We start from the raw sequence: 113,152 nt of genomic DNA, 5'->3' as shown, positions 1-113,152 counted from the left end.
GCCTGTGCTTCTACGCCGATTCCCCCGGTGGATCCGCATCAGGCCTGGGTCGACTTCGCCACCCCGACACCCGGCGCCAAACTGGTGATGGCCCAGCGCCTGGATGGCAAGAATCTGAATGACGGGCGTTTTTTCCAAGTGCCACCCGGCAGCCACGAGCTGATGGTGCGCTTTGATTTCGAGGTGAACACAGGTACAGGCTTTGGCGGGCTGGACCAGACGCACGACCGCACCTGTTTCATGACCTTGCAGTACGACAATTTCCAGGCAGGCCAGCGCTATGTGCTGGAAGGGCGCTCGCTGGCCTTCACGCCCAACATTCGGCTGTATAACTCAGCGCGTCAGTTGCTGGCGCAGGAGCGCAGCGTGAACTGCATCTGATCAGTCGTTGTTCTTCTGATAAACGATGGCTTTGGTGCCGTTTTCACAGCTGCCGACGACCATGGCGCTGTCATGCTTGTCGGCTTCTTCCTTGCTGACGATTTCCAAGGTGTAGGACGGCACGGCGTTAGCCTGGATCTTGACCTCGATCTCTTTTCTAAGCTCTTCACAATCTTTTGGAGCGGCCACGGCCGAAGTGGCCAAAACACCGCAGATGATCGCCAAGGCAAAACGTTTCATGTGTGAAGCTCCCTGAATGCATGCGCACGAGTGTGCGCCTAGCTGCATAGGCTATAGGACCACATAGGGGAAACACGAGTTCTGATTTAAAGCAGAACTAAATGTGGGAGCGGACGTGTGTGGGAGCTGGCTCGCCTGCGATGGCAGCGCCTCGGTGCAACTGCAAAACCGAGGTGTGCCTATCGCGGGCAAGCCCGGCTCCTACACAAACCCACTCCCACACTGGATCTACGCGGTTACGCAGACCGCATTAGCTGACGAGCGTGGCATCCAGGCTGATCTTGGCGTTCAGCACTTTGGACACCGGGCAGCCTTCCTTAGCCTTTTTGCTCAGTTCGTCGAACTGCGCCTGGCTTGCGCCCGGGATCTTGGCTTTCAATACCAAATGCACAGCAGTAATTGCGAAGCCGCCGTCCACTTGGTCCAGCGTCACTTCAGCCTGGGTGTCGATGCTGTCAGCCTTGAGGCCGGCGTCGCCCAGAATCATCGAAAACGCCATGGAGAAGCAGCCGGCGTGCGCCGCACCAATCAGCTCCTCAGGGTTTGTGCCCTTGCCGCCTTCGAAACGGGCCTTGAAGCCGTAGGGCGCTTCGCGCAGTACGCCGGTTTCAGTGGAAATGGAACCCAGGCCTGTCTTCAGATCACCTTCCCAATGCGCGGATGCTTTTTTAACGATACTCATAGCGGTCTCCTCGAACGGTGGTTTTGCTTCAGTAAGGTTCTGAGGATAGAAGCTCTGGCAAAGTTCATCTTGTCGGAGAAACCTAGCGTTCCAGTAGGAAATTTCCCTAGCTGCTATTGAATCTCGGGTATATGCCCTCATTGCATAGAACATGCACATGAAGCGGCAGGTTTTGGTTCGTCTATAAGCCTGCGCACCTATTGGAGAAGCAGGCTTATGAAATCGCTGTCCGACGTGAAATTCTCGACCCTGGACCTGGTGCCCGTGCGCGCCAATGGCAGCCCGGCGCAGTCGTTGCGCAATTCCCTGGACTTGGCCCAGCACGTGGAAAAGTTTGGCTACAACCGTTTCTGGGTGGCCGAACACCACAACATGGATGGCATCGCCAGCTCTGCCACCTCGGTATTGCTCGGCTACCTGGCCGGTGGCACCTCGACCATCCGTGTTGGCTCCGGCGGCGTCATGCTGCCCAACCATGCACCGCTGGTGATCGCTGAGCAGTTCGGCACCCTGGAAAGCCTGTACCCGGGCCGGATCGACCTGGGCCTGGGCCGCGCGCCGGGTTCTGATCAGATGACCGCTCGCGCCCTGCGCCGCGAACGCTCGGGCAGCGCCGACGACTTCCCTGATGATGTGGCCGAGCTGATGGCTTACCTGGGCCCACGCACGCCGGATCAACGGGTTATTGCCGTGCCGGGCACCGGAACCAATGTGCCCGTGTGGTTGCTCGGCTCCAGTTTGTTCAGCGCGCAATTGGCCGGTGAGCGCGGTTTGCCCTACGCCTTCGCCTCGCATTTCGCACCGCGCCTGATGCATGAAGCTATTCGCGTGTACCGCAATCACTTCAAGCCTTCAGCCGTATTGGACAAGCCCTACGTGATGCTTGGCATCCCGCTGGTGGCCGCCGATACCGACGAACAGGCCGATTACCTGGCTACCTCGGTGTACCAGCGCATCCTCGCGCTGATGCGCGGGCAAAGCCTGGTGCAACGTCCGCCGGTCAAGACTATGGACGGCCTGTGGCTGCCCCATGAAAAAGACGCGGTCGGCAGCTTCCTCGGCCTGGCCATGGTCGGCAGCCCGGCGAAGATCCGCGCAAAACTGGACGTGCTGGTTGAGCAGACCGGTGCCGATGAGCTGATCTTTACCTGCGACCTGTACGAGCATGCCGACCGGATTCATTCCTACGAGCTGCTGGCGCAGTTGATGAAGGGCTAACAACATCCGCAGACAAAAAAAACGACGCACCTGTGCGTCGTTTTTTATGTCTGGAGCAAGGGGTTAACCGCGCTTGTAGACGATTTCCTTGGTGCCGGCTTCGCAGCTACCGACGACTGTGTGGTCGCTGGGTGCCGCGCCTTTGTCTACCACCTCCAGCGAGTAACCCGAGGCGCCCTTGGCGTCGATTTTCGCTGCGATTTCGCTTTTCAGCTCTTCACAAGGCTTGCCCGCCGCCAGGGCTGTGCCCGCAATGCTCAACAAACCTACCGCTAACAGGAACTTCTTCATCCGTTACTTTCCTTGCGCTGATCGAAAAGAGCGTGCCGATGCTTTCGCATCGGCACCCATTGGTTGTAGCGCAGGTTATGGCAATCGGCCAGTCGGCAAAGTTCAACCGACGTGATCAACTACTGGCGATTCGGAACCCCACCTTGAGCGTGACCTGGAAGTGCGCAGCCTTGCCGTCCTTGATGTGACCACGGGTTTCAGTCACTTCGAACCATTCCAGGTGCTTGATGCTTTTGTTCGCTTCGGCGATGGCATTGTTGATGGCGTCTTCGATGCTGGTGGCCGACGAACCCACCAATTCGACTTTCTTGTACGTGTGATGATCAGACATGGCGTTTCTCCTGAGGTCTTTAGTGAGCGTAGCAGTCAATGTTCGTACTGCTTCTGGCGACTATTCCCACTCAAAAGTTCAGATTTACTGCACTTTCTGAAAACGCTGGAGTCGGTATCTACACATGCCACTCAATCACTTCAGGAGAGTCCACATGGCCAACACTTCTTTACGCAAAGCGTCGCTGGAAAGCATGGAAGCCGAGATTTCGAGCCTTCTCAAGTCCCTTGAGAGCCTTAAGGACGATGCGTCCGACGAGTCGCGCAAAACGCTGAAGGCCCTGAAAAGCAATGCCGAGAATGCCCTCAAGCACTCCCGTCATCTGATCAGCGATGCCTACGAAGAAAGCAAAGTCAAAATCCGCGAAACCGGTGTTGCAACCCGGGACTACGCACAAGAGCACCCATGGACTACCGCCGGCGTCGCCGTTGGCGCGCTGGGTCTGCTGGCGGCTTACCTGCTGTGCAAACGTGGCGACTGAAATACCGGCTACACCGGCTGGCGCAACAGCTCTGCCTTGAGCCACTGCGCCAGTTGACCCGCGCGCCCGTCTGCGGCGCGCTTGGGTAGCCACAGCGCCAGGTGCGCCGGGGTTTCGCTGAAACCCCATGGCGCCACCAGGCGACCCGCGCGCAGGTCCTCTGCCACCAGCGGTTCTGGCGCAATTGCCACCCCAAGCCCTGCCACCGCTGCCTCCAGCAAATAATACAAATGCTCAAACCCCTGGCCGTGTTTCAACGCGCCGGGTGCAATGCCGTATTGCTGCGCCCAACTAGGCCAGGCTTGCGGGCGCGAGGTGGTGTGCAACAAGGCTTCGCCACACAAGGCTTGCGCCGGGGCCTGGCGCAAACGCTCGTAACCGGCAAAGCGCGGGCTCATCACCGGGCCAATGCGCTCGCTGGCCAACTCGTATACCTGCATGTCCGCCGGCCACGGCGGCTCAGCGAACACCAACAGGGCGTCGAGGCCGGGACGCCTGGGGTCAAGATCGCCGTCACCTGCTGACAGGTGCAGGCGCAAGTCCGGCAGGTCGGCGTTCAAGCGGCCCAGGCGCGGGATCAACCAGCGCGCCAACAAACTGCCCGAGCAGCCCAGCACGAACGGCGCATCGGCGCTGGCCTGGGTCAGCTCGGCACACACATCCCTCAAACGTTCGAACGCCTCTGCGCTGGCATCGCGTAGCCGAACGCCGGCATCTGTGAGTTTAAGGCCGCGTCCCTCTTTGGCGAACAGGCTGACACCCAAATGCTCTTCGAGCACCTTCAACTGGCGGCTGACGGCGCCGTGGGTCACATGGAGCTGCTCGGCAGCCTGGCTAACGCTGTTGAGCCGGGCGGTGGCTTCAAATGCACGCAAGGCATTGAGGGGTGGTAGGTCTCGGCTCATCTGTGAGTTTTCCTGACAGGTTGCGGCGATCTTATCGGTTTTCAGCGTAGCGTGTCAGGGGTAGAGTGGGCCTCATTGCCTCTCCTCACATTCTTTACCGGAGCGCCCCATGACTCAGTCCCAGACCGATCTACGCAACGGCCCAGACGCCAACGGCTTGTTTGGCGCGTTCGGCGGCCGCTACGTCGCTGAAACCCTGATGCCGTTGATCCTCGACCTGGCCCGCGAATACGAAGCCGCCAAGATCGATCCGGCATTCAACGAAGAATTAGCCTACTTCCAACGCGACTACGTCGGACGTCCAAGCCCGCTGTATTTCGCTGAGCGCCTGACTGAATTCTGCGGCGGCGCCAAGATTTACCTCAAGCGCGAAGAGCTCAACCACACTGGCGCGCACAAGATCAACAACTGCATCGGCCAGATCCTGCTGGCGCGGCGCATGGGCAAGAAACGCATCATCGCCGAGACCGGCGCCGGCATGCACGGCGTGGCCACCGCCACCGTGGCCGCGCGTTTTGGCCTCGACTGCGTGATCTACATGGGCACCACCGACATCGAGCGCCAGCAGGCCAACGTGTTCCGCATGAAGCTGCTGGGCGCCGAAGTGATCCCGGTGGTCGCCGGCACCGGCACCCTCAAAGATGCGATGAACGAAGCCCTGCGTGACTGGGTGACCAACGTCGACGATACCTTCTACCTGATCGGCACCGTCGCCGGCCCACACCCCTACCCGGCGATGGTGCGCGACTTCCAGGCCGTGATCGGCAAAGAAACCCGCGACCAACTGCAAGCCCAGGAAGGCCGCCTGCCGGACAGCCTGGTGGCGTGCATCGGCGGCGGTTCCAACGCCATGGGCCTGTTCCACCCGTTCCTGGATGACACCAGCGTCGAGATCATCGGCGTTGAAGCGGCCGGCCACGGCATCGAAACCGGCAAACATGCCGCCAGCCTCAACGGCGGCGTGCCCGGCGTACTGCACGGCAACCGCACCTTCCTGCTGCAGGATGACGACGGCCAGATCATTGACGCCCACTCGATTTCCGCCGGCCTCGACTACCCGGGCATCGGCCCTGAACACGCCTGGTTGCATGACATCGGCCGCGTCCAGTACACCTCGGTGACCGACGACGAAGCCCTCGATGCGTTCCACACATGCTGCCGCCTGGAAGGGATTATTCCTGCACTGGAAAGCGCCCACGCCTTGGCTGAAGTGTTCAAACGCGCACCGAACCTGCCGAAAGATCACCTGATGGTGGTCAACCTTTCCGGCCGTGGCGACAAAGACATGCAAACCGTGATGCACCATATGCAACAGTCGAAGCAGGAGAAACACTGATGAGCCGCCTGCAAACCCGTTTTGCGCAACTCAAAGAACAAAACCGCGCCGCCCTGGTGACCTTCGTCACCGCCGGCGACCCGGGTTATGACACCTCGCTGGCGATCCTCAAAGGCTTGCCGGCAGCTGGCGCCGACGTGATCGAGCTGGGCATGCCCTTCACCGACCCGATGGCCGACGGCCCGGCGATTCAACTGGCTAACATCCGCGCGCTGGAAGCCAAGCAGAACCTGGCGAAAACCCTGCAAATGGTTCGCGAGTTCCGCAAAGACAACAACGACACGCCGCTGGTGTTGATGGGCTACTTCAACCCGATCCACAAATATGGCGTGCCGCAGTTCATCAGCGACGCCAAGGAAGCCGGCGTAGACGGCCTGATCGTGGTCGACATGCCGCCTGAGCATAACGGCGAGCTGTGCGACCCGGCCCAGGCAGCAGGCATCGACTTTATCCGCCTGACCACGCCAACCACCGATGACGTACGCCTGCCGACCGTGCTCAATGGCAGCTCCGGCTTTGTGTACTACGTGTCGGTGGCCGGTGTGACCGGTGCCGGGGCGGCCACCCTGGAGCACGTTGAAGAAGCCGTGACTCGCCTGCGTCGGCATACCGACCTGCCGATCAGCATCGGCTTTGGTATCCGCACGCCGGAACAGGCAGCCGCTATCGCGCGCCTGGCAGACGGTGTGGTGGTCGGTTCGGCGCTGATTGATCACATCGCCACTGCCAAAAATGATCAGCAGGCGATTGATGGCGTGTTGACCTTGTGCGCGGCGCTGTCGGAAGGCGTTCGCAACGCCCGTAAGTAAACGCCGTGTAGCAGTAGGTAAAGTTCCTGATACAGAGGAATCATACTGTCGAATCAGTACCTAAACTGACAAGACCAAGGGATTTCGAACCCGGTTCGAAATCCCTTTTTTGTTCGTGCAGTACTGAGGAAACACCCCATGAAAATGCCTAAACGCTTGATCGCTGGTCTCGGCGTGCTGATGCTCGGCGCGAGTGCCTTGGTGCAGGCCGCGCCACCTGACCAACGGGGCGATGACAATGGTCCTGGCCCTGGCCGTGGCGGCCCGCAAGGCCAGCACGAGCAACGCGGCGATGACCATCGTGGCCCGCAGAACAACCGTCGTGGCCCGCCTCAGGACTTCGGCCCGGTGCGGCAGATCATCCACGACAACCACGGCCAGTTCGCCCGTGGCGCACCGCCGCCACCGAATGTACGCCTGGTCCGCGGCCAGCCACTGCCACGCGGCTACTACGGCGAACGCCTGGACAACCGCGCCCTGGCACGCCTGCCGGTTTACCCGGGTTATGAATGGCGCCGTTCCGGCCCGGACGTGGTCTTGATTGCAGTCGGCACAGGCATCGTCTACGAGATTCTGGACGGCGTACTTAACTAATCCCTCGCACTAACACTAACCTGTGGCGAGCGGGCTTGCCCCGCGTTGGGGTGCGAAGCGCCCCCAAAACCGGATAACGCGGGTTTCCCTGAAAGACCGCAGTAGCCTTGATGGGGCTGCTGCGCAGCCCAACGCGGGGCAAGCCCGCTCGCCACAGGGGTCGCTCGCCACAGGCTATTCCTTCAGTTCTATACGTTCGACTTTGCCTACAAGCAACACATAGGACAGCGCGCCCAACAGCGCCAGCACCGCAATGTAGGTAATCGCCGGCGCAAACGAATCCCCGCTGGCCAAAAAGCCAATCACAATTGGCGTCGTAATCGCCGACAAGTTACCGATAAAGTTAAACACCCCGCCGGTCAACCCCAGCAGCCGCGCAGGCGCCAAGGTCGACACCAGCGACCAGGTGATCGACGCCAGGCCATTCCCAAAGAACGCCACCGCCAGAAACGCAATCACCCACGTCGTCGAATCCACATAGTTGGCGCCAATGATCGCCGTGGAAATCAGCAGCCCGCCAATAATCGGCAACTTGCGCGCAAAGCCTACCGACGTGCCCCGGCGAATCAGCCAGTCAGAAAACAGCCCCGAACACAGCACACCCACAAACGCCGCCAGAAACGGCAGCGATGCCAGCAAGCCCGACTTGATGAAGTCCATGCCGCGATATTTCACCAGGTAGGTCGGGAACCACGTCAGAAAAAACCACAACGTGGAGTTCAGGCAAAACTGCCCCAGGTAGATGCCCCACAGCTTGCGCTTGCTCAGCACGATCCCGAGGTCGACCCAACTGAATGGCGCCTTGACCGCCTTGGCCTGCATATCCACCAGCCCGCCGCCTTCGCGGATCAGCTCGATTTCAGCCGCATTGGCGCCTTTGAAGTCCTTCGGCTCGCGGTACACGGCGTACCAGATCAACGCCCACACAATGCCCACGCCACCGGTGGCGACAAACACCATGTGCCAGCCGAACGCGTGTTGCAGCCAGGCCAGTACCGGCGTGAGAAACGCCAGCCCCACGAACTGCCCGGAGGTATAAACGCCAATCGCCGTGGCCCGCTCGCGCTCGGGAAACCAAGTGGTGACCACGCGACTGTTGATCGGATAGGCCGGCGCTTCCAGCGCGCCGACCGCCATGCGCAGCACAAACAGCGCGATAAAGCTGGCGGCAAAACCAAGCATCACGGTGGCAATCGACCACAGCAGCAAGGCCACGGTGTAGAGAATGCGTGGCGGCACCCGGTCCACCAGCCAGCCGCCGGGGATCTGCATGGCGGCGTAGGTCCAGCCGAACGCCGAGAAGATCAGCCCGACATGCACCGGGTCGATGCCCAGCTCGCTGGTCAGCGCCGGGGCGGCAATCGACAGGTTGCTGCGGTCGAGGTAGTTGATCACCACGGTGATAAACAGCAGCACCATGATGAAGAAACGCTTTCTGCTGGGCGTGACGAGAGAAGCCTGCCCGGTGAAGGATTCAGGGTGCATGGGGGTTGCCTCTTCTTATGTTTATTGAGGACAGGTCTTACTGGACCAAAGGTAGGAGGGGGCTTGCCCCCGATGAGGAGTGCCAGTCACCGAATGCATCAACTGATACACCGCTATCGGGGGCAAGCCCCCTCCCACATTTTGTGTCCGATTTCGTCAGGGGCTGATCACCACTCGGCAAAGCTGCCGTCGGCATGCCGCCAGATCGGGTTGCGCCAGCGGTGGCCGATAGCCGCGCGCTCGATCACGTATTCCTCGTTGATCTCGATGCCCAGGCCTGGCCCGTTGGGGATCTTCACAAAGCCTTTGTCATAGTCGAACACGCCCGGGTCGCGCACATAGTCGAGCAGGTCGTTGCTCTCGTTGTAGTGAATGCCCAGGCTTTGCTCCTGGATAAACGCGTTGTAGCAAACCGCGTCCAGTTGCAGACAGGCCGCCAATGCAATCGGGCCCAGCGGGCAGTGCAGGGCCAGGGCCACGTCGTAGGCTTCGGCCATGTTGGCGATCTTGCGGGTTTCGGTGATGCCGCCGGCGTGGGAGGCGTCCGGCTGGATGATGTCGACGTAACCTTCGCTGAGCACGCGCTTGAAGTCCCACCGTGAGAACAGCCGCTCGCCCAGCGCAATCGGCGTGCTGGTCAACGGCGCCAGTTCTTTGAGCGCTTCGTAGTTTTCGCTGAGCACCGGCTCTTCGATAAACATCAGTTTGTAAGGGTCGAGTTCTTTCATCAGCACCTTGGCCATGGGCTTGTGCACCCGGCCATGGAAGTCGACGCCAATGCCGACGTTCGGGCCCACCGCATCGCGCACGGCGGCAACGTTGGCCAGGGCCAGGTCGACTTTTTCGAAACTGTCGACAAACTGCAGCTCCTCGGTGCCGTTCATTTTCACGGCAGTGAAGCCACGGGCCACGGCCTCTTTGGCGGCACGCGCCGTATCGGCGGGGCGGTCGCCGCCGATCCATGAATACACGCGAATCTTGTCGCGCACCTGGCCGCCCAACAGGTCGCTGACCGACACACCGAGCGCCTTGCCCTTGATATCCCACAGCGCCTGGTCGATACCGGCGAGGGCGCTCATGTGCACGGCACCGCCTCGGTAGAAGCCGCCGCGATAGAGCACCGTCCAGATGTCTTCGATATTGCGTGGGTCTTTGCCGATCAGGTAGTCGGAAAGTTCTTCGACAGCCGCCGCCACCGTGTGCGCGCGGCCCTCGACCACAGGTTCACCCCAGCCGGTCACGCCCTGGTCGGTTTCGACCTTGAGGAAGCACCAGCGCGGCGGGACGATGAAGGTGGTCAGTTTGGTGATTTTCATCTTCTTATCTCTCTTGTCGATGCAGCGCCGAGGGCGCAAAACTTGCGTTCTTTTCAGGCCATCAATTCAGCGCATTCCAGGCGGCGACATACGCCTGGGCACTGCTCGCCACTTGATCCACAGACATGCCCGGCTTGAACAACCCGGACCCCAGGCCGAAGCCCTTGGCGCCTGCGTCGAAATACACCTGCATGTTGTCCGGGGTCACGCCGCCGACCGGCAGCAGCAATGTGCCCGCCGGCAATACCGCCAACCACGCCTTGATCACGGCCGGGCCCATTTGCTCGGCCGGGAACAGCTTCAGTACGTCGGCGCCTTCGGCCAACGCGGCGAAGGCTTCGGTGGGCGTGGCCACACCCGGCGACAGGTACAAGCCCGCCGCTTTCGCGGCGCGTAGCACCTTGGCATCGCTGTGGGGCATGACGATCACTTGGCCACCGGCGGCTTTGACGTGCTCGACCTGCTCGGGCGTCAACACGGTGCCGGCGCCGATCAGGCAATCGGCGGGCAGGCTGTCGCGCAGCGTGCGGATGCTGGTGTAAGGGTCCGGCGAATTGAGCGGAACTTCGATCACGCGAAAGCCGGCCTGATAGAGCACTTGGCCGATCGCTTCAGCTTCGTGCGGTCGTACACCGCGCAGGATTGCGATCAAACCGTTGTGTGCGAGTGCTTGCTTGAACATGTCAGGCCTCCAGGACCGGTTGAGTGAGCCCGGCCGCCACGGCCAATTGCCACAGGCCGCGTTCGGTGGCCGCTTGCGCCAGGCTGACGTGGGCGAAGCCGCAGAGGGCGAGGGCGCGCTGGTAACGGGCGCAGAGCGCTGCGGTGCCGACCAGGACGATAGGCTTATGTTTTGCAGGGGCCGGTAAACCGGCGAGTTCATGCCCGATCAGCAAGCCGGACAGGTAATCCGGTTGCTGGTCGGGAGCCAGTTCGGCGGTCAACCCGAGTGTGCGGGCGCTGAACAATGTCGAGAGCACGCCACGCTGGCCGTCGTTGGAGAGTGCCACTTGCACGCCGCGATCAAAGGCCTCGGTCTGGAAGTGGTCGGAGGTTTTTTGCGTACGGCCGAGAATGCTGTGCTGGCTCAGCACGGCGAACAGTTCGCCGGTCATGAAGGTGTCGAAGTGCGTGATGCAGCCCTCCACCACCTCAACCCATTTGGAATGGCTGCCCGGCAGGCCGATCAATACCTCGGCCGCGAGGCCTTGCAGCACGCCCAGCACCTGGGTTTCTTCGCCGCGCATCACATTGGGCAAGCCCACCTGTTCGATCACGCCGGGCACGATATGCACCGCCACGCCGCGCAAGCTGCGCACGCTGTGCAGCGCCTGGCCGAGGCTTGCGACATCGACCGGCGTATTGCGATACGCCGCCTCACTCCAGCCCTGGGCACTGCCCACCATGCCGCAGGCGATCACCGGCAAGTCGGGCTGGGCGTCGAGCCAGTCGCCGCAGGCCGCGTCGAACGCCAACTCGAAGCCATCGCTGCAACGCACGCCGGCAATGTCACGGGGTTCGCTGGGCAGGTGCATGATGCCGAACGCCAGTGCGCGCTGGTCGAGCACCTTGCCGGCCGGGCCGAGTTTATAAGCACGAAGGGAGCTGGTCCCCCAGTCGAGCGCGATCAATTGCGCCTGCATCGCTTCACCTGAAATGAGTGGGTGCTGAAAAAAGCAGATGGGCGAATATAAACCTATGACTGGCGATATCTCAATATATAAATAACAGTCCCATATATTGGGTTAAGCCATAAAAAATCCCATCGCCTTTGCACAAGGGGATGGGATTTTTATACGCACTGGTTAAAAAATAGACAGGTCCAGCTCGCGCATCGCGCCCATCCAGATCGCGTAATCGGTGTGATCCTTCAGGTCATCGCCGGTATCAGGGTGCAGGAACACCACCAGCCCCTCGCGATGCAAAGCCAGCCATGGCAACACCACACCGATGTATCCCGGCTCGAACGCCAGCTGGCAACTCCAGTCCGGGTGCGGGCCCACCGGGCGTTCATGCACGCGGCCCATGCGCAACGGAAACAGCTTGGCCGCGTCCTCGCAGAGCTGGCGCGCCTGGTCGATCGTGCTGGCGTCGAAGTAGATGTGAGCGTGGTAGCCCTTGATACGTTGCATGGCAAAATCCGGATCTAATATGCGCCGATCCTAGACCGCAATCGACGGCAGGGCCAGCCCGGTCAGCGACTGTGCGCTGCTGGCTTGCTCGGCCACCAGCCAGTCGACAAAGCGCTCGACCAACTGCCCCCGGCGTTTGCGCTGGGGCTGCACCACGTAATAACCGAAGCGTGAGATCACCGTGTCGCTGATCGGCCGGCACAGCCAGTTCTGCTCCAGCAGGTTATCCACCAAGTGGCGCCAGCCGATGGCCACGCCCTGGCCGGCAATCGCGGCCTGGATCAACAGGGTGTAGTTGTCGAAGCGCAGTTGGCCGGGTGTGGGCGCGGTGGTAATGCCCAGCTCGCGAAATACGCCGCTCCAGTCGAACCACTGGCTGTTGTTTTCCTGGCGCAGGTGCAGCAGCGGACAGTCCGGCAGCGTCTGCACGGTCAGCGGCGTGGCCTGATCCTTGAGCCATTGCGGGCTGCACACCGGGAACACTTCCTCGTTGAACAGCCAGAGGCTGTCACCCTGTTTGAAACGGCCATCGCCAAACAACACCGCCACGTCGATATCGCTGCGCAAGGTGGCATGGTTGCGTTCGCTGGTGACCAGGCTCACGTCTACCTGCGGGTTGGCCTGGTGAAAGCGGTGCAGGCGCGGCATCAGCCAGTAGGCGGCGAAGGCAAAGTCGGTGGCCACTTGCAGCACTTCATGCTGGTCTTGCTGGGTGATCGCGCTCAGGCCTTGGTTGATGGCCTGCAAACCGCCCTGCGCATGCTCAAACAACAGCGCGCCAGCGTCGGTCAGCTCAATGCCACGGTAGATGCGATCAAACAAACGCAGCCCAAGCTGTTCTTCGAGGCGTTTGATCTGCTGGCTGATGGCCGGCTGGGTGGTACCCAGTTCCACGGCGGCAGCGGTAAAGCTGCGGTGGCGTGCCGCCGCCTCGAATGCGCGCAGCAGGTCGAGGGAAAGGTCGCCAAGGGCTTCATACATAAGCTGTGCTTATCCTAGACATTGCTTTTCATGGGCTTTACCCCATTTTCCATGGGCCGCATGCTCATTCGCATAAACACCGCCTATGGAATGCTGAAGACTCATGAAGCGCAAGAACATTCTTTTCATCATGGCCGATCAAATGGCCGCGCCGCTGCTTCCGTTCTACGGACCTTCCCCGATCAAACTGCCAAACCTGAGCCGCCTCGCCGAACAGGGTGTGGTGTTCGACGCCGCCTATTGCAACAGCCCGCTGTGCGCGCCGTCGCGGTTCACGCTGGTCAGCGGCCAGTTGCCGAGCAAGATCGGCGCCTACGACAACGCAGCAGACTTCCCTGGCGATGTGCCGACCTATGCCCACTACCTGCGCCGCCTCGGCTACCGCACCGCGCTGTCGGGCAAGATGCACTTCTGCGGCCCTGACCAGTTGCACGGCTATGAAGAACGCCTGACCAGCGACATTTACCCCGCCGACTATGGCTGGGCGGTGAACTGGGATGAGCCGGACGTGCGCCCCACCTGGTATCACAACATGGCATCGGTGCTGCAAGCCGGCCCGTGCGTGCGCACCAACCAGCTGGATTTCGACGAAGAGGTGGTGTTCAAGGCCCAGCAATATTTGTTCGATCATATCCGCAATGAGGGTGACCAGCCGTTCTGCCTGACCGTGTCGATGACTCACCCACACGACCCGTACACCATTCCCAAACCGTTTTGGGACCTGTACGACGACAGCGACATCCCATTGCCTACGACGCCGGCCCAGGCCGACCTCGACCCGCATTCGCAGCGCCTGCTCAAGGTCTACGACCTGTGGGACAAGCCGCTGCCGCTGAACAAGATCCGTGATGCGCGCCGCGCCTATTTTGGCGCGTGCAGCTACATCGACAGCAACGTCGGCAAACTCCTGCAAACCCTGGAAGACACCGGCCTTGCCGATGACACGATCATCATCTTCTCCGGCGACCACGGCGACATGCTCGGCGAGCGCGGCCTCTGGTACAAAATGCACTGGTTTGAAATGGCCGCCCGCGTGCCGCTGCTGGTCAGTGCACCGGGGCAATTCGCGGCGGGCCGCGTGACCAAAGCGGTTTCCACGGCCGACCTGTTGCCGACGCTGGTGGAGCTGGCCGGCGGCGAGCTGGACCCACGCTTGCCGCTGGACGGTCGCTCGCTGGTCCCGCACTTGCAGGGGCAGGGCGGGCACGACGAAGTGTTTGGCGAATACATGGCCGAAGGCACCATCAGCCCGCTGATGATGATTCGCCGTGGCGCGTACAAGTTCATCTACAGCGAGGACGATCCTTGTCTACTGTTCGATGTGCACAACGACCCGCACGAGCGGGAAAACCTCAGCCAGTCACCGGAACACCGGCCACTGTTCGAGGCGTTTTTGAGTGAGGCGCGGGCCAAATGGGACATCCCGGCGATCCATCAGCAGGTGCTCGCCAGCCAACGCCGTCGCCGCCTGGTCTTTGAGGCGCTGACCCAAGGCAAGCTGAAGAGCTGGGATCACCAGCCACTGGTGGACGCCAGTCAGCAATACATGCGCAACCATATCGACCTCGACGACCTGGAGCGCAAGGCACGTTACCCACAACCCTGCCAAAACCAATAAATAGACAGAGGGAAGGCCATGCAAAAGTTGACTGTAGTGCTGGGCATGTTGGCGCTCAGTAGCGCCAATGCGTACGCGGACGCTAGCTGCGACACGGTGAAGATGGCCGATCCAGGCTGGAGCGATATCGCCGCCACCAATGCCATCACCGGTTTCCTGTTGAACGGCATGGGCTACAAGGCCAAGGTCGACACCCTGGCGGTGCCGATCACCTTTGGCGGGCTCAAGGACGGCCAGGTGGACGTGTTCCTGGGCAATTGGATGCCGGCGCAGCAGGGCTTCTATGACAAGTTCGTGGCCAATGGCGATGTGGTGCAACTGGCGAAAAACCTCGACGGCACCGAATTCACCCTTGCCGTGCCGGACTACGTGTGGGACGCCGGGGTGCATGACTTTGCCGACTTGAACAAATTTGCCGACAAGTTCGACAAGAAGATCTACGGCATCGGCTCCGGCGCGCCGGCCAATATTTCGCTGCAGGAGATCATCAAGAAGAACGACTTCGACCTCGGTCAGTGGAAGCTGATCGAGTCGAGTGAACAGGCGATGCTGGCCGAAGTGTCGCGGGCCGTTAAAAAACAGAAGTTCGTGACCTTCCTCGGCTGGACGCCGCACCCGATGAACGTGCAGTTGAACATGCATTACCTCAAGGGCGGCGAGAAGTACTTCGGTGACACCGGCAGTGTTTATACCTTGACCCGCAAGGGCTATGCGCAAGCCTGCCCGAATGTCGGAAAACTGCTGACCAACCTGAGTTTTACCCAGGAGATGGAGAACAGCATCATGGCTGAGGTGGTGAATAAAAAAGTCAGCAATGCTGATGCGGCGAAGGCCTGGATCAAGGCCAATCCGGCGGTGTTGGACAAGTGGCTGGATGGGGTAAAAACCGTGGATGGCCAGGATGCGTTGGCCGCCGTAAAAGCCAAGCTCTAACCCCCGAAATCGATCCTTTTTGGGAACTGGCTTTTGTGGGAGCTGGCTTGCCTGCGATGCAGACAACTCGGTCTGTCAGTTAGACAGAGGTGATGCTATCGCAGGCAAGCCAGCTCCCACGGGGGACTGTATGTGCTGATACCCTGATGCAAACCTTTCGAACCGAGCCTTTCATGCCCCGGCCCAACCGCCATACACTCTTTCCCTTCCTCGCCTGGCTCCCGCGCCAAACCCGCGCCAGCGTCGGCCGGGACGCGATGGTTGGCTTAAGCGGTGCCGTGCTCGCGCTGCCGCAGTCGATTGCCTACGCGCTGATCGCCGGTCTCCCACCCGAATACGGCTTGTACGCCGCCATCATCCCGGTATTGATCGCCTGCCTCTGGGGTTCCTCCTGGCACCTGATCTGCGGCCCTACCGCCGCCATCTCCATCGTGCTCTACGCCAGCATCAGCCCTTTGGCTGTGCCAGGGTCGCAGGACTACATCACGCTGATCCTGCTGCTGACCGTCCTCGCTGGCGTTTTCCAGTGGCTGCTGGGCATGCTGCGCTTCGGCGCGCTGGTCAATTTCGTCTCTCATTCGGTGGTGCTGGGGTTCACCCTCGGCGCTGCCGTGGTGATCGCCTTGGGGCAGTTGCCCAACCTGCTGGGGTTGGATCTGCCCAGCCAAGCCACAGCGATCAAAAGCCTGCTGGCGCTCATCAATCACAGTGGCGAATGGGACCACGCCTCCCTCGCCTTGGGTCTGGGCACTTTGCTGGTGGGCGCGCTGCTCAAGTACCTGGTGCCACGTTGGCCAACACTGTTGATCGCCCTGGCCTTGGGCAGCCTGGTGGCGTGGCTGTGGCCGTCGATGTTCGGGCATGTGGCGCGGGTCAGTTCGTTTGTGGGCACACTGCCGCCGTTCAGCCCATTGCCGATGGACCTGGACATGCTCCTGCGCCTGCTGCCGAGCGCGGTGGCGGTGGGCATGCTCGGGTTGGTGACCAGCTTGTCGATTGCGCGCTCGCTGTCGGCGCGTTCTCAGCAACTGCTCGACGCCAATCAAGAAGTCCGCGCGCAGGGCTTATCCAATATCGTCGGCGGATTTTTCTCCGGTTACTTGTCGGCCGGTTCCTTTACCCGCTCCGGCCTCAGCTACGAGGCGGGCGCTTGCTCACCGTTGGCAGGCGTGTTTTCCGCCGGCTGGGTGGCGTTGTTTGCCGTATTTGGGGCGGCGTTGATCGCGCACATACCAATCCCCAGCATGGCCGCGAGCATCCTGCTGATTTGCTGGGGCCTGGTGGATCATCGCGGCATCCGCGCGCTGTTTCGCGTGAGCCGCGCAGAATTTGTGGTGATGAGCCTGACGTGCGTGGCCACCTTGCTGCTGGAGCTGCAAACGGCGATTTACGCCGGGGTGCTGGCGTCGCTGTTTTTCTACCTCAAACGCACTTCGCAACCGCGTGTTCAGCAGTGGCGCGACGGTGATGAAGATGTATTGCGGGTGGGGGGTTCGATCTTTTTTGGCGCCAGCCATTACCTGCAAGTGCGCCTGCAGAGCTTGCAGGGTGAGCGGGTGGTGATCGAGGCGCAGCAGATCAACTTTATCGACTATTCCGGGGTGGAGATGCTGCACCAGGAGGCACGGCGGTTGCGGGGAACGGGGCGTAGTTTGACGTTGCGTAGGGCCCGGCCGCAGGTAGTGGAAGAGCTGAAAAAACTCGAAGGGGCCGACAACTGCCCCATCCATTTCGAAGACTGAATGCGGTTGAAACTGTGGGAGCTGGCTTGACTGCGATAGGATCACCTCGGTCTAACTGACCGACCGAGTCGTCTGCATCGCAGGCAAGCCAGCTCCCACAGTTTGACCGTGCCCACGTTGGCGTTGTGTTACGCCAACTGGCGGCGTAGCTCAGCCAACACCGGCGCCGAATCCGGGCGCACGCCGCGCCACAGGAAGAACGCTTCCGCCGCCTGCTCCACGAGCATGCCCAGACCATCCATCGCCACGGCTGCGCCATGCTCTGTCGCCCAACGGCAGAACGCGGTGGGTTCCTTGGCGTACATCATGTCGTAGCAAAAGGTCTTGCCCGGCTCGATCAGGCTGCTGGCAATCGGCGGTACATCGCCTGACAGACTCGCGGACGTGGCATTGATGATCAGGTCCACCGGCTCACGCAGCCAGTCGAAACCGCTGGCTGACACAGCGCCCAGATCGTCAAACAGCCCGGCAAGCAACTCGGCCTTTTCCACCGTGCGGTTGGCGATGATCAGCGCGGCAGGCTGCTCGGCCAGCAAGGGCTCCAACGCCCCACGCACCGCGCCGCCAGCACCGAGCAACAGGATGCGCTGGCCGTGCAGGTTCAGCCCGGCGTTCACTTTCAGGTCGCGCACCAGACCGGCGCCGTCGGTGTTGTCACCCAGCAGGGTGCCGTCGGCCAGCTTGCTCAGGGTGTTCACCGCCCCGGCGCGCTGGGCACGTTCAGTCAGGCTGTTGGCCAAGCGGTAGGCGTCTTCCTTGAAGGGCACCGTGACATTGGCGCCACGGCCTTGCTGAAAAAACTCACGGGCACAGCCGGTGAAATCCTCCAAAGGCGCGAGCAAGATGCTGTAGTCCAGTTGCTCGCCGGTTTGCTCGGCGAACATGCGATGAATCAACGGCGACTTGCTGTGGCCGATAGGGTTGCCGAACACCACATAACGGTCCATCAGACGGCCGCCTTGGGCGCGGCGAGGCCGAGCCAGTCGCGGTCTTGCAGGAAGTAATCGGTGAGACGCGCTTCTTCGCTACCGGCCTCGGCCTTCCAGTCATAGCTCCAGCGCACTTGCGGCGGCAGCGACATCAGGATCGACTCGGTGCGCCCGCCCGACTGCAGGCCGAACAGGGTGCCACGGTCGTAGACCAGGTTGAATTCGACGTAGCGCCCTCGGCGGAACTCCTGGAACTGGCGCTGCTGTTCGGTGTAAGCCAGGGCCTTGCGGCGCTGCACGATCGGCAGGTAGGCGTCGATGTACGCATCGCCGATGGCGCGGATGAAGGCGAAGCAGGTGTCGAAGTCCCACTCGTTCAAATCGTCGAAGAACAGGCCGCCGATGCCGCGCGGTTCGTTACGGTGTTTGATATGGAAGTACGTATCGCACCAGGCTTTGTAGCGCGAGTACACGTCCGGGCCGAACCGCGCACAGGCCTGCTCGGCAACGCGGTGCCAGTGGATGCAGTCTTCCTCGTTGCCGTAGTAGGGCGTGAGGTCGAAGCCGCCGCCGAACCACCACACCGGTTCTTCGCCTTCTTTTTCGGCGATGAAAAAGCGCACATTGGCGTGGGACGTCGGCACATGCGGGTTGTGCGGGTGGATCACCAACGACACGCCCAAGGCTTCAAACCCGCGACCGGCCAACTCAGGGCGATGCGCGCTGGCGGACGGTGGGAGACCGCTGCCGAACACGTGGGAAAAGTTAACGCCGCCTTTTTCGATGACCGTACCGTTTTCGATCACACGGGTGCGACCGCCGCCACCGGCAGGCCGGGTCCAGGCGTCTTCGATAAAGCGAGTGTCCGTCTCGAAGGTTTCCAGGGCGCTGCAAATACGGTCTTGCAGGTCGAGCAGGTAGGCTTTAACAGCCTCGGTGCGGGTAGTCATGGCATCACCTTGAATCGGGCAAAGCTACGCGAGGCCATGCGGCGTCGGCGGCAAATGGGCGCACAGGATACCACTGCACTTACGTGGCACTGCACTTAGGTGCGCCGCAGTTGACGAAGATCAAGCATAGGAGTGGGATAGAGGGCTACGCGAATTCGACCTCAGGAGAAGTGCAGATGGCCAAACGTATCCAGTTCAGCGCCCATGGCGGCCCCGAAGTGCTTGAGTATGTGGACTACACGCCGGCAGCGCCTGGCCCGCAGCAGGTTCGTGTGCGCAATAAAGCCATTGGCCTGAACTTTATCGATACCTACTTCCGTAGCGGCCTTTACGCGCCGCCGGCCCTGCCATCGGGCCTGGGCGCAGAGGGCGCCGGTGTGGTCGATGCCGTGGGCAGCGAGGTCACGCAATTCAAAGTCGGCGACCGTGTGGCCTACGGCAGCGGCCCGCTGGGCGCCTACAGCGAATTGCACGTGCTGCCCGCCGCCAACCTGGTGCACCTGCCGGACGACATCAGCTTCGAACAGGCTGCCGGTGCGATGCTCAAAGGCCTGACCGTGCAGTACCTGCTGCGTCAAACCTACGAATTGAAGGGCGGCGAAACCATTCTGTTCCACGCTGCTGCCGGTGGTGTGGGTTCACTGGCCTGCCAATGGGCCAAGGCCTTGGGCGTGAAGTTGATCGGCACCGTGAGTTCACCGGAAAAGGCCGCCTTGGCCAAATCCCTCGGCGCCTGGGAAACGATCGACTACAGCAAGGAAAACGTCGCACAACGCGTACTTGAATTGACCGACGGCAAAAAAGTCCCGGTGGTGTACGACGGCGTCGGCAAGGACACCTGGCTGACCTCGCTCGACAGCGTGGCGCCACGTGGGCTGGTGGTGAGTTTTGGTAATGCGTCGGGCGCGGTGGATGGGGTGAACCTGGGGATTCTGGCGGCGAAGGGCTCGCTGTATGTCACCCGGCCGACCTTGGCGACTTACGCCAGCAACCCGAAAGACTTGCAGGCGATGGCGGATGATTTGTTCTCGATGATCAAGAGCGGCAAGGTGCGCATTGATATCAACCAGCGGTTTTCGCTGGCGGACGCGGCGAAGGCGCAGACTGAGCTGTCGGGGCGGCGGACGACGGGGTCGACCATTTTGTTGCCGTAAGGCGGTAGATCTTTTGAGGTTGTAAGGGCCTCATCGCGGGCAAGCCCGGCTCCCACATTTTGATCGCATATCAACTGAAGGAACGCGGTCGAGTGTGGAGCCGGCTTGCCCGCGATGGCCGCACCGCGGTCTCAGGAAGGCCGCACCACCTCACCCGTTGCCAAATCGCGAATCAGGCTCGGGTTCTTGCGCCCACCCAGGGCGCCGCCCAATACCCGATCTACCTGGCCACGGAAGTATTGCTCCACGCGAAGCCGCGTACGCGCAGCCGGGCGCCCTTGCGGGTTGGCCGAGGTGGAAATCAGCGGCCCCACCAGCGAGCACAGATCCCGCACCAGCGGATGATCAGTCACCCGCAACGCCACCGTGTCATGCACACCCGTTACCCACTCAGGCAGCAAGTCCTGATGGGGCACCAGCCAGGTATTGGGCCCAGGCCAGGTGCTGGCCATGCGCTCGATCCAGATGTCCGGGAAGTCTTCAAAGAGAAAATCGAACTGGCGAATATTGTCCGCCACCAAGATCAGGCCCTTGTCCACCGACCGATTCTTGATCGCCAGCAGCCGGTCCACCGCTTCTTCGTTCCACGGATCGCAGCCGAGGCCCCAGACCGCTTCGGTCGGGTAGGCAATCACCGCGCCTGCGCGAATTTCCCGTGCGGTTTCCAGCACACGCCACCTGTTGACCATTACTCACTCTCCGGACTAAAGCTCTGCGCAGTTTACCGATCTTCTTTACAAAACCTAGCAGCGCGCAAGCCAGCGCCCGCTTTCGCAGATCACCTGGCCTTCGAGCTCAAGCTCGGTGAGGGTTGCCAGCACCTGGGACAACGGCCGCCCGCTGGCAATGGCCAAGCCTTCACTGGTGTGAGGCGCGGCGTGCAGCAACGCCACCAGCGGATGAGTGACCGGCATGGGTGCCGGACGGGACAGCGCCTGCCAGCCACGTAACCCTTCCAGAATGTGCTCAATGGATTCCACCAGCGTCGCGCCATCGCGGATCAATTGATGGCAGCCCTTGGCGCCAGGGTGATGGATGGAGCCCGGGATCGCGTACACCTCGCGCCCTTGCTCGGCCGCCAGCCGCGCGGTGATCAGCGAGCCACTGGCCATGCTGGCCTCCACCACCAGCACGCCCAGCGACAGGCCACTGATGATCCGGTTGCGCCGGGGGAAGTTGCCAGCTTGTGGCGAGGCGTCCAACGGAAACTCGGAAACCACCGCGCTGCCCTGGGCAATCATCGTGGCTGCGAGCTGTCGGTGGCGCTGTGGATAAAAGTTTTCAAGCCCGGTACCGAGCACGCCGATTGTCTGGCCGCCGACATCCAGCGCTGCCTGGTGCGCCGCGCCGTCTATACCCAAAGCAAGACCACTGGTGATGACAAAACCGGCGCTCGCCAAGCTGCGGGAAAAGGCCGCTGCGGTGTCCATGCCGGGTCGCGACGCACGGCGACTGCCCACCATGGCCAACTGCGGTTTTTCCAGGATTTTTGGGTCACCGGCGACGAACAATAGCGGCGGGGCATCGTCGATCTGGGCGAGGAGTGCCGGGTAATCAGGTTGGTCCCACATCAGCAAATGCTGGGCCGGCTGCGCCAACCACGCCAATGCCTCACTGGCACCGTCACGTATTTCAGGGCTGCGGCGGGCATCGGCGCTGACGGCAGGCAACCCGAGGGAACGCCATGCACTGGCAGGGGCGCTGATGGCTTTTGAGGCAGAGCCGAAGGCTTCGAGCAACACACGAAAACGCTTGGAACCCAGTTCCGGCAGCCTGTGCAAGCGTAGTCGAGCTTCCAGTTCTGACGGGGAAATTTCGCTGCTGTTTATCGGATACATTTGATCATCCTTGACCGGAACAAGCTGTGGATAACTCTGTTGGTAACTTATTTAGCAGGCTATTTATTGTGTTTGTTGGGCAGTCTCGAATCGGTCCATGACTGCCAGCGAGCGTGAGGCGCTGAGAACCAGGCCATAGCTCAGCTTTTCATAGGTGCGAAACACCAGCAGCGTGCCGGCGCGCTCATCGGGGAGTTGGGTTGCCGTGCCAGTGAGGGTGTCGCGGACCGTCGCACCGGCTTTGATCACGGTGAGCAATTGGCCCTCAACCAGCCCGTCGCGTCGGCCTTTGTTCAGGGTGACGGCGTCCAGTACGCCAATCTGGGTGACGCCTTTGGGAATATCGATGATGTGCCCCTTAACACAGGGCGCACGCTTCACGGGGGCCGACTCAACCGGAGGTTCGGCGCGCAGCAGCCGATCGCCGGGACGTACTTCCTGGGTGACTCGCTGCACCGCCAGCGTGGTGAGATCGCCGGCCATTACGAAGCGCGCGGTGCCGATGTCGTCGGCGTTGATGCCCAGCAATTCCTGAGTGTCGGGGTCGGTGTAGGCCTTGGCGCGGCGAAAAATCCCGTAATTGGGCTGTGTGGGGTCCAGGGCGCCCCTTGCATACACACGGTCACCATTGGCACCCAGCACCCGGCCGGCATCGGCCGCGACAATGTAAGGCGCGTTGTCCAGGTCGTGAGCCGTATCGAGTATGCGGTTGTGCAGTAAAAAGGACTGGATAGCCTGCTGCGTTGCTGGTTCCAGGCGCTGGCCGGGCGGTGGGATCAAGGCCATCGTGAGCGGCGTCCACAGCAGCAAGACGAGTAGCGATTTCCTCATGGGGTCAATCTCCTTTATTATGTGCGTTCGCGTGAAATGCCATAGCCTTCGCGGCTTTCGAACCTTTCACACCGGCTGCCTGGGTCCATCCCACCGCCGATTTGCCTCTACCTCACATGTGCAGCAATTACGCTTATGGCTATTTTGAACATCCTCGAATTTCCCGACTCGCGCCTGCGCACGATCGCCAAACCGGTGGCCGTAGTGGACGACAAGGTTCGTCAGTTGGTCGATGACATGTTTGAAACAATGTATGAAGCCCCGGGCATCGGCCTCGCCGCCACCCAGGTCAACGTGCATCAGCGCGTCGTGGTCATGGACCTGTCGGAAGATCGCAGCGAACCGCGGGTGTTTATCAACCCCGAGTTCGAACCGCTGACCGAAGAGATGGGCGAATACCAGGAAGGATGCCTCTCGGTGCCGGAGTTCTACGAGAACGTCGAACGCCCGCTGCGCGTGAAGATCAAGGCACTGGACCGTGACGGCAAGCCCTACGAGCTGATCGCCGATGGCCTGCTGGCCGTGTGCATCCAGCACGAGTGCGACCACCTCAACGGCAAGCTGTTTGTTGATTACCTGTCCACGCTTAAACGCGACCGGATCAAGAAGAAGCTGGAAAAAAAGCATCGCCAGCAAGCTTGATGCCCTTCTTCCAAAGGCTTGCTGCGGCAAGCCTTTTTCTTTTGTGACTGTTTTTAACCGAGACCTCCCATGACCGAGCCACTGCGCATTGTTTTTGCCGGCACTCCCGAATTCGCTGCCGAACACCTCAAGGCGCTGCTTGCCAGCCCTTATGACATTGTCGCGGTGTACACCCAGCCGGACCGCCCGGCCGGTCGCGGGCAAAAACTGATGCCAAGCCCGGTCAAGCAGCTGGCGCTGGAACACAACCTCCCTGTGCTGCAACCGCCAACCCTGCGCAACGCCGAGGCCCAGGCGGAACTGGCGGCGTTGAAGCCAGACCTGCTGGTGGTCGTGGCCTACGGCTTGATCCTGCCTCAGGCGGTGCTGGATATCCCGCGCCTGGGCTGCATCAACAGCCACGCTTCGCTGTTGCCACGCTGGCGCGGTGCGGCGCCGATCCAGCGCGCCGTGGAAGCCGGCGACCGTGAAAGCGGTGTGACCGTGATGCGCATGGAGGCGGGCCTCGACACCGGCCCTATGCTGCTGAAAGTCACCACCCCGATCACCGCCCAAGACACCGGCGGCAGCCTGCATGACCGCCTCGCCGAGCTGGGCCCGCCTGCTGTGGTCCAGGCCATCGCCGGCCTGGCTGCCGGCACCCTCGAAGGCGAGGTGCAGGACGACAGCCTGGCCACCTACGCCCACAAACTCAATAAAGACGAAGCGCGCATCGACTGGAGCCGCCCGGCCGTAGAGCTGGAACGCCTGGTGCGTGCCTTCAACCCATGGCCGATCGGCCACAGCACACTCAGTGGCGAAGCCTTGAAAGTGCTGGCCGCCACCTTGGCTGAAGGCAAGGGCGCCCCCGGTGAAATCATCGGCGCCAGCAAAGAAGGCCTGTTGGTCGCCTGCGGCGAACAGGCGCTGTGCCTGACCCGTCTGCAATTGCCCGGCGGTAAAGCGCTTAATTTCAGCGATTTGTTCAACAGCCGTCGTGAGAAATTTGCCCTGGGCACGGTTCTCGGGACGGTCGCTCAATGAACCCGCGTCTGGCCGCCGCCAAGGCCCTCGCCGCCGTCCTGAATGGCAAGGCTTCACTGAACAGTTCGCTGCCTACGCAGCTGGATAAGGTTGAAGACCGTGATCGCGGTTTCACTCAGGACCTGGCCTTTGGCACCGCGCGCTGGCAGCCACGCTTGTCGGCGCTGGCAGCCAAGCTGCTGCAAAAGCCGTTCAAAGCCGCGGATGCGGATGTGGAAGCGCTGCTGCTGGTCGGCCTCTATCAACTGCTCTACACCCGCGTGCCGGCCCACGCCGCCATCGGTGAAACCGTTGGGTGCGCCGACAAGCTGAAAAAACCTTGGGCCAAAGCGCTGCTCAACGCCGTGCTGCGCCGCGCTCAGCGTGAGAGCGAGGCGTTGCTGTCCGAGCTGGAACACGACCCGGTGGTGCGCACCGCACACCCGCGTTGGCTGCAAAAGTCCCTGAAAGCCTTCTGGCCTGAGCAATGGGAAGCCATCTGCGCGGCCAACAATGCGCACCCGCCAATGATTCTGCGGGTCAACCGTCGCCATCACAGCCGCGACACCTACCTGCAATTGCTCACCGACGCCGGCATCAACGCCACGCCGTGCGTATACAGCGTCGACGGCATCGTGCTGGAAGCGGCCACCGACGTGCGCAGCCTGCCAGGTTTTGCCGAAGGCTGGATCAGCGTGCAGGACGAAGCCGCGCAATTGGCGGCCGACCTGCTCGACCTGGCGCCCGGCCAACGCGTGCTCGACGCCTGTTGCGCGCCGGGCGGTAAGACCTGTCACATTCTGGAAGTCGAAAAAGACCTCGCCGCTGTCGTCGCCGTCGACCTGGAAGCCAAGCGCCTGGTGCGCGTGCGTGAAAACCTCGCCCGCCTGGGCCTGAGCGCCGAGCTGATCGCCGCTGACGGCCGCGACACCGCCACTTGGTGGGACGGCAAACCCTTCCAGCGCATCCTGCTGGACGCGCCATGCTCCGCCACTGGCGTGATTCGCCGTCACCCGGACATCAAGCTGACCCGCCAACCCGACGACATTGCCGCCCTGGCCGTGCTGCAAGGCGAACTGCTCGACGCCCTGTGGCCGACCCTGGAAGTCGGCGGCATCCTGCTCTACGCCACGTGCTCGACCTTGCCCACCGAGAACACTGAGGTGATTCAAGCCTTCCTCGCCCGCACCAGCGGCGCGCGCGAACTGGACCTCGCCACCGCGGCCGGCATCAAGCAGCCCCACGGCCGCCAGTTACTCGCGCAAGAAGGCGGACACGATGGCTTCTACTACGCCAAACTGATCAAGATTGCCGCCGCGCGCGGCTAATGGGTTTAAGGGAGTGACCGGATGAAAATCATCATCCTTGGGGCAGGGCAGGTCGGCGGCACGCTGGCCGAGCATTTGGCCAGCGAAGCCAACGACATCACGGTGGTCGACACCGATGCCGAGCGCCTGCGCAACCTCGGCGACCGCCTCGACATCCGCACCGTACAAGGCCGCGCGTCATTCCCGACGGTGCTGCGCCAAGCCGGTGCCGACGATGCTGACATGCTGGTCGCCGTCACCAACAGTGACGAGACCAACATGGTCGCCTGCCAGGTCGCCCATACCCTGTTTCACACCCCGACCAAAATCGCCCGTGTCCGTGAGGCGGCTTACCTGACCCGTGCAGGGCTTTTCGACAACGACGCGATTCCAGTGGACGTGCTGATCAGCCCTGAACAAGTGGTGACTCACTACATCAAGCGTCTGATCGAAATTCCGGGCGCCTTGCAGGTGATCGACTTTGCCGAGGGCAAAGCGCAATTGGTCGCCGTTAAAGCCTATTACGGCGGTCCGCTGGTGGGCCAGCAACTGCGCCAGCTGCGCGAGCACATGCCGAATGTGGAAACCCGCGTGGCGGCGATTTTCCGGCGCGACCGGCCGATCCTGCCCCAGGGCGATACCGTGATCGAGGCCGACGACGAAGTATTTTTCATCGCCGCCAAAGCGAATATTCGCGCGGTCATGAGCGAAATGCGCCGGCTGGACGAGACCTACAAACGCATCGTCATCGCCGGCGGTGGGCAGATCGGCGAGCGCTTGGCCGAGGCCATCGAAAGCCGCTACCAGGTGAAGATCATCGAGATGAACCCGGCGCGCTGCCGGCATTTGTCCGACACCCTCGACAGCACCGTCGTACTGCAAGGCAGCGCCTCGGACCGCGACCTGCTGATGGAAGAGAACATCGCCGACGCCGATATTTTCCTGGCACTGACCAACGATGACGAGGCCAACATCATGTCCTCGCTGTTGGCCAAGCGGCTGGGGGCGAAGAAGGTCATGACCATCATCAACAACCCAGCCTATGTCGACCTGATCCAGGGCGGCGATATCGACATCGCCATCAGCCCGCAGCTGGCCACCATCGGCACCTTGCTTGCTCACGTGCGCCGTGGCGATATCGTCAGCGTGCACTCCCTGCGCCGGGGCGCGGCGGAGGCCATCGAGGCGATTGCCCATGGCGATTCGAAGTCGAGCAAGGTGATCGGCAAGGCCATCCGCGATATCGGCTTGCCGCCGGGCACCACCATTGGCGCGATCATTCGTGACGAAGAGGTGCTCATCGCCCACGACGATACGGTGATCGTCACGGGCGACCATGTGATTCTGTTTCTGGTGGATAAAAAACATATCCGCGACGTGGAGAAGTTGTTCCACGTGGGGTTGAGCTTTTTCTGATCAAACCATTCAGGTGAGCCTGCCGTCGTCACCGCGGGCAAGCCCGCCCCACAGGTGATCGCGTTTTTAACGCGCAAGCGGGCTTGCCCGCGATGACGCGGTTGAAAACCTTACCTAGCTAAAAGGACACGCCACCATGCTCGAACCCCTGGAAAAAATGCTCGCCAAGGGTGTGGATAATTCGCTGCTGCGCTTCGGCTTGGGCAAGGGTTATCTGGATTTGAAGGACAACGCCAAGGCGGCGGAGCATTTGCACAAGTGCGTGGAATTCGATCCGAAGTATTCGGCGGCGTGGAAGTTGTTGGGCAAGGCGCAGGCGGGGTTGGGTGATAGTGCGGCGGCGCGGCTGGCGTGGGAGAAGGGCATTGAAGCGGCCCAGGCCCATGGCGACAAGCAGGCCGAAAAAGAGATGACGGTGTTCCTGAAAAAGCTCGACCGCCAGGCCTGATGCGATCCCTGTGGGAGCTGGCTTGCCTGCGATGCAGACAACTCGGTCTCTGTGTTACACCGAGGTGATGCCATCGCAGGCAAGCCAGCTCCCACATTAGGTCTTCATTGGGCTTAGACCTGGGTGAATCAATACCAACGCGCCTCACCCGGCGGGCGCTTCTTGAAGCGCTTCATGCTCCACATGTACTGGCTCGGGTAGGCGCCGACATAGCGCTCCACCACCTTGCTCATCGCCGCGCAGGACGTGGCGGTGTCGGTGCTGTACATGTCTTCCGGCGCCGCTTCCAGAATGACTTTGTAACCCGAACCGTCCGGCAGCCGCAGCGCATGCAGGAACACGCCCACCGCTTTATGGCCCGCAAGCATGTTGGGTACAAACTTGCTGGTCAGCGCCTGGGTGGCGAAGAACGGCACAAAGATCCCGGCCGACTCAGCCGGCTCCGGGTCGGCGGGAATGCCCACCTGGCCGCCTTTGCGCACTTCCTTGATCACGCTGAGAATGCCTTCCTTGGTGGACGCCGCCACGCGGTTGCCCAATTGCACGCGCTGTTTTTGCAGCAGTTCATCCACCGCCTTGAGCTTGGGCGGGCGGTAGAAAATGATCGGTTTGCACTGGTTGCAATAAAAGTGATTGAGCACTTCCCAGTTGCCCAGGTGGCTGGTGATGCCCACCACGCCTTTGCCCGAAGCCAGGGCTTGGTGCAGCACTTCCAGGCCTTCGACTTCACGCACCAGGTCGATGGAGCGCTGGGCCGGCCAGATCCAGGCGCAGGCGCTTTCCGTCAGGGACTTGCCGATGTCCATCAAGCTCTGGCCGACCAGGCGCTCGCGGGCGGCGGGGTCCATGTCCGGGAAGCATTTGGAGAGGTTGATCCGCACTGTTTCGCGGGAGCGGTTGGGGGTTTTCCACATGATCCAGCCAATTGCCGTGCCGACGGCCTGAACAGCGCGCCATGGCAACAAGGCAAACAACCGAAGAGCGCCTACCAGCAAGGCGCCTTTAAACTTTTCCACAGGTCACTCCTGATCGTGTGTGGTGCGCAAAGCGGGCATTCTAACCGGCGTTGGCCAAGTCCGCGTAACGGTCGCAGTCTTGAGTGTGGTCCATGACCATTCCGCTGGCCTGCATGAAGGCGTAGCAAATGGTTGGCCCGACGAAGGTGAAACCGGCTTTTTTCAGGGCGCGGCTCATGGCTTCAGCCTCGGGCGTAATCGCCGGGACCTCACTGCGATCCTTGAAGTGATTGACCTTGGGCACGCCGCCGACGAACGACCAGAGCAAACCCACCGGGTCTTCCAGCGCCAGCCAGGCCGCGGCATTGCGGCGGGTGGCGTTGAGCTTGAGGCGATTGCGCACGATGCCAGGGTCGAGCATCAGCGCCTCGATCTCGGCCTCGCTGAGGCGCGCCAGACGCTGTGCATCAAAGCCGAACAGGACCTTTCGATAATGCTCGCGTTTGCGTAAAACGGTGATCCAGGACAGGCCCGCCTGGAACCCTTCGAGCAAAAGCAACTCGAACAGACCCTGCGCATCGCGCAGCGGCGTTCCCCACTCCTGATCGTGATAAGCCATGTACAGCGGATCTTCAGAACACCAAAAGCAGCGTGGCATAAGGCTCCAGGGGATGGTGGCGCGGCCGAATCGGGTATACTCCCGCTCTTTAAATCGCAGCCCAAGTAACAGGTGAATTTCGTGAGCCAGCCTACGCCAGCCGTGCGTACCTTCCAAGACTTGATCCTCGCCCTCCAGCAATACTGGGCCGAGCAAGGTTGTGTGGTACTTCAGCCCTACGATATGGAAGTAGGCGCCGGCACTTTCCACACCGCTACATTCCTGCGGGCCATTGGCCCGGAAACCTGGAACGCCGCTTATGTGCAGCCCAGTCGTCGCCCGACTGACGGCCGCTACGGCGAAAACCCGAACCGCCTGCAGCACTACTACCAGTTCCAGGTGGTACTCAAGCCCAACCCGGACAACTTCCAGGAGCTGTACCTGGGCTCGCTGAAACATGTCGGCCTGGACCCACTGGTGCACGACATCCGTTTCGTCGAAGACAACTGGGAATCGCCGACCCTGGGCGCCTGGGGCCTGGGCTGGGAAGTCTGGCTCAACGGCATGGAAGTGACGCAGTTCACTTACTTCCAGCAAGCGGGCGGCATCGAGTGCTACCCGGTGACCGGCGAGATCACTTACGGCCTCGAGCGCCTGGCCATGTACCTGCAAGGCGTGGACTCGGTCTACGACCTGGTGTGGGCTGACGGCCCGTTCGGCAAAGTCACCTATGGCGATGTGTTCCATCAGAACGAAGTGGAGCAGTCCACTTACAACTTCGAACACGCCAACGTCGACAAGCTGTTCGAGCTGTTCGACTTCTATGAAAGCGAAGCCAAGCGCCTGATCGAACTCGACCAGCCGCTGCCGTTGCCAAGCTATGAAATGGTGTTGAAGGCCTCCCATACCTTCAACCTGCTGGATGCCCGCCGTGCCATCTCGGTCACTGCGCGCCAGCAATACATCCTGCGTGTACGCACCCTGGCGCGTTCCGTCGCCCAAGCCTACTTGCTGGCTCGCGCCAAGCTGGGCTTCCCGATGGCAACCCCGGATCTGCGTGATGAAGTGTTGGCTAAGCTGGAGGCTGCACAATGAGTGCTCAAGATTTTTTGGTTGAACTGGGCACCGAAGAGCTGCCGCCCAAGGCACTCAACACCCTGGCCGACGCGTTCCTGGCCGGTATTGAAAAAGGCCTGCACACAGCCGGCCTGAAGTTCGCTGCGAAAAAAGTCTACGCCGCGCCACGTCGCCTGGCTGTGTTGCTGACCGCGCTGGAAACCCAGCAGCCGGACCGCAGCATCAACCTCGACGGCCCGCCGCGCCAAGCCGCTTTCGATGCGGAAGGTAACCCGACTCAAGCAGCCCTGGGTTTTGCCAAGAAGTGCGGCGTCGAGCTGAGCGAGATCGACCAGAGCGGCCCGAAACTGCGTTTCAGCCAGGTCATCACCGGCAAGCCGACGGCGAGCCTGTTGCCGACCATCGTTGAAGATTCCCTCAACGACCTGCCGATCCCCAAGCGCATGCGCTGGGGTGCTCGCAAAGAAGAATTCGTACGCCCAACCCAATGGCTGGTGATGCTGCTCGGTGACCAGGTCATCGACTGCACCATCCTCGCTCAAAAGGCGGGCCGTGATTCCCGTGGTCACCGCTTCCACCACCCAGAAGCCGTGCGCATCACTTCGCCCGCCAACTATGCTGCCGACCTGCGCGCCGCTTACGTGCTGGCCGATGCCAATGAGCGTCGCGAGCTGATCAGCAAGCGCACCGAAGAGCTGGCCCGCCTGCAGGAAGGCACCGCCATCGTGCCGCCAAGCCTGCTCGACGAAGTGACCGCGCTGGTTGAATGGCCAGTGCCGCTGGTGTGCTCGTTCGAAGAGCGTTTCCTCGACGTGCCGCAAGAAGCGCTGATCACCACCATGCAGGACAACCAGAAGTACTTCTGCCTGCTGGACGTGGACGGCAAGTTGCTGCCGCGCTTCATCACTGTGGCCAACATCGAAAGCAAGGACCCGCAGCAGATCATCGCCGGTAACGAGAAAGTCGTCCGCCCGCGCCTGACCGACGCCGAGTTCTTCTTCAAGCAAGACAAGAAGCAGAAGCTCGAAGACTTCAACCTGCGCCTGCAAAACGTGGTGTTCCAGGAAAAACTCGGCAGCGTCTATGACAAGGCCGTGCGCGTTTCCAAGCTGGCGGCCTACATTGCGCCGCGCATTGGTGGCGATGCCGCCTGGGCTGCCCGCGCGGGCTTGCTGTCCAAGTGCGACCTGGCCACCGAAATGGTCGGCGAGTTCCCGGAGATGCAAGGCGTTGCCGGTTACTACTACGCCCTCAACGACGGCGAGCCGGACGATGTAGCCCTGGCGCTGAACGAGCAGTACATGCCGCGCGGTGCCGGTGCTGAGCTGCCAACCACCTTGACCGGTGCGGCCGTGGCCATCGCCGACAAGCTGGATACCCTGGTGGGTATCTTCGGTATCGGCATGTTGCCTACCGGCAGCAAAGACCCGTACGCCCTGCGCCGTGCTGCCTTGGGCGTGCTGCGTATCCTGATCGACAAAAAGCTCGACCTCGACCTGACCCAGGCCGTGGTGTTTGCGGTCGGCCAATTCGGTGGCAAGGTCAAGCAAGCCGGTTTGGCCGAGCAAGTGCTGGAGTTCGTATTCGACCGCCTGCGTGCGCGTTACGAAGACGAAGGCGTGGATGTTTCGGTGTACCTGTCGGTCCGTGCCCTGCAACCGGGCTCGGCGCTGGACTTCGATCAGCGTGTGCAGGCCGTACAGGCTTTCCGCAAGCTGCCGGAAGCCGATGCACTGGCTGCCGTGAACAAGCGCGTGTCGAACCTGCTGAGCAAGGCCGACAACCTCGGCAATACCGAAGTCGACCCGTCCCTGTTTGCCGATGCCAAGGAGTTCTCGCTGAACTCGGCCATCGCCAAGGCCGAAAACGCAGTGAAGCCGCTGCTCGCTGAACGTAACTACGCCGAAGCTCTGGCGCGCCTGGCCACCTTGCGTGAGCCGGTGGATGCGTTCTTCGAAGCCGTGATGATCAATGCCGACGATCCCGGCGTGCGGAAAAACCGCTACGCCATGCTGGCGCGTCTGCGGGGTTTGTTCATCAACATCGCTGACATTTCCGTACTGGGCTGATCATGTTGAAACTGCTGATTCTCGATCGAGACGGAGTGATCAATTACGACTCCGACGCTTACATCAAGTCGGTGGCGGAATGGATTCCACTGCCCGGCTCGATCGAGGCCATCGCGCAGTTGAGCAAAGCCGGCTGGACGGTGGCCATCGCCACCAACCAGTCCGGCATCGCCCGTGGTTATTACGACATCGTCACCCTGGACGCCATGCACGCGCGCTTGCGCACGTTGGTGGCTGAGCAGGGCGGTGAGGTGGGGCTGGTGGTGTACTGCCCCCACGGGCCGGATGAGGGCTGCGATTGCCGCAAACCCAAGCCTGGCATGTTGAAAACCATTGCAGAACATTACAAGGTGCCCTTGGCTGGGCTATGGTTCGTCGGGGACAGCCTCGGTGACCTGGAGGCGGCCAAAGCCGTCGACTCTCAGCCAGTTTTGGTTAAGACCGGGAAAGGCGAAAAGACCCAGGCGAAAGACCTGCCGGTAGGCACTTTGATTTTTGACGATCTGGCGGCGGTTGCCGCAGAACTTATCAACAACTAGCCGCCCTCGACTTCCTGACCAAGGACTGTTCGGGAGTGCGCTTTTAACAGGCGGGCCGTGTCCCGCAACGGTAAATGCCGCCATGTCGATCTTGCAGGCCATCAGAACCTTTTTCTTTTACCTGCTGCTGGGCACCAGTTCGTTTCTCTGGTGCACCCTGAGCTTTTTTATTGCGCCGTTCCTGCCGTTCAAGGCGCGCTATCGCTTTATCAACGTTTATTGGTGCCGCTGCGCGTTGTGGCTGACCAAGGTGTTCCTGAACATCCGTTTCGAAGTAAAGGGCGCTGAAAACGTCCCGGAGCAGCCCTGCGTGATTCTGTCGAACCACCAGAGCACCTGGGAAACGTTCTTCCTCTCCGCGTACTTTTCGCCGTTGAGCCAGGTGCTCAAGCGCGAGCTGCTGTATGTGCCGTTCTTCGGCTGGGCCATGGCCATGTTGCGCCCGATCGCCATTGATCGTGACAACCCCAAGGCGGCGCTCAAGCACGTCGCCAAAAAAGGCGATGAATTGCTCAAGGATGGCGTTTGGGTACTGATCTTTCCGGAAGGTACGCGTGTGCCTTACGGTACCGTAGGCAAATTCTCGCGGGGCGGCACCGCTTTGGCGGTGAATGCCAACCTGCCGGTATTGCCGATTGCGCATAACGCCGGCAAGTTCTGGCCGAAGACAGGTTGGGCCAAACGCGCAGGCACCATCACGGTAGTGATTGGCGAGCCTATGTACGCAGAAGGCGAAGGGCCACGTGCCATTGCAGCATTGAATGACCGCGCTGCAGCGTGGAATGAAGCGCAGCAACGGGCCATGGGTTCATTGCCTCCCGAGCCTGTGGTGGTAGAGACGCCGGCGATTTGAGCTTCTGTGGATAACCTGTGTACGGTTTGTTGGCGAATCGCCGTTTTTGGTTCGTAACAAGCTGATTTACTTACATATTTCTCAAGCTAATAAAATCGCGAAAAACGTGCATAAGTTTTTTGCGCATTAAAAAACCGGTCTTTTTGACCGGTTTTTTATGCACAGCAGAAAACCAGGGTTTTCACGTATCGAGCAGGGGCAGTTTCAGGCTGAAGGTCGAGCCCTTGCCTAACTCGCTCTCGCACAGAATACGGCCGCCATGGCGCTCAATCACGGCTTTGACCATGGTCAGCCCCAAACCCAAACCCTCACTGCCCTGGGCTGAATCGAAGCGTCGGTACTGGCTGAACAGCTCCGGCAAATCCCCAGGCGCGATGCCCGGCCCCTGATCGCTGATGCGACATTCCAACCAACCTTGCGCGCTGCCGTGGCTCAGCGTGACGGTGGTGCCTGACGGGGAGTACTTGATGGCGTTTTCCAGCACGTTGAACAGCGCCCGGGTCAGCAATGATTGATCGGCTGACACCATGCCCTCATCCGCCTCATCCAGGTCGTGTACCAAGTGAATGCCCTTGAGCTGCGCGATCACTGCCACCTGGTCAAAGGCATCCATGACCAGCATGGCAAATAGCGTCGGCTGGAAGTGGTAGCCGTCGGCTTCGGCTTTGGCCAACTGCACGAAGGATTCGGTGAGGCTCAATGCGCGTTTCACCTGTTGTTCGATCTGGGCAAATATCGGTGAATCGCCGTTGTGTACATCCAGCAATGCCAGGATCGCCGAGTGCGGCGCACGCAGGTCATGGGACAGGAAGCGCAACATCGTCTCGCGGTGTTGTTGGGCTTCACGCTCCTTGCTCAAGTCGGTAAGGCTCAGCAGCCAGCCAAGGGCGACATCACCTTCGGCCGGCAGCAAGGGTGCCAGCTCCATGCGCAGGCTGCGCTGGTGGATATCACGGAACTCGATAAGCTGCAGCGCCGACAGGGCAGGGCGAACGCCGTTGTGCAGCGGCGGGTAGCCGAGGTCGGCGAGTTGTTCCAAGAGATTTGTGGCCACCAGATCGTTGCCGAACACCTCACGGGCGACGCGGTTGGCCAGCAGGATGCTGCCGTGGGGATCGGTAATCAGAGTCGCCACCGGCAGGCACTCCAACCCGTCCGCCATAAAGCGCCGCGTGTCGCGCGTGCGGCTTACCGCCTGCTCAAGCGCAAAGATGCGCCCCTGCAACACGTCACCTTTGCTGGCGGGCGCACGGCGGCGCTCGGGCAGCACTTTGGGTTCGTTATCCAGGCGTGCCAGTTCCCAGCCGAAGTAAGCAAGGATCACGCTCAGGCGGCGCCAATTCCAGATCAGGTAGCTGAGCAGCAGCCCGATCAGACACGCTGCGGGTGACCACCAATGCCCCAGGCGAAGCAAGGCCCATGAGCCGAGCAGTGCGGTGACCATGCAAGCCAGGGTCATCCACAGTGCATAGCGCGGCCGATACAACAGCAGCCCCAGCAGCAACGCCACCAGCGATGCGGCCATCAATGCGGCAAGCCAGCCTGGAAGATCGACGATGCTGCGCCCCAGCAGCAATCCATTGAGGATGTTGGCCTGGATCTCCACTCCGGCCGTGGAGCCCACCGTGGAGGAGAGGGGCGTGACAAAGCGATCACCCATTCCATAGGCCGTGGCACCGACCAATATCAACCGGCCACGCAACACGTCGGGCGGTACCTCACCCTGTAATACGCTGACGTAGGACACGCTGGGAAAGTGGCCCTGCGCGGTGTAAGGAACACGAACCGCGTGTTCACGATGCCAATGCTGACCGTCAGGTTCCTTGGCGAGCCCCGGCATGGGTGAGGTTTGCCCACTCAACCCATAGGCAAGCCATGCCAGCTGCGCAAGCGTGTTGCCGGGCGGGCCCTCGCGCATATACAGGCTGCGTACCACACCATCGTTATCGGCTTCGACATTGATCTGGCCCATGCCTTTGGCGCATTTGAGCAGTGGCAACAGTTGCTCATCCGCCGCGTCGGAACTCGCCGTGGGCAACAACACATTGCCGGCATTGCACACGGCGTCGGCCAGTCGTTGGTCATCCGCCGCTTCGCCGGGCTCGCTGAAGATCACATCAAACAATATGCCTGCCGGTCGAGCAGCACTGAGCCGGTCAATCAAGTCAGCATGCACACTGCGCGGCCAGGGCCACTGGCCTAGCTTTTTCAGGCTCTGGTCATCAATAGTCACCAGCAGGATCCGTGGGTCGACCGGCAATGGGGTCAGGCGACGAAGACTGTCGTACAGCGGGTTATTGAGGGCAAGGCCTGGGCTCAGGGACAGGTAAACAGTGAAGGGCAGCAGAACCAAGCCAATCAATAGCCACTCGCGTATCAAACCGTGGAACAGCAGTTGTGCTCGAGTGGGTTGACGTTTTTCGGATTTGCGCCACAGCATCACCGGGCCACCGTCGCAGGCGTGTAGAGGTGTCGAGAGTGGATAGTTGAACGCGCCATATGCCCCGGCCCCTCCCTGTTCGATATGAGCGGTGTACTGAACCCAGTGAAGCTCATATCGGTCTCACTGTTAGACTTTCCTGAGCGATTCATGCTGAACCTTTTCCTTACGGGCAGGAGTGGGTATCTTTCCTCCAAGGTATCGAGGTCTTCCAACGGATTAAAGGCTCTTTGATATCAGCGTATCGATAGATTCATGGTCCGCTGAATCTGACCACAATTATTCAGATTCGATGGCCGGCATTTGCGCCGTTTTTTAGTAGAAGGGACCCACCCATGCGTGTCGCAATACTGGATGACGAGCCCGCTGAGTTGCGCCGGGTTGAGCAGACACTGCGACAGATTCCCAGCACCGCGGAACAGCCGTGGTCCGTGCATTGCTTCGAGCGTGGTGAAGACCTGCTACGCCAGCTGCGCCGGGAAACCTTTGACTTGCTGATACTCGACTGGCAACTGCCCGACATCACGGGTATCGCGCTGCTGCGCTGGACCCGCGAGCACATGGAGTCACCGCCAGCCGTGATCATGCTCACCAGTCGGGACGCCGAGAGCGACATCGTCACGGCGCTGAACAGTGGGGCGGATGATTACGTCAGCAAACCCTTCCGGCCCAATGAACTGAAAGCTCGGATCACGGCCGTGCTGCGTCGCCATGGTCTGCAAAAATCGACGGCCCATGAAGTGCAGAGCTTCAACGATCTGACCTTTGACGATGCTGAGCTGACCGTCACTCGTGCGGGCAAACCTATCAACCTGACTGAGCGTGAATACCGCTTGGCCAGTTGCTTGTTCGCCAATCTGGCGCGTCCGTTGTCTCGTGAATATCTGTATGAGCGGTTCTGGTCTCATGAGGAGATGGTCTCCTCGCGGCCGCTGGACACACATATCTATCGCCTGCGCAATAAGCTGGGGCTGACCGCCGACCGTGGCTGGCAACTGCTGACAATCTACGGATACGGTTATCGGTTGGAGAGTGTGGCGGCGGTAAACCCGGGCCAATAAGCTCGATGTTCCACGTGGAGCATTATAAAAACTGCTTTTTCAGACCCAATAAAAAAGGCCAACGCTGAGCGTTGGCCTTTTTGTTTTAGCAGGCTGACCTGATCAGAAGTCCAGGTTGGACACTGCCAAGGCATTGCTTTCGATGAAGTCACGGCGAGGTTCGACCGCATCACCCATCAGGGTGTTGAAGATCTGGTCTGCGCCAATGGCGTCTTCGATGGTCACGCGCAACATACGACGCTGAGCTGGGTCCATGGTGGTTTCCCACAGCTGATCCGGGTTCATTTCGCCCAGACCTTTGTATCGCTGAATGGTGTGACGCTTGGTGCTTTCTGCCATCAGCCAATCAAGGGCTTCTTTGAATTCCTTGACTTGCTTCTTGCGTTCGCCGCGCTGAATGTAAGCACCGTCGTCCAGCAGGGTGCTCAATTGCGCGCCGAGGGTAACGACGGTTTTGTAGTCGTTACTGCCGAAAAAGTCGCGGTTGAAGGTGACGTAGTTCGACAGTCCGTGGGAGATCAGTTCGACCTCCGGCAGCCACACGTTACGCTCACGGTCTTCACGCAGGCTGGCTTTGTACACCAGGCCAGACTTCTCGACGGTACGCAGGCGCACTTCGTACTGGGCCAGCCAATCCTGCATCGCAGCGTGATCGCCCAACTGCTCCAGGCTGACGGCCGGCAGGTAGATGAAGTGCTCGGTCAGCTCCTGAGGGTACAGGCGCGACAGACGCTTGAGAGTCTTCATGACCATGCGGAAATCGTTAACCAGACGCTCCAGCGACTCACCAGAGATACCCGGAGCTTCGTCGTTCAAGTGCAGGCTGGCATCTTCCAGGGCCGACTGCGTCATGTACTCTTCCATGGCGTCGTCGTCTTTGATGTATTGCTCTTGCTTGCCTTTTTTCACTTTGTACAACGGCGGCTGAGCGATGTAGATATAGCCACGCTCAATCAGCTCCGGCAACTGACGGAAGAAGAAGGTCAGCAGCAGGGTACGGATGTGCGAACCGTCGACGTCAGCATCGGTCATGATGATGATGTTGTGGTAGCGCAGCTTGTCGATGTTGTACTCGTCGCGGCCAATACCGCAGCCCAGGGCTGTGATCAACGTGCCGACTTCCTGAGAGGAAATCATCTTGTCGAAGCGGGCTTTCTCAACGTTGAGGATCTTACCCTTCAACGGCAGGATCGCCTGGGTGCGACGGTTACGACCCTGCTTGGCGGAACCGCCAGCAGAGTCACCTTCCACCAGGTACAGCTCGGAGAGGGCAGGGTCCTTCTCCTGGCAGTCTGCCAATTTGCCCGGCAGGCCGGCGATATCCAGCGCGCCTTTACGACGGGTCATCTCACGGGCTTTACGCGCCGCTTCACGCGCACGTGCAGCGTCGATCATCTTGCCGACAACCAGCTTGGCTTCGTTCGGGTTCTCCAGCAGGAAGTCGGAGAAGTATTTGCCCATCTCCTGTTCCACAGCGGTCTTCACTTCGGAAGACACCAGCTTGTCTTTAGTCTGGGAGCTGAACTTGGGATCTGGCACTTTCACCGAGATAATCGCAGTCAGGCCTTCACGTGCGTCGTCACCGGTGGTGGCGACTTTGTGCTTCTTGGCCAAGCCTTCGGCTTCGATGTAGGTGTTCAGGTTACGCGTCAACGCCGAACGGAAACCCACCAAGTGAGTGCCGCCATCACGCTGAGGAATGTTGTTGGTGAAGCACAACAGGTTCTCGTTGAAGCTGTCGTTCCACTGCAGCGCGATTTCTACGCCGATGCCATCTTCACGCTGGATGTTGAAGTGAAACACCTGGTTGACCGCAGTTTTGTTGGTGTTCAGGTATTCAACAAACGCACGCAGGCCGCCTTCGTACTTGAACAGCTCTTCCTTGCCGCTGCGCTCGTCCTTGAGAACGATGCCCACACCGGAGTTGAGGAAGGACAGTTCACGAATACGCTTGGCCAGGATGTCCCAGCTGAAGTGGATATTCTTGAAGGTTTCAGCCGATGGCTTGAAGTGGATCTGCGTACCAGTGGATTCGCTGTCACCGACGATTTTCATCGGCTCTTGTGGCACGCCGTGCACGTAAGTCTGCTCCCAGATCTTGCCGCTACGGCGAACGGTCAGAATCAGCTCTTCCGACAAAGCGTTCACTACCGACACACCTACACCGTGCAAACCGCCGGAGACTTTATAGGAGTTGTCGTCGAACTTACCGCCGGCGTGGAGCACGGTCATGATGACCTCTGCCGCCGAAACGCCTTCTTCTTTGTGCACATCTACCGGAATGCCGCGACCGTTGTCGCGCACGGTGATGGACTCATCCGGGTGGATGATGATGCTGATGTCGTCGCAGTGACCGGCCAACGCTTCGTCGATGGAGTTGTCGACCACCTCGAAGACCATGTGGTGCAGACCGCTACCATCATCGGTGTCGCCAATGTACATACCGGGACGTTTGCGTACGGCATCCAAACCTTTCAGCACTTTAATGCTGGTCGAGTCGTACGTGTTTTCTTCGCTCATGCCTTCACTCCCGATGGTCGTGGGTCTGGGTGATACGGCCTTGTTCCACGTGGAACAAAGCGACTGGCGTTTCCGTCTGCCAGCCTTCCCTCAATAATTCGTGGTCTACACAGGTAATGAATACCTGGCAGCGTAAGTCTTCCAACAAGCGGCATAACGCGCGGCGGTGTTGCTCGTCGAGTTCGGACGGCAAGTCATCCACCAGATAAATACACTGACCGCGTCGGGCTTGGCTAACCAAATGCCCCTGGGCGATACGCAGCGCGCACACCACCAACTTCTGCTGACCGCGGGACAAGATATCCGCGGCATTATGTGCGCCTAATCTAAGACGCAGATCAGCCCGTTGGGGGCCTGCCTGGGTATGGCCAATTTGCTGATCCCGTTGCAAGGACGTGGCGAGCACTGCGCTCAGCTCACGCTCTTTATCCCAACCACGGTAGTAGCTCAGCGTCAGCCCCTCGAGATCCAACAACTCACTCAAGGTCTGCTCAAAGACTGGTTTCAAGGCTTTGATATAGGCGCGGCGGTATTCATCTATTTCGTCGCTGGCCAGGCACAGTTCCCGGTCCCAGGCTGCTTGCGAAGCGGCGTCAAGTGTACCATGCCGCAGCCATGAGTTCCGCTGCCGCAGGGCCTTCTGCAGGCGCTGCCAAGTGGCCATGAAACGCGGTTCCACGTGGAACACTCCCCAATCGAGGAATTGCCTGCGGATCTTCGGTGCACCTTCCAACAGGCGGAAGCTGTCGGGGTTGATCAACTGCAGAGGCAGAATTTCCGCCAACTGGGCAGCGCTGCGAGCATTTTGCCCGTCAATGCGAATTTGAAATTCCCCGCCGCGATCACGAGATATTCCCAGGCTGCTGTGTCCGCCTTCAGCCAATTCAACTTGGCCGAATACAGTGCATGCCAACTGCTCGTATTGAATCACCGGCAAAAGACGTGCACTGCGAAAAGAACGGGCGAGCCCCAGCAAATGAATGGCTTCCAGCACGCTGGTTTTGCCACTGCCGTTGGCGCCGTGGAGGATATTGATGCGGGGGGAGGGGGAGAAGGTCACCGGGTGCAGATTGCGCACCGCGGTGACCGAGACGCGACTGAGGGACATCTAGCTTCTGCTGAGCATGATTACAGGCGCATCGGCATAACTACGTAAGCCGAGTCGTCGTTATCAGATTCTTGCACCAGGGCGCTGCTGTTGGAGTCCGACAGAATCAGGCGAACCTGTTCGGTGGTCATTACGCCCAGCACGTCCAACAAATAGCTGACGTTGAAGCCGATCTCCAGCGAGCCGCCGTTGTAGTCAACGCCTACTTCTTCTTCCGCTTCTTCCTGCTCAGGGTTATTCGCCTGAATTTTCAACTGACCATTGGCCAGTTGCAGACGGATACCGCGGTACTTCTCGTTCGACAGAATTGCGGTACGGCTGAACGCTTCGCGCAAGGCCTGACGATCGCCGATCACCAGCTTGTCGCCACCTTTAGGCAGCACGCGCTCGTAATCCGGGAACTTGCCGTCGACCAACTTGGACGTGAAGGTGAATTCACTGGTAGTGGCGCGAATGTGGTGCTGGCCCAGAACGATGCTGACGTTGCCGTCCGGCTCGGTGAGCAGGCGCGCCAACTCCAGGATACCTTTACGCGGGACAATCACTTGGTGGCGATCTGGCTGACCAATATCGGCACGCATGGAGCACATCGCCAACCGGTGACCGTCGGTGGCCACGGCGCGGATGATGCCTTCAGAAACTTCCAGCAACATACCGTTGAGGTAGTAGCGCACATCTTGCTGGGCCATGGCGAAGCTGGTGCGCTCGATCAAACGACGCAGTTTGCTTTGCTCCAGGCTGCAAGTCAGCGAGCCAGGGCCTTCTTCGACGGTCGGGAAGTCATTGGCTGGCAAGGTGGACAGCGTAAAACGGCTGCGGCCGGCCTTGACCACCAACTTCTGCTCATCGACTTTGATGTCGATCAGCGCTTCGTTTGGCAAGCTTTTGCAGATATCCATCAGCTTGCGCGCAGGTACGGTGATCTCGCCCGGCTCAGCAGGCTCTTCCAGCTGCACGCGGCCAACCAGCTCGACTTCAAGGTCGGTACCGGTCAAGGACAATTGCTGGCCTTCGACAACCAGCAATACGTTTGAGAGCACCGGCAAGGTCTGTCGGCGCTCGACGACGCCTGCGACCAGTTGCAGGGGTTTCAACAGGGCTTCGCGTTGAATGGTGAAATGCATGGTCTAGTCCCTTGCCTTAATAAGCTGCGCTGGTGTCATCACGTAGTCAGTGTACGCAGCAGGTTCTTGTAGTCCTCGCGAATATCCGCGTCGGATTCCTTAAGTTCGTTGATCTTGCGGCACGCGTGCAAGACCGTGGTGTGGTCGCGACCGCCAAACACATCACCGATTTCCGGCAGGCTGTGGTTGGTCAGCTCTTTGGAGAGCGCCATCGCCACCTGACGCGGACGTGCCACCGAGCGCGAACGGCGCTTGGACAACAGGTCGGAAATCTTGATTTTGTAGTACTCAGCCACCGTGCGCTGGATGTTATCCACACTCACCAGCTTGTCTTGCAGGGCCAGCAAGTCTTTCAGGGATTCACGGATCAACTCGATGGTGATATCGCGGCCCATGAAGTGCGAGTGAGCAATGACTCGCTTGAGCGCGCCTTCGAGCTCACGCACGTTGGAGCGAATGCGTTGAGCAATAAAGAAGGCCGCATCGTGTGGCAGATCGACTTTCGCCTGGTCGGCCTTTTTCATCAGGATCGCGACGCGGGTTTCCAACTCCGGCGGTTCTACCGCAACGGTCAGGCCCCAGCCGAAGCGTGACTTCAAACGTTCTTCCAGGCCTTCGATTTCCTTCGGGTAACGGTCGCTGGTCAAGATGACCTGCTGGCCACCCTCGAGCAGGGCGTTGAAGGTGTGAAAAAACTCTTCCTGAGAACGTTCCTTGCGGGCAAAAAATTGAATGTCATCGATCAGCAACGCATCAACCGAGCGGTAGAACCGCTTGAACTCGTTGATTGCATTGAGCTGCAAGGCCTTGACCATGTCAGCGACGAAGCGCTCCGAGTGCAGGTACACGACCTTGGCATTCGGGTTCTTCTTTAATAGATGGTTACCCACAGCGTGCATCAAGTGCGTCTTACCCAAGCCGACGCCACCATAAAGGAAGAGCGGGTTGTAACCATGCTTGGGGTTGTCGGCTACCTGCCAGGCGGCCGCGCGGGCCAGCTGGTTGGATTTACCTTCGACGAAGTTTTCAAAGGTGAACGTACGGTTCAGGTAGCTGGTGTGCTTGAGCGCACCTTCTACCTGCACGGTGCGCTGTTCGGCGCGCACCGGTGCTTGCTGCGAGCTGGCGCCGGCCATTGGGTCGAAGCTGTCACGGGACGGCTCTTCATTTATAGGCGCGTTTTTCTGCGCCGATGATTTCGAAGGCGTCTGGGCAACGGGTGCTGGCGAGTTATTAACAGGCACGGCTGCGGCCTGAGCCTGCGAGGCGCTCGCTGCCAACGGTGCATTCGGCGCGGCACGCGGCGCAGAGCTACGTTTGCTGCCTATTAATAGGGAGAGTACGGGCGCCAGGCCATTGCCGTGCTCATCGAGCAATTCGAGAACGCGGCTCAGGTACTTCTCATTAACCCAATCGAGAACAAAACGATTCGGCGCGTAGACACGCAACTCGTCGCCTTCGGCTTCGACCTGTAGCGGACGGATCCAGGTGTTGAATTGCTGGGCAGGCAGCTCTTCGCGCAAAAGCTCCACGCACTGCTGCCAAAGTTCCACTGACACGGATATCCCCTAAGTTGAAAGCCGGTGAGGCAAAAACAGCCGCCATTGTAGCGGCCAGACGCCCACTTATCCACATGTAGGTTGCTCACAGGGCACCCAAAATCAATGCGTTAAGCACAAAAAAGCCGACCAATGGTCTGTGCATAAGCTCTGTGGATAAGCGCCCCTAAGCTCGTTGTACAAGTGGGGTCGAAAGTCTGTGGGTAACTGGCCTGTGGATAACAACCCACTCCACGCACAGGTTATCCGACAGCGCAGCACAGGCAGAGCACCGTTTCTCCCCCTAGTTGTCATTCTCTGTACATCAGGTGGAATATGGGCTCAGAGCAGTTATCCACAGAGGATCGCCTCCCTAGCTTTTATAAGCTTTACAGAAAAGCTTTAAATAACTTCCTTCTTTATTTTTATATCTATGGCATTGCTCGTGAAAGCCGGGCGAGCCGAAAAGGCCCAATTGCCTGCAGAGATCTAATTAAAGGAAAAGCTGGTTGGAAATTGACCTAGAGGCTTGCTTTCTCTAGAATCGCCGGTCTCTTAAAACGGGGGCCATTCCGGCCCGTTGTGGACGAACCAGGTAACAACGCCATGAAACGTACTTTCCAACCAAGCACCATCAAACGCGCCCGTACTCACGGCTTCCGTGCTCGCATGGCCACCAAGAACGGCCGTGCTGTCCTGTCGCGTCGCCGCGCCAAAGGTCGTGCGCGTCTGGCAGTTTGATAATCCGGTACTGGTGGTGAGTCAGGACTTCAGTCGGGAAAAGCGTCTGCTAACCCCCCGGCATTTCAAGGCAGTCTTTGACTCCCCCACCGGCAAGGTTCCGGGGAAAAATCTCCTGCTCCTTGCGCGTAACAACGATCTGGATCACCCCCGCCTCGGGTTGGTGATCGGCAAGAAGAGCGTAAAGCTCTCCGTTGAGCGCAATCGCCTCAAGCGTCTGATGCGCGAATCGTTTCGCCTCCACCAGGAAACTCTGGTTGGTTGGGATATTGTTATCGTCGCGCGCAAAGGCTTGGGGGACGTAGAAAACCCCGAATTGATTCAGCATTTCGGCAAGCTCTGGAAACGTTTGGCGCGTACCCACAAGCCGGCACCAGCAGTCAGCACCGAAACTGTAGGGGTAGACAGCACCAATGCGTAAACTGGCCCTCGTTCCGATCCAGTTTTACCGTTATGCCATTAGTCCTCTGATGGCCGACCACTGTCGTTTCTACCCCAGTTGTTCCTGCTACGCGTTAGAGGCCATAGAAAATCATGGTCTTCTGCGCGGTGGCTGGCTGGCCTTTCGTCGTTTAGGCCGCTGTCATCCGTGGAATCCCGGTGGTTTTGACCCGGTTCCACCTATCCCTACCTCCCGTTCTTCTTCGATGGCCGAGTAATCATGGATATTAAACGCACGATCCTGATCGTCGCCCTGGCAATCGTGTCCTACGTCATGGTTCTTAAGTGGAACCAGGACTACGGCCAGGCTGCCCTGCCGACTCAGAATGTTGCTACCAATCAGGCTGCGCCGGCTATTCCGGACACCCCGTTGGGTAACAATGCGTCCGCGAGTGCCGATGTTCCCAGCGCGAATGGCGAGACAAGCGCCCCTCTAGAAACGCCAGTGGTCACCAACAAAGACCTCATCCACGTGAAAACGGATGTGCTCGACCTGGCTATCGACCCACAAGGTGGTGATATCGCGCAGTTGAAACTGCCGTTGTATCCACGTCGCCAAGACCATCCGGATGTGCCGTTCCAACTGTTCGATAACGGTGGTGAACGCACTTATCTGGCACAAAGCGGCCTGACCGGCACTGACGGTCCGGATGCTCGTGCTACCGGTCGTCCGGTTTATTCGACCGAACAGAAGACTTATCAACTGGCTGATGGCCAGAACCAGTTGAACGTTGACCTGAAATTCAGTCAGGACGGCGTCAACTACATCAAGCGTTTCAGCTTTACCCGCGGTTTGTACGATCTGAAAGTCACCTATCTGATCGACAACGAAAGCGCCAAGCCATGGAGCGGCAACCTGTTTGCCCAGCTCAAGCGTGACAACAGCGCCGATCCGTCTTCCAGCACTGCTACCGGCACCGCGACTTACCTGGGCGCTGCCCTGTGGACAAGTAGCGAGCCGTACAAAAAAGTGTCGATGAAAGATATCGACAAGGGCGCGCTGAAAGAAACCGTACAAGGCGGCTGGGTTGCCTGGTTGCAACACTACTTCGTGACCGCATGGATCCCGAACAAGGGTGAAGCCAACCTGGTTCAAACCCGCAAAGACAGCCAAGGCAACTACATCATTGGTTTTACTGGCCCGGCGTTGACCGTCGCACCAGGCGCCAAGGCTGAAACCAGCGCCACGCTGTACGCCGGCCCGAAAAGCCAGGCTGTGCTGAAAGAGTTGTCCCCAGGTCTGGAACTGACTGTGGATTACGGCATTCTGTGGTTCATTGCCCAGCCAATCTTCTGGCTGCTGCAACATATCCACAGCATTGTGGGTAACTGGGGCTTCTCGATCATCTTGCTGACCATGCTGATCAAGGGGATCTTCTTCCCTCTGTCGGCCGCCAGCTACAAGTCGATGGCACGTATGCGTGCCGTGGCCCCGAAACTGGCCGCGCTGAAAGAGCAACATGGCGATGACCGGCAGAAAATGTCGCAAGCCATGATGGAGCTGTACAAGAAAGAGAAGATCAACCCGCTGGGTGGATGCTTGCCGATTCTGGTGCAGATGCCGGTCTTCCTGTCGCTTTACTGGGTACTCCTGGAAAGCGTGGAAATGCGCCAGGCTCCGTTCATGCTGTGGATAACTGACCTGTCGATCAAAGACCCGTTCTTTATCCTGCCGATCATCATGGGCGCGACCATGTTCATCCAGCAGCGCTTGAACCCGACTCCGCCGGATCCGATGCAGGCCAAAGTGATGAAAATGATGCCAATCATCTTCACCTTCTTCTTCCTGTGGTTCCCTGCTGGTCTGGTGCTGTACTGGGTCGTCAACAACTGCCTGTCGATCTCTCAACAGTGGTACATCACACGTAAAATCGAAGCGGCTACCAAAAAAGCTGCGGCGTAATTTACTCTGTGGATAACCACTCAAGACGCCCCCTAGTGGGGCGTTTTGCTTTCCGTCACTTTTGTTCTGGAACCTGCTGATGAGCGCTCCTCGTGAAACCATCGCTGCTGTCGCTACCGCTCAAGGGCGCGGCGGCGTCGGTATCGTTCGAATTTCCGGGCCGCTCGCCGGTTATGCGGCCCAGGCCATCAGCGGCCGCGAGTTGAAACCGCGCTACGCCCACTACGGCCCCTTTCTGGACGCCGATGCGACCGTGCTGGATGAAGGCCTGGCGCTGTATTTTCCCGGGCCCAACTCGTTCACCGGCGAAGACGTGCTTGAATTGCAAGGGCACGGCGGTCCAGTCGTGCTGGATATGCTGCTGCAGCGCTGCCTGCAATTGGGTTGCCGCCTGGCGCGTCCGGGGGAGTTCAGCGAGCGGGCTTTTCTCAATGACAAACTCGATCTGGCCCAGGCCGAAGCCATTGCCGATTTGATCGAGGCAAGTTCTGCACAGGCCGCGCGCAATGCATTGCGTTCGTTGCAGGGTGCATTTTCGTTGCGTGTGCATAACCTGACCGAGCAATTGATCAGCTTGCGCATCTACGTCGAGGCAGCGATTGATTTTCCGGAGGAGGAAATCGACTTTCTCGCCGATGGGCACGTTCTGGCCATGCTCGACAAAGTCCGCGATGAGTTATCCACAGTGCTGCGCGAAGCCGGGCAGGGGGCTCTACTGCGCGATGGCATGACCGTGGTGATCGCGGGACGGCCAAATGCCGGCAAGTCGAGCCTGCTCAATGCCTTGGCAGGTCGCGAGGCGGCCATCGTGACCGAGATCGCCGGCACTACCCGCGATATCTTGCGCGAACATATCCACATCGACGGTATGCCGCTGCACGTGGTCGACACTGCAGGTCTGCGCGACACTGACGACCAGGTCGAAAAGATTGGCGTAGAGCGCGCACTCAAGGCCATCGGCGAAGCGGACCGGGTGTTGTTGGTGGTGGACGCCACGGCGCCAGAGGCTGTGGATCCTTTTGCCTTGTGGCCGGAATTTCTCGAGCAACGGCCGGACCCGGCCAAGGTCACCTTGATTCGCAACAAGGCCGACCTGACCGGCGAAGCTATTGCCATGGAAACCAGCGAGGATGGCCATGTCACTATCAGCCTGAGTGCGAAGTCGGCCGGCGATGGCCTGGAGCTGCTGCGCGACCACCTCAAAGCCTGCATGGGCTATGAGCAAACCTCGGAAAGCAGCTTCAGTGCACGTCGCAGGCACCTGGAGGCGCTGCGCCACGCCAGCGCGGCGCTGGAGCACGGTCGGGCGCAACTGACCTTGGCGGGGGCAGGGGAGCTGCTGGCTGAGGATTTACGTCAGGCACAGCAGCTGCTGGGCGAGATCACCGGTGCATTCAGTTCGGATGATTTGCTGGGACGGATTTTTTCAAGCTTCTGCATCGGCAAATAGCCCAGTTATCCACATATCCTGTGGGAGCCGGCTTGCCGGCAAAAACGCCCTGAAGAACGCCTGAGTTCTTCAGGGCTACTGTGCGCCTTTACCAGTTGTAGGAAACCGTCCCAAGCAGCGTCCGACTGTCGCCCCAGTAGCAGCGACCTGCATCGTTGCAACCGGATACATATTCCTTGTCGAACAGATTCTTCGCGTTCAGATCCACCGACCAGTGTTTGTCGAGCTGATAACCGATCGCCGCATCCACCAACGTCACGCTTCCGGCATCCAATTTCCCGTACAGCGTCGGCGCGGTGTAGGAGAAAGTGCTATCGAAGTAGCGCACTCCGCCACCCAGGGACAAGCCCTTGAGCTGGCCATCCAGAAAGCGGTACTTGCCCCACACCGACGCCTGGTTACGTGGCACCCCGGTCATCTGATGCCCTTCGACCAGTGAAGTGGCGGAATCCTTGGTAATCCTTGCATCGGTATAGGTGTAGGCCGCGGTGACATTCAAGTTCGGCGTAAGGTTGCTGTTGATTTCCACCTCCGCCCCTTTGGCGCGGCTTTCGCCCACTTGGCGATAGCTGTTGGTGGTGGCATCAAGGTAGGTGTCATCCTGCTTGCGCAGGTCATACACCGACAGCGTCATGGCGGTGTCCCAGCCAATCGGCTCGTACTTCACACCCACTTCGTACTGGCTGCTGGTGATCGGCTTTAACGGTGAACCCGCGTTGGAAATCTGCTGCACCGGGACGAAGGCGGTGGAGTAGCTGACATACGGCGTCACGCCGTTGTCGAACTGGTACATCACTCCGCCCTGGTACGTAAACTTCTTGTCGTCAGAGCCTGTGTTGCTGGCCTTGTTCACCTTGTCGCGAAAATCACTCTCGACCCAATCCTGGCGACCGCCGAGCAGGAACAGCCAGTGGTCGTATTTGCTTTGGACCTGTGCATAAACGCCTTTCATCTGCTGTTCGAGCAGGGTGTTCTGTACCGCGATCGGGGTGAGCGGGTCGCGCAGGTACACCGGGTTATACACATTGATGGTGCCGGCGAAGCCCGCATCCCAGTCCTGATTGAACGAGGTGCGGTCGTAGCTGGCGCCAACCAGCAGGGTGTTTTCCAGGTCACCGACCTGGAATTTGCCTTCGAGCTGGTTATCCAGGGAATACACCATCGACTTGTTGTAGCGGTCGTAGGCGGTCATGTTCAACTGGGTGCCGAAGCCGCGATTGTTCAGCGCGCCGGGCCAGGTTTCATGGCGGTTGATGCGCGACTGCATGTAGCGCGAGTTCTGGCGGAACTGCCAATCGTCATTGAAGCTGTGGCTGAACTCGTAACCGGCGCTCCAGGCTTCGCGCTCGAACGTGTTCCAGTCCGGGTCGCCGAGCATGGTGTGTTTGGACAGCTTGCCGTTCGGGTTTTTCAGTAAAGTGCCGGCCGCAGGCAGGCCCAGTTCCAGATTGGTGTGGTCCTTCTGGTAGTTGGTCAGCAGCGTCAGGGTGTTGTAGTCATCAATGTTCAGGGTCAGGGAGGGCGCGATGTACAGGCGATCATCGGGCACGTGGTCGGTCTGGGTGTCGGATTTTCGACCGAGCATGACCACGCGGCCCAGGACGTTGCCACTGTCATTGAGTGGCCCCGAGATATCCACACCCAGCTGGCGCCGATTGTTGGAGCCGTAACCCAATTGCACTTCGCCCTGAGGCGTGGCGGTTGGGTGTTTGCTGACCAGGTTGACCAACCCGCCCGGCGCGTTTTCCCCATAGAGCAGAGAAGAAGGGCCGCGGAAAATCTCTACGCGCTCCAGGCCATAGGGTTCACTGGTGGTGTCATACCGATTGCCCTGCACCCGAAGGCCATCGCGCAGCAGGCCGTAGCCATAATCCGTGGCATTGAAACCACGAATGAAAAACAGGTCGCCCGCGAGGCTATCACCGGCAGCAAACGGTGGCGCGAAGATCCCCGGTACATACCCCAGCACCTCCGTCAGCGTCTGCGACTTCTGGTCCTTGATGCGTTGGCCTGTGACCACCGATACCGAGCGTGGGGTTTCCGACAGCGCGGTGCTGGTTTTGGTACCGACGCGGCTGTTTTGCGCCTTGTAGCCAACATCACCGGCAATGTCCTGATTGAAACCGGCCTGTTGATAAGTGCTGACGGTGGTCGGGGCGAGCGTCAATGGCCCATCTTGCGAAGCCTGAAGTACATAGCTTCCGGGCGCCTGTGTTACGGCTTGCAACCCCGAGTTTTGCAGCAATAGCGCAAAGCCTTGATCCACCGAATAGTCACCTTCCAGCCCCGGCGTATTCAAGCGCGCGGTCTGCTGGGGTGAGAAGGACAGAATCACGTTGGCCTTGGCGGCAAATTGGCTCAACGCTGCGTCAAGGGGCCCGGCGGCAATGGTGTAATGCTGCGCAGCACTGGCTGCCAGGGCGCTTGTGGACAAAAAGACACCGGCGGTGGCGGCCGTGGACAGCAGTAAACCGTAGGTCATGCCGTGGTAAGAGAGTTGCTGGCGGAGTTTAGCGGGAAGGCGCATAGGTGGATAAGCCCTGAAGGTAGCGTCGTGATTACCCGTAGGGCCGGGCCAGGTAAAAAAAAGATAACCCCCTGTGGATTATTTTTTTCGCTCAACCCACGCGCGTCACCGAAACCCAATAGCGAGTGAAATATTTCACCTGGATAGGCAGAGTAGCTTGCAGGTTAGCCAGTACTGCATCGGTGGAATCGAGGCGGAACGTGCCGGAAACCCGCAGAGGCGCCGAGGCCGGATCGCACTGCAGAACACCTGAGCGATAGCGTGCCAGGTCGTCGATCAGATCCCCAAGCCGCGCATCCAGGACGATCACTTGGCCATCGACCCAAGCCGCCTGGGTCCGGCGATAGGCGTGGTTGGGGCCGACATTTTCCCGGTCGAAGTCAGCGCTTTCACCGGCAGCCAGCAGCCGAGTGCGATCGGGTTGGTCTGCAGGCGAGATGCTCACTCGGTCTTCCAGCACCCCCACTCGCGTCGAATCCGCCAGTTGGCGCACGGTAAACCTCGTTCCCAATGCCTGAACTCGGCCCTGGCGGGTTTCAACATAAAAGGGCGCTTGCCCACCCAGTTTTCCGGTGTGGATAAGCACTTCGCCTTCGCGCAGGCGGATCAAACGCTGGCGCCCATCAAACACCACATCAATGGCGGTGCTGGTGTTGAGGTCTATTCGAGTGCCATCGGCCAGTTCGATCCTTCGCCGTTCGCCGACGCGTGTGCGGTAATCCGCCCACACGTTGCCCAGGGAAGGCGCGTGTTGAACATTCCAGCCCAGGTAACCGGTGCCACCCAGCACCAGCATCCACTTGAGCACCTGCCGCCGTTGCTGCGTGGCCGATAAGGCGCGGCGGGTGAAATCCTGAGGCAGGGCACCCAGGCTGCGTTGCAATTGCTCCATCTGGTTCCACGCTGCCAGGTGTGCCGGGTCGTCATTGAGCCATTGTTGCCAGGCATAGTGCTCAGCCGGCGTTGGAGGTTGCGACTGAAAATGCACATACCAAGTGGCAGCAGCTTCGAAGACCTTTCGATCCGGGGCAACCATTACAGGCTGGCCATGATCAGTGAACACTCGGTAAGCGCGCGGATCATGTGTTTCTTCACGGTGGTCAGGGACACCTGCAACTGATCGGCGATCTGTTGATAAGTCAGGCCTTCGATCTGCGACAGCATGAAAATTCGCCGGGCCCGATCGCCCAGGTCAGCCAGGGCCTTATCCACAGCTACCAGCGTTTCAATGATGATGGCCTTGTCTTCTTCACTGATGGCGACAGCTTCAGGGCGCTCAGCCAATGACTGTTGATACGCGCGTTCAATCGCATGCCGGCGATAACGATCAATGACCAAGCCCCTGGCAATGGTTGCCAGGTAGTCCCTGGGTTCGAGGATCTGCGCCGCATCGCGCCCGCCCAAGATACGCAAGAAAGTATCGTGTGCCACATCGGCTGCATCGCAAGCGTTATGCAATTTACCTTTGAGCCATCCCTGCAGCCACGAATGGTGATGCTCATAGATGTGCTGGACTGCAGCCGTGTGTGAAGGAGGCATAGGGCGCGTTAAGGCAGGTTAATGATAATCGCTATTATTAACTGCGCCGTCGACTTCTCACAATAGCTCTCTTTTTGCAGCATTCCTTACTACGTTCAAAAAACGCGGTGGCTTCGTCGTGGGTGAAATACACGATATCTGTGGATTAAGCCCTGTGAATAACCGCCCCTGTGCCCAGTTGATAACAGGGCCTGAAACCTGAGTAAAAACCCCTCTGTGGATAACCACCTGTTTAATCCACAGGCTTAAAGCACTTATCCAAGGGCCTCATTGGCACATGACCACAGACTTTTGAATCGCTGTACACAAAGTAAATAAAGGCCTGTAGAGATCTATCCACAGAAAGTAGGCTCAGTAGAAATAAACATAAAAACAAAGATCTTATAAACTTCTCTCTTTTAATTTCTATTGTCTGTGATTCATCCACAGCTGGTTAAATTTTGTGCAAAGGGTTCTTTAGGAAGGGCTAAGTCCCTATACTTGCCGCCAAAGCTCTAAAACTCTTTCAACAATCAATTCCTGATTACCTACATAAGCAGGCACGAGGTGCGTGGTGGATTTCCCTTCCCGTTTTGAAGTGATCGTCATCGGCGGCGGTCATGCCGGTACCGAGGCAGCACTGGCCTCAGCACGCATGGGTGTAAAAACTCTGTTGCTGACACACAACGTGGAAACCCTCGGTGCCATGAGTTGCAACCCCGCCATTGGTGGGATCGGCAAAAGCCATCTGGTCAAGGAAATCGATGCCCTTGGCGGTGTGATGGCCATGGCTACCGACAAAGGTGGCATTCAATTTCGCGTGCTCAACAGCCGCAAAGGCCCAGCCGTTAGGGCTACCCGGGCACAAGCTGACCGCATCCTCTACAAGGCCGCGGTGCGTGAAACCCTGGAAAACCAGCCGAACCTGTGGATATTTCAGCAAGCAGCGGATGACCTGATCGTCGAACAAGACCAGGTACGCGGTGTTGTCACCCAAATGGGCCTGCGTTTCTTCGCAGAATCCGTGGTGCTGACCACCGGTACCTTCCTCGGCGGACTTATCCACATTGGCATGCAGAATTATTCGGGCGGCCGCGCCGGTGATCCGCCGTCGATTGCCCTGGCAAAACGCCTGCGTGAATTGCCGTTGCGTGTCGGCCGCCTGAAAACCGGGACCCCGCCGCGTATCGACGGGCGTTCTGTGGATTTCTCGGTGATGACCGAACAAGCCGGCGATACGCCAATCCCAGTGATGTCGTTCATGGGCTCCAAAGAACAGCACCCGAAACAGGTCAGCTGCTGGATTACCCACACCAATGCCCGCACCCACGAAATCATTGCCGCGAACCTCGACCGTTCGCCGATGTATTCCGGTGTGATCGAAGGCATTGGCCCGCGTTATTGCCCATCGATTGAAGACAAGATTCACCGCTTTGCCGACAAGGAGAGCCACCAGGTCTTCATCGAGCCCGAAGGCTTGACCACCCACGAGCTGTACCCGAACGGGATTTCCACATCGTTGCCGTTCGACGTGCAAATCCAGATCGTGCAATCGATTCGCGGCATGGAAAACGCGCACATCGTGCGTCCGGGCTACGCCATCGAGTACGACTACTTCGACCCGCGTGACCTGAAATACAGCCTCGAAACCAAAGTGATTGGCGGCCTGTTTTTCGCCGGGCAAATCAACGGCACCACCGGTTACGAAGAAGCCGGCGCCCAAGGTTTGCTGGCCGGAACCAACGCGGCACTGCGCGCACAAGGCAAAGACAGCTGGTGCCCGCGCCGCGATGAGGCGTACATCGGTGTATTGGTCGATGACCTGATTACTCTCGGAACTCAGGAACCGTACCGGATGTTTACGTCCCGGGCCGAATACCGCCTGATCCTGCGCGAAGACAACGCCGACCTGCGCCTGACCGAAAAAGGTCGCGAGCTGGGCTTGGTCGATGACGCACGCTGGGCCGCCTTCTGCAAAAAACGCGAAAGCATCACGTTGGAAGAGCAGCGCCTGAAAAGTACCTGGGTTCGCCCCGGCACCGAGCAAGGCGACGCGATTGCCGAAAAATTCGGCACGCCGCTGACCCACGAATACAACTTGCTGAACCTGCTGTCCCGTCCGGAAATCGACTACGCTGGCCTGGTTGAAGTAACCGGTCACGGTGCCGAAGACCCACAAGTCGCCGAGCAGGTTGAGATCAAGACCAAATACGCCGGTTACATTGACCGCCAGCAGGACGAGATCGCCCGCTTGCGCGCCAGTGAAGACACCAAACTGCCTGTGGACATCGACTACACCGGGATTTCCGGGTTGTCGAAAGAAATCCAAAGCAAGTTGGGGATAACTCGGCCGGAAACACTCGGCCAGGCTTCACGTATTCCTGGGGTCACCCCGGCAGCTATTTCGCTGTTGATGATTCATTTGAAAAAACGCGGCGCGGGCCGTCAGTTGGAGCAAAGCGCTTGAGTTCGTTGGTTACCTCGCAACACGCCGAAGAGTTATCCACAGGTGCACGCCAGTTGGGCGTGGACCTGACCGATGCACAGCACGACTTGCTGCTGGGCTATCTGGCCCTGTTGATCAAATGGAACAAGGCTTACAACCTGACAGCGGTGCGCGACCCGGACGAAATGGTCTCGCGTCACCTGCTCGACAGCCTGAGCGTGATGCCGTTTATCGAAAACGGCCGTTGGTTGGACGTTGGCAGCGGCGGCGGCATGCCTGGCATTCCGCTGGCCATCCTGTTTCCAGAGTCACAAGTGACGTGCCTGGACAGCAACGGCAAGAAAACCCGCTTCCTGACCCAGGTCAAACTCGAACTCAAGCTGGATAACCTGAATGTTATCCACAGTCGCGTCGAAGCCTTCGTGCCTGAACAGCCTTTCAACGGGATTGTTTCCCGGGCATTCAGCAGCATGGAGAACTTCAGCAACTGGACCCGCCACTTAGGCGACCGCGACACCCGTTGGCTGGCAATGAAGGGCGTTCATCCAAGCGACGAGCTGTTAGCATTGCCGGCAGACTTCCACCTCGATAGCGAACACGCCTTGGCCGTACCCGGTTGCCAAGGCCAACGCCATCTGCTGATACTGCGCCGCACGGCATGATTGGGAACACAAGCAAGAATGGCTAAGGTATTCGCGATAGCGAACCAGAAAGGTGGCGTGGGCAAAACCACCACCTGCATCAACCTCGCAGCATCCCTGGTCGCTACCAAGCGCCGGGTGCTGTTGATCGATCTCGATCCACAGGGCAACGCCACCATGGGTAGCGGTGTGGATAAACACGGCCTGGAAAACTCGGTCTACGACTTGCTGATTGGCGAGTGCGACCTGGCCCAGGCCATGCACTACTCCGAGCACGGCGGTTACCAGTTGCTGCCGGCCAACCGCGATTTGACCGCGGCCGAAGTGGTGCTGCTGGAAATGCAGATGAAAGAAAGCCGTCTGCGCAGCGCCCTGGCGCCGATCCGCGAGAATTACGACTACATTTTGATCGACTGCCCACCGTCGCTGTCGATGCTGACGTTGAACGCGCTGGTGGCTGCCGATGGGGTGATTATCCCCATGCAGTGCGAGTACTTCGCGCTCGAAGGCTTGAGTGACCTTGTGGATAACATCAAGCGTATCGCAGAGTTGCTTAACCCGAACCTGCAAATCGAAGGCCTGCTGCGGACCATGTACGATCCGCGCCTGAGCCTGATGAACGATGTGTCGGCGCAGCTCAAGGAACACTTCGGCGATCAGTTGTACGACACCGTGATTCCACGCAACATCCGCCTGGCCGAAGCGCCAAGCTATGGCATGCCCGCGCTGGCGTACGACAAGTCATCTCGCGGCGCCATTGCCTACTTGGCACTGGCCGGCGAGATGGTTCGCCGTCAACGCCGCAACTCACGCACCGCTGCAGCCCAGCCAACTTAAGGAATCCCCATGGCCGTCAAGAAACGAGGTCTCGGACGTGGACTGGATGCACTGCTGAGTGGTCCGACTGTCACTTCGCTTGAAGAACAAGCCGTGCAGGCCGACGAGCGCGAGCTGCAGCACCTGCCGCTGGACCTGATCCAGCGCGGCAAATACCAGCCGCGCCGGGACATGGATCCACAGGCGCTGGAGGAACTGGCCAATTCGATCAAAGCCCAAGGCGTGATGCAGCCGATCGTGGTGCGCCCGATTGGCGGCGGTTGCTTTGAAATCATCGCGGGTGAACGCCGCTGGCGCGCCAGCCAACAGGCGGGCAAGGAGACCATCCCGGCGATGGTGCGCGATGTGCCGGACGAAACCGCGATCGCCATGGCGTTGATCGAGAACATCCAGCGTGAAGACCTCAACCCCATCGAGGAAGCAATCGCCCTGCAGCGCTTGCAGCAGGAATTCAAACTGACGCAGCAGGAAGTCGCGGATGCGGTGGGCAAGTCCCGCGTGACCGTGTCCAACCTGTTGCGCCTGATCGCGCTGCCGGAAGTCATCAAGACCATGCTGTCCCACGGCGACCTGGAAATGGGTCATGCCCGTGCTTTGCTCGGTTTACCGGAAAATCAACAGGTTGAAGGGGCGCGACACGTTGTCGCACGCGGCCTCACCGTTCGTCAGACTGAGGCGTTGGTTCGCCAGTGGCTCAGCGGTAAACCTGCACCGGTCGAAACGGCCAAACCTGATCCGGATATTGCGCGCCTCGAGCAGCGCCTGGCCGAGCGGCTGGGCTCTGCGGTGCAAATCCGCCACGGCAAGAAAGGCAAAGGGCAATTGGTCATCGGGTATAACTCACTCGATGAGCTTCAGGGCGTCCTTGCCCACATCCGCTGAAACATTTGCTTATGTAGCGCGCGATCGGAAAACACTACCCGACAGTTGAATAGGGGCTGAACCGCCCCTATACTCTGCGCGCATTTTGTCGGCACAAATTATGCCAAGTTATTGATTCTCGGCAGCCGACCATTGAGGAGCAAGAGTGATGGAAACCCGCACGCCAAACACGTTGCCGTTCCATCGCTTGGCCGTTTTCCCGGTTTTATTGGCTCAATTTGTCATTTTGCTGATCGCCGCATTGGCGCTTTGGTATTGGCATGGAGTCGTAGCCGGATATTCAGGACTCTGCGGAGGCCTGATAGCCTTGCTGCCCAATATGTATTTTGCTCACAGGGCCTTTCGGTTTTCCGGCGCCCGAGCAGCCCAGGCTATCGTCCGGTCTTTTTATGCCGGCGAAGCAGGGAAACTGATTTTGACGGCAGTGCTGTTTGCACTGACCTTTGCAGGTGTGAAGCCATTGGCGCCGCTGGCTGTATTCGGCGTCTTCGTGTTGACCCAACTGGTCAGCTGGTTCGCTCCCCTGCTAATGAAAACAAGACTTTCGAAACCTTAGGGCGTTTGAGGCAACCATGGCAGAAACAACCGCTTCGGGCTATATCCAGCACCACTTGCAGAACCTGACCTTCGGTCAGCTTCCCAACGGCGGCTGGGGCTTCGCCCACACCGCAGCAGAAGCCAAAGAAATGGGCTTCTGGGCATTCCACCTGGATACTCTGGGTTGGTCTGTCGCATTGGGTCTGATCTTCGTCCTGATTTTCCGCATGGCGGCAAAGAAGGCGACTTCCGGTCAGCCGGGTGCTTTGCAGAACTTCGTTGAAGTATTGGTCGAATTCGTCGATGGCAGCGTGAAAGACAGCTTCCATGGCCGTAGCCCGGTGATTGCACCGCTGGCACTGACCATCTTCGTCTGGGTGTTCCTGATGAACGCCGTCGACCTGATTCCGGTCGACTGGATTCCTCAGCTGGCCATCCTGATCACCGGCGATCACCACATTCCATTCCGTGCGGTTTCCACCACGGACCCTAACGCCACCCTGGGCATGGCCCTGTCGGTGTTTGCGTTGATCATTTTCTACAGCATCAAAGTCAAGGGCATCGGCGGCTTCATCGGCGAACTGACCCTGCACCCGTTCGGCAGCAAGAACATCTTTGTTCAAGCCCTGCTGATCCCGGTGAACTTCCTGCTGGAGTTCGTAACGCTGGTCGCCAAGCCGATTTCCCTGGCCCTGCGACTGTTCGGCAACATGTATGCCGGCGAGCTGGTGTTCATTCTGATCGCTGTGATGTTCGGCAGTGGTCTGCTCTGGCTTAGCGGCCTGGGCGTAGTTCTGCAGTGGGCGTGGGCTGTGTTCCACATCCTGATCATTACCCTGCAGGCCTTCATCTTCATGATGCTGACCATCGTCTACCTGTCGATGGCGCACGAAGAGAACCATTAAGACCAGTCTCGACTAGTCTGATGTCCTTCCCGGTAACACGGGAAGGTGGGCCCTACCGGGCTATGAAACGATTTGTTTTACCGCTTTAAAATCTAAAAAACCTAAACCATACGACGTAAAAGTCGGGAGGAAAGATGGAAACTGTAGTTGGTCTAACCGCTATCGCTGTTGCACTGTTGATCGGCCTGGGCGCCCTGGGTACTGCCATTGGTTTCGGCCTGCTGGGCGGCAAATTCCTGGAAGGCGCAGCGCGTCAGCCAGAAATGGTTCCAATGCTGCAAGTTAAAATGTTCATCGTCGCCGGCCTGCTCGACGCCGTGACCATGATCGGCGTTGGTATCGCTCTGTTCTTCACCTTCGCGAACCCTTTCGTTGGTCAACTCGCTGGCTAATCACTCGAATTTTTCGAGTTGATTGGGGTGATGGACAACGAATGAGCGAGGTGTTGGCGTGAACATTAATGCAACCCTGATTGGCCAATCCGTTGCGTTCTTCATTTTTGTAGTGTTTTGCATGAAGTTCGTGTGGCCTCCGGTCATCGCGGCTTTGCACGAACGTCAGAAGAAGATCGCAGACGGCTTGGACGCTGCCACCCGTGCAGCTCGCGACCTGGAGTTGGCCCAAGAGAAAGCGGGTCATCAACTGCGCGAAGCTAAAGCACAGGCAGCTGAAATCATTGAGCAAGCCAAGAAGCGCGGTAACCAGATCGTCGAAGAGGCTGTTGATAAAGCCCGCGTCGAAGCTGACCGTGTGAAGGCTTCGGCTCATGCCGAGATCGAACAGGAACTGAACGGCGTCAAAGACGCGCTGCGTGCCCAACTGGGTGCTCTGGCGGTCGGCGGTGCTGAGAAGATCCTCGGTGCCACAATCGATCAAAACGCGCACGCGGAGCTGGTTAACAAACTGGCTGCTGAAATTTAAGCGAGGGCGATCATGGCAGAACTGACCACGTTGGCCCGACCTTACGCTAAGGCAGCCTTCGAGCACGCCCAGGCCCACCAGCAGCTGGCCTCTTGGTCAGCCATGCTCGGCCTGGCTGCAGCAGTGTCGCAAGACGACACCATGCAGCGCGTGCTCAAGGCCCCGCGCCTGACGAGCGCAGACAAGGCCGCCACTTTTATTGAAGTGTGCGGCGACAAGTTTGATGTGAAAGTGCAGAACTTCATCCACGTCGTTGCCGAAAACGACCGTCTCTCGCTATTGCCGGAGATCGCCGCTCTGTTCGACCTGTACAAGGCCGAAGAAGAGAAGTCGGTAGACGTTGAAGTGACCAGTGCTTTTGCATTGAACCAAGAACAGCAAGACAAACTCGCCAAGGTTCTCAGTGCACGACTCAATCGGGAAGTGCGCCTGCAAGCTTCGGAGGACGCATCCCTGATTGGGGGTGTTGTTATCCGTGCCGGCGACCTGGTTATCGATGGCTCGATTCGCGGCAAAATCGCGAAACTTGCCGAAGCATTGAAATCTTGAGTTTGAAGGGGCAGCAGAGCAATGCAGCAACTCAATCCTTCCGAAATAAGTGAAATTATCAAGGGCCGCATCGACAAGCTCGATGTGACCTCCCAAGCCCGTAACGAAGGCACTGTCGTCAGCGTATCTGACGGCATCGTGCGGATTCACGGTCTGGCCGACGTAATGTACGGCGAGATGATCGAGTTTCCGGGCGGCGTCTACGGTATGGCCCTCAACCTGGAGCAAGACTCCGTAGGTGCCGTTGTATTGGGCGCGTACACCAGTCTGGCTGAAGGCATGAGCGCCAAGTGCACAGGCCGCATCCTGGAAGTTCCGGTTGGTAAGGAACTGCTGGGTCGCGTAGTCGACGCACTGGGTAACCCTGTTGACGGTAAAGGTCCACTGGGCAACACCGAGACCGACGCGGTCGAGAAAGTTGCTCCAGGCGTGATCTGGCGTAAGTCGGTAGACCAGCCTGTACAGACTGGCTACAAGGCTGTCGATGCCATGATTCCGGTCGGCCGTGGCCAGCGCGAGCTGATCATCGGTGACCGTCAGATCGGTAAAACCGCTCTGGCGATCGACGCGATCATCAACCAGAAAGACAGCGGCATTTTCTGCGTCTACGTAGCCATTGGTCAGAAGCAATCGACCATCGCCAACGTGGTTCGCAAGCTGGAAGAAAACGGCGCCCTGGCCAACACGATCATCGTGGCTGCCAGTGCTTCGGAATCTCCTGCGCTGCAATTCCTGGCACCGTACTCCGGTTGCACCATGGGTGAATTCTTCCGCGACCGCGGTGAAGACGCGTTGATCGTTTATGACGATCTGTCCAAGCAAGCAGTGGCTTACCGCCAGATTTCCCTGCTGCTGCGCCGTCCACCAGGCCGTGAAGCTTACCCAGGCGACGTGTTCTATCTCCACTCCCGTCTGCTGGAGCGCGCATCCCGCGTATCCGAAGAGTACGTAGAGAAGTTCACCAACGGCGCAGTGACCGGCAAAACCGGTTCCCTGACCGCACTGCCGATCATCGAAACCCAGGCTGGCGACGTTTCCGCGTTCGTTCCGACCAACGTGATTTCCATCACCGACGGTCAGATCTTCCTGGAATCGGCCATGTTCAACTCCGGGATCCGTCCTGCTGTGAACGCCGGTGTTTCGGTATCCCGTGTGGGTGGTGCCGCTCAGACCAAGATCATCAAGAAGCTCTCCGGTGGTATCCGTACCGCTCTGGCTCAGTACCGTGAACTGGCGGCATTCGCCCAGTTCGCTTCTGACCTGGACGAAGCCACCCGTAAGCAACTTGAGCATGGTCAGCGCGTTACCGAGCTGATGAAGCAGAAGCAATACGCCCCAATGTCGATCGCTGACATGGCGTTGTCGCTGTATGCCGCTGAGCGTGGGTTCCTGACTGACGTCGAAATCACCAAGGTCGGCAGCTTTGAACAAGCGCTGATTGCTTACTTCAACCGCGATCACGCCGACTTGTTGGCCAAGATCAACGTGAAGGGTGACTTCAATGACGAAATCGACGCTGGCATGAAAGCCGGTATCGAGAAGTTCAAGGCCACCCAAACCTGGTAAGCCGCAGCGGGAGCCGCAAGGCTCCCGCTTGCTAACCTGATAGGTGTTACATGGCAGGCGCAAAAGAGATTCGCAGTAAGATTGCGAGCATCAAAAGCACGCAAAAGATTACCAGCGCCATGGAAAAAGTGGCGGTCAGCAAAATGCGCAAGGCACAAATGCGCATGGCTGCTAGCCGTCCTTATGCGGAACGTATCCGCCAGGTAATTGGGCATTTGGCCAACGCCAACCCGGAATACCGCCACCCGTTCATGATCGACCGCGCCGTTAAGCGTGTGGGTTATGTGGTAGTGAGCAGTGACCGTGGTTTGTGCGGTGGTCTGAATACCAACCTGTTCAAGGCCCTGGTCAAGGACATGGCGGTAAACCGCGAAAACGGCGTCGAGATCGATCTGTGTGTTGTTGGTAGCAAGGGTGCGGCCTTTTTCCGTAACTTCGGCGGTAACGTCGTTGCAGCTATCAGCCACCTGGGTGAAGAGCCGTCGATCAATGATTTGATCGGCAGTGTGAAGGTGATGCTGGATGCGTACCTGGAAGGCCGGATTGACCGCCTGTCCGTGGTATCCAACAAGTTCATCAACACCATGACCCAGCAGCCAACCGTGGAGCAATTGATTCCACTGGTGGCGACTCCGGATCAGGAACTCAAGCACCACTGGGACTACCTCTACGAACCAGACGCCAAAGAGCTGCTTGACGGCTTGATGGTGCGCTACGTGGAGTCGCAGGTGTACCAGGCGGTGGTCGAGAACAACGCAGCTGAACAAGCGGCGCGGATGATCGCGATGAAAAACGCTACCGATAACGCCGGTGATCTGATCAGCGATTTGCAGCTGATCTACAACAAGGCGCGTCAGGCTGCGATCACCCAAGAGATCTCGGAAATCGTCGGCGGCGCTGCCGCGGTTTAACGGTTCAAATATTCAGAGGATCCAGCTATGAGTAGCGGACGTATCGTTCAAATCATCGGCGCCGTTATCGACGTGGAATTTCCACGCGACAGCGTACCGAGCATCTACAACGCGCTGAAAGTACAAGGCGCGGAAACTACTCTGGAAGTTCAGCAGCAGCTGGGCGACGGCGTAGTTCGTACCATTGCGATGGGTTCCACCGAAGGCTTGAAGCGCGGTCTGGACGTTGTCGACACTGGCGCAGCCATCTCCGTACCGGTCGGTAAAGCGACCCTGGGCCGGATCATGGACGTACTGGGCAACCCGATTGACGAAGCTGGCCCGATCGACACCGAAGAGCGCTGGGGCATTCACCGTCCAGCACCTTCGTTCGCCGAACAAGCTGGCGGCAACGATCTGCTGGAAACCGGCATCAAGGTTATCGACCTGGTTTGCCCGTTCGCCAAAGGCGGTAAAGTCGGTCTGTTCGGTGGTGCCGGTGTAGGCAAAACCGTAAACATGATGGAACTGATCCGTAACATCGCCATCGAGCACAGCGGTTATTCCGTGTTCGCCGGTGTGGGTGAGCGTACTCGTGAGGGTAACGACTTCTACCACGAGATGAAGGACTCCAACGTTCTGGACAAAGTGGCACTGGTTTACGGTCAGATGAACGAGCCGCCGGGAAACCGTCTGCGCGTAGCACTGACTGGCCTGACCATGGCCGAGAAGTTCCGTGACGAAGGTAACGACGTTCTGCTGTTCGTCGACAACATCTACCGTTACACCTTGGCCGGTACTGAAGTATCCGCACTGCTGGGCCGTATGCCTTCGGCAGTAGGCTACCAGCCGACCCTGGCTGAAGAGATGGGCGTTCTGCAAGAACGTATCACTTCGACCAAAGAAGGTTCGATCACCTCGATCCAAGCGGTATACGTACCTGCGGATGACTTGACTGACCCGTCGCCTGCGACCACCTTCGCCCACTTGGACGCCACCGTCGTTCTGTCCCGTGACATCGCTTCCCTGGGTATCTACCCAGCGGTCGATCCACTCGACTCGACTTCGCGCCAGCTGGACCCGAACGTGATCGGCCAGGAGCACTACGACACCGCTCGCGGCGTTCAGTACGTGCTGCAGCGTTACAAAGAACTGAAGGACATCATTGCGATCCTGGGTATGGACGAGCTGTCGGAAGCCGACAAGCAGTTGGTAAACCGTGCTCGTAAGATCCAGCGCTTCTTGTCGCAGCCGTTCTTCGTGGCTGAAGTCTTCACCGGTGCTTCGGGTAAATACGTTTCCCTGAAAGACACCATTGCTGGCTTCAAAGGCATCCTCAACGGTGACTACGACCACCTGCCAGAACAAGCGTTCTACATGGTCGGCGGCATCGAAGAAGCGATCGAGAAAGCCAAGAAACTGTAATCCCGGCGCCCGGCAACGGGCGCTCATCAGGTTGAGGCAATCAGATGGCTATGACAGTCCATTGCGATATCGTCAGCGCGGAAGGGGAAATCTTCTCCGGTCTGGTAGAAATGGTGATTGCACACGGCGAACTCGGTGACCTGGGTATTGCCATGGGCCACGCGCCGTTGATCACCAGCTTGAAGCCAGGTCCGATCACGCTGACCAAGCAAGGCGGGGAAAAGGAGGTGTTTTACATCTCTGGTGGTTTCCTCGAGGTTCAGCCGAACATGGTCAAGGTACTTGCCGACACCGTGCAACGTGCTGGCGACCTGGATGAAGCCTCCGCTCAGGAAGCCGTCAAGGCTGCCGAGAAGGCCCTGAACGAAAAGGGCGCGGACTTCGACTACAGCGCTGCTGCTGTACGTCTGGCCGAGGCTGCAGCCCAGCTGCGCACGCTCCAGCAGATCCGCAAGAAGTAAGCGGCCCAGCCGTCATGCTTCATGTGCGATTGATTAAAAAGGGTAGCCTCGGCTACCCTTTTTCTTTTTTTGCAAAACACTTCTCTGGTCTGAAGCCGGACCGCCCAGGATTGGTAGCCATTCATGTCTCTTGAAATCGTCATCCTCGCCGCAGGCCAGGGCACTCGCATGCGTTCGGCCCTGCCCAAGGTGCTGCACCCGGTCGCGGGTAATTCCATGCTCGGCCATGTTATCCACAGCGCCCGGCAACTGGACCCCCAGCGGATTCACGTAGTGATCGGCCACGGCGCCGACGTGGTGCGTGAACGCCTGGCGGCGGATGACCTGAATTTTGTGTTGCAGGACAAACAACTGGGCACCGGCCACGCCACCGCGCAGGCCGTGCCGTTCATCAGCGCCGACACAGTGCTGATCCTCTACGGCGACGTGCCGTTGATCGAAGTGGAAACCCTGCAACGCCTGCTCAAGCACGTAGTGCCCGGCCAAATGGGGCTGCTCACCGTTGAACTGGATGACCCCACCGGTTACGGCCGCATCGTGCGCGATGCGGGCGGCAAGGTGGCCGCTATCGTCGAGCACAAAGACGCCAGCGAAGCCCAGCGCGCCATCACTGAAGGCAATACTGGGATTCTCGCGGTGCCGGCCAATAAGCTTGCTGACTGGATGAGCCGCCTGTCCAACAACAACGCCCAGGGCGAGTACTACCTCACTGACGTGATCGAAATGGCCGTGAGTGATGGCCTGCTGGTCGCCACCGAGCAGCCCCACGACCCCATGGAAGTGCAGGGCGCCAACGACCGCAAGCAGCTTGCTGAGCTGGAGCGTCATTACCAGCTGCGCGAAGGCCGCCGTCTCATGGCCCAGGGCGTGACTCTGCGCGATCCGGCGCGCTTCGACGTACGCGGTGAAGTCAGCGTCGGCCGCGACGTGCTGATCGACATCAACGTGATCCTTGAAGGCCGCGTGATCATCGAAGACGAGGTAGTGATCGGCCCCAACTGCGTGATCAAGGACAGCACCCTGCGCAAAGGCGTGGTGATCAAAGCCAACAGCCATATCGACGGTGCGGTGATGGGCGAGGGCAGCGATGCTGGCCCATTCGCGCGTTTGCGTCCGGGCAGCGTATTGGGGGCCAGGGCGCATGTGGGTAACTTTGTCGAACTGAAGAACGCGCGCATGGGCGACGACGCGAAGGCCGGCCACCTGGCTTATCTGGGCGATGCGGTGATTGGTGCTCGTAGCAACATCGGTGCGGGTGCGATCACGTGCAACTACGACGGTGCGAACAAGTATCAGACGACGATTGGCGAGGACGTATTCATCGGCTCGAATAACTCGCTGATTGCCCCCGTGACTATCGGCGACGGATCCAACACTGCTGCGGGCTCAACCATCAACCAGGATGTGGATAAGTCTCAACTGGCCGTAGCCCGCGCCCGCCAGCGCAACATCGACGGCTGGAAACGCCCGGTCAAAATCAAAAAGACCTGAGTTATCCACCAATGTGGGAGGGGGCTTGTCCCCGATGGCGGTAGATCAGTCAGCTTATGAATCGACTGACACTCTGCTATCGGGGGCAAGCTCCCTCCCACATTTGCGGTGTGGTGGGCTTAAAAATTTTGTTCGCGCTGCTTGACGATCTTTCGCCAATAGGTTTTGATTGCCTTCGTTATCTTTCGAAACGAAACTTATCATCACCATGTCGAAACGAAATACTCCCCAACGACGCCACAACATCCTGACCTTGCTCAATGAACAGGGCGAAGTCAGCGTGGACGAATTGGCCAAGCGTTTCGAAACGTCGGAAGTCACCATCCGCAAGGACTTGGCCGCGCTGGAAAGCAATGGCCTGTTGCTGCGCCGCTACGGTGGCGCCATCACCATGCCTCAGGAGCTGGTGGGCGACGCCGCCCAACCCATCTCGGCTTACAAGCGCGCCATCGCACGTGCGGCCGTGATGCGCTTGCGTGAACACGCGCGCATCATCATCGACAGCGGCAGCACCACCGCCGCCATGATCCCCGAGCTGGGCCATCAGCCCGGCTTGGTGGTGATGACCAATTCCCTGCACGTGGCCAGCGCCTTGAGCGAGCTTGAACACGAACCGGTGCTGCTCATGACCGGCGGCACCTGGGACCCGCATTCGGACTCGTTCCAGGGCCAGGTGGCCGAGCAAGTGCTGCGCTCCTACGACTTTGATCAACTGTTCATCGGCGCCGACGGCATCGATCTGCAGCGCGGTACCACCACCTTCAACGAACTGCTGGGCCTGAGCCGCGTGATGGCCGAGGTCGCCCGTGAAGTGGTGGTGATGGTCGAGTCTGACAAGATCGGCCGCAAGATTCCCAACCTGGAACTGCCCTGGAGCAGCGTCCATACCCTTATTACCGATGATCGCCTGCCGCTTGAGGCCCGCGACCAGATCCAAGACCGCGGCATTACGCTGATATGCGCGGCAATCATCTAGGAGAAAACCATGTGTGGAATTGTAGGCGCAGTCGCTGAACGCAACGTCACCGCCATCCTGCTTGAAGGCCTCAAGCGCCTGGAATACCGCGGCTACGACAGCGCCGGTGTGGCGGTCTTTACCAACGCCGGCAAGCTGGAGCGCATGCGCCGCCCGGGCAAGGTCAGTGAGCTGGAGCAAGCCCTGCTCGGCGAGCCGCTGGTCGGCCGTCTGGGCATTGCCCACACCCGTTGGGCCACCCACGGTGCGCCGTGCGAACGCAATGCCCACCCGCACTTCTCCGGTGACCTGGCGGTGGTGCACAACGGCATCATCGAGAACCACGAAGTGCTGCGCGAGCAGCTCAAAGGCCTGGGCTACGTGTTCACCTCGGACACCGACACCGAAGTCATCGCCCACCTGCTGAACCACAAGCTCAAGGACCTCGGCGACCTGACCGTCGCCCTCAAGGCCACTGTTAAAGAGCTGCACGGCGCCTACGGCCTGGCCGTGGTCAGCGCCAGCCAGCCAGACCGCGTGGTCGCCGCGCGCAGTGGCAGCCCGTTGGTGATCGGCCTGGGCCTGGGCGAAAACTTCCTTGCCTCCGACCAACTGGCGCTGCGCCAGGTGACTGACCGTTTCATGTACCTGGAAGAAGGCGATATCGCCGACATCCGTCGCGAAAGCGTGGCGATCTGGGACGTCAACGGCAACTCCGTCGAGCGCGAAGCCGTGCAATACCGCGACGGCGCCGAAGCCGCTGACAAAGGCGAATTCCGCCATTTCATGCTCAAGGAAATCCACGAGCAACCGTCCGTGGTGCAACGCACCCTGGAAGGCCGCCTGAGCCAGAGCCAAGTGTTGGTCAACGCCTTCGGCCCACAAGCTGCCGAGCTGTTTGCCAAAGTGCGCAATGTGCAGATCGTCGCCTGCGGCACCAGTTACCACGCCGGTATGGTTGCGCGTTACTGGCTTGAAGAACTGGCCGGCATCCCGTGCCAGGTCGAAGTCGCCAGCGAATTCCGCTACCGCAAGGTGGTGGTGCAACCCGACACCTTGTTCGTGACCATCTCCCAGTCCGGCGAAACCGCCGACACCCTGGCGGCCCTGCGCAACGCTAAAGAGCTGGGCTTCCTCGCCAGCCTGGCGATCTGCAACGTCAGCATCAGCTCCCTGGTGCGCGAATCCGACCTGACCCTGCTGACCCAGGCCGGTCGCGAAATCGGCGTGGCTTCCACCAAAGCCTTCACCACCCAGCTGGTTGGCTTGTTGCTGCTCACCCTGTCCCTGGGCCAGGTCCGCGGCACCCTCGCCGAAGGCGTCGAAGCCACGCTGGTCGAAGAACTGCGCCGCCTGCCGGCCCGCCTTGGCGAAGCCCTGGCCATGGACAGCACCGTGGAAAAAGTCGCTGAACTGTTCGCCGACAAAAACCACACCCTGTTCCTCGGCCGTGGCGCGCAATACCCGGTGGCGATGGAAGGCTCGCTGAAACTCAAGGAAATCTCCTACATCCACGCCGAAGCTTACCCAGCCGGTGAGCTGAAACACGGCCCACTGGCCCTGGTGGATGACGACATGCCGGTGGTCACCGTCGCGCCGAACAACGAACTGCTGGAAAAGCTCAAATCCAACCTGCAGGAAGTGCGCGCCCGTGGCGGCCAACTGATCGTGTTCGCCGACGAAAAAGCCGGCATGACCAACGCCGAAGGCACCCACGTCATCAACATGCCGCACATCCACGACACCCTGTCACCGATCCTCTACACCATCCCGCTGCAGTTGCTGTCCTACTACGTTGCCGTGCTCAAGGGCACCGACGTGGACCAGCCGCGTAACCTGGCGAAGTCGGTGACGGTGGAGTAATACGTTGGACTCGTAAGGCATCACTTAAAAAACCCTCGGCAATCGAGGGTTTTTTATGGGCGAAGAACGTGTAGAAAACCGCCGAAGCAACCGGTCATCGGCGGTTATCGTTTTTGTGCGCCAATACCGCATACGCCTGTCAGGTTCCCCCTAGAATGCCTCCCTGTGGATAACTCAGCCAGGGATGCCTTCCATGAACATAGAACTGCTAATCGCCGGCATCGTCGTGCTGATCATTGTCGTGGGCGTGATCGGCTGGATGGTCGGGGTCTACAACGGCCTGGTCATGCGGCGTAACGATGTGGATAAGGCGTTCGCCAACATTGACGTGCTGCTCAAGCAACGGGCCGACCAGATCCCCGACCTGATGCGCGTGGTGCAGACCGCCATGAACCACGAGAACGCGCTGTTTACCCGGCTCAGCGACGCGCGCACTCAATACCTGAATGCCAGCAGCCTCAACGACAAGGTCGATGCGTCCAACCAGCTCAATGCCGCGCTCAAATCGGTGATTGCGGTGGCGGAGAGTTATCCGGCGTTGATCTCCGGGCCGAACATGGTCGAATTGCAGCAGGCCATTTCGGCCGTGGAAGAGCGCATTGCCGACCGGCGTGAGTTTTTCAACGAGTCGGTCAACCTCTACAACATCGCCATCGCGGTGTTCCCCGACCTGTTCTTTGCGCGAATGCTCAGCTATCAGCGTATTCCGTTGCTGGCGATCAGCGCCGAAGAAACCCGCTACGAAGGCGTGAAGCTTGAGGTGCCGGGGGCATGAAAACCACCCAGGCAGGCGTGGTCGCGAAGAAACCCAAGTGGAAAACCGCGTTGACGCTGGTGTTGCTCGCAGGCTTCATCAGCTTGATTGCTTACGCACCGCACATTTTTATCGCGCTGTTTTTTCCTGTGGGCATTCTGGTCGGCCTGCTGCTCAGCTTCGGGCCCAGTTTCTATAAAACCGAACAGCGGCTGGCCACCAGCCAGATTCGTTCGCTGGCGATGGGCCTGGTGGAAGTGCGCGGCAAAGTGATTGCCGACAAAACCCAGCTGTCGCCGGTAAATGGCAAGCCGTGCGTGGGCTATGTCTGGGTTGTCGAGGACGGCAAGAAAGACGACGACGGGCACTGGAGCTGGAGCCGAGTATCCGGCGAGGCGCGCTGCAATGACTTCCGCCTGCAGGATGCAACGGGTGAGATCCGCGTGATCGCCGAAGGCATTGATCTGTTCGGCAACAAGGCCCCCGGCGACTATGAACTCGTCGGCAGTTCCCGACGCCAAGGCGAAATCCTGCTGGTCCAGGACCTGGACGTGATGCTGATTGGCGATGCCTGTGAGCGCGACGGCAAACCTGCGATTGCCCAGGGCAAACAGCGCAACGCGGTGTTCGGCCTGGCGCTGACCCAGGATGTAGAAAACACTCGCGTGCTGGCGCCGCTGTGGCGCGCCGGCGGTTTCTATGCCGCCGTGGTCGGGATGGTCGGCGTGGGCATCATGGCCATGACGCCCGCGCATTTTGCCCAACTGCATTTACCCGGTCCCGACACGTATCAGCAAATGGAGCCACTGGGCCCCGTGTATCGGCTGCTGGCCTGGCTGTACCGCGAGGGCGGTTTCCCGATTCCGTTCATGGCGGCGTTTGGTTTTTTCCTGACGATCATCGTGGTGATGATGGCGACCCGGCTGGTCCTGCCCAAGGGCATGCGCCTGGCGGTGGGTCGTGTGCTGGGCGCGTGGATGGGATTGGGCATGGTCATCGGCGGCGTGGTCACGCTGCTGCTGTTCGTGGCTCAGGTGGATATCTTGAAGCTGTTTCTGGTGTGGATGCTGATCCTGCTCGGCACGTTGGTGTTTTCGATCTTCGAGCAACGCAAGCTGGGTGCGGCCTTCAAGCATTTTTCCAAGGATGCCGGCAAAGCCAGCTTCGGCGATGAAGACGCCTGATCAGGGCGTCGCGCAGGAGATCAAATGTGGGAGCGGGCTTGCCCGCGAAAGCGGTGGGTCAGTCAACATCACTGTTTGCTGGGCCACCGTCTTCGCGGGCAAGCCCGCTCCCACAGGGGGGATCTGCGCTTATCCAGCCAAGTACCCTGTGATCACGGCACAAACTCCACCTTCAACCCGCGGCTCGCACTGCGGCCTTGATCATCACTGACCCGCAACCGGTATTCGCCCGACTTGCCCGGCCGCCAGTTCAACGTGGTTTGCGGCGGGCCTTGGCCGATCAAGGTTTGGTCGGCAAACCAATACAACGTCGCGGCGTCGCTGGCCGCGTTGGCATTGAGCGGGATACTTTCCTGCGGCTGGGACAGTCGCAGTTGGTAGCTCACCTGGGTCAGCGGCGAGCGAATCTGCGGCGCTTCGCTTTGGTCGCTGATGCGGTTGGGCTGGCAATTTTTCATTACATTAGGCGGCGTGCGCCGGGGCAGGCCGGCGGCGCGATACAGGCGCTGCACGTCACTGGGCCAGAACTCGAAGACTTCTTCACGGGTGTATTGCGCATCAAATGGCGGGCACGCGGCCTTGCCAGTGCGGGTGTCGATCAGCACCGGGCGGTGCAGGTTCGACACACGAATCGGCGACACACCGGGGATGTACCAGGTCTTGCGGGTTTGCGGGCACCAGCGGTTGGGCAACTCACCGGAAGCGGCGCAGACCTCAATGCGCACCAACCCGGCGGGTGGTTTGTCAGGTTTTATCACCACGTTGGGCAGCGCCAGCGGCAGGGCGTCAGCGATGCGAAAGAACAACGGCGCAGCGGTCTTGGCGCCGATAAACGCAGGGTTTGGTCGACCATCGAAGTTGCCCACCCACACCACCAGCACGTACGGCCCGACCAGACCCGCGCTCCACGCATCGTGAAACCCCCACGAGGTGCCGGTTTTCCACGCGGTGCGCCAATGGCGGCTCTGCAAGCCATCCGGCCGTGGGTTGCGGCGCAACATATCGCGCACCATAAACGCGGCCTGCGGCGTGAGCAGTTGCGGCCCAGTGGATGGCGGCTGTTCCTGCAAATACCGTAACGGCCGCAGATGCCCGTCACCGGCCAGCATCACATACAGCCGCGCCAGCTCCTCGGGCGTCATCTCACCACCGCCGAGGGCCAACGCCAGGCCGTAATGGCTTTCGCCGCGCAGGCCCTGGATGCCGGCGCGTTGTAGCAAACCATACAGCGAGGGTGATTTGACTTGGCTGGCCAGCCACACCGCCGGGATATTGCGACTACGGATCAAAGCATCCCGCGCTGTCAGCGGCCCGATAAAACTGCCGTCGAAATTTTCCGGCTGGAAGTAGCCAAAGTTGCTCGGCAAATCCTTGAGGATGCTCATGGGGTGGATCACACCCTGATCCAGCGCCAGCCCATACAGAAACGGCTTGAGGGTCGACCCCGGCGAGCGCCGCGCCAACACGCCGTTGACCTGCCCGTGAATGCTTGTGGATAAGTAATCCGCCGAGCCCACCAGCGCTTTTACGCTCTGGTCGCGGCTGTCGATCAGGATCGCTGTGGCGTTCTCCACGCCTGTGCTGCGCCGCTCGGCGATAAAGCCGGTAATCAGGCGCTCAAGCAGTTGCTGAAGCGGCAGGTTGAGCGTGGTGTTCAACTCGTTGCCAGCCTGTGAAGCCAGCAACTGTTCGCTCAGGTGCGGCGCCAGAAACGGGATTTGCTGGCGGTTGCGCGCCTCCAGTGGCAAGTCCAGCAAGCTATCGTTTCGTGGGTCGTGTGGATAAGTCTCGCGCCAGTCGGCCATCAAGCGCAGCCGCGCGTTTTGCAGCGAGGGCCCGAAGCGCGCGCGTCGCCCCGGTTGCTGGGGAATCACCGCCAGCGCCAGTGCTTCGGACAACGACAACTGTGCTGCCGATTTGCCAAAGTAAATGCGACTGGCCGCCTCGGCGCCTTCGATATTGCCGCCCATGGGCGCCAGATTCAGGTAGGCCTCGAGGATGTCGTGCTTGCTGTAGCGCGCCTCCAGCCACAACGCCAAGGCCATCTGCTGCAACTTGCCCGGCACTTGGCGGGTGTTCAAATCCCACAAGCGCCGCGCCAGTTGCATGCTCAAGGTCGAACCGCCCTGGCGCTGGCCGCCGCTGTAGGTGGCCATGGCCGCGCGCAGCAACGCCGGGGGATTGATCCCCGGGTGCCAATAGAAATTGCGGTCTTCCTTGAGCAGCAAAGCCTCGACCAGTGACGGCGACATGCGCGCAAGTGGTAGCCACAACCGGTATTGGCCGTCATCCGCCAACGTCATGCGCAGCAGCGCGCCGTCGTCGGCCAACACCACTCGCGACGAGGTGACGGCCTGTTCCAGCGGGGCGTGCGGCCACAACCGCAAGCCCACCAGCACCACCACCGCTGCCAGCAGCGGCGCCAGGCGTTTAAGGCTTGGTAATTTCAAGCTGGCCTACTTTGCCGCGCCCTTGCAGGGTGGTTTCGTACATCCCTTCGGCGTAGGCCGGTGGCGTGTTGAAGGTGCCGGCGTTGGTGGCGCGCACGCGGTAGACGAAAGTGCCCACATCGCGCAGTGCGGTGCCGTACAACACCACCCGATCATCACGCACGTCCACGTAGTCCGGCTGCCAGTTGCTCAGTTCGGTTTCGCCGATAGGCGCCTGCCAGGCATCCGCTTCATCCCCGTCGGCGGTTTCCACGTACTCCGAATCGTCGCCTTCACTTTCATCGGCACTGGCGGTTTCCGGCTCCGGCGGCAAGTTATACACAGGCTCGACGCCGCCGGGCAGCAGGTCGACCACGGCCACTTGTTGCACTTGGTCGCGGTCGGTCGCACGCAGGCGCAGACGCACCAGGAACTCATCGCCCACCGCCACTTTGCTCACCGGCTCGCCTTTGAGGTCGAGGTATTCGTGGATGATTTCCAGGCCATTGTTGATCGGCTTGAGCTTGGCGCCCTTGTCGAAACCGGCCTCGCTGAGCATGTAGAACGCGGCCGGGCCGTCGGTTTTTTCCATCACCAGTTTTTGCGTGGCACTCGGTACGGCGGCGCGTGGCGGTTGACCGGCCATTTCCAGCAGTTGCTGCTGCTTGTCGCCCAGCCAGGCGGTGGCTTTGAGGGTCATGTTGCTTTGCGCGCGCTGGCCATAGTTGTCCAGGGCACGCAGCAGCAGAGCGGCCGACAGCGAGTTGTAGCGTTGCTCGTTGAGACGCTTGCCGAGCTTATCCAGCAAGGCTGCTGGTACATCGTCCAGCAACTCAGGGAAGTGGCGCGCCAGCAGGTGCAGGTGTTCGGCGTCGTGCACCAGCGGGTCGTAATACAGGCCGTCGCTGTCCCACTTATCCACAAGGGAGCGCCATGGGATTTTGCGGAACAGCGTATCGGCCTGGCGGTCCTGCTTGAGCAGCTTGTAGCTGGCGGCCAGGTAAGCGGCGCCCAGGTCGTTCTGCCAGGTGTCTTTGAAGTAACTCTCGTAGCGCTCGCGGATATCGCTCAAGGCGCCGCTCACCAGAATCCCCTGACGGCTCAGCAGGTAACTGGCGTAGGCACGGTTGCGCAATTCCGACAGGCCTTCGCTCGGGCCGTTGGCCAGGTCTGTCAGATAAGCATTGGCGCGCACCAGCAAATCTTCCGGCACCGGTAGCCCGCGTTCCTTGGCTTCGATCAGGAAGTCGGTGGCGTACAGGCTGGCATAAGGCGCCACATCCGGGTTGGCGGCCCACAAACCGAAACCACCGGCCTGGTTCTGGCGTTGGCGCAACATACGCACTGCGCTGGTGAAGGCTTGCTCGGCTTCTGGCGCCGTGCCGCCCCAGATCAACGCCGGCATGGCCTTGGACACCAATTGCTCGGTGCAGGCATAGCCGTAGTCGTCCAGGTAATGCTTGAGGCCGTTGGCCCACACCAGCGGCGAGGCTGCCACGCCCAGTTGCACGTCGCGCAGCTGGCTGAACAGCTCGCGCGTTGGCTTGAGCTCTTTGCTGGCGCTGTCGAAACGACCCAGGCTCAGGGCCACGCGGTGTTCGCTCAGTGGGCGGATCGAGGTGGTTTCTGCTACCTGGATGCGTTTGCCGTCTGGCAGCACGGCGATAAAGCGCAGGTCCGCCGAACCGAGGGTTTCGCCGACCTTGATCTTGAACTCGGCGGTGCCTTCCTTGCGCGGCTGCAATGACAAGGTGCTGCCTTTGTCGCCCTGCACGGTGAGGCCGTCGCTGGTCTGCACTTCAAACTTCACATCGGCCGCCGCGTCGAGGTTGCTGAACACGCCAGCGCTCACGTTGAACACATCCCCCGGCGCGACAAAAGCCGGTACGTTCGGTGTGATCACGATCGGCCCACGCACCTCGGTGTTGGCCTCGCTCACACCGACGCTGTCGGCATCCACCGCCACCGCAAACAGGTGCAGCTTGCCGTTGAAGCTGTCCGGCACCTGGTAATGCAGCACGGTTTCACCGGCCGGCAGGTCCACCAGCCCTGACCACCACGCCACCGGCGGCTGATGTTTACGCTTGAACGGGTTGAGGTGGTTGGCCAGGGCGCCTTCCGTATCGCCACCGGGCGCCGCCCCACTGAGCAAGCGGCTGAATTCAGGCAGGATCAGGTCAAGAATCTGACTGGTGCCGACCTCCAGTGCGCGCTTCTGGAAGAAGAAACCCAACGGGTCTGGCGTCTGGTAGCGCGCCACTTGCAGGATGCCTTCGTCCACCGCGTAGACCACTGCGCGGCCTGGGCGGTCGGCGGTGACCTTGATGTCCAGAGTTTGCCCCGGCTCGATCTTCGCCGGGCCTTCGACCTTCAGCGCCATGCGCCGCGCATCGAGGTTGATGCTGAACGGCACCACGCCGTAGGACAGCGGGCTCATGTAGACCTCGGACGAGCCAATGTCGCGCACAAACTGCACGTTGACGTAGGCATTGCCCTCAAGGCCTGCAGGCACGCGGATATGTTGCACGCTGTTGGTGCTGTCGGCCTTGAACCATTGCTGGGTGTAAACCTTGTCGCGCTCGATGGTGATCAAACCGGCGCCGGTGTACGGCGCGCGGATGCTGATCGCAATCTCATCGCCGGTGGCGTAGCTGCGTTTATCCAGGCGCAGCTGCAACTCGGCGTTACGTTCCAGGGAGCGCGACGTGTTGCCACGTCCGGCCACGCTGTAGTCGATCTGGTTGAGCAGGTTGCCGTTGGCATCCTTGAGTTGCAGGGTGAAATCGCCCGGCGTACCGGTGTTCAGGGTCTGCTTGGCGCCGTCCTTGGTCATCGTCAATGGCGAGGCGGGCTGGCTGATGTTCTTGATGCGCGACTCGTATTTGTAGGTGCCGTTGGACTGTTTCACCAGCACCGACACATAACGGTGCTCGACCACTTCACTGGTCAAGCCGTCCACCGCCAATGGCGTGAGGTCCGGCGCGACGGCCAGCCACTGCACCTGACGCGGGGCGTCCTTGGCGACGTACGACAGCGAATCCTGACTTTTCACACCCACCAGATACGGCGCGGACGACACCAGCAGCGCACTTTGCGCCGTCACATTACGCCCACCTTCAGCCTCGAACACCTGGGTCATAACCTGCAGGCGATAGGTGCTGTTGGCGAAGCGTTGCAGGTTAAGGTCGAGCACGGCCTGGCCGTTGTCGTCGACGGTGGTTTCGGCGAGGTCTTCGGTGCTGGCGTCTTCCAACGAGTTGTTGAGGCGGAAGCGGTAATCGGGATAACGGTCGAAGGCCGCAAGCGTCGGGCTCAAGGACATCTTCGCCGTCACCCGGCGGCCGGCGGCCGGAGCGCCGAACAAGTGCATTGCAGTGACTTTGGCCACCACCTGGTCCGGTGGAATCCAGCCCAATACGGGCGTGTCGTGCAGGCTCAGGCTGACCTTCATGCGGTCCGGCTCGAAATCGCGGACCTTGAAGCTGACACTGCCCAGGTCGGTGCGGGTGTTTTTCTCGCCAATCAACTGCAAGGTCGCGGTGTAATCGCCTGCGGGGGCGACGTCGCTGCTGGGGAAATCAAAGGTTTCAAAACCGCTGGTGGATAACTTCAGGGGTTGGCGAATCACTTCCAGGCCGCGCGGGTCGGTGATTTGCAGCTCCACCGGCAGGCCTTGCAGGGCGCCTTTCCAGTTGCCGCTGCGCACGATCATGCCCAAGTGCGCGGTCTCGCCAGGGCGATACAGGCCGCGGTCGGTAAACAGGTAGGCGCTGAGGCGATCAATTGCGCCGTCTTCTTCCAAACCGCCTACGTCAAAGCGCGATAAATCCAGCTGCTGAGACTGGCGGGCAATCGGCAGGAAGGACTGGTCATTGCCGCGAGTGACTACATACATCAGCGGCGTTTTCTCACGGCGCAGTTCATCCAGCTTGGCGAAATGCGCATGGCCTTCGGTGTCGGTGCGGCCACTGCTGACCGGCAGGCCGTTGCGACCAATGATGTCGACTTGTGCGTCGGCCACCGGCGAACCATTGCCGATCGACTGCACGTACACATCATGGCTGCCGTCGCTGGAGCGCTTGGCGATGATGCCCAGGTCAGTCACCACGATAAAGCGCAGGTCGCTGGTACTGCTGCGGTCGTATTCGAACGTGCGTTCTGCAGGGTCATCCTGAGGGCTGAGCTTGAGCACGAAAATGCCACGACGCCCGCCGTTGGCGGTGAGGTAGTGGCTCAGGTCGACGTTGTCGTAAACGGTTTTCGCCGGGTCATTGGACGACAGCGCAATATCCAGCGACTGACGCTCCACCATGCGGTCGAAGTATTCATTGCCGAAGTTCGGCCGGGCAAAGCTGCCGCTGCTCTGGTCTACCAGGTGTTGCAACTGGTTGGGCAGCAGCCGGGCGATTTCCACATGGGCACCGGGCACGCCACGGGCCATGAAGCCCAGGCGTTTTTCACCGTTGAGGCTCAGCAGCGCGCCGTTGGACAGGAACTGCAGCGTGCGCGGATACGCCGGCATGCTGATCAACGAGGCAGTAGGGTTTTTCGCCAGATAGCCGCCGATGGCTTCCAGGTTGGCGGGCACGCGCACATACAGCGCGCGACCGGCCGGGGCCTTGAACTTGAACGCGTGCAAGGTGTTCAGCGGCTCGACGCTGGGCACATGGGTCAGGGCGACCTTGGTGCTGCGGGCGAGCAGGGCGTCGTCGATGTCGTTGCTGGTATAGGGGCGGGTGTCGTCCTGGGCTTTTTCCGGCAGCAGCCACGCCTGGACCTTACCGGCAATGGTGTCATCGGCGACGGCGCTGGAGCTGCTGAACATCAGCACCGGTTCTGGTTCACCGCGTTCATTGTCGACAAAGCTGACTTCGGCACCGGTGAAGGTCAGGCGATAACGGCCGGGCACGGTGACTTCCGACACCAGCGGCGCGGTGCTGGCGTTGCCGCCGTCACGGGCCTTGATGCCTTCGTCGAGCCTGGCGCTGACCGGCGTGCTTTCCAGCGGCGTGGCGAGGGCGGCGGAGCGTACGTAGGCGTTGAGCTTGTTGTCGTCGAAGGTGATTTCCGGGCGGTTGGGCAACTGCGCGTCGCGGTAGGCCAGGCCTTTGCCGAGGGTCACAGACACGCGCTTGCGCAGGTTGTCTTCATCCACCGGGTGGGAAAAGTGGAAGGTCGCGACCAGCTGTTTCAGCGTCGGGTTGGACGGGTCTTGATACAGCTCGTTTTGTGCCAGGGTGGCGCGGAATGGCTGGGTGGAAAACTGGCTGCTGTACTGGCTGAGCAACACGCCGTCGGCCAGGAGGTTTTTCTTCGCCAGGTCCAACGTGTAGTGGGCGTCTACTGGCCAGTCTTTTTCTGGCACGAACAGTAAAGTGCGGTCATCGGACCAGCGCCAGGCGCCTGCCACGTTGGGTTTGAGGGTGATGCCCTCAGTCACCGGTTTGCCAATCGCCGCCAAGGGGGCCACGGACTCGGCGAAACGCACCTGCAAGTTATCCACCACCGGCGGTTGCTGGGTGTAATCCGTCAGGTTCGGTTTGTGCAACGAATAACCAACGGTGTGCGGCTGCGGCAGGTTTGAATACCAATGCCAGCCATAGAACCCGGCGCCAGCCAGTAAAACGAGGCCCAACACCCCGGCGCCGGCCTGGCGCGGATAGGCGCGAGCGTTGCGGCCCAGGTTCGCAAGGCCTCGGCCGATGGCGCGCAGCCAGAAAGGCGGCTGCCATTGGCCGAACAGGGCACTCACCACCGTGGTTAACAGGCCGAGAAAACGGCGGCTGATCGCTTTCAACGCATCGAACATGGTGAGCATCCCTGGCTAAGTGCGGCGTATCTTACACACGTCTTTGATACAAAAGATGACGTGAATAGGCCGCAAACGCTCAGGCGTGTTGCACAAAAGTGAGACGCACCGCAAAACCGATCAAAAGGCTGCCGAATAACCACTGCTGCAGGCGCTGCGCCGAGCGATTGCTGAGTAACGTGCAACTGGCGGATGAGATCGGCCTGTCTGCCTCACCCTGTTTGCGCCGTGTGAGGCTGTTGGAAGAAGCTGGCGTGATTCGCGGCTATCAAGCCACCCTGGACCGCGAAGAAGTGGGCCTGGGCATGATGGTGTTCGTCGGCGTGAAGGTGGAGCGGCACAACGACACCGAGGCCAATGCCTTTCGGGAGGCGGTGACCGCATTGCCCGAGGTGATCTCGGCATTTCTGGTGTCGGGTGAGTCGGATTTTCTGTTGCAGGTGGTGGTGCCGGATTTGCGTGGGTACGAGCGGTTCGTCACCGGCAGCCTGTTGAAGCTGCCCGGCGTGAGGGACATCCGCAGCAACTTTGCGATCCAGACCGTGAAAACCCCAGGCGCCTTGCCTTTGGGGCACCTGCCAGGCTGAGCACTTCAAAACACCGCAAAACCACTGTGGGAGCTGGCTTGCCTGCGATAGCGGTGTTTCAGTCAACAAATGGGTTGCTGACCCACCGCCATCGCAGGCAAGCCAGCTCCCACAGGTGATCCGCGTTGAGCTTGAGGTGGTATTTCTCAGGTCCACCAGTAGCGAACAAGGTGGAAGAAAATCGGCGCGGCAAAACACACCGAATCCAGCCGGTCCAGCATCCCGCCGTGACCTTCGATCATGTGGCCCCAATCCTTCACGCCTCGGTCGCGCTTGATCGCCGACATCACAATGCCGCCGGCAAAGCCCAGCAGGTTGATCAGCAGCGCGATCAAGAACGACTGCCACGGGTTGAACGGCGTGGTCCACCACAGCGCTGCGCCGATCAGGGATGACAGCAGGATCCCGCCAACAAAGCCTTCGACGGTTTTGGACGGCGACAGGTTGGGCGCGATCTTGTGTTTGCCGAACAGCTTGCCACACACGTACTGCAGCACGTCCGACAGCTGCACCACGATCACCAGGTAGGCGATCAGCAACAGGTTGCGACCTTCGTAGCCAGGAATGTCGAGGGTCAGTAGGGCGGGGACGAAGGACACGCAGAACACTGCAATCATCAGGCCCCATTGCACCTTCGACGCGCGCTCCAGGAAGTGCGTGCTGTCGCCCCCCAGCGAAGCGAGGATCGGCAGCAGCAGGAACACGTACACCGGGATGAAGATCGAGAACAGCCCGTACCAATCGGAATAGATCAGCAGGTATTGCAGCGGCAAGGCCAGGTAGAACGCGGCCACCAGCGCCGGATAGTCGCTGCGCCGGGTCGGCGTGAGGGTCAGAAATTCGCGCAGGGCGTAGAACGACACCGCGTAGAACAGCAGGATCACCGCACCGGTGCCCAGCCAGAAGGCGATGCCGATCACCACGACCATCACCCACCAGGCATTGATACGGGCGTTGAGGTTGTCGACGACCGCATTTGGCGTACCGCGGGTGCGCAACTTGAGGATCAGGCCGATCAGCGAGGCGAGCACCAGGATGGCGCCGATCCCGCCGAACAACATCAGGGTTTGGCTATCCATGTCAGACATGCTCCGGGGCAAGGGCAAGCAGGGCGTCGCGGGTGCGGGCGAGGAAGGCGGCTTTGTCTTCGTTATCCTCCAATTGCAGGGGAGCACCGAAACTGGTGGTGCACAGCAATGGCAGCGGCAGTACGCGACCCTTGGGCATGACCCGGTTGAGGTTGGCGATCCACACGGGGATCAATTCGGCCTGTGGGTAACTTTTTGCCAAGTGGTACAGGCCGCTCTTGAAGGGCAGCAAGCCGTCTTCGAGATTGCGCGTGCCTTCGGGGAAGATAATCAGCGAGTCGCCACCTTCCAAGGCGGCAAGCATAGGCTGCAGTGGGTTATCCACAGGGTCTTTGCGTTCGCGGTCGATCAGCACGCCGTTGAACACGCGGTTGATGATGTAACGGCGCAGCGCACTTTTGTTCCAGTAATCGCTGCCGGCCACCGGGCGCGTGAATTTGCGCAGGTTCTGCGGCAAGGATGCCCACACCAGCACGAAGTCGCCGTGGCTGCTGTGGTTGGCGAAATAGATGCGCTGCACCGGCACCGGCGCGCACCCCAGCCACAGGCTGCGGGCGCCGGTTACGGTGCGGGCCATTGAGGTAATCAGGGTGGCAACCACAGGTTCGAACATGGGAATTCCTTATCCGGCGAAAGGTAGCCAAGGGCTGGCGAGGATCACGGCCAGGGTCAGCAGCATTTGTGCGCCCAGCAGCCAGGCCTGCTTGCGCAGCAGTTTGAGGGCGCCGCGACGGCGTTCGGTCCAGGGCCGGCCGACCCGCTTGGCCGATTGCAGGCCAAGGGTTTGCAGGGCCTGGTCGAGGTCGGGGGTGCGCTCGGTGTCGCGAGCGAGCAGCGCGAACAGGTCGGCATCGAAGGCGACGCGCAGCGCCCAGTACTTTTGCAGCAGCCCGAGGACAATCATCCACAGGCTGAGCAGCAGGCAGATTGGCGCGACACTCGCCATCAGCAACTGGGCCAGGCCGAAAAGCACGCCGAGCAGCGTCAGGCCTGTGGATAACTGATCCAGCGAGCGACCACGGCGCAGCAGGCTGGCGACCACCTGGAGTTCCATATCAGCGGGCATGGGCTAAACCCTCCAAAGCTTCGCGGTGAGCGGGGTGCAGGACCACATGGGCCCGCGCTGTACGAATAATAGCCAGTGCCTCGTCCACGGTCGTGGCGCGCCCACTGTGCAGCAGCCAGGCAGCAACGGCCGTGGCGCTGCGTGAGTAACCGAGGGCGCAGCACACCAGTAATGGCCCGCTTGCGCGCAGGCGCTCAATGGCTTGGGCGGCTTGCAGGCATTCGGCGGGTGTCGGCGCAATCAGGTCCAGCACGGGGACGCATGCATAAGTGCGGCCCTGTGGATTAATCGGCAATTCGGCGCACAAATCGACGATCGCCTTGAATGAACCTTGCTCGCGTGCGGCGGGTATTCGACCGAGCCAGACGTTATCCACAATCAGGTCAGGCTGTGGATGCTTGCGTGTCCACAGGCGTGAGTTGATCCACGCGGCCGCAAGGTAAGGCGCATACAGCCTGCGCGAGGCAGGCGTCAGCGTGCCGTCGAGCCGTTTTTGAAAGCCCGGCGCGCCGAGTACCAAGTAATTGGCCTTGATCAAACCCAGGGAAACCGCCGGCCACAGCAGCCACAGCCACCAACCGCCGAGTGTTAACGCGAGAATCACCAAGGCCAGCGCGCCCAGGCCATAGCGCACGCCCAGCCGCCAGCGTTTTCGATCCCGCGTAAGCCGCGCATTCAACAGCGGGCTCGGGTGCTCCAGCGGCCACAGCCACACGCATAGCCAGCCGGCGAGGGCGCCTGTGGGTAAGTCGATAAAGTGATGTTGATAAGTGGTCAGCACCGAAATACCGATCAACGCGAACCACCCGTGCACCATCCAGCGCCAGAAGCCTTGGCTGTGGCGCTGGTACATGATCCACAGAATCACCAGCAGCGCGATGTGCAGCGACGGTGCCTGATTAAACGGTTTGTCGAAGCCTGCCAGCACGGCAAACAGCCAGCCGAATACGCCATCCAGCGCCGGCCGTTCAAAGGTGAACCGCAGTGGCCAGATCAGGAAGCAGCTCACGGCAATCACCTGGGCGGTCAGCAGGCGCAGCGCGTGTTGTTTGAGTTCATGGCGGCTAGTGGGCAGCAGCAGCGAGAAGCCGTAGAGCAGGTCGATGGACCAGTAGGGCACGATGGTCCAGGCCCAGAACGGCATATGGGTTTCCCAGCCGAACACCAGCGTGCCGACGTCGCTGCGCTGGCTGGTGACCCAGGTGGCAAAGCCGTAGGTGCTGAAAAACAGCGGCGCCAACAGCAGCAACCACAGGACCGCAGGTTTCAATAAACCGGGTTCGCGCATGCTCAGATCTTCTGTGCCAGAGACACCGTGAAAATGCCCCATTCGTCCACACGCTGAGTGATCTTGCGAAAGCCTGCGGCCTCGACCAGTTGATCCATTTCCGCCTGGCTGCGACGGCGCATCACCCAGGCCTGGCCCTGACGATGGCTGGTCAGCGCGCGGGCGATCAGTTCCAGCTGCGGGTGCCACGGCTGGCCGGTGTACACCAGGTAACCGCCGGGCTCCACGGCTTCGGCAAGGCCGGCCAGCGAACCGCCGACCATGGCGTTATCGGCAAACAATTCATACAGCCCGGACACCACCGCCAAGGTCGGCTTGGGGTCGAGCGCCGCCAGGTCCGCGCGATCAAACGCATCGCCTTTGACGAACTGCGCGATATCCCCCAGGCCTTTTTCGCGAATCAGCGCGCCACCGTCGCGCACGTTGATGTCGCTGTAGTCGCGCAGCAGGATCGACTCCGGCAGCGGCGATACGCCCTGTAAGGCTTCGAGAATGTAGCGGCCATGGCCCGCAGCGATGTCGACAATGCGCACCTGGCGATCATCGCTGCGCAACTTGGCCATGGCCAGGCGCAACAGTTCTTCGACATTCAGCTTGCGCTGGCGAATGCCACGCCAGCCGATGGAGTTGAGGTAGTTGGTGTCGATCATCCGCCCCAGCCCGCCTTTGCCGGTGGGTTTGTTGCGGTACACGTAATCCAGTGTGCTGCCGGAATCGAAGCCGGTGTCAAAGCCCAGTTTGACCCCGTCCGAGAGGTTCTTGCCCAGGCCCATGCTGGCGCGGGTCATGCGCCAGTACAGGTCGCGCAAAGAGTTGCGCGGCAGCGGCGCGGCCAGGGATTCGGACTCGGCGCAGGTGGCGCCCAGCTTGTCGGCGTCGAGCAATGAGGCGCGGTCCAGCGGGTGCGCAAAGTTCTGCAGGATAAAGCGCCTGGCGCTGCTCACGGCCACGGCACGGTCGCGTTCACCGAGGGTGTCGTGGAAGAAGCCGGGCAGGATGTGCAGTTCTTTTTTCAGGCTGCCCAGGCGGTCGAAAAATTGCTGCTGGGGTTTGCGGTGCACCACAAAGTCGGAGCCGGAGATCAGCAGCTGGGTCGGCACCTGGATCGCCTGGGCATCGGCGACAACGCGGTCGGCAGCTTCGTACAGGCCGAGCAGCACATTCACCGAGATCGCCTTGGTGATCAGCGGGTCGCTGTCGTAGGACGCGATGCGCTCGGGGTCATGGCTGAGGAACTTGGCCTTGACGTAGCTGTTAACGAAAAAGTTGCCGCGAAATGTGCGCATCAGCGCCAGGCCTGGCCGCGCGAACGGCACGTAGAGCTTGACCTTGAACGCCGGGGAGGCGAGCACCAGTGCGCGGATTTTCGGCGCGTAATCGTGCACCCACGTGGCTGCGATCACCGCGCCGACGCTCTGGGCGATCACCGCGCAATTGTCTTCTTCGATGCCGTAAGTGGCACCAATGTGGTCACGAAAGGTTTGCACGTCGCGGGCACTGGTGGCGAAGCTTGGGCTGTCGCCGCGCGCGCCGGGCGACTGGCCGTGGCCACGGGCGTCCCAGGCAAAGAAGTCGAAGTGCGGCAGGTCCAGTTCATCGACCATGTGGGCAATGCGCCCCGAATGCTCGTGGCCGCGATGGAACAGCAGGATCGCCTTGCGCGGCTCGTCGCCAAGCGGCGCAGTGGCCGGCCAGTGCCGGTAGAAAAGCTCGACGCCATCGTGGGTACTGAAGCTGTGCTCTTGCTGTTCACGCATCGCAAATTCCTTATGCAGAAGGGGACGTCGTTTCTTTGAGGCCCTGGCGCACGCGGTTGACCAAGGTGTAGGCGAGCAGCGCCGCGACCAGCCACATCACCGCGTTGACCCAACCCGCGCCGAGCCAACCCAGCGCCACGCCGGTGGCCAGCACACCCAGTACAAACGCGCGATCACTCTTGCCCATCGGCCCGTCGTAGCGCCGCGACGCACCGACCATCGGGCCGAGCACACCGGCGTATTCGCTGAACACTGCCAGCAACGTGACCAGCAGCACCGGCGCCAGGCTCACGCCGGGGATCAGCGCAAAGGGCAGGATCAACGCGCTGTCGGCGATCACGTCGCACAATTCATTGAGGTAGGCGCCCAGGCGCGACTGCTGGCCGAATTCCCGGGCGAGCATGCCGTCGATGGCGTTAAGAGCCATGCGCAGGATCATCCACAACGGGATCAGGGCAAACAGCCAGAGGTGTTGGGCAAAGCCTGCGATGAGCAGGCCGACCAGTAAGGACACCACGCCGGCCAGCACGGTGATCTGGTTGGCCGTGGTGCCGTTGTCGTAGAGGCGCTGCACGAGTGGGCGCAGTAAGTTTTGAAAACGCGGTTTGAGCTGATAGATCGAAATCATGGGAGGTGACGCTTCCTTGTCCGTTTACCCGCGAAAAACTGTTTTGGAGTGTGCCGATTAATCGGCGGCTGCACCAGTGATGGCTCGTGTTTATGGGGGGTTAGTCACGGTCTCGAAGGTAATGACGTACGAATGTGACAGGGGGCTTGCTCCCAATAGTGGTGGGGCCGTCAGCTGATCTGTTGCTGATACACCGTCATCGGGGGCAAGCCCCCTCCCACAGGGATTCTCGGTAGGGTTCAACCAGGGTGTTTTCGAACAAAAATTTCACGCCGCGTGTTATATCGTAACGAATTGTGTACAAACGGGCGTGAGTGGATGCAAGTGGATCTAGAAGCTGACGGCGCTTCGGTTGAAGGCTTGCCGCGTTTTCAGCAGGGGCTGTTTCATGCGCGTCGATTGCGCCAGGCCGGCATCAGCCTGACGGCGCTGGCCGTTTGCGCTTGGGTGCTGGCATTGTTTGTCGCCCTGTTTGCGCCGCTGTCGATCTGGCCGGTGGTGCTGATCAACTGCGCGTCGGCCTTGTGGGTGTTGGTGGCCGGCTTGCAATCGGCGTGGTGGGTCGCCGATTGGCGGGCGCAGGCGCTGGAAGAGCCGACGCTGGAATTGATCGAGCCGCGGCTTGAAGACACGGGCGGGTACGCGCGGTTTGCCGGACGTTTCGGCAGCAGCCTGCTGGCGCAGATTGGCGCGCCGGTGCTGTGGTTGAGTGGCTGGTCGTTGCTGGCACTGTTGAGCATTGTCGAATTCTGGAACCTGGCACTGCCCGCTGCAGCCGTGGGGCAATCGGCAAGCGTTGGCGCCGCGCTGGGGCTGGCATTGGCCTTTGGCTTGCTGGTGTTCGAGCGCCGCCTGGCGCAGGAAACAGCTGCGCAATGGCCGGAAGCCTCACAGCTGGCGCAATTAAGCCGGGTGGCGATTGCGTGCCTGGTGGTCAGCGCGATCTGCCTGCTGTTTGCCGGCGCGCAATCTGTATGGCCCCTGCGCCTGGCCGTGTTGATCGGCCTGCTGCCGGGGCTGGTCGCCGTGGAGTTTTTGCTCAGGGCCGTACTGTCGCTGTTCAGCCCACGCCAGCCGCGCCTCGAACCACGCTTGATGGCGCAAAGCTTTATTGCCGGTTTGCTGCGTTGGCCGCCACAACCCTTGCAGGCGCTGCAGCACGAGTTGCACAACCGCTTCGGTATCGATTTGCGCCAGATCTGGGCGTTTACCTACATGCGCCGGGCATTCCTGCCGGTGCTGCTGGTGGTATTGGCCGTAGGCTGGGCGCTGACCGGCGTGCACGAAGTGCCCCTGCAAGGCCGTGGGATTTATGAACGCTTCGGCAAGCCAGTGGCGGTGTTCGGCCCTGGCCTGCATGTCGGATTGCCGTGGCCGTTGGGCCGCGTCATCACTGTCGAAAATGGCGTGGTGCATGAACTCGCTACCAGCATCAGCGAGGCGGCTACACCGGAGCTGGCCGCCGCCGAAGGCCCGGCGCCGACGATCGCCAACCGGTTGTGGGACGCCAGCCATGTGAATGACAAATCCCAAGTGATCGCCAGCAGCCGCGGCGACAAGCAGAGCTTCCAGATCGTCAATATGGACGTGCGGTTCGTCTACCGCATTGGCCTGACCGATCAGGCGGCGCTGGCCGCCACCTATAACAGCGCCGATGTGCCGACGCTGATTCGCAGCACCGCCAGCCGCATCCTGGTGCACGACTTTGCCTCGCGCACGCTCGACGAATTGCTCGGTGAGCAACGCACCCAACTGGCCGACGAAATCGGCCGCTCGGTGCAGGCGGACTTGCAGAAACTCAACAGCGGCGTGGAGATTCTGGCCACGGTGGTCGAAGCGATTCACCCACCGGCCGGCGCTGCCAATGCCTATCACGCCGTGCAGGCTGCGCAGATCGGCGCCCAGGCGCTGATCTCCCGCGAACGCGGCGCTGCCAGCGAACAGACCAACCAGGCCTTGCTGCAGGCCAGCACTGCCCGCGATCAGGCGTTGGCCACCGCGCGCGAAGTGAATGCTGGCGCGCAAGCGGCCGACCTGCGGTTCAGCGCCGAACAAAAGGCCTACGCCACCGCCGGCCAGGCATTCGTGCTGGAACAGTACCTCGGCCAACTCAGCCAAGGCCTGGCCCACGCCAAGCTGCTTATTCTGGATCACCGCCTGGGCGCCGACGGCGCACCGACGATCGATCTGCGTTCTTTTACCTTGCCGGCCGACCCTATGGCGCCGCGTAAAGCCGTTCAATAAGGAGTCTGTCTGTTGAGCGCTCATTCTCACGATCATGGTCATCACCACCATCACGGCCACCACCATCACCCTCACGGTGATGAGCAAGCCGTTGGCCCGTTTCCTTGGCGGCGCATGGCCTGGGCGGTGTTGCTGGTGCTGTTCGCGGTGGCGGCCGCCAGCCTGGTGCAGGTGCGTTCCGGCGAAGCCACGGTGATTACGCGGTTCGGCAACCCGTCGCGGGTGCTGCTGGAGCCAGGCCTGGGCTGGCGCTGGCCGGCGCCGTTCGAAGCGGCGATCCCGGTGGACCTGCGCCTGCGCACCACCTCCAGCGGTTTGCAGGACGTGGGCACCCGCGATGGCTTGCGGATTATCGTGCAGGCCTACGTGGCGTGGCAGGTGCAGGGCGATGCCGACAATGTGCAGCGTTTTATGCGCGCGGTGCAGAACCAGCCGGATGAAGCGGCGCGGCAGATTCGCACCTTCGTCGGCTCGGCGCTGGAGACCACTGCGGCCAGCTTTGACCTGTCCAGCCTGGTCAACACCGACGCCAGCCAAGTGCGCATCGCTGAGTTTGAGGCACAGTTGCGCCAGCAGATTGATCAACAATTGCTCACCACTTATGGCGTGCGCGTGGCGCAAGTCGGTGTCGAGCGTCTGACCTTGCCGTCGGTCACCCTCACCGCCACCGTTGACCGCATGCGCGCCGAGCGCGAGACCATCGCCACTGAAAGCACCGCCGTGGGCAAACGTGAAGCGGCGCAGATTCGCTCCGCCGCCGAACGCGATGCGCGCATCGTGCAGGCCGATGCCACGGTGAAAGCCGCCGATATCGAAGCGCAGTCGCGGGTCGAAGCGGCGCAGATCTATGGCCGTGCCTACGCCGGCAATCCGCAGCTGTACAACCTGCTGCGCTCGCTGGACACCTTGGGCACGGTGGTGACGCCGGGCACCAAAATCATCCTGCGCACTGACGCCGCGCCGTTCCGCGCACTGGTGGACGGGCCGAAGGATGTTCAGCCATGAGTGAGCGTGACAGCCCGGACAGCCCATGGATCCAGGCCGGGCGCCTGACCTTCCTGGCGCTGTACGCGGTGACGGTGTTGGCGGCGTTGGCCTGGGCGTTTTCCAATGTGCGCCAGATCGACCCGCAGAACCGCGCCGTGGTGTTGCACTTCGGCGCGCTGGACCGTATTCAAAATGCCGGCCTTTTATTGGCGTGGCCTCAGCCGTTCGAGCAGGTGGTATTGCTGCCGGCAGCCGACCGTGTGATTGAGCGTCGGGTGGAGAACCTGCTGCGTTCCGACGCGGCGACCCAGGCCGACCGCGTGGCCACCTTTGCCGCGCCGTTGAGCGACGCGCTGGCAGGCTCCGGCTACTTGCTGACCGGCGACGCCGGTGTGGTGCAGCTGGATGTGCGGGTGTTCTACAAGGTCACCGAACCCTACGCGTTCGTGCTGCAGGGCGAGCACGTGCTGCCGGCGCTGGATCGCCTGGTGACGCGCAGCGCCGTGGCGCTGGCGGCGGCGCGCGACCTGGACACCATTCTGGTGGCGCGCCCGGAATTGATCGGCAGCGATAACGGCGCCGCCGAACGCCGTGAGCGACTGCGCGGCGATCTGGTGCAAGGCATCAATAAACGCTTGGCAGACTTGGCCTCCACCGGTTTGGGGTTGGGCATCGAAGTGACGCGTGTCGATGTGCAATCAAGCCTGCCGGGCCCGGCGGTGAATGCCTTCAACGCAGTGCTGACGGCCAGCCAACAAGCCGATAAAGCCGTGGCCAATGCGCGCACCGACGCGGAAAAACTCACCCAAGCCGCCAATCAGGAGGCCGACCGAGTCGTACAAGTGGCCCACGCCCAAGCCAGCGAACGCCTGGCCAATGCCCAGGCGCAAACGGCCACCGTCGCCAGCCTGGCCCAGGTCAAAGACCCAGGCCTCATGCTGCGTCTGTATCGCGAACGCTTGCCGAAGATTCTCGGCCAGGCCGGTTCGGTGACCACGGTCGATCCCAAAGACGACTCCCGCTTGATCATCCAGGGAGCCGAACAATGAGCGCGCCTATGTTGACGTCCGCCGAGCAGCGCAGTGCTGCCCGGCAATTAACCCTGGCCATGTTGGCCTTGGGCTTGCTGGTATTGGGTTTGGTGTGGCGCTGGCTGGCGCCGGACCAGAACGGTGTCAGCCAATTGCTGCTCGGCGTCGCTTCCTTGCTGGTGGCCGTGCCGGTGATGCGTTCGGCCTGGTACAGCCTGCGTTACCCGAGCCTGCATGGCATCACCGACCAATTGATCGCCCTGGCGATGATCGGCGCGTGGGCCACGGGCGATCTGCTGACGGCTGCATTGCTGCCGATCATCATGATTTTCGGCCACGTGCTGGAAGAGCGCAGCGTGATTGGCTCCCAGGAAGCGATTCATGCCCTGGGCAAACTGACCCGCAGCCATGCGCGGTTGGTGCAGGCCGACGGCAGCATTGTGGAAGTGGATAACGGCACGCTGAACACCGGCGATATCGTCGAAGTGCGTGCCGGTGATCGCGTGCCGGCCGATGGTGTGGTGCTGTCGGGCCAGGCGAGCCTGGACACGGCGCCGATCACCGGTGAGTCGGTGCCGCTGGAAGCCAGCGTGGGCGTGCAGGTGTTTGGTGGCGCGATCAACCTCGACGGCTTGCTGCGCCTGGAAGTGACGCGCACCGGTAACGAATCGACCCTGGGCAAAGTCATTGCGCTGATGCAGAACGCCGAACGTTCCAAGCCGCCGATCACGCGGCTGCTGGAGCGTTACGCCGGCAGCTATATGGTGCTGGTGTTGCTGCTGGCGGCGGTGACCTGGTTTGTGACCAATGACGCCCAGGCGATGTTGGCCGTGCTGGTAGCGGCGTGCCCATGCGCCTTGGTGCTGTCCGCCCCGGCCACGGCGATTGCCGGGATTGCAGTGGCGGCGCGGCACGGAATTTTGATTCGCAGCTCGGCATTTCTCGAGGAGTTGGCGGACCTGACCTCGCTGGTTGTGGATAAGACCGGCACGCTGACGTTTGGCACCCTGCGTTTGCAATCCATCGACACCACGGCGCCGGATCGGCAGGTGTTGTTGAACCTTGCCGCCAGCCTGGGTTCGGCCAGCAGCCATCCGGTCAGCCGTGCGTTGGCGGGGCTGGCGACACAGGAACAAATGCTGGGGCTGACGGACATTCGCGAACGCCAGGGCCTGGGCGTGGTGGCGCAGACCGAGCAGGGCGAAGCGGCTTTGGGGCGCCCGGAGTTGTTTGAGCAATTGGGCATCGTGACCACCCGCGTCCCTGATCATGACGGCCCGATTGCCGGTCTGGCGCTGAACGGCCAGTTCCTCGCCTGGCTGCTGCTCGCCGACAGCGTCAAGCCGGAAGCGCGCCAGGCCCTGCAGGAGCTACGCGACTTGGGCCTGGGCCGCCAACTGCTGCTGACCGGTGACCGTCAAAGCGTGGCCGACAGCCTGGCGCTGGATGTCGGTATCAGCGACGTCGAAGCCCAGGCACTGCCGGAAGACAAGCTCAACCGCGTGCTCGGGGAAATCGGCAGTGGCTTTCGGCCAATGGTCGTGGGTGATGGCATCAATGACTCGCTGGCGCTCAAGGCGGGCGTGGTCGGTGTGGCAATGGGCGCGGGCGGTGCGGACATCGCACTGGCGTCGGCGGATGTGGTGTTGATCGGCAGCGACCTGCGGCGCCTGGGCACGTGTGTGCGCTTGAGTCGCCAGTGCCGCCACACGTTGCAGGTCAACGTGATCATCGGGTTGGGCTGGACGCTGGCTATCGTGGTGTTTGCCGCGTTTGGCTGGCTGGGCGCGGCCGGCGCCATGATTGCGGCGGTGTTGCATAACTTGAGCACCTTGCTGGTACTGGGCAACGCCGGGCGTTTGCTGCGCTTTCAGGAGCCACTTTTGAAGCTTGAAGAATAATTTCAGAAATATCTGCATACAGCTGTAACGCCGATAAGGGTCCTCACTCTAGTGGTATGTCGAGACTGAACACTCCGTTCAGACCGGCACCCCTACCGATCATGAGGACTCTAAAAATGAACTTCAAATCCGCTGCTGCTGGTGCCGCCCTTGCGATGGCCGCCGCTACCCTGTTTGCTGGTGTTGTGACCCAGGCTCAAGCCGCTGACACGGCTGTGCACTGCTACGGTATCAACGCGTGCAAAGGCCAGAACGACTGCAAAACCAAAGACCATGCTTGCAAAGGTCAGGGTTCTTGCAAAGGCCAGGGCTTCCTCGCCAAGCCCTCCGCTGCTGCCTGCATGAAGGCTGGCGGCACCGTCGGCGAGTAACCGGCACCGAGTGCACCCGCAGCGGACGCCCCCCACCGCTGCGGACACTTTGCCCTGGAGTGAGTCATGTCCGCGTCCCTTCCAAGTCTGGGTTACGGCCTGGGTTTACGCAGTGAGTACTACCAGCAGATCCTTGAACAATCGCCGGCCGTGGATTGGTTTGAAGTGATCTCCGAGAATTATCTGGTCCAGGGCGGTAAAGCCTTGTACTACCTGGATGCGATAGCCGAGCGCTATCCCCTGGTGATGCACGGTGTGTCCCTGTCCATCGGCGGGCCGCATGCCCTCGATATCGATTACCTGAAACACATCAAGCAGCTCGCCGAGCGCATTCAGCCGGCGTGGGTTTCCGATCACCTGTGCTGGAGCCGCGGCAACGCCCATCAGTTGCATGACCTGCTGCCGCTGCCCTACACCGAAGAAAGTCTCTACCACGTGGCCGGCCGCGTGCGCCAAGTGCAAGACGTCTTGCAGCGTCCGCTGGTGCTGGAAAACGTTTCCAGCTATGTGCGTTCCAAGGCCGACGAATTCACCGAGTGGGAATTCCTCAAGGCCCTGGCCCACCTGACCGGCTGCCAGCTGTTGTTGGACGTGAACAACGTGTATGTCAGCTCGCGTAACCACGGCTTCGACGCCTGGACGTTTATCCGCAGCCTGCCGCCTGAAAGCATCCGCCAACTGCACTTGGCCGGGCATAGGGATTACGGCGACTACGTGGTCGATACCCATGATCACCCGGTGTGCGATCCGGTGTGGGCGCTGTATCAACAGACGCTAGAGCTGTTGGGGCCGGTCTCGACATTGCTGGAGCGCGATGACCATTTCCCGCCGTTCGAAGAGCTGCTCGCCGAGTTGAGCAAGGCCCGTGAGCTGGGCGCCAGCGCGTTGGCCAGGAGGGCGTTATGCGCCTGATCGATTGGCAGTTGGCGTTTGAGCAGCATCTATTGTCCGAAAGCTCGGTGGCCAACAGTGGGTTTGCCGCGACCTTGCTGGGCGGGCCGACCCTGGATGTGGACACGGGCCTGGCGATTTACCACAACGCCTATGTGTCGCGGCTTCAGGAAGTGTTGCGGCATGACTTCGGCGCCATCCGCTATTGGCTGGGTGACGACGAGTTTGCATTGCTGACGGACGCCTATGTGCGCCGCTATCCGTCGGCCCATTACAGCCTGCGTTGGCTGGGCGAGCGGTTCCCGGCGTTTCTCGTCGAGCATCTGGTGCAAGAGCACAGCGCGCCGCTGGCCGAGTTGGCGCGATTGGAGTGGGCGTTTACCTTGGCGTTCGATGCGCCGCAGGGTGAGCCGCTGGGTGTGAATGACATGGCGCAGTTGGCCCCCGAAAACTGGCCGGGTTTGCAGGTAGGCCTGGCGCCTTCGGTGCAACAGGTGCTGTGTCAGTTCAATAGCGTGGCGATTTGGCGGGCCAGCAAGGATGAGTCGGATTTCCCTGATAGCCAGGCGCTGGAACGGGCGCAGATGTGCCTGGTGTGGCGTCACCAGAATGTGTGCCATTACCGCAGCCTTGAGCCGGCTGAAGCCTGTGCGCTGGCGGGCATGGTGACCACCGGCTGGAATTTTTCAGAACTGTGCACAGGGTTGGCAGTCACTTATGGAGAGGGGGCGCCACTGCAAGCGGTGACCTGGCTGAAACAGTGGATCCAGGACGGTTTGCTCGAGCATCGAGCCTTATAGTTAAGTGCTATCAAATCGATAGCCTCCTACTTTGTCTTCGGATGGTCTACCCTCACTCCAGACGTCTGAAACAAGGGGGGACTACTCATGCTCGCGCAACTTCCACCGGCCTTACAGAATCTCAAGCTACCGCTGCGTCTTCGACTCTGGGACGGCCATGAATTTAACCTGGGTCCCGAGCCCAGTGTGACGATCGTGGTAAAGGACCCCACGGTCGTTTCCAGCCTGACTCATCCAACGCTGGACTCATTGGGCGAAGCCTTCGTCGAGGGCAGACTGGAGCTGGAAGGCTCCATCAGCGAAGTAATCCGAGTATGCGACGAGCTGAGTCACGCCCTGATTGAAGACGACGAGGAGAGTCGTCCGGTACGCTCGATCCACGACAAGGCCACTGATGCCGCGGCCATTTCCTACCATTACGACCTGTCCAACGAGTTCTACCAGCTGTGGCTGGATCAGGACATGGCGTACTCCTGCGGTTATTTCGAAACCGGCAGCGAATCCATCGATCAGGCCCAACAAGACAAATTTCGCCACCTGTGCCGCAAGTTGCGGCTGCAGCCAGGCGAGTATTTGCTCGACGTCGGCTGTGGGTGGGGTGGGTTGGCGCGTTTTGCGGCGCGCGAGTTCGGCGTCAAAGTGTTTGGGATCACGCTGAGCAAAGAACAGTTGGCGCTGGCCCGTGAACGGGTCAAGGCCGAGGGTCTGGAAGACCAGGTAGACCTGCAACTGCTCGACTACCGCGATCTGCCCCAGGACGGTCGTTTCGACAAGGTGGTGAGCGTGGGCATGTTTGAGCACGTCGGCCACGCCAACCTGGCGGAGTACTGCAAGGTGCTGTTTGGCGCCGTGCGCGAAGGCGGCCTGGTGATGAACCATGGCATCACCGCCAAGCACACCGACGGTCGCCCCGTGGGCCGTGGCGCCGGCGATTTTATCGAGCGATATGTGTTCCCCAACGGCGAGCTGCCACACCTGGCGATGATGACGGCGGAAATCAGCGAAGTCGGGCTGGAAGTGGTCGACGTCGAAAGCCTGCGCCTGCATTACGCGCGCACGCTGGACCATTGGAGTGAACGCCTGGAAGACAACCTTGAGGCGGCCGCCAAGATGGTGCCGGAGCAAGCGTTGCGGATCTGGCGGCTGTACCTGGCCGGGTGCGCATATGCGTTTGCGCGGGGCTGGATCAACTTGCACCAGATATTGGCAGTGAAGCCTCACGCTGATGGCAGCCATGAACTGCCGTGGACGCGGGAAGATATTTACCGCTGATCTTCAGCACACTGCAGATCAAAAAACTGTGGGAGCTGGCTTGCCGGCGATGGCGGTGTATCAGGACCAGATGGGTCGACTGATACACCGCTTTCGCAGGCAAGCCAGCTCCCACATTTGTTTGTGTGTTGTTTGTTAGAGAATCGGTGAGATCAAACGCGCCACTCGCATGCCCAGCTGTTGCAGGCGGCGGGTCTCGAGGCTTTCTTCGTGGCTGACTTCATGGGCTTGTGCGAAGTCGTCCAGCAGCATCTGCTCCACCTGGCTGGCAAACGCTTCATCGACCGTCAGCAACATCACTTCAAAATTCAGCCGGAACGAACGGTTGTCCATGTTCGCACTGCCGATTGCGCTGATTTCGCTGTCCACCAGCACCACTTTCTGATGCAGGAAGCCCGGCTTGTAGCGGAACACGCGCACGCCAGCGCGTACGGCTTCGATGGCGTAGAGGCTGGAGGCGGCGTAGACGATACGGTGATCAGGCCGCGACGGCAGCAGCAGGCGCACATCGACCCCGCGCAAAACCGCCAGGCGCAGGGCGGCGAACACCGCTTCATCGGGTACGAAATACGGGCTGGTGATCCACACGCGCTCGGTCGCGGCATGGATAGCCTCGACGAAAAACAGCGAGCAGGTTTCATACGGATCGGCCGGGCCGCTGGCGAGCAATTGGCAGAGCACGCCGTCTTCGGGGTAGGCGTCAGGCAGGATCAGCGGCGGCAGCTCGCGCGCGGCCCAGAACCAGTCTTCGGCAAACGACTCCTGCAGGCACGCCACCACCGGGCCGGTAACCTGCACGTGGGTGTCGCGCCACGGCGCCAGTGGCGGTTTTTTGCCCAAGTATTCATCGCCGACGTTATGCCCGCCGACAAAGCCGGTGAGGCCGTCGACCACCACGATCTTGCGGTGGTTACGAAAGTTGACCTGGAACCGATTGAGCCAGCCACTGCGGGTAGCGAACGCTTTGACTTTGACCCCGGCGTCGCGCAGCGACTGCACATAGCTGTGGGGCAGGGCGTGGCTACCGATGCGGTCGTAGAGCACGTGAATATCTACACCTTCGGCAGCTTTTTCCTTCAGCAGGGCGTGCAACTGCCTGCCAAGATCGTCGTCATGAATGATAAAAAACTGGAACAGCACCGCGGTCTTAGCCTGGCGAATCGCCGCGAAAATCGCGCTGAACGTGGCATCGCCATTAATCAGCAAGCGCACGTCATTGTTGGCCAGGCACGGCATGCGGCCCAATTTGGGCATGGCGCGCAAGGACGCATAGGCGTGGGAGTTGCGCGCTGTCAGGGCTTCTTCGACCCACGGGCGCCAGTTCAGCGCGGTGATGGCGGTGTGCATTTCCTGGTTGGCCTGGCGACGCGCCTGGATGTACGCGTCAAAGGTGCTGCGGCCAAAGATGAGGTAGGGAATCAGCGTCAGGTAGGGCATGAACATCAGCGACAAGGCCCAGGCGATCGAGCCTTGGGCGGTCCTGACGGTCAGCACCGCGTGGATCGCGGCGAGCGTCCCGAGAAAATGCAGCGTGGCAATGAAGTAGGCGAGCAGGTGCGGGCCAAAAAAATCCATGAACGACATCACTCCAGGCAATCCAGTGCCCTAACAGACCATGTTCGACGACGAATGTCGCTATTTTATTTGCCGTGCAACACTGGCGCCTTTGCAGCGTCTAACGCCCACAATTACCCAGGAGTTACCCGATGAATGCTCGTCTGCTTGGTTTGGCCATGGTTGTTGGATTGACGCTGCCCGTGGCGGCTCAGGCGCAGATGCTGGCGCCGGGCTTGTGGGAATTGACCACCAGCAATATGAAAGTCGATAACCAGGACTTGCCCGACCTGTCGCTGATCCTCGGTCAGCTCAAGCAACAGATGACGCCCGAACAGCGCGCCATGCTCGAAAAACAGGGCATCACCATGGCCGGCAAAGGCGTGCAGGTTTGCCTGACGCCTGCCCAGGTCGCGTCTGATTCTATTCCCTTGACCGATCCGCAATCGGGCTGCAAACAGCAAGTGACCGACAAAACCGGCAACCAGTGGAAATTCCGTTTCAGCTGCCCGAAAGCCCAAGGCACTGGCGTTGCGACCTTCCAGAGCCAGCAGGAATTCACCACCACCGTCAACGGTACCTTCAATGCCACCGGCGTTCAGCAAAAGGGCAGCCTGGACACTCACGCCCAATGGCTGGGCAACGATTGCGGTACGGTCAAACCCCGCGCTTAACGCAGAAAGTGCAGGGGCAGCCCCTGGCAACTGTCGATCACCTGGCCGTTGTGCCACGCCAGGTGGCCGGACACCAGGGTGGTGCTGACGCTGTGGCGAAAGCTGCGCTCGGCGAAGGGCGTCCAGCCGCAGCGTGCGAGAATCGGCTGGCTGCTGACGGGTTTGCCTTCGGGCTCAGGTTTGATCAGCACCAGGTCGGCCCAATAGCCCTCGCGTAGATAGCCTCGATCCGGGATAGCGAACAGGTCGGCCACACGGTGACTGGTCTTTGCCACCAGTGTGGTCAGCGGCAAATGCCCGTCAATCACCAGCTCCAACAACGCCGGCAGCGCGTGCTGCACCAGTGGCAGGCCTGACGGCGCTTCGCGATAGCCCAACTGTTTTTGCGCCCAGGTATGCGGCGCATGATCACTGCCGATCACATCCAGACGATTACTCAGCAAGGCCAGGCGCAGCGCGTCGCGGTCGGCGCGGGTCTTGATCGCCGGGTTGCATTTGATCTGGTGGCCAAGGCGGTGATAGTCGCGGTCATCGAACAGCAGATGGTGCAGGCAAACCTCGGCAGTGATGCGCTTCTCGGCCAAAGGCTTGTCTTCGAACAGGGCCAACTCGCGAGCGCTGGTCAGGTGCAGCACGTGTAGGCGCGTGCCGTGTCGCTGGGCCAGTTCCACCGCAAAAGACGATGAGCGAAAACAGGCTTCGGCATCCCGGATCAGCGGGTGGGCGACGGCGGGAATGTGCTCGCCGAAGCGCTCACGCAGGCGCTGCTCATTCGCCAGGATGCTCGGCGTGTGTTCGCAGTGGGCGAGAAGGATGGTCGGTACTTCGGCAAACAGCCGCTCGAGAATTCGCGGGTCGTCCACCAGCATGTTGCCGGTGGAGGCGCCCATGAACACTTTCACCCCGGCCACTTCACGCGGATCGAGGGCGGCGACGATGTCCAGGTTGTCGTTGCTCACGCCAAAGTGGAAGCCGTAGTTGGCCACCGAGTGCAGCGCGGCGCGGCGCTTCTTATCGGCCAGGGCTTCCAGGTTCAGGGTGGCAGGGTGGGTGTTGGGCATGTCCATGAAACTGGTGATGCCACCGGCCACCGCCGCGCGGGACTCACTGTAAAAACTGCCTTTGTCGGGCGCGCCAGGTTCGCGAAAGTGCACCTGGTCGTCGATCATGCCTGGCAGCAGCCATTGACCCTGGGCGTCAATTTCCACCGGCTCGTTGTAGCCTTCGAGGCTGGCGGCAATCTTCTCGATGCGGCCATTGGCGACCAGTACATCGGCATCGAACTCACGGCCCTCATTCACCAGGCGGGCATTGCGAATCAGCAGGCGGCTCATGGTTCAGAACTCGTTTTGCAGGGCTTTGTAACCACGCACCAGGTCGACATTGGTGCGCGCCACGTCTTCAGAAAACTCTGAGGCGCTGACACTCACCGGCGGAAATTGCGACAGGTCGGTGTTCGGGCCAATGCGGGTGGTGGAGGGCACGTAGAAGGCGGCGGGCAAGTCGCGGCCGTCGACCACCGAGTTGTGGCGCACCACGCAGCCATCGCCGACGGCACAGTTGAACAGCACGCTGTTGAAGCCGATGAAGACGCGGTCGCCGACGGTGCAGGGGCCGTGAACGATGGAGCGATGCGCGATGGAGGTAAATTCTCCAATGGTCACCGCCGCGCCGGATTTGGAGTGGATGACCACGCCGTCCTGAATGTTTGAATTGGCGCCGATGGTGATCGGGTCCATGTCGCCGGTGGCGTCGACTTCGTCAGCGCGGATCACGGCGTAAGGGCCGACGAAGACGTTTTCGCCGATGATGACCTTGCCGCAGATGATCGCGGTTTTATCCACGTAGGCCGATTCGGCAATCACCGGCAGATCGCCGGAAGGGTTCTTGCGGATCATGCAGCGGGCTCCTTTTTTAGGGGCGAGGTGATGATGTGAACGTGGGCGCCGTCGATGGCGTTGTAGAAGCAGGTGGGCCGGCCGGTGTGGCAGGCCGGGCCTTGTTGGTCGACGATCAGCAGCACGGCGTCGCCGTCGCAATCCAGCCGGGCCTCAACCAGCTGTTGCCAGTGACCGGAGCTTTCACCTTTGCGCCACAGCTGCCCGCGCGAGCGCGACCAATAGCAGACTTGCCCGGTGGCCAGGGTTTCGGTGAGGGCCTGGCGGTTCATCCAGGCCAGCATCAACACCTCGCCGCTGCCGTGTTGCTGGGCGACGGCGGCAATCAGGCCGTCGCTGTTCCACGCCACGGCGTCGAGCACGGTGTGGAGTGGAAAGCGGCTGCCCATGGCAGCCTCTTCCAGGTCGAGCATGCTCAGGGTCATGGCTTGCTCAGGGCCGCGCACAGGGTGTTGAGGTTGTATTCGAACAGCCCGGTAAAGGTGCTGGCCGGGCCTTGGGCGGCGAGGGCGTCGGAGTACAACGTGCCTCCGATCTGCGCGCCGCTTTCGTCAGCAATCTGCTTAAGCAGGCGCGAATCCTTGATGTTCTCCATGAACACGGCTTTGACCTTGTCCTTGCGGATCTGGGTGATCAGCGTAGCGACTTCGGCGGCAGACGGTTCGCGTTCAGTCGACAGACCCTGGGGCGCGAGGAACTGAATGCCATAGGCCTGGCCCAGGTAACCGAAGGCGTCATGCGAGGTGACGATGCGACGGTTGCCCGGTGGCAGCGCGCCGAACTGGGTCTTGGCCTCGGCCAGCAGGCGGTAGATTTCTTTCAGGTAGGTTTGGCTGTTGCGCTGGTAATCGGCTTTGTTGGCTGGGTCGGCGGCAATCAACGCCTTGGTGATGTTGTTCACATAGATTTCGGCGTTGGCCAGGTTATGCCAGGCGTGCGGGTCGGGGATGGTTTCGCCGTCTTCTTCCATGGTGTGAGAGATCACGCCTTTGCTGGCGGTCACGACCGCGGCTTTGGTTTCGGTGCTGGTCACCAGGCGGTCCAGCCAGGGCTCGAAGCCAAGGCCGTTCTTGATGATGACCCGGGCCTTGAGCAACGCCTTGGCGTCGTCCGGCGTGGGTTCGTAGGTATGGGCGTCGGCGTCCGGGCCGACCATGTTGCTGATCTGGATGTGATCGCCACCGATCTGGTGGGTGATGTCATCCAGAATACTGAAGCTGGTCACCACTTGAAGTTTGTCGGCGGCCTGAGCCATCGACAAGGGCAGCAGAAGGCTGAACATCACGAGTAGAGCGCGCATCGGGAAACACCTCATTGGGATGTAAGAGAGGGCGGGCGGCGCAGCAAGCCGTGCACCGGACCGAAGACCACGGACAGCAAATACCCGCCGCCCGCCACCAGCACGATGGCCGGGCCGCTGGGCAGTGAGTAGTAGAACGACAGCAACAAACCGAACCACACCGACAGGCATCCCAGCACCGCCGATACTGCAATCAACACCGGCAGGCGCCGGCTCCAGAAGCGTGAAGCAATCGCCGGCAACATCATCAAACCCACCACCATCAACGCGCCGATGGCCTGGAAACCGATCACCAGGTTCAGCACCACCAAGGTCAGAAATAACCCGTGTGCGAGTGGGCCGAGGCGGCTGACGGTTTGCAGGAACAGTGGGTCGAGGGTGTCGAGCAGCAACGGTTTGTAGATCAGCGCCATGGCGATCAGGCTGAAACCGGAGACCCAGAGCATGCCGGTGAGGGTGGTTTCATCCACGGCCAACGCGGAGCCGAACAGCAGGTGCAGCAAGTCCAGACGCTTGCCCGCGATGCCAAGAATCAGCACGCCGGCGGCGAGGGAGATCGGGTAGATGGCGGCGAGGCTGGCGTCTTCACGCAGGCCGGTGCGGCGGGTGATCCACGCGGATAAACCGGCCATGCTCAGGCCGGCACCGAGGCCGCCGATGGTCAGCGCGGGCAGGCTGAGCCCGGCAAACCAGAAGCCCAGCGCGGCGCCGGGCAGGATGCCGTGAGCCACCGCGTCGCCGATCAGGCTCATGCGTCGCAGGATCAGAAACACACCCAGCGGCGCGGTGCTGCAGGCGAGCACAAGCCCGCCGATAAGTGCGCGGCGCATGAACACGAAGTCGAAAAAAGGCATCCACAGGTGGGCGGCAAAGTGCATCAGGCCACCTGCATTTGGGGTTGGGGGCGGATCAGCTCTTTGCTGAGGCCGAACACGCAGCCGGTGCTTTTGATCTGCACCACGTGCTGGGTGTGGTGGCGCACGGAGGCCAGGTCGTGACAGACGACGATGATCGTGCGGCCCTGGTCGTGCCAGGCGTGAATGTGTTTCCAGCACAGCGCCTGTCCGTCTTCATCGAGGGCGGCGTGGGGTTCGTCGAGCAACAACACGGGCGCTTCGGCGAGGCTCATGCGGGCGAGCAGGGCGCGTTGCAGTTCGCCGCCGGACAAGGCCATCAGCGGGCGATTTTCCAGCCCACTGAGGCACCAGTCCTCCAGCACCGCCTGCAGACGTTCGTTGCGTTGGGCTGGCGTGAGTTGTGTGCCCCAGAAGCCGGCGGCGACCAGCTCTTGCAGGTTGATGGGGAACTGGCGATCCAAGTGCTGCTGCTGCGGCAGAAACGACAGGCCACCCCGGCGCGGAACCTCCACGCTGACCTTGCCCGCCAGCGGTTTTTGCAAACCGGCGATCACTTTGAGCAGGCTGCTTTTGCCGGTGCCGTTGGCGCCGATGATGCCGGTGAGGCTGCCTTTTTCCAGGGTCAAATCCAGTGCTGGGGTGAGCGGTTGCCCAGGTGCACCCCAGCGCAAAGCGTTACAGGTGATCATGCAGAGTCTCTCGTCCAGCGGCTTTCAGCCACGGCATCGTGCGCGTGCAGGCTTTCGGCGTGGATCACTTTCAGGTGGAAGGCTTTGACGGCATCCGAGCGTTTCAAGGCGAGGTTAAGGCGGCGTGCGGCGTCTTCACAGAACATCAGGTTCTGCCCGTTGGCCAGGGCGAAGGCTTGTTCGTCCGCACGTTTCACCGCGGTTTGCACGGCGGTACCGAGCGCGGCTTCGACGTCATCGATCAGGTCGGTGAGCGGCAAGGTGGACTGATTGGCGTCCAGCTCGATAGAGAGTTGTGCGCTGCTGCGTTGGCTGTGGGGCGTGGCGACGATGCCGTTGGCGCTGCCGAGCCAGGTCAGTACGTCTTCGTGTTGCAGCGGGGTGTTGGCGAAATCTTCAAGAAATTGCTGCTGAATCAATTGCCTGGCGAGCGCAGCGGAGCAGGGGCAGGTTGAGGAATAGGTAACGTCAATTTTTAGTTCCACGTGGAACATCTGGTTTTCCAGACGTGCCTCGATGCACACCGGGTAGCCTTTCCAGCCAGCCAATTGGCTGACCAATGCCGGGCGTTTGAGCAGCAAATCCGTGTGAATTCGTAGGTAGGCGTTCTTAGATAATCCTTCATGACTCTCAAGAAAGCGCTGCAGTACATTACGCAGAAGTGCAGGCGTAAGAAGCTGCTGGTCGAGCATTTCCAGGGCCAGGTACAGGCGCGACATATGAATGCCGCGGGCCTCGCCGTCGTCTAGGCTGACGCCTGCATCGGCGGTGGCAGTCAGGCGTTGGCCGTCGATAAGAATGGGCAAGGCGATGCCGCACATGCCTACCCAGTCGAGCGGCAAGGCTTGGCGTGAAGCCTGCGCGGCGATATCCGGCAGAGTCAGCGCATTCATGAGCAGGTCCATCGTTGGAAATAAAAAAGACATGTTATATTATAACTATTGAGTCGACGATGATTTTTCTGCTCCAGCCTTTCTTCAGTCATGTCGAGCAGGGACGCTCCTCTATTCGCGGTATATGTCATGCACAGACGTCAGCTCCTCAACCTGCTGCTGGTCAGCCCTCTGTTCACCTTTCCATTGGGGGCTTTTGCCACGCAGATTCGCAATGCGCGCCTGTGGCGCTCCGACGACAAACTGCGGCTGGTGTTCGACCTCAGCGGCCCGGTGCAATACAAGACCTTTTCCCTGACCTCACCGGAGCGCTTGATCATCGACCTGAGCGGCGCCGGGCTCAGCGGCGATTTCTCGCAGTTGGCCTTGAAGAACAGCGGAATCACTTCGATCCGCTCCGGGCATTTTGGTAAAGGCGATACGCGCATCGTGCTGGACCTGGCCGCACCGATGCAGGTCAACAGCTTCTTGTTGCCGCCGCAGGATGGCCAAGGTCATCGCCTGGTACTCGACCTGAGCAGCGCCACCCAAGCGCCGCGCCAGATCGCCGCGCAGCCGCAACCTCTTGTGGCGCCGGTGGACAAGGTGCATCCCAAGCGCGACATCATCGTAGTGGTCGATCCCGGTCACGGTGGCAAAGACCCAGGCGCAATCGGTTCCAAGGGCCAGCGCGAAAAGGACGTGGTGTTGTCCATCGCCCAATTGCTGGCCAAACGCTTGAAGCGTGAAAAAGGCTTTGACGTGAAACTGGTGCGCAACGACGACTTCTTCGTACCGCTGCGCAAGCGCGTGGACATCGCCCGTCAGCACAAGGCGGATATGTTTATCTCGGTGCACGCCGATGCCGCGCCACGGCTCACGGCCTCCGGGGCGTCGGTGTACGCGTTGTCTGAAGGCGGCGCCACCTCCGCCACGGCGCGCTTCATGGCGCAGCGTGAAAATGGCGCGGACCTGCTGGGTGCCACCACCTTGCTCAATCTCAAGGACAAGGACCCGATGCTGGCCGGGGTGATTCTCGACATGTCGATGAACGCCACCATCGCCTCCAGCCTGCAGTTGGGCAGCTCCGTGTTGGGCAGCCTGCAAAACATCACCACGCTGCACCAGAAGCGCGTGGAGCAGGCAGGGTTTGCGGTGCTCAAGTCACCGGATGTGCCGTCGATCCTGGTCGAGACCGGGTTCATTTCCAACACCCAGGACGCTCAGCGGCTGGTCACTGCGCGCCATCAACAGGCGGTGGCGGATGGGCTTTTCGAAGGCTTGAAAAAGTACTTCGAGAAGAACCCGCCGATGAACAGCTACATGGCGTGGGCTCAGGAGCAGAAGAACGGCCAGGTCTAGCAGCCGGTAATGCGGCTGCACGTGAACTTCGCACGGGTGCCGCCTGAGCTGGAAAACCGGTTGATGGTGGTCCAGCCCACGCGGCGCGTGTAGCCGACCCACGCCTCACCATCGGACGCCAACCCGGTAAAGAACGTCAGTTGCCCATAGCGGCTGTTGGTCTGTGCCCAGTAGCGTTTGCCGATCACCTCGAAACCGTGCAAATACGTGGTGCTGCCGGCAGCCGCCACGCTGTAGGCATTCCCCAGCGGATCCACGCAAGCCAGCAGGTTGGCGCTGCGCACGCAGGTAGCCGCCAGGCTCGGCGTTTGTGCGCAGGAAGGTCCTGCCACTGCCAATAACAGGGCGCACAGCAGATATTTCATAAGGTTTCTCGGGGGCTGGAACGGGCTCAAGCATTGCGCCCTTCGTCGTGACGAGCAAGGGGATTGGCTTATTTGTGTTGTTATACTATAACATAAAAACACAGCCTGACCCGTGAACTGCTTTCCATGACTGAACAAGACCTCCTTGCCCAATCGCCCAACGATTACATGAATGAAGCCCAGCAAGGCTTCTTCCGCGAGCTGCTGCTGGGCCAGCGTTTTGAACTGCAAGCGCGCATCGAAGCCGAGTTCCTGGTGCTGCGCGAGCAGGAAACCAACAGCGACCCCGCCGATCTGGGCAGCGCCGAGGAACAGCGCCAATGGCAACTGCGCCTGCTGGAGCGCGAAAAAAAGCTGCTGGACAAGATCGACGACGCGCTTGAACTGCTGGCCCGTGGCGAATACGGCTGGTGCCGTGAAACCGGCGACCCCATTGGCCTGAAACGCCTGCTGCTGCGCCCCACAGCGACCCTGAGTATCGAAGCCAAAGAACGTGAAGAGCTGCGCGAACGCCATCAACGGGCGATTTGACCGGCCAACCCTGATGAGGAACACCTGATGCCCAATCGTCTCCCCGTTACCGTGTTGTCCGGCTTTCTCGGCGCCGGCAAAAGCACGCTGCTCAACTACGTCCTGCGCAATCGCGACAATTTGCGGGTGGCGGTGATCGTCAACGACATGAGCGAAATCAACATCGACGGCAGCGAGGTGCAGCGCGACGTCACCCTCAACCGCTCCGAAGAAAAACTGGTGGAGATGAGCAACGGCTGCATCTGCTGCACCTTGCGTGAAGACTTGCTGGAAGAAGTCGGAAAACTCGCCAAGGAAGGCCGGTTCGATTACCTGTTGATCGAATCCACCGGCATTTCCGAGCCGTTACCCGTGGCCGAGACCTTCACCTTCCGCGACGAAAACGAGCAAAGCCTGGCCGATATCGCGCGCCTGGACACCATGGTCACCGTGGTCGACGGCATGAACTTCCTGCTCGACTACCAGGCCGCCGAAAGCCTGGCCTCACGCGGTGAGACCCTGGGAGAGGAGGACGAACGCTCAATCACTGACCTGCTGATTGAGCAGATCGAATTTGCTGACGTAATCCTGATCAGCAAGATCGACCTGATCAGCAGCCGTGAGCGCGAGGAACTGATGGCGATTCTCGAACGCCTCAACGCTCAGGCCGAAATTATCCCGATGGTCATGGGCGAAGTGCCGCTGAACAAAATCCTCAACACCGGCCGCTTCGACTTCGAGCGCGCCGCCCAGGCGCCGGGCTGGTTACAGGAACTGCGCGGTGAACATGTGCCGGAAACCGAAGAATACGGCATCGCCTCCACGGCTTATCGCGCGCGCCGGCCGTTTCATCCTCAGCGTTTTTTCGACTTTATCGACCGCCCGTGGGTGAACGGCAAACTGCTGCGCTCCAAGGGCTTTTTCTGGCTGGCCAGCAAGCATCAAGATGCAGGCAGTTGGTCCCAGGCTGGCGGGCTGATGCGCCATGGTTTTGCTGGGCGCTGGTGGCGTTTTGTGCCGAAAAGCCAATGGCCGCAGGATCAAGAAAGTGTGGCGGCGATCATGGCCAACTGGCAGCTGAGTACCGGTGATTGCCGCCAGGAATTGGTGTTCATCGGGCAAAACATCGACTTCAACCACATGCGTACCGAACTGGACGCCTGCTTGCTCACCGATGAAGAAATGGCCGTTGGCGTTGAAGGTTGGTGCCTGCTGGCTGACCCCTTTGGCCCCTGGTTCGAGCAGGTCGCCTGATGCTGACCCCGGTTATCCCATTGCGCCCCGTGATCCGCCAAACGCGCGGTGAAACCCCGCTGGCGCTGGCTGACATTCTGGAAGACGGGGTGAACCTGGCGGTTTGGCAGCGTCAACTGCCGCTGCATATCGCCGAATTCGGTGCCCTGCTGGTGGCGCTCAATGAGCCGCTGGCCGATTCCAGGGTAATTGAGCTCAACAACGAAGACGCTGTACCGAACTTGCAGGGTTTGGCATCCAGTTGCCGCGACCTTGAAGGCTACGAAGGCTTTATTGCCGATGTGTCCTGGTTGGTCAGCGCGTTTGCCTGTTTGCTGGGCGCCAAGCGCATTGGCGTGCGCTTGCGGCTGCTGGACAAGGCCATGTGCCCGCGTTTTCACGTTGACCACGTGCCGGTGCGACTGATCACCACCTACGCCGGCATTGGCAGCCAGTGGCTGCGCGAAGGCGTTATGGACCGCCGCAAACTGGCCCAGTCGGACGCGCAACCCACCGAGCGCATCGAGCAAATCCTTTGTGGCGAAGTGGCCATGCTCAAGGGCACTCAATGGCATGGCAACGAAGCTCACGGCTTGATTCATCGCTCGCCTGCACTCAAGGCTGATGAGCGACGGTTGATCCTGACGCTGGATTGGCTCGCATAACCGGGTAGGATCAAGCTCTCTACACGGTCTGAATGATGCCACTGATGCTGCAGAACATTCCCACCCACGTGATTGCCGGGCCGTTGGGCGCCGGCAAGACTAGCCTGATCAAACACCTGCTGGCCCAACGCCCGGCCAACGAGCGCTGGGCCGTGTTGATCAACGAGTTCGGGCAGATCGGTCTGGACGCTGCCTTGCTCACTCAGGATGACGACGGCATTGCTTTGGGCGAGGTGGCAGGTGGCTGCCTGTGTTGTGTGAATGGTGCACCGTTCCAGGTAGGCCTGGGCCGCCTGCTGCGTAAGGCCAAGCCTGATCGGCTGTTTATCGAGCCCTCGGGCCTGGGCCACCCGGCGCAGTTGCTCAGGCAACTGCGGCAGGCGCCGTGGCAGGACGTGCTGGCGGTTCAGCCGTGCGTACTGGTGCTGGATGCCCAGGCGCTGGCGGCGGGTAAACCCTTGCCTGATGCGCAACGCGAGACGCTGGCCAGTGCCGGGCTGTTGGTGTTGAACAAGGATGAGACGCTGGATGCCGCGCAGCGCCAGGCCATTGAACAGCAATTACCCGACTGCCCGCTTTACTGGACGCGCCAGGCGCACGTGCCGCTCGACCTGTTGCCCGGCTTGGACGCGCGAGGCCGCACTGCTGTGGATAACGTCGAAGTGCCCAAAGGCTTAGCGCAGATGCCAGCCATCTGGACCGATCCGACGCTGCCAATCTGCCTCAGCCAGGCTCAAGAGGGCGGCTGGAGCATCGGCTGGCGTTGGCACCCTAGTCAGCAATTCGACACCGTGCGCCTGAACCGCTGGCTGACAAATCTGGTGTGGCGCCGCGCCAAACTGGTTATCCACAGCCCTGAAGGTTGGCTCAGTGCCAACGCTGTGGATAACGGCGCACTTCTCTGGCAACCGAGCGAATGGCGCCGTGACTCACGTATTGAATTGATCTTCAGTCAGCCACTGGACGTGGCTGCATTGCAGGACGCCTTGGCCGCCTGCCGTCAGTGACGGTTCTTGCTGGCGTGGTCCTGGCGCCATTGGCTCAGCTCGATCACTTCAGCGCTGGGCAGCGGCGTTTTGATCTCGAACGGGTAGGGCGCCAGTTCGATCTGCGCGCTGTGAGCACCAAACTGAGTGATCGTCCCGGGATGGCGTGCTTCGCCGGTCACGGTGAACTCAAAATTGTAGATGCGCGCCAGACGTCGCCGACCCTTGGCGTCCCTCACAAAACCGATGCGTTTCAACGCCACCGCGCCATCGAGCAGCTCGATATCGAGCTTGGCGCAATGCTGCTTGACCCGCTCCAGCGCCCGCTCGCGCAGGCCGTGGTTGTGCCAGACCCAGGCGGCGCCGGTCGCCAGCAGCATCAACACAAAGATGTTTCCCAGGGTCAGCATGCGATGAACTCCAACAAAGTGAGAGCAGCTTAACTGTGTCTCTGGTCTGTCGTATAGGCCGTGTTTAGTCGCATACTGCGCGGCCAGAATTTCAATGGCTTTACGGAAATCTCCCGCATGAAACGCACACCTCATCTGCTTGCGATCCAGTCTCATGTGGTTTTTGGCCACGCCGGAAACAGCGCCGCCGTGTTCCCCATGCAGCGGGTCGGGGTGAATGTCTGGCCGCTCAACACGGTGCAGTTCTCCAATCACACTCAGTATGGTCAGTGGGCGGGCGAAGTGTTGGCGCCGCAGCAGATTCCGGCGCTGGTGGAAGGGATTGCCGCAATCGGCGAGTTGGGTAACTGCGATGCAGTGCTGTCCGGCTACCTCGGCAGCGCAGCCCAAGGCCGTGCGATTTTGACCGGCGTGGCGCGCATCAAGGCCATCAACCCCAAGGCCTTGTACTTGTGCGACCCGGTGATGGGCCACCCGGAAAAGGGTTGCATCGTGCCCCAGGAAGTCAGCGATTTCCTGTTGGACGAAGCGGCAGCGATGGCGGATTTCCTTTGCCCCAACCAACTGGAGCTGGACAGCTTTGCCGGGCGCAAGCCGCAATCGCTGTTCGATTGCCTGGGCATGGCCAAGGCGCTGCTGGCGCGCGGGCCCAAAGCCGTGCTGGTCAAGCACCTGGATTATCCGGGCAAGCTGCCGGACGGTTTTGAGATGCTGTTGGTGACTGCCGATGGCAGCTGGCACTTGCGTCGGCCACTGCTGGCGTTCCCGCGTCAGCCGGTGGGCGTGGGCGACCTGACGTCGGGGCTGTTCCTGGCGCGGGTGCTGCTGGGTGACAGCCTGCTGGCAGCCTTCGAATTCACCGCCGCCGCGGTGCATGAAGTGCTGCTGGAAACCCAGGCCTGCGCCAGTTACGAGCTGGAACTGGTCCGCGCCCAGGACCGCATCGCCCATCCGCGCGTGCGCTTCGAAGCCACACCGATCGGTCTGTAACCCCACAAAACCCAATGTGGGAGCGGGCTTGCCCGCGATAGCGGTGGATCAGCCAGTACATGCGCTACTGACAGATCGCTATCGCGGGCAAGCCGCTCCCACATTTTGATCTGGTTTACAGCTCGGGTCTTACGGCCCGTCTGCCTTGATTTCCTGATAGCGCTTTTCCAGCTCCTGGCGAATCTGCCGGCGCTGCTGCGCCTGTACGAACCGGCGCTTGTCTTCGCTGTTGTGCGGCTGCAGTGGCGGCACGGCGGCGGGTTTGCGCTGGTCGTCTACGGCCACCATGGTGAAGAAGCAGCTATTGGTATGGCGCACCGAGCGCTCGCGGATGTTCTCGGTCACCACCTTGATGCCCACTTCCATCGACGTATTGCCGGTGTAGTTGACCGAGGCGAGGAAGGTCACCAGCTCACCGACATGGATCGGTTCGCGAAAAATCACCTGGTCCACCGACAAGGTCACTACATAGCGACCGGCATAACGGCTCGCACAGGCGTAGGCCACTTCGTCGAGGTACTTGAGCAGGGTGCCGCCGTGAACATTGCCTGAGAAGTTGGCCATGTCAGGGGTCATCAGTACCGTCATCGACAGCTGGGCGTTTCCGGGTTCCATAGCACACTCACGGGTTGTAGGCATCGGTTGGGGTGGCACCTCTGCGGGTGCTGAAATCTTTGCAGCGCCATCCCTAACGGGACGCCGGTGGGCGGCTTGCCGTCACGCCTGCACCGATCTGTTTCCATATATTGCACCGGCTTTCTGCCGGAAGTCGCGGTGTTAACCTTCAAAAGCCCGTCTCAGGGCATTTCTTACGATTAAGGCCGACTTTTCCTTCCGCTTATTGCGACCGTTCATAGGCGCCGGTGGAAGTGGGAAAAGCGCCAGTACCTTCAAGGAGCCCCTCGCCATGCACGCCATCAGCTTTATCCAGGACTTGGCCGTGATCATGCTGGTGGCAGGGGTTGTCACCATCCTGTTTCACCGCCTCAAGCAACCGGTGGTGTTGGGGTATATCGTCGCCGGGTTCATCATCGGCCCTCACACCCCGCCGTTCGGCCTGATCCACGACGAAGACACCATCAAGACTCTCGCCGAGCTGGGGGTGATTTTCCTGATGTTTTGCCTGGGCCTGGAGTTCAGCCTGCGCAAACTGTTCAAGGTCGGGGCCACGGCGTTTATCGCCGCATTCCTCGAAATCATCCTGATGATCTGGATCGGCTACGAAATTGGCCGCTGGTTCGATTGGAATACCATGGACTCGCTGTTCCTCGGCGCGATCCTGGCGATCTCCTCAACCACCATCATCGTCAAGGCGCTCAACGACCTGAAGATGAAAAACCAGCGCTTTGCCCAGCTGATTTTCGGCGTGCTGATCGTAGAAGACATCCTCGGTATCGGCATCATCGCTTTGCTGTCGAGCATCGCCGTCAGCGGCACGGTCAGCTCCGGCGAGGTGTTTTCCACCGTCGGCAAACTCTCGCTGTTCATGATCGTCGCGCTGGTCATCGGCATTCTACTGGTGCCGCGCCTGCTGGCCTATGTGGCCAAGTTCGAGAGTAACGAGATGCTGCTGATCACTGTGCTCGGCCTGTGTTTCGGCTTCTGCCTGCTGGTGGTGAAGCTCGAATACAGCATGGTGCTGGGCGCGTTCCTGATCGGCGCAATTATGGCCGAGTCCCGTCAGTTGATTAAGATCGAACGCCTGATCGAGCCGGTTCGCGACATGTTCAGCGCGATCTTCTTTGTCGCGATTGGCTTGATGATCGACCCACAGATCCTGCTGCAATACGCCTGGCCCATCGCGGTCATCACCGTGGCGGTGGTGCTGGGCAAAATGTTGTCCTGCGGCCTGGGGGCGTTTATCGCTGGCAACGACGGCCGCACCTCACTGCGCGTAGGCATGGGGCTGTCACAGATTGGAGAGTTTTCCTTCATCATCGCCGCATTGGGGATGACCTTGCAGGTGACCAGCGACTTCCTCTACCCGGTGGCCGTGGCGGTGTCGGCGATCACCACGCTGCTCACGCCGTACCTGATTCGCGGCGCCGACCCGTTGTCGTTGAAGATTGCGGCGGTGATGCCCAAGCGCATGAGCCGGGTGTTCGGTATGTATGGCGAATGGTTGCGCAGCATCCAGCCTCAGGGCGAGGGCGCAATGCTGGCGTCGATGATTCGCAAGATCATCCTGCAAGTGGGGGTAAACCTGGCGTTGGTGGTGGCGATCTTTTTTGCCGGCAGCTTTTTTGCGGCGCGCATCGGTGGGTATCTGGAGGGCTGGATAAGTGACCCAAGCTGGCAGAAGGCGTTGATCTGGGGCGGGGCGTTGCTGTTGTCGCTGCCGTTTTTGATTGCGGCGTATCGCAAGCTCAAGGCGCTGTCGATGTTGCTGGCAGAGATGAGCGTCAAGCCGGAAATGGCCGGAAGGCATACCCAGCGCGTACGACGAGTGATCGCCGAACTGATCCCCATCCTGTCGCTGCTGGTGATTTTCCTGCTGCTGGCAGCCTTGTCGGCCAGTATCTTGCCAACCAACAAGTTGCTGGTGCTGATCGCCGTGGTGGCGGCAGCGGTGGCGGCGGTGCTCTGGCGGTGGTTCATCCGCGTGCATACGCGGATGCAGGTTGCCTTGCTGGAGACCCTGGATAACCACAAGGACACGCCGGAGCACTAAGCCGAGTGGCGCATTCTTGTGGCGAGCGAGCTTGCTCGCGTTGGGCTGCGCAGCAGCCCTAAAACCGCCACATCGCAACATCTGAAAGAACGCGTCGCCCTGGTTGGGGCCGCTTCGCAGCCCAGCGCGAGCAAGCTCCTTTGCCACAAAAGCTTTGCGGAATCAGCTTTCCAGCCAGACGTCCCGCGCCCAGTGCCACACCGATTCCCAGGTTTCTTCGGTAACCAGTTCTTCTTCGCCGGACCACAGCACCACGGTGCCGTCTTCTTCGACGCAGTAGTAGTCGTCACCGTCCTGGCAGATCGGGATCATGCTGCGGTCAACACCGGCATCCCAGGCGTTGGCGGCCACGTCCGGCAGGTAGGTGTGGGACTGCGGGTCGGTAACCGTCACCGGCTCCAGGCTGCCATACACCACGTCGCTGACGGTGAGCAGGAATTCGCGGAAGACAAACGGGATGTCGATGAACAGTTGTTCTTCGATTTCCACAATTTGGTCTTCGTCAGGCAGTTCCAGAGGAACCGGGACCGGTTCGTTGGCTTCACGCAATTGTTCGATGATTTCTTCCACGGCCGGGATCCTCTTGCTAGTTGGCGCGGTTAATAGGGCGTTTTATACAGTAGCTCGCTATAAGTGCAACCGCGAAATAGAAAACCCCGGAACATGTCCGGGGTTTTTATTGCCAAGTGCTCAAGCGTGCGGTTATCAGCCGTTCTGGCGGATACCGGCGACCAGCCAAGGCTGGTTGTCGCCCTGGGCGCGTTCCATGTTCCAGCTTTCGCTGAACACTTCGCCCTGGTCGAAACGCGAGGTCTTCGACACGCCGCTGAAGGTCAGGGTGGCGATGGTCTTGTCGGCGCGATCATCCACACCTTCCAGTTGTACGCGCAGATCGTCGATGTAGGTCGACTGGAAACCGTCGCCCAGGTCGGCACGTTCGCGCTTGAGGAACTCCAGCAGTTGCGGGGTCACGAACTCGGAGATCTTGTCCATTTCGTTGGCGTCCCAGTGCTGTTGCAGGGACTGGAAGTGGCTGCGGGCCGCTTCGACGAAACGCTCTTCGTTGAACCAGGCCGGTGCATTGATTACCGGACGGGCGGCAGCAGGTGCACCCGAACCACCAAAGATCGAACCCATGGCTGGTTTTTGCTCGAATACTTCACGCTGCATCGGCGCGCCGGCTGGAGCCATGTGCTCCTGCTGCT

107 protein-coding genes and 1 pseudogene (2 of these 108 only partly in view) are annotated in these 113,152 nt (G+C 60.5%); 60 read left to right on the top strand and 48 right to left on the bottom strand.

The features are described from left to right. A protein-coding gene (locus tag NTD89_RS07170; protein WP_106576005.1) for a hypothetical protein crosses the window boundary here: on the top strand, positions 1-381 show its 3' portion. 42 nt of this gene lie to the left of the window's left edge; only the last 381 of its 423 coding nucleotides appear in the window; its start codon lies beyond the left edge, outside the window; it ends in the stop codon at positions 379-381. On the opposite strand, the gene NTD89_RS07165 is transcribed toward NTD89_RS07170, so the two are convergent. Together NTD89_RS07165 and NTD89_RS07160 are read right to left on the bottom strand one after the other, a co-directional pair. Continuing rightward, on the bottom strand, positions 382-621 hold the full coding sequence (locus tag NTD89_RS07165; RefSeq protein ID WP_010207769.1) for a DUF1161 domain-containing protein: 240 nt from the start codon (positions 619-621) through the stop codon (positions 382-384). Between the two features lie 250 nt (positions 622-871). Then, on the bottom strand, positions 872-1,303 hold the full coding sequence (locus NTD89_RS07160) for an OsmC family protein (RefSeq protein ID WP_027608131.1): 432 nt from the start codon (positions 1,301-1,303) through the stop codon (positions 872-874). Between the two features lie 216 nt (positions 1,304-1,519). On the opposite strand from NTD89_RS07160, the gene NTD89_RS07155 reads away from it, so the two are divergent. Then, complete coding sequence (locus NTD89_RS07155; protein ID WP_106576004.1) at positions 1,520-2,521, top strand: LLM class flavin-dependent oxidoreductase; 1,002 nt, start codon at positions 1,520-1,522, stop codon at positions 2,519-2,521. Between the two features lie 63 nt (positions 2,522-2,584). Here NTD89_RS07155 and NTD89_RS07150 read toward each other — a convergent pair whose 3' ends face one another. After that, a complete protein-coding gene (locus NTD89_RS07150; RefSeq protein ID WP_145158474.1) occupies positions 2,585-2,812 on the bottom strand; it encodes a DUF1161 domain-containing protein in 228 nt (75 codons plus the stop codon). 115 nt (positions 2,813-2,927) lie between these two features. Continuing rightward, positions 2,928-3,143 carry a dodecin gene (locus NTD89_RS07145; RefSeq protein WP_145158472.1) on the bottom strand — a complete coding sequence of 72 codons (216 nt, stop codon included), beginning with the start codon at positions 3,141-3,143 and terminating at the stop codon, positions 2,928-2,930. Between the two features lie 154 nt (positions 3,144-3,297). On the opposite strand from NTD89_RS07145, the gene NTD89_RS07140 reads away from it, so the two are divergent. Further along, positions 3,298-3,624 carry a YqjD family protein gene (locus tag NTD89_RS07140; protein ID WP_003170746.1) on the top strand — a complete coding sequence of 109 codons (327 nt, stop codon included), beginning with the start codon at positions 3,298-3,300 and terminating at the stop codon, positions 3,622-3,624. A gap of 8 nt (positions 3,625-3,632) precedes the next feature. Here NTD89_RS07140 and NTD89_RS07135 read toward each other — a convergent pair whose 3' ends face one another. Then, a complete protein-coding gene (locus NTD89_RS07135; protein ID WP_145158470.1) occupies positions 3,633-4,529 on the bottom strand; it encodes a LysR family transcriptional regulator in 897 nt (298 codons plus the stop codon). A gap of 109 nt (positions 4,530-4,638) precedes the next feature. Here NTD89_RS07135 and trpB point away from each other — a divergent pair, with 109 nt between their 5' ends. The 3 genes from trpB to NTD89_RS07120 all read left to right on the top strand — a co-directional run bounded on the left by trpB (position 4,639) and on the right by NTD89_RS07120 (position 7,268). Next, positions 4,639-5,865, top strand: a complete 1,227-nt coding sequence (trpB, locus tag NTD89_RS07130; protein ID WP_262206847.1) for a tryptophan synthase subunit beta — start codon at positions 4,639-4,641, stop codon at positions 5,863-5,865. Then, complete coding sequence (gene trpA, locus NTD89_RS07125; RefSeq protein ID WP_119741286.1) at positions 5,865-6,674, top strand: tryptophan synthase subunit alpha; 810 nt, start codon at positions 5,865-5,867, stop codon at positions 6,672-6,674. The genes trpB and trpA overlap by 1 nt, the downstream gene beginning before the upstream one ends. A 138-nt stretch (positions 6,675-6,812) precedes the next feature. Continuing rightward, positions 6,813-7,268, top strand: coding sequence for an RcnB family protein (locus NTD89_RS07120; protein WP_262206846.1), 456 nt, complete (start codon positions 6,813-6,815; stop codon positions 7,266-7,268). A 174-nt stretch (positions 7,269-7,442) separates the two neighbouring features. Here the strand turns inward: NTD89_RS07120 and NTD89_RS07115 are convergent, their stop codons facing one another. From NTD89_RS07115 to NTD89_RS07090, 6 genes are all read right to left on the bottom strand, one after another. After that, on the bottom strand, positions 7,443-8,753 hold the full coding sequence (locus tag NTD89_RS07115) for an MFS transporter (protein ID WP_106575998.1): 1,311 nt from the start codon (positions 8,751-8,753) through the stop codon (positions 7,443-7,445). 167 nt (positions 8,754-8,920) lie between these two features. After that, a complete protein-coding gene (dgoD, locus tag NTD89_RS07110) occupies positions 8,921-10,069 on the bottom strand; it encodes a galactonate dehydratase (protein ID WP_017137927.1) in 1,149 nt (382 codons plus the stop codon). A gap of 61 nt (positions 10,070-10,130) precedes the next feature. Further along, positions 10,131-10,751 (bottom strand): 2-dehydro-3-deoxy-6-phosphogalactonate aldolase, encoded by a 621-nt coding sequence (locus NTD89_RS07105; protein WP_262206845.1) that lies wholly within the window; start codon positions 10,749-10,751, stop codon positions 10,131-10,133. A gap of 1 nt (position 10,752) precedes the next feature. Next, entirely contained in the window at positions 10,753-11,712 is a 960-nt protein-coding gene (locus NTD89_RS07100; protein ID WP_262206844.1) for a 2-dehydro-3-deoxygalactonokinase, read from the bottom strand. A gap of 162 nt (positions 11,713-11,874) precedes the next feature. Continuing rightward, positions 11,875-12,201, bottom strand: coding sequence for a DOPA 4,5-dioxygenase family protein (locus NTD89_RS07095; RefSeq protein ID WP_262206843.1), 327 nt, complete (start codon positions 12,199-12,201; stop codon positions 11,875-11,877). Between the two features lie 30 nt (positions 12,202-12,231). Further along, entirely contained in the window at positions 12,232-13,182 is a 951-nt protein-coding gene (locus tag NTD89_RS07090; RefSeq protein WP_262206842.1) for a choline sulfate utilization transcriptional regulator, read from the bottom strand. Positions 13,183-13,285: 103 nt separating this feature from the next. Between NTD89_RS07090 and betC the strand changes: the two genes are divergently transcribed. The 3 genes from betC (at position 13,286) to NTD89_RS07075 (ending at position 17,475) form a co-directional block, all read left to right on the top strand. After that, positions 13,286-14,800, top strand: a complete 1,515-nt coding sequence (gene betC / locus NTD89_RS07085) for a choline-sulfatase (RefSeq protein ID WP_262206841.1) — start codon at positions 13,286-13,288, stop codon at positions 14,798-14,800. Positions 14,801-14,818: 18 nt separating this feature from the next. After that, positions 14,819-15,733 (top strand): choline ABC transporter substrate-binding protein, encoded by a 915-nt coding sequence (gene choX, locus NTD89_RS07080; RefSeq protein ID WP_262206840.1) that lies wholly within the window; start codon positions 14,819-14,821, stop codon positions 15,731-15,733. Between the two features lie 173 nt (positions 15,734-15,906). Then, entirely contained in the window at positions 15,907-17,475 is a 1,569-nt protein-coding gene (locus NTD89_RS07075; RefSeq protein ID WP_262206839.1) for a SulP family inorganic anion transporter, read from the top strand. Between the two features lie 128 nt (positions 17,476-17,603). Here the strand turns inward: NTD89_RS07075 and aroE are convergent, their stop codons facing one another. Together aroE and hemF are read right to left on the bottom strand one after the other, a co-directional pair. After that, entirely contained in the window at positions 17,604-18,422 is an 819-nt protein-coding gene (gene aroE, locus NTD89_RS07070) for a shikimate dehydrogenase (protein WP_262206838.1), read from the bottom strand. Next, entirely contained in the window at positions 18,422-19,354 is a 933-nt protein-coding gene (gene hemF, locus NTD89_RS07065; RefSeq protein ID WP_145158446.1) for an oxygen-dependent coproporphyrinogen oxidase, read from the bottom strand. Before hemF ends, aroE begins: the two co-directional genes overlap by 1 nt. 176 nt (positions 19,355-19,530) lie before the next feature. Between hemF and NTD89_RS07060 the strand changes: the two genes are divergently transcribed. After that, complete coding sequence (locus NTD89_RS07060; protein ID WP_262206837.1) at positions 19,531-20,508, top strand: NADPH:quinone reductase; 978 nt, start codon at positions 19,531-19,533, stop codon at positions 20,506-20,508. A 131-nt stretch (positions 20,509-20,639) separates the two neighbouring features. Here NTD89_RS07060 and NTD89_RS07055 read toward each other — a convergent pair whose 3' ends face one another. The 3 genes from NTD89_RS07055 to NTD89_RS07045 all read right to left on the bottom strand — a co-directional run bounded on the left by NTD89_RS07055 (position 20,640) and on the right by NTD89_RS07045 (position 23,177). Continuing rightward, complete coding sequence (locus NTD89_RS07055; RefSeq protein ID WP_145158442.1) at positions 20,640-21,197, bottom strand: L-threonylcarbamoyladenylate synthase; 558 nt, start codon at positions 21,195-21,197, stop codon at positions 20,640-20,642. Positions 21,198-21,251: 54 nt separating this feature from the next. Next, positions 21,252-22,346 carry a DNA-processing protein DprA gene (dprA, locus tag NTD89_RS07050; RefSeq protein WP_262206836.1) on the bottom strand — a complete coding sequence of 365 codons (1,095 nt, stop codon included), beginning with the start codon at positions 22,344-22,346 and terminating at the stop codon, positions 21,252-21,254. Positions 22,347-22,409: 63 nt separating this feature from the next. Next, positions 22,410-23,177: a peptidoglycan-binding protein gene (locus tag NTD89_RS07045; RefSeq protein ID WP_262206834.1), complete on the bottom strand. Its 768-nt coding sequence runs from the start codon at positions 23,175-23,177 to the stop codon at positions 22,410-22,412. 135 nt (positions 23,178-23,312) lie between these two features. Between NTD89_RS07045 and def the strand changes: the two genes are divergently transcribed. The 5 genes from def (at position 23,313) to NTD89_RS07020 (ending at position 27,992) form a co-directional block, all read left to right on the top strand. Next, a complete protein-coding gene (gene def / locus NTD89_RS07040) occupies positions 23,313-23,819 on the top strand; it encodes a peptide deformylase (RefSeq protein ID WP_016970668.1) in 507 nt (168 codons plus the stop codon). A 69-nt stretch (positions 23,820-23,888) separates the two neighbouring features. Next, on the top strand, positions 23,889-24,842 hold the full coding sequence (fmt, locus tag NTD89_RS07035; RefSeq protein ID WP_262206833.1) for a methionyl-tRNA formyltransferase: 954 nt from the start codon (positions 23,889-23,891) through the stop codon (positions 24,840-24,842). Beyond that, complete coding sequence (rsmB, locus tag NTD89_RS07030) at positions 24,839-26,149, top strand: 16S rRNA (cytosine(967)-C(5))-methyltransferase RsmB (RefSeq protein WP_262206832.1); 1,311 nt, start codon at positions 24,839-24,841, stop codon at positions 26,147-26,149. The genes fmt and rsmB overlap by 4 nt, the downstream gene beginning before the upstream one ends. A gap of 21 nt (positions 26,150-26,170) precedes the next feature. Beyond that, positions 26,171-27,544, top strand: coding sequence for a Trk system potassium transporter TrkA (gene trkA, locus NTD89_RS07025; RefSeq protein WP_106575983.1), 1,374 nt, complete (start codon positions 26,171-26,173; stop codon positions 27,542-27,544). Between the two features lie 136 nt (positions 27,545-27,680). Continuing rightward, positions 27,681-27,992 carry a hypothetical protein gene (locus tag NTD89_RS07020; protein WP_262206831.1) on the top strand — a complete coding sequence of 104 codons (312 nt, stop codon included), beginning with the start codon at positions 27,681-27,683 and terminating at the stop codon, positions 27,990-27,992. A 128-nt stretch (positions 27,993-28,120) separates the two neighbouring features. On the opposite strand, the gene NTD89_RS07015 is transcribed toward NTD89_RS07020, so the two are convergent. After that, positions 28,121-29,008, bottom strand: coding sequence for a lysophospholipid acyltransferase (locus NTD89_RS07015; protein ID WP_242200567.1), 888 nt, complete (start codon positions 29,006-29,008; stop codon positions 28,121-28,123). A gap of 40 nt (positions 29,009-29,048) precedes the next feature. Beyond that, positions 29,049-29,606: a DNA-3-methyladenine glycosylase I gene (locus NTD89_RS07010; protein WP_262206830.1), complete on the bottom strand. Its 558-nt coding sequence runs from the start codon at positions 29,604-29,606 to the stop codon at positions 29,049-29,051. A gap of 81 nt (positions 29,607-29,687) precedes the next feature. Here NTD89_RS07010 and glyQ point away from each other — a divergent pair, with 81 nt between their 5' ends. The 4 genes from glyQ (at position 29,688) to NTD89_RS06990 (ending at position 34,084) form a co-directional block, all read left to right on the top strand. After that, positions 29,688-30,641, top strand: coding sequence for a glycine--tRNA ligase subunit alpha (glyQ, locus tag NTD89_RS07005; RefSeq protein ID WP_003187265.1), 954 nt, complete (start codon positions 29,688-29,690; stop codon positions 30,639-30,641). Beyond that, positions 30,638-32,692 (top strand): glycine--tRNA ligase subunit beta, encoded by a 2,055-nt coding sequence (gene glyS / locus NTD89_RS07000; RefSeq protein WP_262206829.1) that lies wholly within the window; start codon positions 30,638-30,640, stop codon positions 32,690-32,692. The genes glyQ and glyS overlap by 4 nt, the downstream gene beginning before the upstream one ends. Then, on the top strand, positions 32,692-33,231 hold the full coding sequence (gmhB, locus tag NTD89_RS06995; protein ID WP_262206857.1) for a D-glycero-beta-D-manno-heptose 1,7-bisphosphate 7-phosphatase: 540 nt from the start codon (positions 32,692-32,694) through the stop codon (positions 33,229-33,231). The genes glyS and gmhB overlap by 1 nt, the downstream gene beginning before the upstream one ends. Positions 33,232-33,313: 82 nt before the next feature. Then, entirely contained in the window at positions 33,314-34,084 is a 771-nt protein-coding gene (locus tag NTD89_RS06990) for a lysophospholipid acyltransferase family protein (RefSeq protein WP_106575978.1), read from the top strand. Positions 34,085-34,265: 181 nt separating this feature from the next. Here NTD89_RS06990 and NTD89_RS06985 read toward each other — a convergent pair whose 3' ends face one another. Then, entirely contained in the window at positions 34,266-36,527 is a 2,262-nt protein-coding gene (locus NTD89_RS06985; protein ID WP_262206828.1) for a CHASE2 domain-containing protein, read from the bottom strand. Between the two features lie 332 nt (positions 36,528-36,859). Here NTD89_RS06985 and NTD89_RS06980 point away from each other — a divergent pair, with 332 nt between their 5' ends. Beyond that, complete coding sequence (locus NTD89_RS06980) at positions 36,860-37,585, top strand: response regulator transcription factor (protein ID WP_242200576.1); 726 nt, start codon at positions 36,860-36,862, stop codon at positions 37,583-37,585. Between the two features lie 102 nt (positions 37,586-37,687). On the opposite strand, the gene gyrB is transcribed toward NTD89_RS06980, so the two are convergent. Genes gyrB through dnaA form a run of 4 tightly spaced genes read right to left on the bottom strand, consistent with a single transcriptional unit; the run spans position 37,688 to position 43,896 of the window. Then, on the bottom strand, positions 37,688-40,105 hold the full coding sequence (gyrB, locus tag NTD89_RS06975; RefSeq protein WP_145158421.1) for a DNA topoisomerase (ATP-hydrolyzing) subunit B: 2,418 nt from the start codon (positions 40,103-40,105) through the stop codon (positions 37,688-37,690). 4 nt (positions 40,106-40,109) lie between these two features. Beyond that, positions 40,110-41,213 carry a DNA replication/repair protein RecF gene (recF, locus tag NTD89_RS06970; protein ID WP_010565854.1) on the bottom strand — a complete coding sequence of 368 codons (1,104 nt, stop codon included), beginning with the start codon at positions 41,211-41,213 and terminating at the stop codon, positions 40,110-40,112. Between the two features lie 20 nt (positions 41,214-41,233). After that, positions 41,234-42,337 carry a DNA polymerase III subunit beta gene (gene dnaN, locus NTD89_RS06965; RefSeq protein WP_083355987.1) on the bottom strand — a complete coding sequence of 368 codons (1,104 nt, stop codon included), beginning with the start codon at positions 42,335-42,337 and terminating at the stop codon, positions 41,234-41,236. Positions 42,338-42,375: 38 nt separating this feature from the next. Next, a complete protein-coding gene (gene dnaA, locus NTD89_RS06960) occupies positions 42,376-43,896 on the bottom strand; it encodes a chromosomal replication initiator protein DnaA (protein WP_262206826.1) in 1,521 nt (506 codons plus the stop codon). Positions 43,897-44,481: 585 nt separating this feature from the next. Between dnaA and rpmH the strand changes: the two genes are divergently transcribed. From rpmH to mnmE, 5 genes are all read left to right on the top strand, one after another. Beyond that, a complete protein-coding gene (gene rpmH / locus NTD89_RS06955; protein ID WP_003213577.1) occupies positions 44,482-44,616 on the top strand; it encodes a 50S ribosomal protein L34 in 135 nt (44 codons plus the stop codon). A 16-nt stretch (positions 44,617-44,632) separates the two neighbouring features. Continuing rightward, entirely contained in the window at positions 44,633-45,037 is a 405-nt protein-coding gene (rnpA, locus tag NTD89_RS06950; protein ID WP_218570655.1) for a ribonuclease P protein component, read from the top strand. Then, positions 45,030-45,275 (top strand): membrane protein insertion efficiency factor YidD, encoded by a 246-nt coding sequence (yidD, locus tag NTD89_RS06945; protein ID WP_073636650.1) that lies wholly within the window; start codon positions 45,030-45,032, stop codon positions 45,273-45,275. The genes rnpA and yidD overlap by 8 nt, the downstream gene beginning before the upstream one ends. Positions 45,276-45,277: 2 nt before the next feature. Then, complete coding sequence (gene yidC, locus NTD89_RS06940) at positions 45,278-46,960, top strand: membrane protein insertase YidC (RefSeq protein ID WP_242200580.1); 1,683 nt, start codon at positions 45,278-45,280, stop codon at positions 46,958-46,960. 79 nt (positions 46,961-47,039) lie between these two features. Beyond that, positions 47,040-48,410 carry a tRNA uridine-5-carboxymethylaminomethyl(34) synthesis GTPase MnmE gene (gene mnmE, locus NTD89_RS06935; protein ID WP_106575971.1) on the top strand — a complete coding sequence of 457 codons (1,371 nt, stop codon included), beginning with the start codon at positions 47,040-47,042 and terminating at the stop codon, positions 48,408-48,410. Between the two features lie 88 nt (positions 48,411-48,498). Here mnmE and NTD89_RS06930 read toward each other — a convergent pair whose 3' ends face one another. The 3 genes from NTD89_RS06930 to NTD89_RS06920 all read right to left on the bottom strand — a co-directional run bounded on the left by NTD89_RS06930 (position 48,499) and on the right by NTD89_RS06920 (position 52,476). Beyond that, positions 48,499-50,937: a TonB-dependent siderophore receptor gene (locus NTD89_RS06930; protein WP_262206824.1), complete on the bottom strand. Its 2,439-nt coding sequence runs from the start codon at positions 50,935-50,937 to the stop codon at positions 48,499-48,501. Between the two features lie 91 nt (positions 50,938-51,028). Next, the gene (locus NTD89_RS06925; protein WP_262206822.1) at positions 51,029-51,973 is read right to left on the bottom strand and encodes a FecR domain-containing protein; all 945 of its coding nucleotides are present in this window, start codon (positions 51,971-51,973) and stop codon (positions 51,029-51,031) included. Next, entirely contained in the window at positions 51,973-52,476 is a 504-nt protein-coding gene (locus tag NTD89_RS06920; protein ID WP_262206820.1) for a sigma-70 family RNA polymerase sigma factor, read from the bottom strand. The genes NTD89_RS06925 and NTD89_RS06920 overlap by 1 nt, the downstream gene beginning before the upstream one ends. A 553-nt stretch (positions 52,477-53,029) precedes the next feature. On the opposite strand from NTD89_RS06920, the gene mnmG reads away from it, so the two are divergent. The 18 genes from mnmG to NTD89_RS06830 all read left to right on the top strand — a co-directional run bounded on the left by mnmG (position 53,030) and on the right by NTD89_RS06830 (position 70,762). After that, positions 53,030-54,922 (top strand): tRNA uridine-5-carboxymethylaminomethyl(34) synthesis enzyme MnmG, encoded by a 1,893-nt coding sequence (gene mnmG / locus NTD89_RS06915; RefSeq protein WP_145158407.1) that lies wholly within the window; start codon positions 53,030-53,032, stop codon positions 54,920-54,922. Continuing rightward, entirely contained in the window at positions 54,919-55,563 is a 645-nt protein-coding gene (gene rsmG / locus NTD89_RS06910) for a 16S rRNA (guanine(527)-N(7))-methyltransferase RsmG (RefSeq protein ID WP_145158405.1), read from the top strand. The genes mnmG and rsmG overlap by 4 nt, the downstream gene beginning before the upstream one ends. Positions 55,564-55,581: 18 nt before the next feature. Continuing rightward, on the top strand, positions 55,582-56,379 hold the full coding sequence (locus NTD89_RS06905) for a ParA family protein (protein WP_017477894.1): 798 nt from the start codon (positions 55,582-55,584) through the stop codon (positions 56,377-56,379). Positions 56,380-56,388: 9 nt separating this feature from the next. Then, positions 56,389-57,261 carry a ParB/RepB/Spo0J family partition protein gene (locus tag NTD89_RS06900; protein ID WP_262206818.1) on the top strand — a complete coding sequence of 291 codons (873 nt, stop codon included), beginning with the start codon at positions 56,389-56,391 and terminating at the stop codon, positions 57,259-57,261. Between the two features lie 148 nt (positions 57,262-57,409). Then, a complete protein-coding gene (locus NTD89_RS06895) occupies positions 57,410-57,817 on the top strand; it encodes a F0F1 ATP synthase subunit I (RefSeq protein ID WP_010565865.1) in 408 nt (135 codons plus the stop codon). Between the two features lie 16 nt (positions 57,818-57,833). Continuing rightward, on the top strand, positions 57,834-58,703 hold the full coding sequence (gene atpB, locus NTD89_RS06890; RefSeq protein ID WP_017848936.1) for a F0F1 ATP synthase subunit A: 870 nt from the start codon (positions 57,834-57,836) through the stop codon (positions 58,701-58,703). A gap of 134 nt (positions 58,704-58,837) precedes the next feature. Continuing rightward, positions 58,838-59,095 carry a F0F1 ATP synthase subunit C gene (gene atpE, locus NTD89_RS06885; protein WP_002555987.1) on the top strand — a complete coding sequence of 86 codons (258 nt, stop codon included), beginning with the start codon at positions 58,838-58,840 and terminating at the stop codon, positions 59,093-59,095. Positions 59,096-59,153: 58 nt separating this feature from the next. After that, positions 59,154-59,624 carry a F0F1 ATP synthase subunit B gene (locus NTD89_RS06880; protein ID WP_016970692.1) on the top strand — a complete coding sequence of 157 codons (471 nt, stop codon included), beginning with the start codon at positions 59,154-59,156 and terminating at the stop codon, positions 59,622-59,624. 12 nt (positions 59,625-59,636) lie between these two features. Continuing rightward, the gene (locus NTD89_RS06875; RefSeq protein WP_145158401.1) at positions 59,637-60,173 is read left to right on the top strand and encodes a F0F1 ATP synthase subunit delta; all 537 of its coding nucleotides are present in this window, start codon (positions 59,637-59,639) and stop codon (positions 60,171-60,173) included. Positions 60,174-60,194: 21 nt separating this feature from the next. Next, positions 60,195-61,739, top strand: coding sequence for a F0F1 ATP synthase subunit alpha (atpA, locus tag NTD89_RS06870; protein WP_017135120.1), 1,545 nt, complete (start codon positions 60,195-60,197; stop codon positions 61,737-61,739). 50 nt (positions 61,740-61,789) lie between these two features. Then, a complete protein-coding gene (gene atpG / locus NTD89_RS06865; RefSeq protein ID WP_003233565.1) occupies positions 61,790-62,650 on the top strand; it encodes a F0F1 ATP synthase subunit gamma in 861 nt (286 codons plus the stop codon). A 27-nt stretch (positions 62,651-62,677) separates the two neighbouring features. Further along, positions 62,678-64,054 carry a F0F1 ATP synthase subunit beta gene (atpD, locus tag NTD89_RS06860; RefSeq protein ID WP_017135118.1) on the top strand — a complete coding sequence of 459 codons (1,377 nt, stop codon included), beginning with the start codon at positions 62,678-62,680 and terminating at the stop codon, positions 64,052-64,054. Between the two features lie 44 nt (positions 64,055-64,098). Then, complete coding sequence (locus NTD89_RS06855; RefSeq protein ID WP_003177061.1) at positions 64,099-64,515, top strand: F0F1 ATP synthase subunit epsilon; 417 nt, start codon at positions 64,099-64,101, stop codon at positions 64,513-64,515. Positions 64,516-64,638: 123 nt separating this feature from the next. Beyond that, a complete protein-coding gene (glmU, locus tag NTD89_RS06850) occupies positions 64,639-66,006 on the top strand; it encodes a bifunctional UDP-N-acetylglucosamine diphosphorylase/glucosamine-1-phosphate N-acetyltransferase GlmU (RefSeq protein ID WP_262206817.1) in 1,368 nt (455 codons plus the stop codon). Between the two features lie 208 nt (positions 66,007-66,214). Continuing rightward, positions 66,215-66,982, top strand: coding sequence for a DeoR/GlpR family DNA-binding transcription regulator (locus NTD89_RS06845; RefSeq protein WP_145158397.1), 768 nt, complete (start codon positions 66,215-66,217; stop codon positions 66,980-66,982). A gap of 9 nt (positions 66,983-66,991) precedes the next feature. Continuing rightward, the gene (gene glmS, locus NTD89_RS06840) at positions 66,992-68,824 is read left to right on the top strand and encodes a glutamine--fructose-6-phosphate transaminase (isomerizing) (protein WP_262206815.1); all 1,833 of its coding nucleotides are present in this window, start codon (positions 66,992-66,994) and stop codon (positions 68,822-68,824) included. Between the two features lie 193 nt (positions 68,825-69,017). Continuing rightward, the gene (locus NTD89_RS06835) at positions 69,018-69,599 is read left to right on the top strand and encodes a LemA family protein (protein WP_262206813.1); all 582 of its coding nucleotides are present in this window, start codon (positions 69,018-69,020) and stop codon (positions 69,597-69,599) included. Continuing rightward, positions 69,596-70,762: a hypothetical protein gene (locus NTD89_RS06830; RefSeq protein ID WP_262206812.1), complete on the top strand. Its 1,167-nt coding sequence runs from the start codon at positions 69,596-69,598 to the stop codon at positions 70,760-70,762. Before NTD89_RS06835 ends, NTD89_RS06830 begins: the two co-directional genes overlap by 4 nt. 152 nt (positions 70,763-70,914) lie before the next feature. Here NTD89_RS06830 and pbpC read toward each other — a convergent pair whose 3' ends face one another. The 3 genes and pseudogenes from pbpC to NTD89_RS06815 all read right to left on the bottom strand — a co-directional run. Beyond that, positions 70,915-73,212 carry a penicillin-binding protein 1C gene (gene pbpC / locus NTD89_RS06825; protein ID WP_262206811.1) on the bottom strand — a complete coding sequence of 766 codons (2,298 nt, stop codon included), beginning with the start codon at positions 73,210-73,212 and terminating at the stop codon, positions 70,915-70,917. Beyond that, a complete protein-coding gene (locus tag NTD89_RS06820) occupies positions 73,193-79,000 on the bottom strand; it encodes an alpha-2-macroglobulin (RefSeq protein ID WP_262206810.1) in 5,808 nt (1,935 codons plus the stop codon). Before NTD89_RS06820 ends, pbpC begins: the two co-directional genes overlap by 20 nt. A gap of 79 nt (positions 79,001-79,079) precedes the next feature. Beyond that, positions 79,080-79,163, bottom strand: a pseudogene (locus NTD89_RS06815) (LysE family translocator); the annotation flags it as partial. Positions 79,164-79,167: 4 nt separating this feature from the next. Between NTD89_RS06815 and NTD89_RS06810 the strand changes: the two are divergent. After that, positions 79,168-79,587, top strand: a complete 420-nt coding sequence (locus NTD89_RS06810; RefSeq protein WP_262206809.1) for an Lrp/AsnC family transcriptional regulator — start codon at positions 79,168-79,170, stop codon at positions 79,585-79,587. Between the two features lie 146 nt (positions 79,588-79,733). On the opposite strand, the gene NTD89_RS06805 is transcribed toward NTD89_RS06810, so the two are convergent. The 6 genes from NTD89_RS06805 to NTD89_RS06780 are packed head-to-tail and all read right to left on the bottom strand — an operon-like array spanning position 79,734 to position 85,414. Next, the gene (locus NTD89_RS06805) at positions 79,734-80,666 is read right to left on the bottom strand and encodes a phosphatidate cytidylyltransferase (protein WP_106575956.1); all 933 of its coding nucleotides are present in this window, start codon (positions 80,664-80,666) and stop codon (positions 79,734-79,736) included. A gap of 1 nt (position 80,667) precedes the next feature. Further along, complete coding sequence (locus tag NTD89_RS06800; RefSeq protein ID WP_214247381.1) at positions 80,668-81,288, bottom strand: lysophospholipid acyltransferase family protein; 621 nt, start codon at positions 81,286-81,288, stop codon at positions 80,668-80,670. 9 nt (positions 81,289-81,297) lie between these two features. Next, the gene (locus NTD89_RS06795; protein WP_119741217.1) at positions 81,298-81,741 is read right to left on the bottom strand and encodes a hypothetical protein; all 444 of its coding nucleotides are present in this window, start codon (positions 81,739-81,741) and stop codon (positions 81,298-81,300) included. Beyond that, complete coding sequence (locus NTD89_RS06790) at positions 81,731-83,029, bottom strand: phosphatase PAP2/dual specificity phosphatase family protein (RefSeq protein WP_262206808.1); 1,299 nt, start codon at positions 83,027-83,029, stop codon at positions 81,731-81,733. The genes NTD89_RS06795 and NTD89_RS06790 overlap by 11 nt, the downstream gene beginning before the upstream one ends. Positions 83,030-83,031: 2 nt before the next feature. Further along, positions 83,032-84,786 (bottom strand): bifunctional alpha/beta hydrolase/class I SAM-dependent methyltransferase, encoded by a 1,755-nt coding sequence (locus NTD89_RS06785; RefSeq protein ID WP_262206807.1) that lies wholly within the window; start codon positions 84,784-84,786, stop codon positions 83,032-83,034. Positions 84,787-84,796: 10 nt separating this feature from the next. Next, complete coding sequence (locus NTD89_RS06780) at positions 84,797-85,414, bottom strand: CDP-alcohol phosphatidyltransferase family protein (RefSeq protein WP_145158369.1); 618 nt, start codon at positions 85,412-85,414, stop codon at positions 84,797-84,799. Positions 85,415-85,732: 318 nt separating this feature from the next. On the opposite strand from NTD89_RS06780, the gene hflK (NTD89_RS06775) reads away from it, so the two are divergent. The 8 genes from hflK (NTD89_RS06775) (at position 85,733) to cfaB (ending at position 94,911) form a co-directional block, all read left to right on the top strand. Beyond that, positions 85,733-87,658, top strand: coding sequence for a protease modulator HflK (gene hflK / locus NTD89_RS06775; protein WP_262206806.1), 1,926 nt, complete (start codon positions 85,733-85,735; stop codon positions 87,656-87,658). A 9-nt stretch (positions 87,659-87,667) separates the two neighbouring features. Further along, a complete protein-coding gene (gene hflC / locus NTD89_RS06770; protein WP_262206856.1) occupies positions 87,668-88,663 on the top strand; it encodes a protease modulator HflC in 996 nt (331 codons plus the stop codon). Continuing rightward, positions 88,660-89,694 carry a protease modulator HflK gene (gene hflK, locus NTD89_RS06765; protein ID WP_169367886.1) on the top strand — a complete coding sequence of 345 codons (1,035 nt, stop codon included), beginning with the start codon at positions 88,660-88,662 and terminating at the stop codon, positions 89,692-89,694. The genes hflC and hflK (NTD89_RS06765) overlap by 4 nt, the downstream gene beginning before the upstream one ends. Further along, positions 89,691-91,577 (top strand): cation-translocating P-type ATPase, encoded by a 1,887-nt coding sequence (locus tag NTD89_RS06760; protein ID WP_262206805.1) that lies wholly within the window; start codon positions 89,691-89,693, stop codon positions 91,575-91,577. The genes hflK (NTD89_RS06765) and NTD89_RS06760 overlap by 4 nt, the downstream gene beginning before the upstream one ends. A gap of 116 nt (positions 91,578-91,693) precedes the next feature. Then, positions 91,694-91,948 (top strand): hypothetical protein, encoded by a 255-nt coding sequence (locus NTD89_RS06755; protein WP_145158355.1) that lies wholly within the window; start codon positions 91,694-91,696, stop codon positions 91,946-91,948. Between the two features lie 66 nt (positions 91,949-92,014). Next, positions 92,015-92,860 carry a DUF692 domain-containing protein gene (locus tag NTD89_RS06750; protein WP_145158352.1) on the top strand — a complete coding sequence of 282 codons (846 nt, stop codon included), beginning with the start codon at positions 92,015-92,017 and terminating at the stop codon, positions 92,858-92,860. After that, on the top strand, positions 92,851-93,639 hold the full coding sequence (locus NTD89_RS06745; protein WP_262206803.1) for a DNA-binding domain-containing protein: 789 nt from the start codon (positions 92,851-92,853) through the stop codon (positions 93,637-93,639). The genes NTD89_RS06750 and NTD89_RS06745 overlap by 10 nt, the downstream gene beginning before the upstream one ends. 87 nt (positions 93,640-93,726) lie before the next feature. After that, positions 93,727-94,911: a C17 cyclopropane fatty acid synthase CfaB gene (gene cfaB / locus NTD89_RS06740; RefSeq protein ID WP_145158346.1), complete on the top strand. Its 1,185-nt coding sequence runs from the start codon at positions 93,727-93,729 to the stop codon at positions 94,909-94,911. A gap of 135 nt (positions 94,912-95,046) precedes the next feature. Here the strand turns inward: cfaB and cls are convergent, their stop codons facing one another. Next, positions 95,047-96,486, bottom strand: coding sequence for a cardiolipin synthase (gene cls, locus NTD89_RS06735; protein ID WP_262206802.1), 1,440 nt, complete (start codon positions 96,484-96,486; stop codon positions 95,047-95,049). 131 nt (positions 96,487-96,617) lie between these two features. On the opposite strand from cls, the gene NTD89_RS06730 reads away from it, so the two are divergent. Continuing rightward, entirely contained in the window at positions 96,618-97,139 is a 522-nt protein-coding gene (locus tag NTD89_RS06730) for a DUF3617 domain-containing protein (protein WP_119741192.1), read from the top strand. On the opposite strand, the gene NTD89_RS06725 is transcribed toward NTD89_RS06730, so the two are convergent. The 7 genes from NTD89_RS06725 to folE2 are packed head-to-tail and all read right to left on the bottom strand — an operon-like array spanning position 97,136 to position 102,776. After that, the gene (locus NTD89_RS06725) at positions 97,136-98,473 is read right to left on the bottom strand and encodes a dihydroorotase (protein ID WP_145158340.1); all 1,338 of its coding nucleotides are present in this window, start codon (positions 98,471-98,473) and stop codon (positions 97,136-97,138) included. The two genes, NTD89_RS06730 and NTD89_RS06725, sit on opposite strands and share 4 nt — an antisense overlap. A 3-nt stretch (positions 98,474-98,476) precedes the next feature. Further along, positions 98,477-99,037: a DapH/DapD/GlmU-related protein gene (locus tag NTD89_RS06720; RefSeq protein ID WP_017135756.1), complete on the bottom strand. Its 561-nt coding sequence runs from the start codon at positions 99,035-99,037 to the stop codon at positions 98,477-98,479. Then, positions 99,034-99,462: a phosphoribosyl-AMP cyclohydrolase gene (gene hisI, locus NTD89_RS06715; protein WP_262206800.1), complete on the bottom strand. Its 429-nt coding sequence runs from the start codon at positions 99,460-99,462 to the stop codon at positions 99,034-99,036. Before hisI ends, NTD89_RS06720 begins: the two co-directional genes overlap by 4 nt. Next, complete coding sequence (locus NTD89_RS06710) at positions 99,459-100,337, bottom strand: metal ABC transporter substrate-binding protein (RefSeq protein ID WP_262206799.1); 879 nt, start codon at positions 100,335-100,337, stop codon at positions 99,459-99,461. The genes hisI and NTD89_RS06710 overlap by 4 nt, the downstream gene beginning before the upstream one ends. Positions 100,338-100,348: 11 nt before the next feature. Further along, positions 100,349-101,215 carry a metal ABC transporter permease gene (locus NTD89_RS06705; protein ID WP_145158332.1) on the bottom strand — a complete coding sequence of 289 codons (867 nt, stop codon included), beginning with the start codon at positions 101,213-101,215 and terminating at the stop codon, positions 100,349-100,351. Further along, positions 101,215-101,883, bottom strand: a complete 669-nt coding sequence (locus NTD89_RS06700; RefSeq protein ID WP_262206798.1) for a metal ABC transporter ATP-binding protein — start codon at positions 101,881-101,883, stop codon at positions 101,215-101,217. Before NTD89_RS06700 ends, NTD89_RS06705 begins: the two co-directional genes overlap by 1 nt. Then, on the bottom strand, positions 101,880-102,776 hold the full coding sequence (folE2, locus tag NTD89_RS06695) for a GTP cyclohydrolase FolE2 (protein WP_262206797.1): 897 nt from the start codon (positions 102,774-102,776) through the stop codon (positions 101,880-101,882). Before folE2 ends, NTD89_RS06700 begins: the two co-directional genes overlap by 4 nt. A 129-nt stretch (positions 102,777-102,905) precedes the next feature. Here folE2 and NTD89_RS06690 point away from each other — a divergent pair, with 129 nt between their 5' ends. Next, a complete protein-coding gene (locus NTD89_RS06690) occupies positions 102,906-104,117 on the top strand; it encodes an N-acetylmuramoyl-L-alanine amidase (protein ID WP_262206796.1) in 1,212 nt (403 codons plus the stop codon). Here NTD89_RS06690 and NTD89_RS06685 read toward each other — a convergent pair. Continuing rightward, the gene (locus NTD89_RS06685) at positions 104,114-104,482 is read right to left on the bottom strand and encodes a glutamine synthetase (protein ID WP_262206795.1); all 369 of its coding nucleotides are present in this window, start codon (positions 104,480-104,482) and stop codon (positions 104,114-104,116) included. The two genes, NTD89_RS06690 and NTD89_RS06685, sit on opposite strands and share 4 nt — an antisense overlap. A gap of 126 nt (positions 104,483-104,608) precedes the next feature. Between NTD89_RS06685 and dksA the strand changes: the two genes are divergently transcribed. From dksA to NTD89_RS06665, 4 genes are read left to right on the top strand one after another with little or no spacing between them, the layout of a single operon-like run. Then, positions 104,609-105,013 carry an RNA polymerase-binding protein DksA gene (gene dksA / locus NTD89_RS06680; RefSeq protein ID WP_262206794.1) on the top strand — a complete coding sequence of 135 codons (405 nt, stop codon included), beginning with the start codon at positions 104,609-104,611 and terminating at the stop codon, positions 105,011-105,013. Between the two features lie 27 nt (positions 105,014-105,040). After that, on the top strand, positions 105,041-106,246 hold the full coding sequence (zigA, locus tag NTD89_RS06675; protein WP_262206793.1) for a zinc metallochaperone GTPase ZigA: 1,206 nt from the start codon (positions 105,041-105,043) through the stop codon (positions 106,244-106,246). Continuing rightward, positions 106,246-106,890 (top strand): DUF1826 domain-containing protein, encoded by a 645-nt coding sequence (locus NTD89_RS06670; RefSeq protein ID WP_262206792.1) that lies wholly within the window; start codon positions 106,246-106,248, stop codon positions 106,888-106,890. Before zigA ends, NTD89_RS06670 begins: the two co-directional genes overlap by 1 nt. A 44-nt stretch (positions 106,891-106,934) precedes the next feature. Beyond that, the gene (locus tag NTD89_RS06665) at positions 106,935-107,897 is read left to right on the top strand and encodes a CobW family GTP-binding protein (RefSeq protein ID WP_262206791.1); all 963 of its coding nucleotides are present in this window, start codon (positions 106,935-106,937) and stop codon (positions 107,895-107,897) included. On the opposite strand, the gene NTD89_RS06660 is transcribed toward NTD89_RS06665, so the two are convergent. After that, the gene (locus tag NTD89_RS06660) at positions 107,891-108,286 is read right to left on the bottom strand and encodes a DUF3301 domain-containing protein (protein WP_145158305.1); all 396 of its coding nucleotides are present in this window, start codon (positions 108,284-108,286) and stop codon (positions 107,891-107,893) included. The two genes, NTD89_RS06665 and NTD89_RS06660, sit on opposite strands and share 7 nt — an antisense overlap. Before the next feature lie 117 nt (positions 108,287-108,403). Here NTD89_RS06660 and pdxY point away from each other — a divergent pair, with 117 nt between their 5' ends. Beyond that, positions 108,404-109,276 (top strand): pyridoxal kinase PdxY, encoded by an 873-nt coding sequence (gene pdxY / locus NTD89_RS06655; protein WP_106575928.1) that lies wholly within the window; start codon positions 108,404-108,406, stop codon positions 109,274-109,276. Positions 109,277-109,405: 129 nt separating this feature from the next. Here the strand turns inward: pdxY and NTD89_RS06650 are convergent, their stop codons facing one another. Continuing rightward, positions 109,406-109,891 (bottom strand): acyl-CoA thioesterase, encoded by a 486-nt coding sequence (locus NTD89_RS06650; protein ID WP_076013223.1) that lies wholly within the window; start codon positions 109,889-109,891, stop codon positions 109,406-109,408. 292 nt (positions 109,892-110,183) lie between these two features. Here NTD89_RS06650 and NTD89_RS06645 point away from each other — a divergent pair, with 292 nt between their 5' ends. Then, a complete protein-coding gene (locus tag NTD89_RS06645) occupies positions 110,184-111,947 on the top strand; it encodes a cation:proton antiporter (protein ID WP_177016739.1) in 1,764 nt (587 codons plus the stop codon). 162 nt (positions 111,948-112,109) lie between these two features. Here the strand turns inward: NTD89_RS06645 and NTD89_RS06640 are convergent, their stop codons facing one another. Together NTD89_RS06640 and NTD89_RS06635 are read right to left on the bottom strand one after the other, a co-directional pair. Then, entirely contained in the window at positions 112,110-112,517 is a 408-nt protein-coding gene (locus NTD89_RS06640) for an SMI1/KNR4 family protein (RefSeq protein WP_017135771.1), read from the bottom strand. Positions 112,518-112,652: 135 nt separating this feature from the next. After that, positions 112,653-113,152: the 3' portion of a Tim44 domain-containing protein gene (locus tag NTD89_RS06635; protein ID WP_242201229.1), read on the bottom strand. 370 nt of this gene lie beyond the right edge of the window; 500 of the gene's 870 nt are visible here — the last part of the coding sequence; its start codon lies off the right edge, out of view; the stop codon is at positions 112,653-112,655.

This window comes from Pseudomonas sp. 14P_5.3_Bac1 (genome assembly GCF_025466135.1).
Classification (GTDB): Bacteria; Pseudomonadota; Gammaproteobacteria; order Pseudomonadales; family Pseudomonadaceae; genus Aquipseudomonas.
This window is presented reverse-complemented; position numbering and strand designations above follow the sequence as displayed.

Coding starts and splice junctions, on each gene's coding strand:
- NTD89_RS07105 (WP_262206845.1), bottom strand. CDS start 10,751: ATGTTCAAGCAAGCACTCGCACACAACGGTTTGATCGCAATCCTGCGC.
- NTD89_RS06980 (WP_242200576.1), top strand. CDS start 36,860: ATGCGTGTCGCAATACTGGATGACGAGCCCGCTGAGTTGCGCCGGGTT.
- glyS (WP_262206829.1), top strand. CDS start 30,638: ATGAGTGCTCAAGATTTTTTGGTTGAACTGGGCACCGAAGAGCTGCCG.
- NTD89_RS06990 (WP_106575978.1), top strand. CDS start 33,314: ATGTCGATCTTGCAGGCCATCAGAACCTTTTTCTTTTACCTGCTGCTG.
- atpG (WP_003233565.1), top strand. CDS start 61,790: ATGGCAGGCGCAAAAGAGATTCGCAGTAAGATTGCGAGCATCAAAAGC.
- recF (WP_010565854.1), bottom strand. CDS start 41,213: ATGTCCCTCAGTCGCGTCTCGGTCACCGCGGTGCGCAATCTGCACCCG.
- rpmH (WP_003213577.1), top strand. CDS start 44,482: ATGAAACGTACTTTCCAACCAAGCACCATCAAACGCGCCCGTACTCAC.
- fmt (WP_262206833.1), top strand. CDS start 23,889: ATGACCGAGCCACTGCGCATTGTTTTTGCCGGCACTCCCGAATTCGCT.
- hisI (WP_262206800.1), bottom strand. CDS start 99,462: ATGACCCTGAGCATGCTCGACCTGGAAGAGGCTGCCATGGGCAGCCGC.
- NTD89_RS06705 (WP_145158332.1), bottom strand. CDS start 101,215: ATGCACTTTGCCGCCCACCTGTGGATGCCTTTTTTCGACTTCGTGTTC.
- cls (WP_262206802.1), bottom strand. CDS start 96,486: ATGGATTTTTTTGGCCCGCACCTGCTCGCCTACTTCATTGCCACGCTG.
- glmS (WP_262206815.1), top strand. CDS start 66,992: ATGTGTGGAATTGTAGGCGCAGTCGCTGAACGCAACGTCACCGCCATC.
- trpA (WP_119741286.1), top strand. CDS start 5,865: ATGAGCCGCCTGCAAACCCGTTTTGCGCAACTCAAAGAACAAAACCGC.
- gyrB (WP_145158421.1), bottom strand. CDS start 40,105: ATGAGCGAAGAAAACACGTACGACTCGACCAGCATTAAAGTGCTGAAA.
- zigA (WP_262206793.1), top strand. CDS start 105,041: ATGCCCAATCGTCTCCCCGTTACCGTGTTGTCCGGCTTTCTCGGCGCC.
- NTD89_RS06700 (WP_262206798.1), bottom strand. CDS start 101,883: ATGATCACCTGTAACGCTTTGCGCTGGGGTGCACCTGGGCAACCGCTC.
- NTD89_RS06670 (WP_262206792.1), top strand. CDS start 106,246: ATGCTGACCCCGGTTATCCCATTGCGCCCCGTGATCCGCCAAACGCGC.
- NTD89_RS07020 (WP_262206831.1), top strand. CDS start 27,681: ATGCTCGAACCCCTGGAAAAAATGCTCGCCAAGGGTGTGGATAATTCG.
- NTD89_RS07095 (WP_262206843.1), bottom strand. CDS start 12,201: ATGCAACGTATCAAGGGCTACCACGCTCACATCTACTTCGACGCCAGC.
- choX (WP_262206840.1), top strand. CDS start 14,819: ATGCAAAAGTTGACTGTAGTGCTGGGCATGTTGGCGCTCAGTAGCGCC.
- NTD89_RS06650 (WP_076013223.1), bottom strand. CDS start 109,891: ATGGAACCCGGAAACGCCCAGCTGTCGATGACGGTACTGATGACCCCT.
- NTD89_RS06905 (WP_017477894.1), top strand. CDS start 55,582: ATGGCTAAGGTATTCGCGATAGCGAACCAGAAAGGTGGCGTGGGCAAA.
- NTD89_RS06895 (WP_010565865.1), top strand. CDS start 57,410: ATGGAAACCCGCACGCCAAACACGTTGCCGTTCCATCGCTTGGCCGTT.
- atpE (WP_002555987.1), top strand. CDS start 58,838: ATGGAAACTGTAGTTGGTCTAACCGCTATCGCTGTTGCACTGTTGATC.
- NTD89_RS06760 (WP_262206805.1), top strand. CDS start 89,691: ATGAGCGCGCCTATGTTGACGTCCGCCGAGCAGCGCAGTGCTGCCCGG.
- NTD89_RS06930 (WP_262206824.1), bottom strand. CDS start 50,937: ATGCGCCTTCCCGCTAAACTCCGCCAGCAACTCTCTTACCACGGCATG.
- hflK (WP_169367886.1), top strand. CDS start 88,660: ATGAGTGAGCGTGACAGCCCGGACAGCCCATGGATCCAGGCCGGGCGC.
- trkA (WP_106575983.1), top strand. CDS start 26,171: ATGAAAATCATCATCCTTGGGGCAGGGCAGGTCGGCGGCACGCTGGCC.
- NTD89_RS07120 (WP_262206846.1), top strand. CDS start 6,813: ATGAAAATGCCTAAACGCTTGATCGCTGGTCTCGGCGTGCTGATGCTC.
- cfaB (WP_145158346.1), top strand. CDS start 93,727: ATGCTCGCGCAACTTCCACCGGCCTTACAGAATCTCAAGCTACCGCTG.
- NTD89_RS07140 (WP_003170746.1), top strand. CDS start 3,298: ATGGCCAACACTTCTTTACGCAAAGCGTCGCTGGAAAGCATGGAAGCC.
- NTD89_RS06745 (WP_262206803.1), top strand. CDS start 92,851: ATGCGCCTGATCGATTGGCAGTTGGCGTTTGAGCAGCATCTATTGTCC.
- dksA (WP_262206794.1), top strand. CDS start 104,609: ATGACTGAACAAGACCTCCTTGCCCAATCGCCCAACGATTACATGAAT.
- NTD89_RS07115 (WP_106575998.1), bottom strand. CDS start 8,753: ATGCACCCTGAATCCTTCACCGGGCAGGCTTCTCTCGTCACGCCCAGC.
- NTD89_RS06875 (WP_145158401.1), top strand. CDS start 59,637: ATGGCAGAACTGACCACGTTGGCCCGACCTTACGCTAAGGCAGCCTTC.
- NTD89_RS06755 (WP_145158355.1), top strand. CDS start 91,694: ATGAACTTCAAATCCGCTGCTGCTGGTGCCGCCCTTGCGATGGCCGCC.
- hemF (WP_145158446.1), bottom strand. CDS start 19,354: ATGACTACCCGCACCGAGGCTGTTAAAGCCTACCTGCTCGACCTGCAA.
- NTD89_RS06720 (WP_017135756.1), bottom strand. CDS start 99,037: ATGATCCGCAAGAACCCTTCCGGCGATCTGCCGGTGATTGCCGAATCG.
- NTD89_RS07055 (WP_145158442.1), bottom strand. CDS start 21,197: ATGGTCAACAGGTGGCGTGTGCTGGAAACCGCACGGGAAATTCGCGCA.
- NTD89_RS06730 (WP_119741192.1), top strand. CDS start 96,618: ATGAATGCTCGTCTGCTTGGTTTGGCCATGGTTGTTGGATTGACGCTG.
- NTD89_RS06800 (WP_214247381.1), bottom strand. CDS start 81,288: ATGTTCGAACCTGTGGTTGCCACCCTGATTACCTCAATGGCCCGCACC.
- NTD89_RS07075 (WP_262206839.1), top strand. CDS start 15,907: ATGCCCCGGCCCAACCGCCATACACTCTTTCCCTTCCTCGCCTGGCTC.
- dprA (WP_262206836.1), bottom strand. CDS start 22,346: ATGTATCCGATAAACAGCAGCGAAATTTCCCCGTCAGAACTGGAAGCT.
- NTD89_RS06925 (WP_262206822.1), bottom strand. CDS start 51,973: ATGGTTGCCCCGGATCGAAAGGTCTTCGAAGCTGCTGCCACTTGGTAT.
- NTD89_RS06855 (WP_003177061.1), top strand. CDS start 64,099: ATGGCTATGACAGTCCATTGCGATATCGTCAGCGCGGAAGGGGAAATC.
- def (WP_016970668.1), top strand. CDS start 23,313: ATGGCTATTTTGAACATCCTCGAATTTCCCGACTCGCGCCTGCGCACG.
- atpD (WP_017135118.1), top strand. CDS start 62,678: ATGAGTAGCGGACGTATCGTTCAAATCATCGGCGCCGTTATCGACGTG.
- NTD89_RS06645 (WP_177016739.1), top strand. CDS start 110,184: ATGCACGCCATCAGCTTTATCCAGGACTTGGCCGTGATCATGCTGGTG.
- NTD89_RS07150 (WP_145158474.1), bottom strand. CDS start 2,812: ATGAAGAAGTTCCTGTTAGCGGTAGGTTTGTTGAGCATTGCGGGCACA.
- NTD89_RS06820 (WP_262206810.1), bottom strand. CDS start 79,000: ATGTTCGATGCGTTGAAAGCGATCAGCCGCCGTTTTCTCGGCCTGTTA.
- NTD89_RS06750 (WP_145158352.1), top strand. CDS start 92,015: ATGTCCGCGTCCCTTCCAAGTCTGGGTTACGGCCTGGGTTTACGCAGT.
- NTD89_RS06690 (WP_262206796.1), top strand. CDS start 102,906: ATGCACAGACGTCAGCTCCTCAACCTGCTGCTGGTCAGCCCTCTGTTC.
- NTD89_RS07090 (WP_262206842.1), bottom strand. CDS start 13,182: ATGTATGAAGCCCTTGGCGACCTTTCCCTCGACCTGCTGCGCGCATTC.
- atpB (WP_017848936.1), top strand. CDS start 57,834: ATGGCAGAAACAACCGCTTCGGGCTATATCCAGCACCACTTGCAGAAC.
- rsmB (WP_262206832.1), top strand. CDS start 24,839: ATGAACCCGCGTCTGGCCGCCGCCAAGGCCCTCGCCGCCGTCCTGAAT.
- NTD89_RS06920 (WP_262206820.1), bottom strand. CDS start 52,476: ATGCCTCCTTCACACACGGCTGCAGTCCAGCACATCTATGAGCATCAC.
- NTD89_RS06805 (WP_106575956.1), bottom strand. CDS start 80,666: ATGGATAGCCAAACCCTGATGTTGTTCGGCGGGATCGGCGCCATCCTG.
- NTD89_RS06710 (WP_262206799.1), bottom strand. CDS start 100,337: ATGCGCGCTCTACTCGTGATGTTCAGCCTTCTGCTGCCCTTGTCGATG.
- atpA (WP_017135120.1), top strand. CDS start 60,195: ATGCAGCAACTCAATCCTTCCGAAATAAGTGAAATTATCAAGGGCCGC.
- NTD89_RS06845 (WP_145158397.1), top strand. CDS start 66,215: ATGTCGAAACGAAATACTCCCCAACGACGCCACAACATCCTGACCTTG.
- NTD89_RS07060 (WP_262206837.1), top strand. CDS start 19,531: ATGGCCAAACGTATCCAGTTCAGCGCCCATGGCGGCCCCGAAGTGCTT.
- NTD89_RS07155 (WP_106576004.1), top strand. CDS start 1,520: ATGAAATCGCTGTCCGACGTGAAATTCTCGACCCTGGACCTGGTGCCC.
- pdxY (WP_106575928.1), top strand. CDS start 108,404: ATGAAACGCACACCTCATCTGCTTGCGATCCAGTCTCATGTGGTTTTT.
- NTD89_RS07045 (WP_262206834.1), bottom strand. CDS start 23,177: ATGAGGAAATCGCTACTCGTCTTGCTGCTGTGGACGCCGCTCACGATG.
- trpB (WP_262206847.1), top strand. CDS start 4,639: ATGACTCAGTCCCAGACCGATCTACGCAACGGCCCAGACGCCAACGGC.
- NTD89_RS06725 (WP_145158340.1), bottom strand. CDS start 98,473: ATGAGCCGCCTGCTGATTCGCAATGCCCGCCTGGTGAATGAGGGCCGT.
- yidD (WP_073636650.1), top strand. CDS start 45,030: ATGCGTAAACTGGCCCTCGTTCCGATCCAGTTTTACCGTTATGCCATT.
- aroE (WP_262206838.1), bottom strand. CDS start 18,422: ATGGACCGTTATGTGGTGTTCGGCAACCCTATCGGCCACAGCAAGTCG.
- dnaN (WP_083355987.1), bottom strand. CDS start 42,337: ATGCATTTCACCATTCAACGCGAAGCCCTGTTGAAACCCCTGCAACTG.
- hflK (WP_262206806.1), top strand. CDS start 85,733: ATGCAAGTGGATCTAGAAGCTGACGGCGCTTCGGTTGAAGGCTTGCCG.
- NTD89_RS07010 (WP_262206830.1), bottom strand. CDS start 29,606: ATGCCACGCTGCTTTTGGTGTTCTGAAGATCCGCTGTACATGGCTTAT.
- NTD89_RS07135 (WP_145158470.1), bottom strand. CDS start 4,529: ATGAGCCGAGACCTACCACCCCTCAATGCCTTGCGTGCATTTGAAGCC.
- NTD89_RS07100 (WP_262206844.1), bottom strand. CDS start 11,712: ATGCAGGCGCAATTGATCGCGCTCGACTGGGGGACCAGCTCCCTTCGT.
- NTD89_RS07165 (WP_010207769.1), bottom strand. CDS start 621: ATGAAACGTTTTGCCTTGGCGATCATCTGCGGTGTTTTGGCCACTTCG.
- NTD89_RS06780 (WP_145158369.1), bottom strand. CDS start 85,414: ATGATTTCGATCTATCAGCTCAAACCGCGTTTTCAAAACTTACTGCGC.
- dgoD (WP_017137927.1), bottom strand. CDS start 10,069: ATGAAAATCACCAAACTGACCACCTTCATCGTCCCGCCGCGCTGGTGC.
- NTD89_RS06830 (WP_262206812.1), top strand. CDS start 69,596: ATGAAAACCACCCAGGCAGGCGTGGTCGCGAAGAAACCCAAGTGGAAA.
- yidC (WP_242200580.1), top strand. CDS start 45,278: ATGGATATTAAACGCACGATCCTGATCGTCGCCCTGGCAATCGTGTCC.
- NTD89_RS07145 (WP_145158472.1), bottom strand. CDS start 3,143: ATGTCTGATCATCACACGTACAAGAAAGTCGAATTGGTGGGTTCGTCG.
- NTD89_RS06835 (WP_262206813.1), top strand. CDS start 69,018: ATGAACATAGAACTGCTAATCGCCGGCATCGTCGTGCTGATCATTGTC.
- NTD89_RS06790 (WP_262206808.1), bottom strand. CDS start 83,029: ATGCGCGAACCCGGTTTATTGAAACCTGCGGTCCTGTGGTTGCTGCTG.
- NTD89_RS06660 (WP_145158305.1), bottom strand. CDS start 108,286: ATGCTGACCCTGGGAAACATCTTTGTGTTGATGCTGCTGGCGACCGGC.
- folE2 (WP_262206797.1), bottom strand. CDS start 102,776: ATGAATGCGCTGACTCTGCCGGATATCGCCGCGCAGGCTTCACGCCAA.
- NTD89_RS07160 (WP_027608131.1), bottom strand. CDS start 1,303: ATGAGTATCGTTAAAAAAGCATCCGCGCATTGGGAAGGTGATCTGAAG.
- NTD89_RS06665 (WP_262206791.1), top strand. CDS start 106,935: ATGCTGCAGAACATTCCCACCCACGTGATTGCCGGGCCGTTGGGCGCC.
- glmU (WP_262206817.1), top strand. CDS start 64,639: ATGTCTCTTGAAATCGTCATCCTCGCCGCAGGCCAGGGCACTCGCATG.
- NTD89_RS06900 (WP_262206818.1), top strand. CDS start 56,389: ATGGCCGTCAAGAAACGAGGTCTCGGACGTGGACTGGATGCACTGCTG.
- betC (WP_262206841.1), top strand. CDS start 13,286: ATGAAGCGCAAGAACATTCTTTTCATCATGGCCGATCAAATGGCCGCG.
- NTD89_RS06685 (WP_262206795.1), bottom strand. CDS start 104,482: ATGAAATATCTGCTGTGCGCCCTGTTATTGGCAGTGGCAGGACCTTCC.
- NTD89_RS06785 (WP_262206807.1), bottom strand. CDS start 84,786: ATGCGTGAACAGCAAGAGCACAGCTTCAGTACCCACGATGGCGTCGAG.
- mnmE (WP_106575971.1), top strand. CDS start 47,040: ATGAGCGCTCCTCGTGAAACCATCGCTGCTGTCGCTACCGCTCAAGGG.
- NTD89_RS06795 (WP_119741217.1), bottom strand. CDS start 81,741: ATGCCCGCTGATATGGAACTCCAGGTGGTCGCCAGCCTGCTGCGCCGT.